103 protein-coding genes, 1 tRNA gene and 1 pseudogene (2 of these 105 cut by a window edge) are annotated in these 115,343 nt (G+C 42.4%); 42 read left to right on the top strand and 63 right to left on the bottom strand.

Translation table 11 applies throughout. The annotated features are described in order from the left end of the window. From GQR89_RS07290 to GQR89_RS07255, 8 genes are all read left to right on the top strand, one after another. Positions 1 to 55, top strand: partial view of a MoxR family ATPase gene (locus GQR89_RS07290; protein WP_158769436.1) — the final stretch only. It extends 902 nt beyond the left edge of the window; 55 of the gene's 957 nt are visible here — the last part of the coding sequence; its start codon lies beyond the left edge, outside the window; its stop codon occupies positions 53 to 55. A gap of 11 nt (positions 56 to 66) precedes the next feature. Next, positions 67 to 1,026: a DUF58 domain-containing protein gene (locus GQR89_RS07285; RefSeq protein ID WP_158769435.1), complete on the top strand. Its 960-nt coding sequence runs from the start codon at positions 67 to 69 to the stop codon at positions 1,024 to 1,026. Continuing rightward, entirely contained in the window at positions 1,023 to 1,526 is a 504-nt protein-coding gene (locus GQR89_RS07280) for a DUF4381 domain-containing protein (protein ID WP_158769434.1), read from the top strand. The genes GQR89_RS07285 and GQR89_RS07280 overlap by 4 nt, the downstream gene beginning before the upstream one ends. Then, positions 1,519 to 2,535 carry a VWA domain-containing protein gene (locus GQR89_RS07275; RefSeq protein ID WP_158769433.1) on the top strand — a complete coding sequence of 339 codons (1,017 nt, stop codon included), beginning with the start codon at positions 1,519 to 1,521 and terminating at the stop codon, positions 2,533 to 2,535. The genes GQR89_RS07280 and GQR89_RS07275 overlap by 8 nt, the downstream gene beginning before the upstream one ends. After that, positions 2,535 to 4,499, top strand: a complete 1,965-nt coding sequence (locus GQR89_RS07270) for a VWA domain-containing protein (RefSeq protein WP_158769432.1) — start codon at positions 2,535 to 2,537, stop codon at positions 4,497 to 4,499. The genes GQR89_RS07275 and GQR89_RS07270 overlap by 1 nt, the downstream gene beginning before the upstream one ends. A 5-nt stretch (positions 4,500 to 4,504) precedes the next feature. Continuing rightward, positions 4,505 to 6,229 (top strand): BatD family protein, encoded by a 1,725-nt coding sequence (locus GQR89_RS07265; protein ID WP_158769431.1) that lies wholly within the window; start codon positions 4,505 to 4,507, stop codon positions 6,227 to 6,229. Positions 6,230 to 6,393: 164 nt separating this feature from the next. Next, positions 6,394 to 6,951, top strand: a complete 558-nt coding sequence (locus GQR89_RS07260; RefSeq protein WP_158769430.1) for a sigma-70 family RNA polymerase sigma factor — start codon at positions 6,394 to 6,396, stop codon at positions 6,949 to 6,951. Beyond that, positions 6,944 to 7,651, top strand: coding sequence for a DUF3379 domain-containing protein (locus tag GQR89_RS07255; protein WP_158772176.1), 708 nt, complete (start codon positions 6,944 to 6,946; stop codon positions 7,649 to 7,651). The genes GQR89_RS07260 and GQR89_RS07255 overlap by 8 nt, the downstream gene beginning before the upstream one ends. A gap of 57 nt (positions 7,652 to 7,708) precedes the next feature. On the opposite strand, the gene GQR89_RS07250 is transcribed toward GQR89_RS07255, so the two are convergent. Then, positions 7,709 to 8,164 (bottom strand): GNAT family N-acetyltransferase, encoded by a 456-nt coding sequence (locus GQR89_RS07250; RefSeq protein ID WP_158769429.1) that lies wholly within the window; start codon positions 8,162 to 8,164, stop codon positions 7,709 to 7,711. Positions 8,165 to 8,269: 105 nt separating this feature from the next. Here GQR89_RS07250 and putP point away from each other — a divergent pair, with 105 nt between their 5' ends. From putP to GQR89_RS07215, 7 genes are all read left to right on the top strand, one after another. Then, positions 8,270 to 9,802 (top strand): sodium/proline symporter PutP, encoded by a 1,533-nt coding sequence (putP, locus tag GQR89_RS07245; protein WP_158769428.1) that lies wholly within the window; start codon positions 8,270 to 8,272, stop codon positions 9,800 to 9,802. Between the two features lie 23 nt (positions 9,803 to 9,825). Then, positions 9,826 to 11,046 (top strand): EAL and HDOD domain-containing protein, encoded by a 1,221-nt coding sequence (locus GQR89_RS07240; protein ID WP_158769427.1) that lies wholly within the window; start codon positions 9,826 to 9,828, stop codon positions 11,044 to 11,046. A 130-nt stretch (positions 11,047 to 11,176) separates the two neighbouring features. Continuing rightward, a complete protein-coding gene (gene cysD, locus GQR89_RS07235) occupies positions 11,177 to 12,091 on the top strand; it encodes a sulfate adenylyltransferase subunit CysD (protein WP_158769426.1) in 915 nt (304 codons plus the stop codon). Continuing rightward, complete coding sequence (gene cysC / locus GQR89_RS07230) at positions 12,091 to 12,687, top strand: adenylyl-sulfate kinase (protein WP_158769425.1); 597 nt, start codon at positions 12,091 to 12,093, stop codon at positions 12,685 to 12,687. The genes cysD and cysC overlap by 1 nt, the downstream gene beginning before the upstream one ends. Continuing rightward, a complete protein-coding gene (cysQ, locus tag GQR89_RS07225) occupies positions 12,687 to 13,478 on the top strand; it encodes a 3'(2'),5'-bisphosphate nucleotidase CysQ (RefSeq protein WP_158769424.1) in 792 nt (263 codons plus the stop codon). Before cysC ends, cysQ begins: the two co-directional genes overlap by 1 nt. 2 nt (positions 13,479 to 13,480) lie before the next feature. Beyond that, complete coding sequence (gene cysN, locus GQR89_RS07220) at positions 13,481 to 14,890, top strand: sulfate adenylyltransferase subunit CysN (protein ID WP_158769423.1); 1,410 nt, start codon at positions 13,481 to 13,483, stop codon at positions 14,888 to 14,890. An 18-nt stretch (positions 14,891 to 14,908) separates the two neighbouring features. Continuing rightward, positions 14,909 to 16,636 (top strand): SLC13 family permease, encoded by a 1,728-nt coding sequence (locus GQR89_RS07215; RefSeq protein WP_158769422.1) that lies wholly within the window; start codon positions 14,909 to 14,911, stop codon positions 16,634 to 16,636. Between the two features lie 159 nt (positions 16,637 to 16,795). On the opposite strand, the gene rluF is transcribed toward GQR89_RS07215, so the two are convergent. The 7 genes from rluF to GQR89_RS07180 form a co-directional block, all read right to left on the bottom strand. Then, positions 16,796 to 17,638, bottom strand: a complete 843-nt coding sequence (rluF, locus tag GQR89_RS07210; protein WP_370461040.1) for a 23S rRNA pseudouridine(2604) synthase RluF — start codon at positions 17,636 to 17,638, stop codon at positions 16,796 to 16,798. Between the two features lie 115 nt (positions 17,639 to 17,753). Continuing rightward, complete coding sequence (locus tag GQR89_RS07205) at positions 17,754 to 20,552, bottom strand: DUF349 domain-containing protein (RefSeq protein ID WP_158769421.1); 2,799 nt, start codon at positions 20,550 to 20,552, stop codon at positions 17,754 to 17,756. Beyond that, positions 20,542 to 20,823, bottom strand: coding sequence for a YeaC family protein (locus GQR89_RS07200; RefSeq protein WP_158769420.1), 282 nt, complete (start codon positions 20,821 to 20,823; stop codon positions 20,542 to 20,544). Before GQR89_RS07200 ends, GQR89_RS07205 begins: the two co-directional genes overlap by 11 nt. Beyond that, positions 20,823 to 21,149, bottom strand: a complete 327-nt coding sequence (locus tag GQR89_RS07195) for a hypothetical protein (RefSeq protein WP_158769419.1) — start codon at positions 21,147 to 21,149, stop codon at positions 20,823 to 20,825. The genes GQR89_RS07200 and GQR89_RS07195 overlap by 1 nt, the downstream gene beginning before the upstream one ends. 91 nt (positions 21,150 to 21,240) lie before the next feature. Continuing rightward, positions 21,241 to 22,917: a sodium:alanine symporter family protein gene (locus GQR89_RS07190; RefSeq protein WP_158769418.1), complete on the bottom strand. Its 1,677-nt coding sequence runs from the start codon at positions 22,915 to 22,917 to the stop codon at positions 21,241 to 21,243. A gap of 92 nt (positions 22,918 to 23,009) precedes the next feature. Beyond that, the gene (locus tag GQR89_RS07185; RefSeq protein ID WP_158769417.1) at positions 23,010 to 24,137 is read right to left on the bottom strand and encodes a M14-type cytosolic carboxypeptidase; all 1,128 of its coding nucleotides are present in this window, start codon (positions 24,135 to 24,137) and stop codon (positions 23,010 to 23,012) included. Positions 24,138 to 24,406: 269 nt separating this feature from the next. After that, positions 24,407 to 25,858: a glyceraldehyde-3-phosphate dehydrogenase gene (locus GQR89_RS07180; protein ID WP_158769416.1), complete on the bottom strand. Its 1,452-nt coding sequence runs from the start codon at positions 25,856 to 25,858 to the stop codon at positions 24,407 to 24,409. A 185-nt stretch (positions 25,859 to 26,043) separates the two neighbouring features. Here GQR89_RS07180 and GQR89_RS07175 point away from each other — a divergent pair, with 185 nt between their 5' ends. Continuing rightward, on the top strand, positions 26,044 to 26,829 hold the full coding sequence (locus GQR89_RS07175) for a DUF2989 domain-containing protein (RefSeq protein WP_158769415.1): 786 nt from the start codon (positions 26,044 to 26,046) through the stop codon (positions 26,827 to 26,829). A 131-nt stretch (positions 26,830 to 26,960) separates the two neighbouring features. Here GQR89_RS07175 and msrB read toward each other — a convergent pair whose 3' ends face one another. The 4 genes from msrB to malQ all read right to left on the bottom strand — a co-directional run bounded on the left by msrB (position 26,961) and on the right by malQ (position 34,129). Then, positions 26,961 to 27,350 carry a peptide-methionine (R)-S-oxide reductase MsrB gene (gene msrB, locus GQR89_RS07170; RefSeq protein ID WP_158769414.1) on the bottom strand — a complete coding sequence of 130 codons (390 nt, stop codon included), beginning with the start codon at positions 27,348 to 27,350 and terminating at the stop codon, positions 26,961 to 26,963. Positions 27,351 to 27,614: 264 nt separating this feature from the next. Beyond that, entirely contained in the window at positions 27,615 to 29,690 is a 2,076-nt protein-coding gene (gene glgX / locus GQR89_RS07165) for a glycogen debranching protein GlgX (RefSeq protein ID WP_158769413.1), read from the bottom strand. A 3-nt stretch (positions 29,691 to 29,693) separates the two neighbouring features. Further along, positions 29,694 to 31,883, bottom strand: coding sequence for a 1,4-alpha-glucan branching protein GlgB (gene glgB, locus GQR89_RS07160; RefSeq protein ID WP_158769412.1), 2,190 nt, complete (start codon positions 31,881 to 31,883; stop codon positions 29,694 to 29,696). A 50-nt stretch (positions 31,884 to 31,933) separates the two neighbouring features. Beyond that, positions 31,934 to 34,129, bottom strand: a complete 2,196-nt coding sequence (gene malQ, locus GQR89_RS07155) for a 4-alpha-glucanotransferase (RefSeq protein ID WP_158769411.1) — start codon at positions 34,127 to 34,129, stop codon at positions 31,934 to 31,936. Between the two features lie 210 nt (positions 34,130 to 34,339). On the opposite strand from malQ, the gene gap reads away from it, so the two are divergent. Together gap and GQR89_RS07145 are read left to right on the top strand one after the other, a co-directional pair. After that, the gene (gene gap / locus GQR89_RS07150; protein ID WP_158769410.1) at positions 34,340 to 35,335 is read left to right on the top strand and encodes a type I glyceraldehyde-3-phosphate dehydrogenase; all 996 of its coding nucleotides are present in this window, start codon (positions 34,340 to 34,342) and stop codon (positions 35,333 to 35,335) included. Between the two features lie 74 nt (positions 35,336 to 35,409). After that, positions 35,410 to 36,249 carry a D-hexose-6-phosphate mutarotase gene (locus tag GQR89_RS07145; RefSeq protein WP_158769409.1) on the top strand — a complete coding sequence of 280 codons (840 nt, stop codon included), beginning with the start codon at positions 35,410 to 35,412 and terminating at the stop codon, positions 36,247 to 36,249. Between the two features lie 138 nt (positions 36,250 to 36,387). Here GQR89_RS07145 and pnp read toward each other — a convergent pair whose 3' ends face one another. The 5 genes from pnp to GQR89_RS07120 form a co-directional block, all read right to left on the bottom strand. After that, positions 36,388 to 38,499: a polyribonucleotide nucleotidyltransferase gene (gene pnp, locus GQR89_RS07140; RefSeq protein WP_158769408.1), complete on the bottom strand. Its 2,112-nt coding sequence runs from the start codon at positions 38,497 to 38,499 to the stop codon at positions 36,388 to 36,390. A 424-nt stretch (positions 38,500 to 38,923) separates the two neighbouring features. Then, positions 38,924 to 40,216: a pectin acetylesterase-family hydrolase gene (locus GQR89_RS07135; protein ID WP_158769407.1), complete on the bottom strand. Its 1,293-nt coding sequence runs from the start codon at positions 40,214 to 40,216 to the stop codon at positions 38,924 to 38,926. A gap of 582 nt (positions 40,217 to 40,798) precedes the next feature. Continuing rightward, complete coding sequence (locus GQR89_RS07130; protein ID WP_199271380.1) at positions 40,799 to 41,470, bottom strand: RluA family pseudouridine synthase; 672 nt, start codon at positions 41,468 to 41,470, stop codon at positions 40,799 to 40,801. Continuing rightward, the gene (rmuC, locus tag GQR89_RS07125) at positions 41,467 to 43,032 is read right to left on the bottom strand and encodes a DNA recombination protein RmuC (RefSeq protein WP_233269111.1); all 1,566 of its coding nucleotides are present in this window, start codon (positions 43,030 to 43,032) and stop codon (positions 41,467 to 41,469) included. The genes GQR89_RS07130 and rmuC overlap by 4 nt, the downstream gene beginning before the upstream one ends. A 162-nt stretch (positions 43,033 to 43,194) precedes the next feature. Beyond that, positions 43,195 to 44,718, bottom strand: coding sequence for a fumarate hydratase (locus GQR89_RS07120; protein ID WP_158769406.1), 1,524 nt, complete (start codon positions 44,716 to 44,718; stop codon positions 43,195 to 43,197). Positions 44,719 to 44,903: 185 nt separating this feature from the next. Between GQR89_RS07120 and pabB the strand changes: the two genes are divergently transcribed. The 3 genes from pabB to GQR89_RS07105 all read left to right on the top strand — a co-directional run bounded on the left by pabB (position 44,904) and on the right by GQR89_RS07105 (position 48,472). Then, positions 44,904 to 46,340 (top strand): aminodeoxychorismate synthase component I, encoded by a 1,437-nt coding sequence (gene pabB, locus GQR89_RS07115; protein WP_158769405.1) that lies wholly within the window; start codon positions 44,904 to 44,906, stop codon positions 46,338 to 46,340. 4 nt (positions 46,341 to 46,344) lie between these two features. After that, a complete protein-coding gene (locus GQR89_RS07110) occupies positions 46,345 to 46,950 on the top strand; it encodes a CoA pyrophosphatase (RefSeq protein ID WP_158769404.1) in 606 nt (201 codons plus the stop codon). Between the two features lie 148 nt (positions 46,951 to 47,098). Further along, on the top strand, positions 47,099 to 48,472 hold the full coding sequence (locus GQR89_RS07105) for an L-serine ammonia-lyase (protein ID WP_158769403.1): 1,374 nt from the start codon (positions 47,099 to 47,101) through the stop codon (positions 48,470 to 48,472). Between the two features lie 121 nt (positions 48,473 to 48,593). Here GQR89_RS07105 and cysB read toward each other — a convergent pair whose 3' ends face one another. Continuing rightward, positions 48,594 to 49,568 (bottom strand): HTH-type transcriptional regulator CysB, encoded by a 975-nt coding sequence (gene cysB, locus GQR89_RS07100; protein WP_158769402.1) that lies wholly within the window; start codon positions 49,566 to 49,568, stop codon positions 48,594 to 48,596. A gap of 195 nt (positions 49,569 to 49,763) precedes the next feature. Between cysB and GQR89_RS07095 the strand changes: the two genes are divergently transcribed. Together GQR89_RS07095 and GQR89_RS07090 are read left to right on the top strand one after the other, a co-directional pair. Continuing rightward, complete coding sequence (locus tag GQR89_RS07095; protein ID WP_158769401.1) at positions 49,764 to 50,456, top strand: sensor histidine kinase KdpD; 693 nt, start codon at positions 49,764 to 49,766, stop codon at positions 50,454 to 50,456. An 86-nt stretch (positions 50,457 to 50,542) separates the two neighbouring features. Beyond that, on the top strand, positions 50,543 to 51,268 hold the full coding sequence (locus tag GQR89_RS07090) for a hypothetical protein (protein ID WP_158772174.1): 726 nt from the start codon (positions 50,543 to 50,545) through the stop codon (positions 51,266 to 51,268). A 52-nt stretch (positions 51,269 to 51,320) separates the two neighbouring features. Here GQR89_RS07090 and GQR89_RS07085 read toward each other — a convergent pair whose 3' ends face one another. Then, complete coding sequence (locus tag GQR89_RS07085) at positions 51,321 to 52,214, bottom strand: LysR family transcriptional regulator (RefSeq protein WP_158769400.1); 894 nt, start codon at positions 52,212 to 52,214, stop codon at positions 51,321 to 51,323. A 118-nt stretch (positions 52,215 to 52,332) separates the two neighbouring features. On the opposite strand from GQR89_RS07085, the gene GQR89_RS07080 reads away from it, so the two are divergent. From GQR89_RS07080 to GQR89_RS07070, 3 genes are all read left to right on the top strand, one after another. Then, a complete protein-coding gene (locus tag GQR89_RS07080) occupies positions 52,333 to 53,049 on the top strand; it encodes a CoA transferase subunit A (RefSeq protein ID WP_158769399.1) in 717 nt (238 codons plus the stop codon). Between the two features lie 12 nt (positions 53,050 to 53,061). Then, complete coding sequence (locus GQR89_RS07075) at positions 53,062 to 53,718, top strand: 3-oxoacid CoA-transferase subunit B (protein ID WP_158769398.1); 657 nt, start codon at positions 53,062 to 53,064, stop codon at positions 53,716 to 53,718. 94 nt (positions 53,719 to 53,812) lie between these two features. After that, entirely contained in the window at positions 53,813 to 55,153 is a 1,341-nt protein-coding gene (locus GQR89_RS07070; RefSeq protein WP_158769397.1) for a DEAD/DEAH box helicase, read from the top strand. A gap of 64 nt (positions 55,154 to 55,217) precedes the next feature. Here GQR89_RS07070 and GQR89_RS07065 read toward each other — a convergent pair whose 3' ends face one another. Beyond that, positions 55,218 to 55,769 (bottom strand): NAD(P)H nitroreductase, encoded by a 552-nt coding sequence (locus GQR89_RS07065; RefSeq protein WP_158769396.1) that lies wholly within the window; start codon positions 55,767 to 55,769, stop codon positions 55,218 to 55,220. A 115-nt stretch (positions 55,770 to 55,884) separates the two neighbouring features. Beyond that, positions 55,885 to 56,505: a DoxX family protein gene (locus GQR89_RS07060; protein ID WP_158769395.1), complete on the bottom strand. Its 621-nt coding sequence runs from the start codon at positions 56,503 to 56,505 to the stop codon at positions 55,885 to 55,887. 155 nt (positions 56,506 to 56,660) lie between these two features. On the opposite strand from GQR89_RS07060, the gene GQR89_RS07055 reads away from it, so the two are divergent. Beyond that, positions 56,661 to 57,155, top strand: coding sequence for an HAD family hydrolase (locus GQR89_RS07055; protein ID WP_233269110.1), 495 nt, complete (start codon positions 56,661 to 56,663; stop codon positions 57,153 to 57,155). Positions 57,156 to 57,185: 30 nt separating this feature from the next. Here GQR89_RS07055 and miaE read toward each other — a convergent pair whose 3' ends face one another. The 4 genes from miaE to GQR89_RS07035 form a co-directional block, all read right to left on the bottom strand. Next, entirely contained in the window at positions 57,186 to 57,938 is a 753-nt protein-coding gene (gene miaE / locus GQR89_RS07050; protein WP_158769394.1) for a tRNA isopentenyl-2-thiomethyl-A-37 hydroxylase MiaE, read from the bottom strand. A gap of 272 nt (positions 57,939 to 58,210) precedes the next feature. Continuing rightward, positions 58,211 to 59,335 carry an ABC transporter permease gene (locus tag GQR89_RS07045; RefSeq protein ID WP_158772172.1) on the bottom strand — a complete coding sequence of 375 codons (1,125 nt, stop codon included), beginning with the start codon at positions 59,333 to 59,335 and terminating at the stop codon, positions 58,211 to 58,213. Between the two features lie 3 nt (positions 59,336 to 59,338). Beyond that, positions 59,339 to 62,122, bottom strand: coding sequence for a ribosome-associated ATPase/putative transporter RbbA (rbbA, locus tag GQR89_RS07040; protein WP_158769393.1), 2,784 nt, complete (start codon positions 62,120 to 62,122; stop codon positions 59,339 to 59,341). Further along, positions 62,122 to 63,135, bottom strand: a complete 1,014-nt coding sequence (locus tag GQR89_RS07035) for an HlyD family secretion protein (protein WP_158769392.1) — start codon at positions 63,133 to 63,135, stop codon at positions 62,122 to 62,124. Before GQR89_RS07035 ends, rbbA begins: the two co-directional genes overlap by 1 nt. Before the next feature lie 409 nt (positions 63,136 to 63,544). Between GQR89_RS07035 and GQR89_RS07030 the strand changes: the two genes are divergently transcribed. Continuing rightward, positions 63,545 to 64,144, top strand: coding sequence for a Yip1 family protein (locus GQR89_RS07030; protein ID WP_158769391.1), 600 nt, complete (start codon positions 63,545 to 63,547; stop codon positions 64,142 to 64,144). A gap of 163 nt (positions 64,145 to 64,307) precedes the next feature. On the opposite strand, the gene purF is transcribed toward GQR89_RS07030, so the two are convergent. The 17 genes from purF to GQR89_RS06945 all read right to left on the bottom strand — a co-directional run bounded on the left by purF (position 64,308) and on the right by GQR89_RS06945 (position 81,379). Next, positions 64,308 to 65,825 carry an amidophosphoribosyltransferase gene (purF, locus tag GQR89_RS07025; protein ID WP_158769390.1) on the bottom strand — a complete coding sequence of 506 codons (1,518 nt, stop codon included), beginning with the start codon at positions 65,823 to 65,825 and terminating at the stop codon, positions 64,308 to 64,310. A 13-nt stretch (positions 65,826 to 65,838) separates the two neighbouring features. Then, complete coding sequence (locus tag GQR89_RS07020; protein WP_158769389.1) at positions 65,839 to 66,327, bottom strand: CvpA family protein; 489 nt, start codon at positions 66,325 to 66,327, stop codon at positions 65,839 to 65,841. 136 nt (positions 66,328 to 66,463) lie between these two features. After that, on the bottom strand, positions 66,464 to 67,057 hold the full coding sequence (locus GQR89_RS07015) for an SPOR domain-containing protein (protein WP_158769388.1): 594 nt from the start codon (positions 67,055 to 67,057) through the stop codon (positions 66,464 to 66,466). Further along, positions 67,054 to 68,334 (bottom strand): bifunctional tetrahydrofolate synthase/dihydrofolate synthase, encoded by a 1,281-nt coding sequence (folC, locus tag GQR89_RS07010; RefSeq protein ID WP_158769387.1) that lies wholly within the window; start codon positions 68,332 to 68,334, stop codon positions 67,054 to 67,056. Before folC ends, GQR89_RS07015 begins: the two co-directional genes overlap by 4 nt. Positions 68,335 to 68,349: 15 nt before the next feature. Beyond that, positions 68,350 to 69,198: an acetyl-CoA carboxylase, carboxyltransferase subunit beta gene (gene accD, locus GQR89_RS07005; protein ID WP_158769386.1), complete on the bottom strand. Its 849-nt coding sequence runs from the start codon at positions 69,196 to 69,198 to the stop codon at positions 68,350 to 68,352. A gap of 137 nt (positions 69,199 to 69,335) precedes the next feature. Then, positions 69,336 to 70,127: a tRNA pseudouridine(38-40) synthase TruA gene (truA, locus tag GQR89_RS07000; protein WP_158769385.1), complete on the bottom strand. Its 792-nt coding sequence runs from the start codon at positions 70,125 to 70,127 to the stop codon at positions 69,336 to 69,338. A 209-nt stretch (positions 70,128 to 70,336) separates the two neighbouring features. Beyond that, positions 70,337 to 71,686, bottom strand: a complete 1,350-nt coding sequence (locus tag GQR89_RS06995; RefSeq protein ID WP_158769384.1) for a sigma 54-interacting transcriptional regulator — start codon at positions 71,684 to 71,686, stop codon at positions 70,337 to 70,339. Further along, complete coding sequence (locus GQR89_RS06990) at positions 71,683 to 72,306, bottom strand: hypothetical protein (protein WP_158769383.1); 624 nt, start codon at positions 72,304 to 72,306, stop codon at positions 71,683 to 71,685. Before GQR89_RS06990 ends, GQR89_RS06995 begins: the two co-directional genes overlap by 4 nt. Next, on the bottom strand, positions 72,303 to 73,709 hold the full coding sequence (locus GQR89_RS06985) for a sensor histidine kinase KdpD (protein ID WP_158769382.1): 1,407 nt from the start codon (positions 73,707 to 73,709) through the stop codon (positions 72,303 to 72,305). The genes GQR89_RS06990 and GQR89_RS06985 overlap by 4 nt, the downstream gene beginning before the upstream one ends. A 115-nt stretch (positions 73,710 to 73,824) precedes the next feature. Continuing rightward, a complete protein-coding gene (locus tag GQR89_RS06980) occupies positions 73,825 to 74,091 on the bottom strand; it encodes a hypothetical protein (protein WP_158769381.1) in 267 nt (88 codons plus the stop codon). 460 nt (positions 74,092 to 74,551) lie between these two features. Continuing rightward, on the bottom strand, positions 74,552 to 75,001 hold the full coding sequence (locus tag GQR89_RS06975) for a TerB family tellurite resistance protein (protein ID WP_158769380.1): 450 nt from the start codon (positions 74,999 to 75,001) through the stop codon (positions 74,552 to 74,554). A 97-nt stretch (positions 75,002 to 75,098) separates the two neighbouring features. Then, a complete protein-coding gene (locus GQR89_RS06970; protein WP_158769379.1) occupies positions 75,099 to 76,145 on the bottom strand; it encodes an ABC transporter ATP-binding protein in 1,047 nt (348 codons plus the stop codon). Positions 76,146 to 76,175: 30 nt separating this feature from the next. Then, a complete protein-coding gene (locus tag GQR89_RS06965; RefSeq protein WP_158769378.1) occupies positions 76,176 to 77,813 on the bottom strand; it encodes an iron ABC transporter permease in 1,638 nt (545 codons plus the stop codon). A 34-nt stretch (positions 77,814 to 77,847) separates the two neighbouring features. Continuing rightward, on the bottom strand, positions 77,848 to 78,864 hold the full coding sequence (locus GQR89_RS06960; RefSeq protein WP_158769377.1) for a Fe(3+) ABC transporter substrate-binding protein: 1,017 nt from the start codon (positions 78,862 to 78,864) through the stop codon (positions 77,848 to 77,850). A 79-nt stretch (positions 78,865 to 78,943) separates the two neighbouring features. Continuing rightward, positions 78,944 to 79,393, bottom strand: coding sequence for a GNAT family N-acetyltransferase (locus GQR89_RS06955; protein WP_158769376.1), 450 nt, complete (start codon positions 79,391 to 79,393; stop codon positions 78,944 to 78,946). Between the two features lie 10 nt (positions 79,394 to 79,403). After that, positions 79,404 to 81,050: a fused response regulator/phosphatase gene (locus GQR89_RS06950; RefSeq protein WP_158769375.1), complete on the bottom strand. Its 1,647-nt coding sequence runs from the start codon at positions 81,048 to 81,050 to the stop codon at positions 79,404 to 79,406. Positions 81,051 to 81,073: 23 nt separating this feature from the next. Next, complete coding sequence (locus tag GQR89_RS06945; protein WP_158769374.1) at positions 81,074 to 81,379, bottom strand: STAS domain-containing protein; 306 nt, start codon at positions 81,377 to 81,379, stop codon at positions 81,074 to 81,076. A 134-nt stretch (positions 81,380 to 81,513) separates the two neighbouring features. On the opposite strand from GQR89_RS06945, the gene yciH reads away from it, so the two are divergent. The 3 genes from yciH (at position 81,514) to pheA (ending at position 84,085) form a co-directional block, all read left to right on the top strand. After that, positions 81,514 to 81,834: a stress response translation initiation inhibitor YciH gene (gene yciH, locus GQR89_RS06940; protein WP_158769373.1), complete on the top strand. Its 321-nt coding sequence runs from the start codon at positions 81,514 to 81,516 to the stop codon at positions 81,832 to 81,834. Between the two features lie 31 nt (positions 81,835 to 81,865). Beyond that, positions 81,866 to 82,666, top strand: a complete 801-nt coding sequence (locus GQR89_RS06935; RefSeq protein WP_158769372.1) for a response regulator — start codon at positions 81,866 to 81,868, stop codon at positions 82,664 to 82,666. Positions 82,667 to 82,900: 234 nt separating this feature from the next. After that, positions 82,901 to 84,085, top strand: coding sequence for a prephenate dehydratase (pheA, locus tag GQR89_RS06930; protein WP_158769371.1), 1,185 nt, complete (start codon positions 82,901 to 82,903; stop codon positions 84,083 to 84,085). A 39-nt stretch (positions 84,086 to 84,124) separates the two neighbouring features. On the opposite strand, the gene GQR89_RS06925 is transcribed toward pheA, so the two are convergent. The 3 genes from GQR89_RS06925 to GQR89_RS06915 are packed head-to-tail and all read right to left on the bottom strand — an operon-like array spanning position 84,125 to position 87,069. Next, positions 84,125 to 84,793 (bottom strand): YoaK family protein, encoded by a 669-nt coding sequence (locus GQR89_RS06925; protein WP_158769370.1) that lies wholly within the window; start codon positions 84,791 to 84,793, stop codon positions 84,125 to 84,127. 45 nt (positions 84,794 to 84,838) lie between these two features. Beyond that, positions 84,839 to 85,966: a bifunctional chorismate mutase/prephenate dehydrogenase gene (gene tyrA, locus GQR89_RS06920; RefSeq protein WP_158769369.1), complete on the bottom strand. Its 1,128-nt coding sequence runs from the start codon at positions 85,964 to 85,966 to the stop codon at positions 84,839 to 84,841. Between the two features lie 11 nt (positions 85,967 to 85,977). Then, positions 85,978 to 87,069 carry a 3-deoxy-7-phosphoheptulonate synthase gene (locus GQR89_RS06915; protein ID WP_158769368.1) on the bottom strand — a complete coding sequence of 364 codons (1,092 nt, stop codon included), beginning with the start codon at positions 87,067 to 87,069 and terminating at the stop codon, positions 85,978 to 85,980. A gap of 404 nt (positions 87,070 to 87,473) precedes the next feature. On the opposite strand from GQR89_RS06915, the gene GQR89_RS06910 reads away from it, so the two are divergent. Next, positions 87,474 to 89,675 (top strand): M3 family metallopeptidase, encoded by a 2,202-nt coding sequence (locus tag GQR89_RS06910; RefSeq protein ID WP_158769367.1) that lies wholly within the window; start codon positions 87,474 to 87,476, stop codon positions 89,673 to 89,675. Between the two features lie 121 nt (positions 89,676 to 89,796). Here GQR89_RS06910 and GQR89_RS06905 read toward each other — a convergent pair whose 3' ends face one another. The 4 genes from GQR89_RS06905 to soxR all read right to left on the bottom strand — a co-directional run bounded on the left by GQR89_RS06905 (position 89,797) and on the right by soxR (position 92,597). Next, entirely contained in the window at positions 89,797 to 90,444 is a 648-nt protein-coding gene (locus tag GQR89_RS06905; RefSeq protein ID WP_233269109.1) for a DNA-J related domain-containing protein, read from the bottom strand. Between the two features lie 38 nt (positions 90,445 to 90,482). Further along, positions 90,483 to 91,055, bottom strand: a complete 573-nt coding sequence (locus GQR89_RS06900; RefSeq protein WP_158769366.1) for a sugar O-acetyltransferase — start codon at positions 91,053 to 91,055, stop codon at positions 90,483 to 90,485. 36 nt (positions 91,056 to 91,091) lie between these two features. Next, complete coding sequence (gene rlmF / locus GQR89_RS06895; protein WP_158772170.1) at positions 91,092 to 92,012, bottom strand: 23S rRNA (adenine(1618)-N(6))-methyltransferase RlmF; 921 nt, start codon at positions 92,010 to 92,012, stop codon at positions 91,092 to 91,094. 129 nt (positions 92,013 to 92,141) lie between these two features. Then, complete coding sequence (soxR, locus tag GQR89_RS06890; protein ID WP_158769365.1) at positions 92,142 to 92,597, bottom strand: redox-sensitive transcriptional activator SoxR; 456 nt, start codon at positions 92,595 to 92,597, stop codon at positions 92,142 to 92,144. Between the two features lie 91 nt (positions 92,598 to 92,688). Here soxR and GQR89_RS06885 point away from each other — a divergent pair, with 91 nt between their 5' ends. Then, complete coding sequence (locus GQR89_RS06885; protein ID WP_158769364.1) at positions 92,689 to 93,072, top strand: VOC family protein; 384 nt, start codon at positions 92,689 to 92,691, stop codon at positions 93,070 to 93,072. Between the two features lie 68 nt (positions 93,073 to 93,140). On the opposite strand, the gene rplS is transcribed toward GQR89_RS06885, so the two are convergent. From rplS to rlmE, 12 genes and pseudogenes are all read right to left on the bottom strand, one after another. Continuing rightward, a complete protein-coding gene (rplS, locus tag GQR89_RS06880; RefSeq protein WP_007103295.1) occupies positions 93,141 to 93,500 on the bottom strand; it encodes a 50S ribosomal protein L19 in 360 nt (119 codons plus the stop codon). Next, positions 93,493 to 94,290 carry a tRNA (guanosine(37)-N1)-methyltransferase TrmD gene (trmD, locus tag GQR89_RS06875; RefSeq protein WP_158769363.1) on the bottom strand — a complete coding sequence of 266 codons (798 nt, stop codon included), beginning with the start codon at positions 94,288 to 94,290 and terminating at the stop codon, positions 93,493 to 93,495. The genes rplS and trmD overlap by 8 nt, the downstream gene beginning before the upstream one ends. Next, positions 94,290 to 94,820, bottom strand: a complete 531-nt coding sequence (gene rimM, locus GQR89_RS06870; protein WP_158769362.1) for a ribosome maturation factor RimM — start codon at positions 94,818 to 94,820, stop codon at positions 94,290 to 94,292. Before rimM ends, trmD begins: the two co-directional genes overlap by 1 nt. 30 nt (positions 94,821 to 94,850) lie before the next feature. Next, positions 94,851 to 95,102 carry a 30S ribosomal protein S16 gene (rpsP, locus tag GQR89_RS06865; protein ID WP_006994621.1) on the bottom strand — a complete coding sequence of 84 codons (252 nt, stop codon included), beginning with the start codon at positions 95,100 to 95,102 and terminating at the stop codon, positions 94,851 to 94,853. A gap of 252 nt (positions 95,103 to 95,354) precedes the next feature. Then, the gene (locus GQR89_RS06860) at positions 95,355 to 96,467 is read right to left on the bottom strand and encodes an ABC transporter ATP-binding protein (protein ID WP_158769361.1); all 1,113 of its coding nucleotides are present in this window, start codon (positions 96,465 to 96,467) and stop codon (positions 95,355 to 95,357) included. Between the two features lie 98 nt (positions 96,468 to 96,565). Next, a tRNA-Leu gene (locus tag GQR89_RS06855) sits at positions 96,566 to 96,650 on the bottom strand. A 12-nt stretch (positions 96,651 to 96,662) separates the two neighbouring features. Further along, positions 96,663 to 97,034: a preprotein translocase subunit SecG gene (secG, locus tag GQR89_RS06850; protein WP_158769360.1), complete on the bottom strand. Its 372-nt coding sequence runs from the start codon at positions 97,032 to 97,034 to the stop codon at positions 96,663 to 96,665. A gap of 9 nt (positions 97,035 to 97,043) precedes the next feature. Beyond that, the gene (gene tpiA / locus GQR89_RS06845; RefSeq protein ID WP_158769359.1) at positions 97,044 to 97,793 is read right to left on the bottom strand and encodes a triose-phosphate isomerase; all 750 of its coding nucleotides are present in this window, start codon (positions 97,791 to 97,793) and stop codon (positions 97,044 to 97,046) included. A 129-nt stretch (positions 97,794 to 97,922) separates the two neighbouring features. Then, a pseudogene (gene glmM / locus GQR89_RS06840) lies at positions 97,923 to 99,267 on the bottom strand (phosphoglucosamine mutase). A 2-nt stretch (positions 99,268 to 99,269) separates the two neighbouring features. Then, positions 99,270 to 100,094, bottom strand: a complete 825-nt coding sequence (folP, locus tag GQR89_RS06835; RefSeq protein WP_158769358.1) for a dihydropteroate synthase — start codon at positions 100,092 to 100,094, stop codon at positions 99,270 to 99,272. Positions 100,095 to 100,191: 97 nt separating this feature from the next. Further along, positions 100,192 to 102,150 (bottom strand): ATP-dependent zinc metalloprotease FtsH, encoded by a 1,959-nt coding sequence (gene ftsH, locus GQR89_RS06830; RefSeq protein ID WP_158769357.1) that lies wholly within the window; start codon positions 102,148 to 102,150, stop codon positions 100,192 to 100,194. A 52-nt stretch (positions 102,151 to 102,202) separates the two neighbouring features. Beyond that, on the bottom strand, positions 102,203 to 102,832 hold the full coding sequence (gene rlmE / locus GQR89_RS06825) for a 23S rRNA (uridine(2552)-2'-O)-methyltransferase RlmE (RefSeq protein ID WP_158769356.1): 630 nt from the start codon (positions 102,830 to 102,832) through the stop codon (positions 102,203 to 102,205). A gap of 95 nt (positions 102,833 to 102,927) precedes the next feature. Between rlmE and yhbY the strand changes: the two genes are divergently transcribed. Then, positions 102,928 to 103,224, top strand: coding sequence for a ribosome assembly RNA-binding protein YhbY (yhbY, locus tag GQR89_RS06820; RefSeq protein ID WP_158769355.1), 297 nt, complete (start codon positions 102,928 to 102,930; stop codon positions 103,222 to 103,224). Positions 103,225 to 103,336: 112 nt separating this feature from the next. Here the strand turns inward: yhbY and GQR89_RS06815 are convergent, their stop codons facing one another. After that, entirely contained in the window at positions 103,337 to 103,828 is a 492-nt protein-coding gene (locus GQR89_RS06815) for a peptidylprolyl isomerase (protein WP_158769354.1), read from the bottom strand. A 95-nt stretch (positions 103,829 to 103,923) separates the two neighbouring features. Next, positions 103,924 to 106,311 (bottom strand): Lon protease family protein, encoded by a 2,388-nt coding sequence (locus GQR89_RS06810; protein ID WP_158769353.1) that lies wholly within the window; start codon positions 106,309 to 106,311, stop codon positions 103,924 to 103,926. A 335-nt stretch (positions 106,312 to 106,646) separates the two neighbouring features. Between GQR89_RS06810 and leuS the strand changes: the two genes are divergently transcribed. The 8 genes in view from leuS to rodA are tightly spaced (at most 49 nt apart) and all read left to right on the top strand, a layout consistent with a single transcriptional unit that may run on beyond the window. Further along, positions 106,647 to 109,250: a leucine--tRNA ligase gene (leuS, locus tag GQR89_RS06805; RefSeq protein WP_158772169.1), complete on the top strand. Its 2,604-nt coding sequence runs from the start codon at positions 106,647 to 106,649 to the stop codon at positions 109,248 to 109,250. Between the two features lie 16 nt (positions 109,251 to 109,266). Then, entirely contained in the window at positions 109,267 to 109,788 is a 522-nt protein-coding gene (lptE, locus tag GQR89_RS06800; protein WP_158769352.1) for an LPS assembly lipoprotein LptE, read from the top strand. After that, positions 109,788 to 110,810, top strand: a complete 1,023-nt coding sequence (holA, locus tag GQR89_RS06795) for a DNA polymerase III subunit delta (protein WP_158769351.1) — start codon at positions 109,788 to 109,790, stop codon at positions 110,808 to 110,810. The genes lptE and holA overlap by 1 nt, the downstream gene beginning before the upstream one ends. Next, positions 110,807 to 111,466 (top strand): nicotinate-nucleotide adenylyltransferase, encoded by a 660-nt coding sequence (nadD, locus tag GQR89_RS06790; protein ID WP_158769350.1) that lies wholly within the window; start codon positions 110,807 to 110,809, stop codon positions 111,464 to 111,466. Before holA ends, nadD begins: the two co-directional genes overlap by 4 nt. Before the next feature lie 49 nt (positions 111,467 to 111,515). Then, complete coding sequence (gene rsfS, locus GQR89_RS06785; RefSeq protein WP_158769349.1) at positions 111,516 to 111,833, top strand: ribosome silencing factor; 318 nt, start codon at positions 111,516 to 111,518, stop codon at positions 111,831 to 111,833. Positions 111,834 to 111,879: 46 nt separating this feature from the next. Then, positions 111,880 to 112,350 carry a 23S rRNA (pseudouridine(1915)-N(3))-methyltransferase RlmH gene (rlmH, locus tag GQR89_RS06780; RefSeq protein WP_158769348.1) on the top strand — a complete coding sequence of 157 codons (471 nt, stop codon included), beginning with the start codon at positions 111,880 to 111,882 and terminating at the stop codon, positions 112,348 to 112,350. Positions 112,351 to 112,352: 2 nt separating this feature from the next. Continuing rightward, positions 112,353 to 114,284, top strand: a complete 1,932-nt coding sequence (mrdA, locus tag GQR89_RS06775) for a penicillin-binding protein 2 (protein ID WP_158769347.1) — start codon at positions 112,353 to 112,355, stop codon at positions 114,282 to 114,284. A gap of 15 nt (positions 114,285 to 114,299) precedes the next feature. Next, a protein-coding gene (gene rodA / locus GQR89_RS06770; RefSeq protein WP_158769346.1) for a rod shape-determining protein RodA crosses the window boundary here: on the top strand, positions 114,300 to 115,343 show its 5' portion. Its footprint extends 81 nt past the window's final position; only the first 1,044 of its 1,125 coding nucleotides appear in the window; its start codon is at positions 114,300 to 114,302; the stop codon falls past the right edge of the window.

The raw sequence follows: 115,343 nt of genomic DNA, 5'->3' as shown, positions 1-115,343 counted from the left end.
TGTCACAAGCAATCAAGTGCTCGACAGCATATTGCAACTTGTTCCAGTTCCTTAGGGCGATAGCTTATGCACGTTACTCAGAATGTGACCCAATGGCTAGCAAGCCATCATAGTGATGGGGTAAATTTGCAGATAAAAGAGCTGCTATATTATCGCACTAAGGCCAGCTTGCTTAATTTAAGTCTACGTCGCCCAGCCCAGGCTAAACTTGCTGGCGGGTATTTGGCCAAAACAAAAGGCCGCGGTATGGAGTTTGATGAAGCCAGGCATTACCAAGCGGGCGACGATATACGTGCTATCGATTGGCGAGTTACAGCACGTACTGGAAAAACCCATACCAAAATATACCGTGAAGAAAAAGAACGCCCGGTGTTTGTATTAGCGGATCTCTCAAGTTCGATGCATTTTGGTACGCAACTCCTTTTTAAGTCTGCCCAGGTAGCACACTTAACGGCACTGATAGCATGGGCCGCACATAAACGAGGCGATCGCATTGGTGGTCTTGTATTTAACCAAACTGAACATAAAGAGTTTAAGCCCTTCTCTCGTCAAAAGGCCGTACTGTCTTTACTAAACGGTCTGGTGAAACTTCATAAACCTCATGATTTGCAGGCTAATAAAATCCCTTTTTCTGATGCATGTGCTCGCCTAAGGCGACTCGCCCATCCCGGTAGTCTAGTCTACGTGTTGAGTGACTTTGCCCATTTGAACGATGCAGCACAACAACATTTAGCACACTTAAGCCGGCATTGTGAGGTTGTTGCTCATCCCATCAGTGATCCTTTTGAACATGCCCTTCCGCAAAGTAAATATCAACAGATGTTGAATTTAACAGATGGTCAGAATGAGCAACAAATATTGATCGGTGAAAAACGCATCGCCACTCAATACCAAACTGAACACGAGCAGCACTTCAACAACATTTTAAATAGATTAAAGCATTGTCGTGCCAACGTTGTCCCCATAAGTTGTGCTATTTCCTTAGAACAACAATTAGCTAAACGCAGTAGCGAAAAAGACGCATGAATCCGTTAGACGAATTAAAAGACATTCACACTCCCCCTGATATTAGCGCTTGGCCACCCGCATATGGCTGGTGGTTAGTCGCAGTATTTATTTTACTGGCGGTTATTGCCATCGCATTGGCTGTATACAAACGCTATCGTCATAACGCGGCTCGCCGAATTGCCTTGCAAGAACTATTGCTTATTAATAGCCAGCAACCCGACTGGCCAAGTAGCACCAATGCGCTGCTAAAGCGGGTTTGCTTGTACTATATGCCAGCGCAGAAGATAGCTAACTTATATGGCCATGCTTGGTGTGAATCGTTAACCAATCAGTTACCGAAAGCTCAGCACGAAAGCTTTGCAAAGGCCATGAGTGAGCTACAAATCTTACTGTATCGGGCTTGTGAGCCAAACGACGAAAATTTTGACCTTATCCAAAAGCAGGTAGCGTTATGGATAAAACGCGCAAAATTTACACCCACTCATTCGTCCTCTTTAACAGGAGCAGAACATGTTTGAGTTCGCATGGTGGTGGATGTGGTTTACCCTACCCTTGCCTGTATTAGTGTATTTTCTGCCGGCTAAAGCCCCAATTCAATCAGCAGCGCTTAGGGTCCCTTATTTACCCACAGGTTTACAAAGTGTATCTCAGCCACCAGCAAGTAAGCGTATATTCCTTACGTTCGCGACTATCGCTTGGATTGCACTTATTTCAGCGGCAGCGCGACCTCAGTGGTTAGGTGAACCGATTAGCATCCCAGCTGAAGGGCGAGACCTTATGATTGCGGTAGACTTATCAGGCAGTATGAAAATTGACGACATGCAAGTAAACGGTCGTCAAGTCGACCGTTTACAGATGATAAAGTCAGTATTGAGTGACTTTATAGAACGGCGAGTGGGTGACCGTTTAGGTTTAATATTCTTTGCCGATACTGCATATTTACAAGCGCCTTTAACCTACGACAGAGAAACAGTAGCGCAATTACTCGACGAGTCATTGATAGGCCTTGTGGGTGAACAAACTGCTATAGGCGACGCTATAGGTTTGGCGATAAAGCGCTTTAAAAGTAAAAAAGAATCAAACAAAGTATTAGTACTACTAACTGATGGACAAAATACAGCAGGTAATATAACACCTGAACAGGCCAACGAATTAGCCGTCGCGAATGGCGTAACGTTATACACTATTGGTGTTGGCGCGGACCAAATGATTGTTCAAAGTGTATTTGGCAATCGTCGAGTCAACCCCTCTCAAGAACTAGATGAAGATATGCTAACGAAGTTGGCCGAAACTACAGGTGGACGCTATTTTCGCGCCAGAGATGCGCAAAGTCTGCAGGAAATATATGGAAAACTAGATGAACTAGAGCCCATTGCCCGCGAGAGTAGACAAATGCGCCCGTTACAGGCTTTATATTTTTATCCTTTGGGCTTGGCATTACTTATTACCTTCCTGCTTGGTCTCAAACCTTTGCTCTCAGCTTGGATGGCCAGTGCCAAGCCTAAAAGTCATCAAGGAGCAAATTGATGATTGACTTCAATCTAACCGATTTTCACTTTATACGCCCTCTTTGGCTTTTGGGACTTATACCGCTGCTACTTTTAATTGTGTTTCTGCGCCGAATTCATCAACAGCGCACAGGTTGGCAATCGGTTTTACCTAGTCATCTTTATCAACATTTAGTTGCGCAAAATGGTATCAAATCGTCAAAGCCACCTTTATATATTTTAACCATTGCTTGGATTTTAGCTTCATTAGCGTTGGCAGGGCCTACATGGCAACGCCTGCCCCAGCCAGTTTACCAACTCAACAGTGGCAAAGTCGTGGTATTGGATATGTCGTTGTCCATGCGAGCGACAGATATAAAGCCTAACCGTTTAACCCGTGCAAAATATAAAGCGATTGACTTAGTTAAAGCAATTGCCGAAGGAGAAACAGGACTAGTGGCATACGCAGGTGATGCATTTACTATTAGTCCATTAAGCTCCGATGGACAAAATTTAACGACCTTGATCCCCAGTCTTACTCCGGAAATTATGCCTGTAGCGGGCAGTGAGCCTTTCCTTGGTCTGCAATCTGCGATTGAATTACTGCACAATGCTGGTTACCAACAAGGTGAGATCTTCTGGATCACAGATGGCATTGAAAATAACCAAGTTACAGAAGTCAGCAAATTATTGGCTAGCTCCTCTTATCGCTTATCCGTTTTAGCCGTAGGAACAGCCGATGGCGCTCCAATACAGTTAATAAACGGTGACTTTCTCAAGGACGGCACCGGTGCAGTAGTGGTACCGAGACTGCGCGCTAGCAACCTTCAAACCCTAGCGCGAAAAGGAGGAGGACGATATGTCACCATGCGCACGGACGACAGCGATATTGAATATTTGAAAAATCAAACTCGTTTATCGTCAGAACAAGAGAAAGAAAATGAAGCTGATGAAAAGTTTGGTGATAAATGGCAGGAAATGGGTCCTTATCTCTTACTGTTATTAGTTCCTTTGGCCGCCTACGGTTTCCGCCGAGGACTATTAGGTCTGTTTGCGTTATTTTTGCTCTTTCCTGGATACACACCAACTGCTAGCGCCGATTGGTGGGACGATATGTGGCAAACCAAAGATCAGCAAGGTCAACATGCATTTAAGCAAGGCGATTTTAATACAGCAGCAGCGCAATTTGACGATCCAATTTGGCGCGGGGCGGCAGCTTACAAAGCCCAAGACTACGAAACTGCATTGGACGCTTTCAAACAGGCTGAGGGCGCACAAGCTAGGTACAATGAGGGCAATACGCTTGCTCAGCTAGGTAAAATAGATGATGCCATTAAAGCTTATGAAGACGCACTAACGATTGACCCTAATCACCAAGATGCCCTTGACAACAAAACCGCTCTGGAAAGGCAAAAGCAACAACAAGAACAACAACAAGAAGAGCAACAAAAAGACGATCAAAAAGAAGGGTCTGAACAATCAAAAGATCAAGATAAGTCAAAACAAGATGGCGAGCAAAATTCGTCACAGGATCAACAAGGCAATCCCCAGCAGCAAGATAGCCAGAACTCTGAGCAAGATCAATCGAAAAATAACGAAACTCAAGGCGATCAATCTCAATCTGAAGACTCCTCAGCGCAAGACCAACCGGCACAAAATGAAGACGAAAACAAAGACCCTAATGCTGACGAAGAGCAAGACGGTTCGTCTGAACCTCCAGATGCTAATCAAAACGAAACCGAGCAAGAGGAATCGGAACAAACCTCAGGGGCAGACTCAATGGAAAATGAAACTGATGCACAACAAGAGCAGCAAGCAACCCCAGTCGGTGGAAAAGCACCTGAAGAGCTCACCGATGAGCAAAAGGAAAAAATGCAACGTATGCAGACACTATTAAATAGGGTACCAGACGATCCAGCATTTTTGCTTAAACGTAAAATGCAGATAGAGAATCAACAGCGTAGACAACAACGTACACCAACTCAACGACAAAGGAACTGGTAACAAAAATGAAGTTTTACACCCGCTATTTATTTCGTTCACTTTTACTTTTTGGGGCCCTTACTACCCTAGCTTTTGCTCAGGTAGACGAGTTATCTGCCACGGTTGATAAAAATCCCGTTTTAGCTGATGAATCAATTACATTGAGTGTGGTTGCGGTCGGAGACACATCCAGAGACGCATTTGATCCTACGCCGTTAAACGCAGATTTTATTGTAGGTAGAACCTCCGTTAGCTCACAAACGAAGATGATAAATTTTGATACCACGCACACCACTGTTTGGACTACGGCCTTAATTCCACGTAAACCGGGTCGTTTTATTATTCCTTCCTTCACGGTTGAAGGTAAAAGTTCAGCGCCTATTAATATGATGGTACTGCCAGTAACTGCTCGCCAAGGTACGCAAGGGCGAGACGTGTACGTTACGACGTCTATCGATACGAAAGAAACGTACTTACAGCAACAGATACGTTACACGGTTAAACTATTACTCGCTCGAGATTTACAACGCGGTAGTTTATCCGCACCTACCCTTGATAACGGTGAAATAAGACAAATAGGCAAAGACGCTGAGTATAATGATATCGTTGACGGAAAACGCTACCGTGTTATCGAACGTACCTTCGCAGTTATTCCACAGAAAAGTGGCACCTTTACCATCCAAGGTCCAGTATTTGAGGGGGAAGTTGTACAAGACAGGCAACAAAGCTTTGGCTTTTTTAGCCGCAGCAAAACTATTAGCCGAGTAGGTCCACCGCAGGAAATAACAGTTAAACCGATTCCGCAGAATTATACAGGTACGTGGTTGCCCAGTGACTATGTTGAACTGCACGAAGAATGGCAACCTACCGACAACCAGTTTACCGTGGGTGAGCCCATCACACGTACACTTACGTTAACCGCGGTGGGTGTTGACGAGGCTCAACTTCCTGAAATCAATAGTCAGTACCCGCAAAGTGTTAAGGTGTACCCGAATCAAGCAAATACTACGACCATAGAAAAGGACAACACCTTAATTGCTCAGCGTACGGAAACAATTGCAATTATTCCTAGCCAAGCAGGCGAAATTACATTTGCTGAAGTTAAGGTCCCTTGGTTTAACATAGTAAGTGGCCAAGTTGAGTATGCCACCTTGCCCGAACGCTCGGTCACTGTGTTACCCAGTAAAAGTGATGCGTCCTTGGCAAATATGACTCCACCCCAAATCCCTACCCAAACAGATGTTATTTCTGCGCCTGCGCCCAAAGTCGGATTGAACACAGCGACACCTCAAGTTTCTGTTAATTCAAAGTGGTGGTCTTGGAGCAGCTGGGTGTTACTTTTTCTATGGTTAATCACCCTAGCGGGGTGGGTGATTCACGTCAATCGAGCCTCTCGTCCTACTATTAAAGAATCACCGGTATCATCCGCTATTCTATCTGAAAAAAAGGCATGGAAGATATTGCTAAACGCTTCAACAAAACAAGATAGCAATGTTATCGTGCCAGCATTAAATAATTGGTTAAACGCATTGTGTAATCAGACGAATCATTCATTGGCTCAGTTACAGCGCGACCTGCACCATCAGCCATTGAACAATGAAATTAATAAGCTCTACGCAAACAAGTTCAGCCCAAGTGCTCATCAATGGCAAAGTGAACAGTTTATAGCTACCGTGACAGCATTGCGTAAACAACTGCTGGGTAAGCAAAAAAGTGCCGACACCTTAGCCCCCCTGTATCAGTCAAAGTAGCGAATACAAGCTTACTAATAATAGCGTATGCCCGTATTTTTTTGCGGGTTTACGCTATAAATGGACGCTACTCATACTTGTGTTCAATCGAGACCTCACCTTATTTGCACTATACTGCGCATTAACGAATAATATAAAGCAATAATACAGGCGGAAATTAAATAATGAATTTGCGAAAGCATTTTAAAAAAGCCTCGGTCTCTAGTGACATGCTAGATAAACAAAAACGATATGAAACCCTAGTCTATGCCCTACATGGCGATATATTTCGTTATGCGTATTGGCTGGTTAGAGATAAAGCAGTTGCCGAAGACATAGTGCAAGAAACTTTCTTGCGCGCTTGGAAGTCTCTAGATTCACTTAAGGACGAAAAGGCTGCTAAGTCTTGGTTGATTACGATCCTGCGGCGCGAGAATGCCAGACGGTTTGAACGTAAGCAATTTGATTTGGTTGATATTGATGATGTGTCTATCTCTGACGACCAGTTGACTCACGAGGTCGAAATTGAGCATCGAGAGTTACGTACGATAATGGCTTCCTTAAGTGAAGAATATCGTGAGCCGTTAATGTTACAGATTATGTTTGGATACAGCGGCGAGGAAATTGCGGCACAATTGGATTTGAATAAAAACACCGTGATGACCCGTCTATTTCGGGCACGAAGCCAAATAAAAGAGGCACTAGAGAAAACAAATGACAATCGAGAACGGAAAAATGGATGATTTAGAGTTTCGCAGAACCATTTATGCTGATCCCAATTGCGATGACATTCGTGTCAGAGAAGCGGCAGCACAAGATCCTGCAAAACAAGAATTTTGGTCTGAGCAAAAGAGAATTGACGCCAGCATGCAAGCGGCTATGAAGATAGATGTACCTGACGATCTGGCGCATAAACTGATATTACGTCAAACGATGCAAACCCACCGTCATGATAAAAAGCGCGCGCGGGTTCATTTAGCATTGGCAGCGTCACTCGCTTTTGTAGTGGGAGTAAGTTTTACCTTGTGGCAGCAACAAAATTATATTGATATGTCACAACAGTCATTAGCACACGTGTATCACGAAGGTCCTCATGCCCTTGATGCCAATGAAGATTTTTCATTGCAGCAGGTGAATGCTAAATTGGTACAATATGGTGGCCATTTAGACGAAGAAATAGGCCAAGTTTATTATGCCAACCATTGTGATTACAAAGGTGTAAAAAGCTTGCATTTAGTCATGCAGGGCGAAAACGGTAAAGTGACCGTATTTGTTGTGCCCCACAAAGATGGCTATAAAGCCAATGATAAAGTAAGCGACGGGTATTTAACCGCTGAAGCGGTAGAATTGCAAAATGCTAGCTTAATTGTGGTCAGCGAAAATGTACATGACGTAGAGCAAACTAAAGACAAATTAATGAAACGAATGACTTTTTCAGCATAAAAGATGTTCGTGTAGAACTATTTAAAAGGAGCACCCGCTCCTTTTTTTGCCTCGCATTTAATTATTTACCAGATACATATCAATATGCTCAATGCCTCCGTCATCATAAGATACACCTTGGCATTGAAAGCCAAGTTTGACATAAAAATCACTGGCGTGAGTTTGGGCAGACAGCATAATATTTTCTATACAATAGTGCTTCTGAATAAGGTCAACCGACAAGTGGATTAACATCTGTCCCAGACCACCCCCTCTATGATTCGCGCCGCAAACCACACGTTCAATTTTAGCAAGGTGGCCAGGTTCTGCCTCCCTTACTCGCGCGTAACCAACTAATTCGTCCTCTTGGTAAACACAAATGTGCATACTCACTTGATCACAATTGTCGATATCGTCATAGATACTTTGCTGCTCAATCACGAAAACCTGCTGACGTAATCGCAAAATTGCGTATAAATCAATCAACTTCATTTGTTCAAAAGACAGAACACGGGTTTTATATAACTCTGACACTAGTGTATTCCTAGGTTGCTTGTTAGCATGGTTAATAAAATAGACGCAAATTTTAAACTGCCTCTCATTAATAATGATAATTTCCCATAATAATTGAAGGACATCATGGAAACAGCTACTTTTATATCCTTAGGATTGTACTTTATTGCCATGTTAGGTATTGGTGTTTACTCGTTCAAGCAAGCGAATACCGATGTTGAGGGCTACATGCTCGGCGGACGTAACTTGAGTCCCAAAGTTACCGCCTTGTCGGCAGGAGCATCGGACATGAGTGGTTGGATGTTAATGGGTTTACCCGGCGCTATGTATCTCACCGGTCTATCCAGTGCGTGGATTGCTATTGGATTAGTCATAGGGGCTTATCTAAATTATGTGTTGGTTGCCCCGCGACTGAGGGTCTACACAGAGGTGGCAAACAACGCAATCACCATACCCGATTACTTTGAAAACCGCTTCAACGACAAAAAGCATATCTTACGTATCTTATCCTCCATTGTTATCGTGTTGTTTTTCACTTTGTACACTTCTTCTGGTGTGGTCGCAGGCGGAAAATTATTTGAGACATCATTCGGTTTAAATTATGAATTAGGACTATATATTACAGCCGGTGTTGTAGTCGCTTATACCCTCTTCGGCGGTTTTATGGCGGTAAGTATTACTGATTTTGTTCAAGGTTGTATTATGTTTATCGCTTTGGTCTTAGTGCCAGTCGTGGTGCTTGTCGATCTCGGTGGATGGCAAGGGGTCACGCAATCTCTAGGTACCTTAGATGGGCAGTATCTTGATATGTTTGTTAATGCATCAAATGGGCAAGTGGTATCGTCCATTGCCATTATATCTATGCTGTCTTGGGGTTTCGGCTATTTTGGTCAGCCACATATTATCGTGCGTTTTATGGCAATCCGCAGTGTAAATGACATTAAAACCGCACAAACTATTGGTATATCCTGGATGGTTGTGGCGATTACAGGGGCATTGGCAACGGGTTTATTAGGACTCGCCTATGTGACGAAAAACGGCACTCAACTTAGTGATCCTGAAACTATCTTTATCTACTTATCACAGCTCCTTTTTCACCCTTTGATTGGCGGCTTTTTATTAGCCGCTATATTAGCGGCTATAATGAGTACTATTTCATCGCAACTATTGGTTACATCAAGCTCATTAACCAGTGATTTTTACCAAGTATTTTTTCGACGCGATGCAAGCCAGCATGAATTGATTATTGTCGGCCGATTATCGGTTGTATTGGTAGCCTTGGTTTCCATTTACCTCGCCTACGACAGAGACAGTAGTATTCTTTCTTTAGTGAGCAACGCTTGGGCAGGATTTGGCGCAGCATTCGGTCCCTTGATTCTGTTCAGCCTTTTTTGGAAACGCATGACGCTTCTCTCAGCCATAAGTGGCATGTTAGTGGGTGCGTTAACAGTGCTACTATGGATTTATTTACCGCTTAGCGTTAATGGTCAACCTTTGAGCGCATGGTTATACGAACTTGTACCAGGCTTTATCTTATCAAGTTTAACCATCGTAACGCTCAGCCTAATGTCAGAGCAACGTGACAACACGGTAATTAAGACGTTTGAAAAAGTACAACTATCATTGAATGAATCAATGGCTAATGGCAAAAACGCATAATGATGTTTTAACAGGGAATCTAAATGAATTTTTATGCCGCTAGGCAACCCATTTTGCATGCTGACAAAACGCTATTCGCCTATGAGTTGTTATTTCGGGATAGTTTGGAGAACCGCTTTCCAAATATAAATGAAGATGAAGCCACCGCCAAAATGGTGACTGGCTTACAGTTCAACTTAGGGCTAGACAGCTTGTTGCCTAGCACCTTAGCCTTTATCAATTTCACCCATAATTCTTTACTCGAAGGTTATCCATTGATGTTACCTAAAGAGAAAATAGTGGTGGAGATATTGGAGACTGTCAAACCTGGTAAAAAACTACTCAATGCTTGCATAGATTTAAAAGAAAAGGGCTATATCATTGCCCTAGATGACTATATACACCAAAGTGTTTGGGTGCATTTTTATCCTTATGTGGATATTATTAAAATTGACTATCAAGAAACATCTGAACAACAAATTTTACAAATAATTGAAGCCATCAAGTCCTTTCCTAAAATTAAATTACTGGCGGAAAAGATTGAAACTCAACAAGAATATTTACAAGCGTTACATTACGGTTGTTGTTATTTTCAAGGGTACTTTTTCAGTAAGCCTGAACTCATTAAAAATGCAGCTCTCACCCCTTCGCAAATGTCGATCGCTAAACTCATGGGCGAAATGGCGAAAGACGACCCTGACATTAATTCAATCACCCAAGCATTTGAATCTGACGTCAATCTTTCATTTAAGTTGCTGCGTTATGCACAATCTCCAATTTTTAAACGCACTAAAAAAATTGAAACCATTAAACAAGCCATTGTAGTGTTGGGGCAAAATGAACTGAGACGTCTTGTTTCTTTATTGTTTACTGCACAATTTAGTGAAGGTAAGCCTGCTGAGCTAACAGTGATGTCTTTATCACGGGCACATTACTGCGAACTACTTACCGAATATACTAATCAAAAAGACGGTATAGCGTCGGCTTTTTTAGTTGGGCTGTTGTCGTTACTTGATGCCATGCTTGATGCAGATATTGCACAATTAATGGAGAAACTTCCAATCTCTCAAGCGATTAAAGACAGTATTGTTTTGCGCTGTGGTGAGCACGCTCAGTACCTGATGTTAAGCGAATGCTTTGAAAATGGACAGTGGAGTGAAGTAAGTAAGCTCTGCGAAAATTTGGCTGTTGATTTTGATGCTGCCTTTTCCATGTTTCAACAATCCCAACTTTGGGCAAAAGAACGCTTGAAAGCACTCAGTTAAACCGATTGCCGCTAGTGTCATATTGCCATGATATATTTGCAAAAAATATATCATGGCAATATGATTCTATGATAAAGTTCTATGCATATAATATTTTAGTATATTCTTTTAACTTAGCACGAGAAACTATATGACTTCGTCGATTCCAACCGTTACCCACCTACAACAGCTAGAAGCGGAAAGTATTCACATTTTTCGTGAAGTAGCTGCCGAGTTTGACAACCCCGTCATGCTTTACTCTGTAGGTAAAGATTCATCGGTGCTGCTGCATTTGGCCCGCAAGGCATTTGCTCCAGGCAAAATTCCATTTCCGTTATTGCATGTTGATACCACGTGGAAATTTCACGAAATGATTGAGTTTCGAGATAAAATGGCGAAAAAGCACGATTTAGATTTACTCGTACATATCAATCAAGACGGTGTCGACATGGATATTAGCCCATTTGTTCACGGCAGTGCCAAACACACCGATATCATGAAAACGGCCGGTTTGAAGCAAGCATTAAATAAATATAAATTTGATGCAGCCTTTGGTGGTGCTCGTCGTGATGAAGAAAAGTCTCGAGCGAAAGAACGAGTTTATTCTTTTCGGGATGAAAATCACCGTTGGGATCCAAAAAATCAACGTCCCGAATTGTGGAACATCTACAACTCTCAAATCAACAAAGGGGAAAGTATCCGTGTATTCCCTATGTCGAATTGGACCGAGCTGGATATCTGGCAATATATTTATATGGAAGGCATCGAAATACCATCATTGTACTTAGCTAAGCCGCGTCCAGTTGTTGAGCGCGACGGGTTGTTGATCATGGTAGACGATGATCGTATGCCAATGAGAGAAGGTGAAGTACCTGAAATGCGCTCTGTCCGCTTCAGAACCCTTGGCTGTTATCCCCTAACAGGGGCAGTTGAATCGACGGCGAATAACCTACCTGAAGTTATCCAAGAGATGTTGTTAACTAAAACATCTGAACGCCAAGGACGAATGATCGACAATGACTCTTCTGGCTCTATGGAGAAGAAGAAAATGGAAGGTTATTTCTAATGAAAGACAACATTGTTTGGCATCAACATGAAGTCGACAAGGAACGCCGTGCTGAGGCTAAAGGGCAAAAACCATGCGTGATTTGGTTGACCGGCTTAAGCGGCTCAGGCAAGTCCACGATTGCTAATTTGTTAGAGAAGAAATTAGCAGATAATGGTAAACATACCTACTTGCTCGACGGAGATAATGTCCGCCATGGTCTTAATGGTGATTTAACGTTCAGCGATAAGGACCGAGTAGAAAATATTCGTCGTATCAGTGAATTAGCCAAGCTTTTTGTTGATTCAGGTTTGATTGTTATAACTGCTTTTATTTCTCCTTTCAAAGGTGAGCGCGATTATTGTCGTAAATTACTGCAAGACAACGAGTTCGTAGAGGTATTTGTAAACACCCCCCTTGAAGAATGTGAAAAACGCGATCCTAAAGGCTTGTATCAAAAAGCTCGGGCCGGCGAGATAAGCGACTTCACTGGTATCAGTTCGCCTTACGAAGCGCCTGTGTCTCCAGAAATATCTCTCGATTTTTCTGGTCAGAGTGCGCAAGAATCAGCCGAGCAATTGTTCACTCAATTGAAACAAAAAGGACTGATTGACTAATGTTAGATAGCAAATTAGTAGAAAGCATCACGGCCATCGCTCATCAAGCGGGTGATGCCATTATGAGCATATACCAGCGTGATTTTGCCATCTATGAAAAGTCAGATAAAAGTCCGTTAACAGAAGCGGATTTAGCCGCCCACAATTGTATTGTGGATGGTCTAAAAGCTGTTTCTGACTTGCCTATTTTATCAGAAGAATCCGCAGACATCCCTTGGTCTGAGCGCCAAACGTGGACTCAATACTGGCTGGTTGATCCGCTGGACGGCACAAAAGAGTTTATTAAGAAGAATGGCGAGTTCACTGTCAATATAGCCCTTATCGATAATGGCGAACCTGTGTTTGGTGTGGTCTATGCGCCTGTTTTAAAGCAAACCTATGTGGGTATTGTGGGTAAAGGCGCGTACAAGCTCGAAGGTGATGGTCGCCGCGTAGCGATAACACCAAAAGCAAAGACAGATAACGAAGAATGGCGCGTTGTAGGTAGCCGTTCACACCAAAGCCCTGACATTCAAGCCTTGCTCACCAAGTTGGGGGGTAATCCTGAACTCGTCGCTATGGGAAGTTCATTGAAGTTATGTTTGGTTGCTGAAGGAGCTGCGCACTTATACCCTCGGTTAGGTCCTACGTCTGAGTGGGATACCGGCGCGGCCGATGCAGTTGTCAGAGCTGCTGGCGGCAAAGTTACTGTTATCGAAAGTGCTGCCAATGTGTTCGACGAACACGCCAAGCCTCTTAGTTACAATCAAAAAGAATCCGTTTTAAACCCTTATTTTCTTGTGAGTTGCTGATCATGAATAGCGAAAACGCCTTATTACAATCCGATATCCTTGCTTACTTGGAGCAACACGAACAAAAAGACATGTTGCGTTTTTTAACCTGCGGTAGTGTAGATGATGGAAAAAGCACCCTTATTGGTCGCTTGCTCCACGACTCAAAAATGATTTACGAGGACCAACTTGCTGCCATTACCAAAGACAGTAAAAAGTCTGGTACCACAGGTGACAAAGTTGATTTAGCCCTATTAGTGGATGGTTTGGCCTCGGAACGTGAACAGGGCATTACCATTGACGTGGCTTATCGTTACTTTTCAACCGATAAACGTAAATTTATTATTGCTGACACGCCAGGGCACGAACAATACACGCGGAACATGGTAACCGGTGCATCAACCTGTGACTTAGCTATTATACTTGTCGACGCGCGTGCAGGTGTTAAAACTCAGACTCGCCGTCACTCATTTTTAGTTTCGTTACTTGGCATTAAGCACGTCATTGTAGCGATCAATAAGATGGATTTGATGGAATTCAGTGAAGATGTGTATGAGAAAATCAAAAAAGACTATTTAACGTTTTCTGAAGAGCTTGATATACCGGATATCCAATTCATACCCATTTCAGCATTAGATGGTGATAACGTTGTTAACAAGAGTGAAAATACCCCTTGGTTTAAAGGTACCACACTGATGAAAACGTTGGAAAACATCGAAATTGCTAATGATGCAAACATCGATGACTTCCGCTTCCCAGTTCAGTATGTAAACCGCCCAAATCTAAACTTTCGTGGTTTTGCAGGAACGGTGGTTTCGGGCCAAATCAAGAAAGGCGATAAAATCACTGCCCTTCCGTCAGGTAAGCAATCTACGGTTCGCGCTATCGTTGGCTTCGAAGGTGAGCAGGATGTTGCGTACACTCCGCTGACGACCACCATTACTCTGGAAGACGAAATTGATATTTCTCGCGGTGACATGATTGTAAAATCAGATAACTTACCACTGCAAAGCAATGCTTACGAAGTCAATTTAGTGTGGATGGATGAAACCCCATTAATGCCGAATAAGCAATATGGCTTCAAATTTGCCACCAAATTTGTTTCAGGTAGCGTGACTGATATTGAATATCAAATTGACGTTAACACCATGGAACATAAAGATGCCGTGCGTCTTAATTTAAACGAAATTGGTGTGGGAAAAATAAAGCTGACGCAATCAGTTGCATGCGATCCCTATACTAAAAACCGTGAAACAGGTGCGTTTATCATCATTGACCGCCTGTCTAATGGCACAGTTGGTGCGGGCATGGTCATTGACGCTATCCAAGATTCTGCTGCGAAAACTGAGTTTTCAGAATTCGAACTTGAATTTAATACGCTGGTTAGAAAGCACTTCCCTCATTGGAATGCCGCTGATATTACTAAACCGTAGGCGCCTCGTCGATACTATATGGACATAAACCAGTTACTGGTAATAGCGATATTTACCGGCACATTAATGGCGCTTATTCTTACGAATAAGCGCCCTTCTTCTATTTTTGCAGGGTCATTACTGGCACTTATTCTTTGCCAGCAATTAACCGTTGCCAATGTAGTCAACAACTTTACCAACCAAGGCCTTATCACACTGATATTGTTGCTTATCGTCAGTACAGCCGTGGATAAAACCTCTCTTGTAAAACGCTTAGGGCGCACGCTTATTGTTCCCAGTTTCAAACGCAGCTTTTGGCGTTTGTTTGGTTTGGCATTTGCGTCATCCGCCTTATTAAACAACACTGCAGTAGTGGCGAGTTTAATTGGCCCAACTAAGCAAAATCAATATCACCCAGCCTCACGTTTACTTATTCCTCTGTCTTATGCAGCAATACTAGGGGGAACCGTCACCCTTATCGGTACTTCAACTAATCTTATCGTAGACAGCTTCATGCGTGAGCATGGCCACCCGGGTTTTAATTTTTGGGATTTCACCCTATATGGCCTTGTGGCAGGATTGAGTTGCGGATTGCTAATGTTCTTTTTGACCCCGATTTTACCGGTGATAGAAAATAAAAATCGTCAATACAACAGTTATTTCATTGAAGCTAAAGTGGAACCAGATTCCGAATTAGTAGGTAAAAGCGTTGAGAAAAATCACTTACGGAACCTCCCTGAGTTATTCTTAGTTGAGGTAATCAGAAATGGAAAACTTATTAGTCCAGTAAACCCCGAATTAGTGATACAAGAGAATGACAAACTGATTTTCTCCGGTGATATTCATAAAGTAGATAACCTCAGCCATATCAAAGGGTTAAAATTATTCGCTGAATCCAATGGTTTACTTAGAGAAAACCTCACAGAGGTGATTATTTCAAATCGCGCGCAAATCATCGGTAAAACACTTAAGAGTGTCGGTTTCCGTGCCCTGTTTGATGCCGCTGTAGTAGCTATTCGCCGAGATGGTGAAACGTTATCTGGCAAATTAGGCGAAATTAAGCTGCAATCGGGTGATTTTTTATTACTCGCAACAGGCCCAGATTTTGTTAAACGGCAAAATTTAACTAAAAACTTTTTTATCTTGTCTGAGAAAAAAGTCACCACCAAGTTACTTGATAAACAAGAGTGGATAACCTTAGGTGGCTTTGCCATTACAATAGGCTTAGCGGCTACCTCAGTTATCTCTTTGGCAACAGGTTTGGTCTTCTTTTTAGCAATACTGGTCGCTACAGGTGTGACATCGACCAATGAAATCAAGCGTCACCTTCCTCTTGAGTTGATCATGGTCATAGTCGGAGCTCTAAGCCTCGCTAGTGCACTTGAAAGCGCAGGGGTCATAAGTACGCTAACTCATTATCTTGAGCCTAGTATGGCAAACTCAAGCCCATTTATGGCATTAGTCGTCGTCTATTTAGCGACCTTACTGTTAACGGAAGTGGTAACAAATAACGCTGCTGCAGCCTTAATGTTTCCGTTTGCATATGGGTTAGTAGAAACGCTAGGTGTGCCCCTGATGCCGTTCGCATTAGCTGTAGCCTTTGCTGCTAGCGCGAGTTTTATTTCGCCCTACGGATACCAAACCAACCTTCTGGTATTTAGCGCAAGTAACTACAAATTTAAGCATTTTGTGAAGTTTGGTTTGCCCATTTCCATTTGCTATTCGAGCATTGTATTAACGCTACTTAAATATACCTATCAACTTTAATGATTCAAAAGCCAGTCACTCATCAGTTTTGATAGAGATTGATAAAGATAATAAAGATAATAAAGATAATAAAAACCCGATTTTCTTCTAAAAAAAAGGACGAATGTGGCAACACATTCGTCCTCTACTTAATAATTTCGTTTATAAAAACTTAATCACTTAACGCTTATTATTCACAGCCCGGGACTTAAGTCCCCTCGACGAACTCCGTTTAGGTGTTCGATTTTCAGCCAACTTTTTCGATGGTTCAATTAAAGCAGTCTTTTTAGAATCCGCCACTGCACTATTTATCTCATTCATTTCATCCAGCGTTAAATTCCGCCATTGCCCTACTTTTAGTCCGGCCAAGCGGATAGACATAATCCGACTGCGTTTTAATTTTGTCACGTTATAGCCTAAATATTCACACATTCGCCGAATTTGCCGATTCAAGCCTTGCGTCAAAATGATACGAAATACAAACTTACTCTGCATAGTGACCGTACAAGGTTTAGTAATCGTATCAAGTATTGGCACCCCCGCTCCCATAGCTTGAATAAAGCGCTCTGTAAGGGGTCTATCAACAGTTACAATATATTCTTTGTCGTGAGCATTCTCAGCGCGCAAAATTTTATTAACGATGTCCCCATCACTGGTTAAAAATATTAACCCTTCAGATGGTTTATCTAAACGACCGATTGGGAAGATGCGTTCACTGTGACCAATCGCATCTATTATATTACCTTTAATATGCCGTTCAGTGGTGCACGTGATACCTACTGGTTTATGATAAACCAAATAAACTCTGTCAGATTTATTCTCAGCGCTAGCTTTAATCAATTGACCATCAACACGCACCTCATCACCGGGCAACACTTTAGTGCCAAGCTCTGGTATTACACCGTTAATGGACACCCGATCACTTTCGATTAATTTATCCGCCTCTCGACGTGAGCAAAAACCAGAATCACTGATAAATTTATTCAAACGAATACTGGATACCACAGAATTAGATGTATTCAAATTAATTGCTACTCAGTCTGTAAGAAATGGCACGGGACACGCCCCGTGCATAAAATAATGCTCCCACTAACCTTAGAAACTATCGTCGCCTAACATTAGCTGAGTAATAAACCTATTATATAAAGCATCGCTGGGTACGCTGCAACAGTATCTGTTCTTGCTGAGCTACTGGTCCGTGCTGGATCCATTGTTTAAGCAAAACAGATTTATCATATTCAACTCCTTGTTGCAGTTTATCGGCCATTAGCTGTAACTGGACTTCCTTGCGTAGTGTTTCATCTGATTCAGGCGAAGACACATCACAGAGCAACTCAAGCATCAAGGTAAGCTTATGGCGAGGCACTTCACTCTCAGTTTGCCCTTTAAATGATTGCTGCCAATGATTAGGTAATGTCTCAATATCTTGCGGTATCTCTGACGACTCCCAGCGTTGCAGTATTGAGAATAGTTCGTCGAAACTCTGCTGCTTGGCTAGCTGTTTTAAGGTCACCCGTTTCGCCTCGCGTTCATCAAGTAGTACAAGCCACCGCTTCCTTAAGCTGACACTTTGCACGGTAGGTAACGACTGCAGTAAACTTTCAAACTCGCCTTGCTTAACCATAGCATCATCAAGCTCACTAAATGTTCTGCCCGCCTTCACCGACTGTTGCATATCTAACAGCAACGCTTGAGCAATATTTACTTGTTCGGTATGAACCGACTTTTGCTGTTGATTGTGTTCTTTTCGCTGAGCAAAAACCAAGTCGTTGGCTTCGCGGAACTGGTTCCATAACGGATTTTCTTGTTTACGTTGAACCGGTCCAATCTGCTTCCATTTTTCCTGTAAGGTTTTCGCCTGCTCAACGGCATCAAGAATGTCGTCGGTTTTCGATAAGTCCTGAGCCTGTTTAATTAATGTAAGTTTCAACGCAGCATTGTCATTAAAATAGCTTTCGATTCGTTTTTTGAACGGGGCTAAAGCGTCACGGTACTCGTTGTTCAATTCAGTTTTAAGGGTGAAATCAACGTCCCCTATTGCCTGCCATTTCTGTTGAATTTGTTGTACTTTTTTCACAACCGCATCATCAGCGATATCTTGTTCAGCCAAAGCAGAAATATCATTTAATAACGTCTGTTTTTGGGCTAGATTATCTACTCGCTTTTGCTGCTGTTTTTCAAAATGTTCTCGACATGGCGCAAATGCTTGCTCAATAAGCACATCGAATTGTGCATTGATGGCATCATCTTCTGGCGTATTCAATACACCGAGGCTACTCCAACGACTGCGCATATCCTTAACCTGAGCGGAACGTAGAGAAACGGATATATTAGCCGTGATTAGCGCTTTGACTTCATTCAGTAACGCAGGCTTACGTGGCAAAGCGATATATGCTTGCAATGATTTTATTTCTTCAATCTTATGGCTAGATTGGGCAAATACTCGGGCATTTCTGCTTTGCTCAGCCTCTGGTAAGGCATAAAACCATTTACTGACTTTAGTAAACAAGCCCATCGCCGCTTTGTATTTACCTTGATCAATTAACGAATCGACTGCTTTAGCTTTGCTGCGGAATCGATTTATGTCTTGCGTCACGCCTAAAGAAAGGGATTTTAACGTATCTTGCCATGTTCGTTGCAATGTTGAGAATTGAATATCAAGGGCCTTTGGCCAACTGTCTTGATAAGGCTCCCGCAGTGCACGCCACTGCACTTTCATCTGGTGCAATACAGGTTTAGCACTTTCAATATCTGATACCTTTACCGGCAAAGCTTGTGCAGTAAAATCAGTGATTAGTGCGCTGGCTTGCTTTAGCGCATCTTGAAACGCTGGAAGATGATTGTAGGTATGTTGACGTTTTAATAACGCTTCACGCAAAGCTTCCAGTTCCTTTTGAGCACTGAATAATCCTGCATCTTTGGTTTCTTTTGATAAGGTTTCAATGCGCACTGTGCGGTTTTGTATTTCTGTTTGCGCCTGCTCAGTTTGGGCTAACGTCACCGCCGAAATATCACCAGAAATTATATCTGATAACCAGACTAATACCGCCTGAGTATCCGCCGTAACTTGCTTCACACTAATCACTAATTCACGTTTATGTTGCTCAGCATGATACAAGGGGGCGAGTTCGGCATCCAAAATAGCTAGCTTGTTACTTAGTTCAGTATACTTAGTGTTAAATTCGTTACGTTTATCACTCGACAAACAGTCGAACTGCGCTGCAAATTGACTGAATTGCTCGTCTAGTTCTGCCCGAATATCCACTAGCTTGCGATAATCCCGTTGATCTTTTAGTGCCATTAAACGCGATAGCACTAAACGAGTACCTTTTTCAACTTCAATATGCTGTGTTTTACTAAACTGAATTTTCGTAAGTTTGTCTTGAGCTTGTTTTTTTATCGTCTCTGAACGCGCTTTTTTGATAATTTTCAGTAAGCTGCTCTCGGTATCAGCATAAACCAATAGAGCGCTTTGCAACGTATCATCATTACTGGAAAGCAGAATTGGCAACGCCAATTGAGGTTTGTTTAAAACAGCTAAAATATGGAGTACTAATTCAGGTTCTCTGTGTACCCAAGTTTGTTTTAGTAAGCGTTCCAATAACTTGTTATTTTTACACTCAAAAACGAATGCCCGCTTTTCTTCTAGGCCCATAACGCTGTCATCGTCGCTAAATAACGTATTCTCAACGACTTGCTGCGCTCGCTTAGCGATACGTTCATTTTTAGCAATTTCTGCCATTTTGTACCACAGTACAAAACTATTAAGCTTGTTCAACGCTGCCAGACTCACATTCACGTCTTCATCGTTGAATGCGAGTTCATGTAAAATCGATTTTTGCTCAGGGATATCAGCAGATAAAGACGCTATTGCTGCAATTCTTACCTGAGGCTTAGGATCTTGGTACTTAGGTCGAAACAGTTTTTTAAATATCATTTTCAGTGAACCGCGCTATTGTGTTTTTTTCATTAAGCTCTTGCTTGAATTGCTGACGACTTTTTTGCACGATTTCGCCACCTTCCCCAATCGTCATATGCTGATCTGATTTGAGTACTTTGGCTTGATAAAGCATCACGGCTTGCATGGTAGTATCTTTTTGACTATCAGTTAAAGGGTTGCCGTCTAACCACTTTCCGGTTTCCACTGCCTGTAGTAATTTTTGATAGACCTCTGGGGTCATCGACTTAAGTAACATTTCTGGGTTCATTAATTAGACTTCTTGAGAAATACTAGACGCACTCGATTAACTATGTACCAAACAAAACCAATCAGCGCGACACCAACGGCAATATTGTACTGTAGGTCTCTAGGTTCAGCGCCTCCCCAGTACATAAAGCCGAAACCTGATACGAACATTAACATTGCTATCATAGACTGGGTTTGTATCTTTTGAGATTGCATATATTTTTGTAAATTGCGTTTGCGAGCAATATCTTCTTCACTGGCATCACCCACTGCAAAATTGCAGTGATTACACAGATCGGTTTTATCAGAGATTTTTTTATTGCACGACGGGCAATCAATTAGCGCCATTATTCACTCCACTACATTTATGGTTAAAGAATTTACCGTGACATGAGATCACGAAAGCGCGGACAATGCCGCGCTTAATTTTCTTACTGTATTACTTTGATTTGTGTTCTTTTTTAAAATCTTCCCAGTATTTATCTACTGATTCTTTCATTTCTTTGCGCAGTAAAAATATACCCAATAAGTTAGGCAAGGTCATCACTACAATAGCCACTGCGGATAACGTCCATACGAGTGTTGTATCCGACACGGCCGCCCAAACAAAGGCAAATACATAAACGACACGATATGGCATAACGGCCCGTGGTCCGAGTAAATAGGTCATAGCACGGTCACCATAATATGACCACGCGATAGCGGTCGAAAATGCAAACATCAATAGACCAACAGACACAATATACTTACCGGACTCACCAAAAAAACCTTTGGTAAAGGCTAATGCAGTTAAACTCGCGGAGTGAATTAAAGAATTGCCTGAGACCACTATATTATCTTTTATCAACCCACCATCAACAACCTTCAATTTACCAGTGAATAAATCTTCATCTTCACCAAAAGTAAATTTCACATCTTCTGCCACAGAGCGTGCATTTAACAAGGTATAACCCGTAGTAATAGCTTTACCGTTAACAATCTGTATTTCACCATTAAATGGGGTTACTTCTGAAGTATCAAGATTGTTGATATAAGCATAAAGCTGCTGGCGATCATTTTCATCGGTGTCAGTGTAGGCTCCAGATACAATCATCATGTCACTGCGATCAAACACGTTGTGATGTTTTTCTTTCCATACGCCGGAAGATAAAATAACCAAGCCGGTAAGAGTACAAATAATAATAGTGTCGATAAATGGCTCTAAAATAGAGACCATACCTTCTGATACAGGTTCATCAGTTTTGGCAGCGGCGTGTGCAATCGGCGCGGACCCTTGACCTGCTTCGTTTGAAAACAAGCCACGGTTTACTCCACGGTTAAAAGCATAGGCTATTGTTGCACCTAAGAAGCCACCTGTTGCCGCAGAGCCGGTAAACACATCACCAATAACCGAGGCAAATGCGGGCCCAATATTTTCTAAGTTTGCAAATATAACCGCCAATGCCCCAATAAGGTAAATAAACGCCATTAAGGGAACAATTTTTGAGGTAACTGCGGCTATACGCGTTATCCCCCCTAAAATAACCAAGCCGAGCATTACACCTAGCACACTGCCGACCACTAACGGATCAAAGCCGAAGGTCGACTCCATACTGGCCGCTATATTATTACTTTGGGGTAAATTTCCAGTACCGAATGAACTGATAACAGTTGCGATAGCAAACGCGACTGCCAGCCATTTCATATTTAAGCGTCGGTCCATATAGTACATTGGGCCACCCGCCATAGTGCCATCAGCGGTTTCTACCCGATACTTATGGGATAACGTCACCTCTACAAATTTGGTCGTCATACCAAAAAAAGCGGTTGCCCACATCCAAAACAAGGCAGCAGGACCGCCTAAGAATATTGCGAATGCCACGCCGCCTATATTCCCCGTCCCCACTGTGCCTGACAATGCCGTTGTTAGAGCACGAAAATGCGTCGTATCGCCAGGTGACCCCTCATGATCATACCTACCAGTAACAACCAACCAAGCGTGTTTGAAAAAACGAACTTGCGGGAATTTAAGGTAAATCGTAAAAAATAAACCTGTTCCTAATAAAACATAGGGAAACCACCATGCGCCCCCTAACATACTATCCAATAACTTCAGTAAATCATGAAAGCCTTCCACACTGTTCCCCTTAATTTATTTTGTTTTTAATTGTAATATTTTTATTATTTTATTATTTTAAGTTGGATACAAAACACGGCAAATAAATTGCTCTAACGCAATTCATCTACCACAGCACGTATGGCAACAAGTACGTCTTGACCTAATTGCTTACAACGAATGGGTGACCAGCCATAAGCTGAATCGGGTATTTCTATATTATCTTTGAACGGCATTTCTAAGGTGTAAGCTAAGCATGAGAACGCATGACCAACGGCATTAGTGGCCACTGTCATATTGGCTTCACCAGGTGCATCTTTATCATAACCAAAGGTATCTTGAAACTCAGGAGTAGCGGTTAATAGCGCACCTTTAAACATTGATTCTAAATTAGCAATACGTGCATCATAGTTAGGATTACCCTCGCTACCGGCCACAAAGTTATAAGGCAACGCTTCATCGCCGTGCATATCTAGAAAAAGATCGACACCGGTTTGGTGCATTTTTTGCGTGACCAAAAATACTTCAGGGCTATTTTCCATCGACGGCATAGCCCACTCACGGTTCAAGTTAACTCCTTTAGCATTCGTTCTTAAATGTCCACGGGCAGACCCATCAGGGTTCATGTTAGGTACTACGTAAAATACCGCTTTATCAAGTAACAATCTGGCCAGACCATCATCTTTATCCAGAAGTCGCTCTAATAGTCCCTCAACAAGCCACTCGGCCATTGTTTCGCCCGGATGCTGACGAGCAGTAATCCAAATAGATTTCTTGCCTTCGCCGGCTTCACCAATCGTCAACATTGTCATGTCACGATCATCCAAGGTATTCCCTAAAAACGATTGCTCACATAAATCGCTGGTCTGTGCCCAGGCAAGTAAATCGAGATGACGCTCATAGGAATAAGGCGCAAAATAGGCAAAGTAAATATGCCCGTGCTCTGGAGTATGTTCGATTACGAGCTTCTCGCCATCAAATTGGGTTTCGACCCTAAACCATTCTTCTCTATCGTATGACGCCACGGCCTGATAATTTTGCCATCCGTCGGGATAAGCTGATTTAGCAAGATCAACGATGGTAATACGATGGGATATCCATGGGCGAGTATCTAACTTGAAATGAAACCATTGATAAAAGTCTGACTGATTATCTTTTTTAATAGCTAACTGAATGTCATTTTCGCTTGTTGCTTGGATAACGCGAATGTTACCACTATCAAAATTGCTGCTAATTCTCACATTTACTGTCCATCTGATTTAACCGCGGACAATTTAGCATAATGTCCAAGTAAAAAGCCAAGGGTGCAAAGCTTTTTGTAGCGCTCATTTGCAATAATTTGCTACTTGTAAATCTCCTGTTACGCTTTCACGAATTTACCGATTGAACTAAGCATTGCAATTTTTTACATCAAGTGGCTTACGTCAGCGGCGCATAAAAACGAAAAAAGCGCGCTACTAAAACAAGAAAGTAGCACGCCCACTTAGAAACACGATTCAACCAAACTGAATTATTTTACCTTTGGTAAGCTCGGATAATGCAGTCCAGCCATATCTTGCACTACACGTAGTACCTGACAGCTGTAACCAAATTCATTGTCATACCAAACATATAATGTAGCACGATCACCCGCTACTATTGTCGCCTGAGAATCAACGACTGAAGCGGCTCTTGACCCAACCAAATCTGTCGACACAATCTCTTTCGAGCTAGTGTAATCAACTTGATGCTGCAAAGATGAGAACAAAGAAATATCACGCAAAAATTCATTAATTTGCAACTTATCTGTGGTCTTTGCTAAATGCAGATTTAATATAGCTAAGGAAACATTTGGCGTCGGTACTCGTATTGAGCTACCCGTAAGCTTGCCTTCCAATTGAGGATACGCCTTGGCCACAGCACTAGCAGCTCCAGTTTCGGTTATCACCATATTAAGTGCTGCACTGCGTCCACGGCGGTCTGCTTTATGGAAATTATCAATTAGATTTTGATCATTGGTAAACGAATGTACGGTCTCTACGTGCCCGCCATTAATCCCATATTTTTGATCTAGCGCTTTTAATACCGGCGTGATCGCATTAGTGGTACAGCTAGCTGCCGACAGGATCTTATCTTCTGGTGTAATATCGCCTTCGTTTACTCCGTAAACAATATTTTTGATTGATCCTTTGCCTGGTGCGGTCAACAGTACCTTTTTTACGCCCTTAGCTTTTAAATGCTGACCCAGACCCGCTTCATCGCGCCACATCCCAGTGTTGTCTACGACAATTGCGTTTTCAATACCGTATTGGTTGTAGTCTACTTCGGTTGGCGAGTTAGCATAAATCACCTGAATATATGAGCCATTCGCTTTAATTGCATTACGTTCTTTGTCCACTGTAATACTACCGTTAAACGGCCCATGAACCGAGTCACGGCGTAACAAACTAGCACGTTTCTCTAAATCGCCTTCTTTGCCACCACGGACAACAATTGCCCTTAAGCGTAATTTATTCGTTTTACCCTGGCGTTCAATTAACAGACGCGCCAGCAAACGACCGATACGACCGAAACCATAAAGCACCACGTCTTGAGCCGGATGATTGTCTTCAACATCTAGAATATCGCTTAGCTCTTCTCGCAAATATTGTTCGATATTTTTGCTTTTATGCTCGTCTTTAAAATGATAAGCATACGCTAGTTTTCCTAAATCAATCTGTGCTGGAGCTAAGGGCAACTTACTGAGCTCTTCAAGTAAAGGCCAACTCTCACGCAAGCGCAGCTTCGTACCCTCTTTTAATCGAACAGTGCGGTGGGCTTTAATAATATCTATAGTTGATGCCCCTAACATAGGACGACCATAAATCGATATTTCGACGGCCTTGTTTCGATACAAATTACCCAATAGTGGCAACATACGCTCAGCGTATTCTTGACGTTCTTGCCAACTGCTCATTAATGCTTGTTCAGATTGTTGATTCATGATCTTTAAAAACTCTCAAAAACGTGGTTGGCTCATAAAAAGCGACGAGATTGCTTGGACAAAGCAAAATGGGTCGTTATTCTAATCAAAGGAACTAATTGCGCCAAATTGTTGAAAATTTACTAAATTCAGCAATTTGTCGTCTAAAATGACGATATATTGGTAATTTAACTACAAGGGAATTTATGCGTATTGTTGGCATTTTACTGTTGATGTTTGCCACCACCGGGTGTGACGTGTTGTTTCCCATGACAGCCGAAAAAATCTGTAAAGAACATACTGAGTTTTGTGCCGACCTGAACCCTGATGGATGGTGCTTAGCCGAGAAGAGCCGTATCATTAAACATAGATACGCCTATCAACAATCGCCCAGTGAGTTAATCGATTTTTATCTTCTTGAAGATTTTGAGAAGTACAAAGTGTGTATTAATAATGCTGCGCAAATAGAACATATTGTGCAGATAGAGAAGCAAACCAGGCGCAGAGAAGCAGCAGTTAGTGCTGAACGAGAATTAAACCGTTTGATACGTAAAACGCAACACTCTCATGAACCACACTTGCTCCTGTACCACTGGTCTCGTTTTGGCAAGAAAGAAGCGCTCAAAGAGTTTTTGCTACAAGAAAAGCAGGGGAAACTCGATACCCCTAGCCTACAACTTGGCCTAGCCTCTTACTATGTTAAATTTGATTTAGAAAAAGCCAAAAATACGCTGTATCAAGCGCTGTCCCTTTACAATCAAGGGGATGAAATCGATACGGATATTTTCATTAGTCTTAGTACGATCAATTTAAAACAAGAAAACTACCCAGAAGCTTACCTTTGGGCGTTTGTCGCAAATGAGTTTAAAGTTGCTAACGTTAATCTTGTTGACATAAAGCAGACCCTACCGGCCTCTAGTAATTTAAGAATATTAGAAGAACGAGCAGAGCAATTAGTTGACGATATTGAAGATGGAACGTTTTCTTATTGAAATAATGACAAACTTCCATATCGCTCAAAAAACAACCAATAACTGAAAAAAACTTTCAGAAAAAAAAGTCATTTTTTTGCGTTTTTTTCAGTTTTGCTGGTAATTATTGACTGCCTACAGGCGAATTCTGACTATTTATCGTTTTCTTTAAATGCCAAGGAGACAGAATTAACACAATAACGCTGCCCTGCTGGTTGTGGCCCGTCATTAAAAACGTGCCCTAAATGCGCATCGCAATGCTTACATACAATTTCAATTCGCTGCATACCAAGACTGTCGTCTTGATGAAATTCAACATTATTTTCTGCACTTTGAGCAGAAAAAGATGGCCAGCCGCAACCCGCGTCAAACTTGTCAGTTGAATCAAATAACTTCTCACCACAACATCGGCAAACATAATCCCCTAGCGCATCATTATTTAATAACTCACCCGTAAACGGTCTTTCTGTGCCCTTAAGACGTGCCACACGAAACTCTTCGTCATTAAGTTTTTCGCGCCACTGTTGTTCAGATAACTTCATAGCTAAACCTCATATATTTGGATTCAATTTTAAATATGGGGAGTAAAATCATGTTTACTAGGCCAAAACACGTTTTATCAGCTCCCCTGAACCACTCACGCAATCAACATCGTTCATCTATCTCGAGCAAGCCTACTATTTACAGCAAAGACAGGCATAAAGATCGAGCCAGTATTGAATTAGGAATGGTGAATAATACAAGACTACTGACTTGACGCTGTCCAAACCACAAACAGCGCCAGAGCATTCAGTATCAACAGCGAGTTAGATAGCGTTAAACAGACAAATACTATTACTGATCTGTTTGTAACAATTATTCACAATTACATCAGGTTGCTCGTTTAAATCAGCATATTGAGTATCAAGTATCAGCTTCCAGCGTTGATTACCAAAATACGCTGGGCAGTTGAACTTCACGTCATGATCACTAGCATTAAACACCATTAACCAATGTTCTGTTGTCTCTCCGGTGCTGGACTCTTCACCACGCAACTCAAAAGCAAAACATTGATTATTCGGATCGTTCCAATCATCTTCTAATTTTCGAGCACCATCGGGTCGGTACCAATAAATTTTGGCGACATTATGCGCTAAATCATAGTTATCATCTTGCAGTTGTAAATGATGCAACAAGACGCTTTGTCGACGAATGCCAATAACATAACTGCAAAAATCTAAGAATTTTTGGCTCGTTTTATCTAGATCCCAATCCAACCAACTGATGGGATTATCCTGGCAGTAGGCGTTATTATTACCTTGCTGAGTGCGACTTAACTCATCGCCCCCTAATACGTGAGGTATCCCCTGCGATAATAACAAAGTGGTAAACAGATTCCGTTTTTGTCGTTCACGAATTTCGATTATTGCGGGATCATCAGTTGGTCCTTCAACGCCATTATTAGACGATAAATTATGACCATGGCCGTCACGATTTTGCTCGCCATTGGCTTCATTGTGTCGCTCTTGATAGCTGACTAAATCGTGTAAGGTAAATCCATCGTGATAAGTGATGTTATTGACCGAGGTTAAAATAGAACGTGTTTCTTTTGGAAATACATCTCTGGAGCCAAGTAAACGAGTAGCAAAATCGCTAGTTGTACCCTTATCACCGCGCCAGAATGCCCGCACGGTATCGCGATATTTGTCATTACATTCCAACCAATTCGACGGAAATTGCCCTAAGCGATAACCGCCATTACCGATATCCCACGGTTCTGCAATAAGCTTACATCCCACAAGGACAGGATCTTGACGTATCGTTCTAAAAAAGCCTGATAACGTTGAAAACTCGTAAGGATCACGACCGAGACTAGCCGCTAGGTCAAAACGAAAGCCATCAACCCCCATTTCCTGTACCCAATAACGTAGTGCGTCCATGACCATTTTAAGTACATACGGAAATGCCGTGTTAACGCTATTACCACAGCCAGAATTATTGACGAATTTGTTATAATCAATCGTTCCGTATTCATTGCGCTCAAATAGATAAAAAGACGAATTGTCTAACCCTTTAAACGACAGAATAGGCCCATCTAAGCCCCCTTCTGCCGTGTGATTGAACACCACATCTAAAATAACCTCAATACCAGCCTCATGAAAAGTATCCACCATCGTTTTAAATTCACCGATGGCATCTTTTACTGCGTATCTGGGTTCTGGGCTAAAATAATTAACCGGGTTGTAGCCCCAATAATTAGTCAGCCCTTTGTTCGTTATATAAGGTTCAGGCATAAATGCAGCTACTGGCATCAGTTGAACCGCACTAATTCCCAAACGTTTTAGATGTTTAATCACTTCAGGCTGACATAGCCCCAAAAAGGTACCTTGCAACTCAGCCGGTACTTTAGGGTGCTGCGCTGTCATGCCTTTTACATGCGCTTCATATAGTACGGTGTGATCAAGGGGTATATTAGGCTTTGCGGGACGATCTGTGGCCAAAATATTAGCCACGACCACACTCTTGGCGATCATTTTTTGACTATCACCGGCATACAACTTCGCATCCCAATGCATTGGCCTACTTAGGGATTTAGCATAAGGGTCAATAAGCAATTTTTCAGGCTTAAAATGAAATCCTGGCGTATCTTTACTTCCGCCGGAAGTGCGATAACCATATAACTGATTCGCTTGAATGCCTTCAATGTAGCAGTGCCATATTTTGCCCGTTTTTGCCGGCATATCGATAATCGCAATTTGCTCTTCATCTTTACTGCTAAATAAACATAATTTTACGCTTTCAGCATTAGGACAATGCACTGCAAAGTTACAGCCGTTTTCATCAAGCACAGCACCTAAATAGGTACTGGTTCCTGATTGAACCCGATAATTCACCCCTGTCATCGATTACTTACCCTTATATAAAATAAACACTGTCGCCAACGGCGGTAATGAAAAGCTAACAGAATATGGTTGGTTCTGCCATGGCGTTTTAGTTGCCGTCATATGGGCACTAAGATTGAGACCGCTCCCCCAATATTTTTTGTCATCAGTGTTAAGCAACACTTTATATTCGCCGAGTTCTTTTACGCCAAGACGGAAATTTGTTCGTGGTATCGGGGTAAAGTTACTCACAGCATAAACTTTCTGCTTGCCACCTGTAGATTGACGCAACATCGCCAAGGTACTTTGCTCGGAATTTTCATGGTCAATCCATTCAAAGCCTGTGTAGTGATGGTCTAATTCATGTAACGCTGGGTAATGAGCGTACATGTTATTTAAATCACGAAACAACGACTGGATCCCACTGTGTTTTTCGTACTCAAGCAAATGCCAATTAATCGAACTATCATGATTCCATTCCTCAGCCTGTCCAATTTCATTCCCCATGAAGTTCAGCTTTTTACCTGGGTGAGCATACATGAATGCCGCATAACAACGCAGATTTGCCGCTTGTTGCCATTCATCCCCAGGCATTTTACGTAACAATGAACCTTTACCGTGTACGACCTCATCATGCGAAATAGGCAATACAAAGCTCTCGTCGAATGCATAAACCATACTGAAGGTAATTTCGCCATGGTGATAACGACGGTAGGACGGATCTTTGGAAATGTAATGCAATGAATCATGCATCCAGCCCATGTTCCATTTGAAGCCAAACCCTAAGCCACCTTCAAATACCGGACGTGATACTTTAGCGAACGACGTAGACTCTTCTGCTATCGTCATGGCATTTGGATAATGGGAATAGACCTCTTTGTTCATCCATTGTAATAAACTAATGGCTTCATAGTTATGATTACCGCCATCAACATTCGGTATCCAATCGCCATCTTCTCTTGAGTAATCTAAATAAAGCATCGATGCCACCGCATCTACACGCAGTCCATCAATATGATATTTGTCTAACCAGAATAAGGCATTCGCAACCAAAAACTGACGTACCGTGTCTTTACCAAAATCGTAAATACAAGAATTCCAATCAGGATGCCAACCTTTACGTGGATCTTCATATTCGTAAACATGGGAGCCGTCAAACCGTGCTAAACCATGCCCATCTTCAGGGAAATGCGCTGGCACCCAATCGATGATCACGCCAATGCCATTCTGGTGACATTGATCGACAAAATATTTGAAGTCATCAGGACTACCAAAGCGGCTTGTAGGCGCAAACAAACCAACGGGTTGGTAACCCCACGAACCATCAAACGGAAATTCCGAAATAGGCATTAATTCGATATGGGTATACCCCATATCAGTCACGTACGGAATAAGTTGTTCGACTAATTCCCGATAGCTTAAATATCTTTCTTTAGAGCCCTCACTAGGGCGCTTCCAAGAGCCCAAATGAACCTCATATATGCTCATAGCTTGTGTATATTTATCGCCCTTAACTTGCTCTTGCCACTGACTGTCATTCCATTGGTATTGTTCGTGATCAAACACCACTGAAGCATGAGAAGGGTATTGTTCAGCATAGAAACCCACTGGATCAGCTTTATGAGGCAACTCGTTGCCTGCTCCGTCTTTTATCTGATACTTGTATTTATCACCTGCTTTAACGCCCGGCACAACCAGTACCCAGTAACCGAAATCGGTTTTCTGCATCGGTAAACGTGAACCATCCCAGTAATTAAAATCACCTACAATCGCCACAGAGCTAGCATTGGGTGCAAAAACGGCAAATCGAGTCGCGCTAATAGGATCCTTTAAACCCACATCTAAATCGATTAACTGAGCGCCAAGTTGCTCATATACATTTTTAGGTAAATGGTCGACAAAATGTACCGCGTGGAATGCTTGATCTTGAAATTGATAAGGGTCGATAATGCGATACGATCCTTGGGGGTTTTTCACTTCAAAGGCGTACACGCTAGGTGGCTTACCATCAGCAAACTCAGCACTAAACAAATCACTTGTATCTTGCTTGTTAAGCGTCCCGATTACACTCTGCGTAGCTAGGTCAACAACTTCGACCACTGTGGCATTAGGTATCCAAGCGGTAATTGAAAATGACGTTTCAGATTTGGTTAAACCAAGATGAGAGAATGGAAAGGTACATTGTGCACTTTGTAGCTGTTTTTCTATTTGCATTGTGTCGCCTTGCAGTGTTGGCGGACTGCTTAACAGACCGCCGGGATTATTTATTGCTTGGCTTGACGTCTAGCTTCTGTCAAGCGTTGAGCTAATGCCTGTAACTCAGGATTATTAAATATCATCTGTAAACTCTGAGTCAACTTTCGTTGCCAGTTTGGATACTCGTTAAACGTTCCTGGAATATTAACGGGTTTATCCATTTCTAACCAATCTTCTAATTGCAAACTCAGCAAAGAGCTAGATCCTTTTGCCATATGGGTTTGCATGCCAAAATTTAATTCTTTCGTCATGCCGACTTGATTCACATCTCGACTAATATTATCCGAAATAGAACCATGACCGTGCAGCGTATCTAAAATGGCTTGTTTGTTATCATGTCTGCTCTGATACAACTGTGCAAGGATCTCTTCTGTCGGATATAAACCGAGTTCTTTGCCTAACTCTAAATCATCACAGTGCCAAAAGCCCTTCAGAGTCGGCATATCGTGCGTTGTAAGTGTCGACATAGATTGAATGGGGTAATCACTCGGTGAATAGAACCCGCCATCTTTGGCCTGTTCGAAAAAGAATACTCGATAAGAATAAACGCCATTATCAGCCAATTTCTCACGAATTTCATCGGGTACCGTCCCTAAATCTTCACCAATCACCATCGACTGATTACGATGACTTTCAAGCGCTAAAATAGCTAGCAAATCATCTACTGGATAATAAACATAACCACCTTGTTTGGCAGTATCGCCTTTAGGCACCCACCATAGTCGCAGTAAAGCCATAACATGATCAATACGTAGCGCACCTGTTGCATGCATATTCGCGCTAAACAATTCAATGATCGGCTGATAAGCCTGCTCATAAAGTTTGTGCGGATCCATTGGCGGCAAACCCCAACTCTGCCCTAAAGGACCTAATATATCTGGCGGTGCCCCGACACTTGCGTCCGTGCAATACAAATCTTTGTTACCCCAAATTTCGGCACTACCTTCGCTAACACCTACTGCTAAATCACGATAAAGACCAATCTGCATATTATGCTCTTGGGCAACGTTATTCGCTTTTTCAAATTGCAGTGCTGCTTGCCACTGCAACCATAAGAAAAACTGCACTCGATCGGCATTTTCTTTAGCAAAAATCTCAACCGCAGGTGAATTAAAGTCGGCATATTCGTCAGGATAAACAGGCCATCCCCAAGAAGCTTGCCCATTACTCGCTAGATTTTCTTGCAACGCATCGTACACAGCGATGGTTTGCAAACTTTCACCACCTTGTTCAATAAACGCCTTAAACGAATCATTTTGAGCTGTATTTTGTGCAAGATATTGCTTTCGTTGCCAATCAAAAACAGCACTTAATGCCTCAAGTTTCAACTTAACAACACTAGGGTAATCCACTAAATTGGTATCACGCGCCTGTGTTAATGCATTCTGAAATGAAGGTTTGTTAACTAAATCTTGAACGCTGTTTTGAGCGTAGCCATCCGTGGCTTTCACATCAATATAAATAAAGTTAAGCCAACGGCGAGAAGATGGGCCATAAGGGCTACAACTAGCAGGATTCGCTGGGTATAGCGAGTGAATTGGGTTTAAGCCAATAAAGTCAGCACCGGTTTTAGCAGCCTCGGCTGTCAAATAAGCAAGGTCGCTGAAATCCCCCACTCCCCAGTTATTATCACTACGCAAACAGTAAAGCTGAACGCTCAAACCCCACACTTTGTTACCATCCAATAAAGTCTGCGGTTGATAACAAGCTTTAGGTGCAACTATGATACGCATTTCAGCTAAAGACTCATCATCAACAATCAATGCTAAATCGTGATATCCCAGAGGCAACTCACGATTTATGTGGATCAAATATTCATGGAATTCTATTTCGTCAATATGATTAACATTAACCAACTCACCGTCTATGGGTTCGAAGGCCTGTTCAACTTTCTCACCAGATTCTAACGTAACGGTCGCAATGTACTCGTCAGTCACCAACTCAATAGGTAATCTAACGCAAAACGAGAGTGAATCATTGATATGCAAAACATGAACTGGGTTCAGAGGTGACAACCAATCTTTAATCATGTCTTGTTTCACTTGCTGCTCGAGGGTAGATTGATCATCCACTTGGTACCCCATCACACTTAACAATTTTTTCTTAACTGAAGATTCGATGGTTGCGGGTTTACCCCAAGCATCGGTGTAATGAGACTCTATACCACGATGCTCTACGAGCTGGTCAATCAATGAAACTGTCATTAACGTTTAATTCCTATAGATGGGACTGATTTCAGCTTACTATTATTAGACAAATGTTGCGCTAGGCGAAGCTGAATACGTTTGCATTAAATAAAACTGTAACAAAATAACATTTTACAGCGATTATTTTGCCTTATTTAGCGATTTAGTCCATAATTTCGTAATTATATTTCATAATTCGCAATTGCGACCCGTCTAGAGGATTTATACATGACTATTAAAATTGGTATCAACGGTTTTGGCCGTATTGGTAGATTTGTTTTTCGCGCAGCATGTGAGCGCAGTGATATCGAAGTAGTCGGTATCAATGATTTATTAGACGCAGAATATATGGCATATATGTTGAAATACGATTCAACTCATGGCCAATTCAAAGGTACAGTTGAAGTAAAAGACGGTCATCTTATCGTAAATGGTAAAACCATCCGAGTTACTGCTGAGCGCGATCCTGCTGATCTTGCTTGGGGCGAAGTGCAAGCCGAAGTAGTTGTTGAAGCAACAGGTTTATTCTTAACAGATGAAACTGCTCGCAAACATATCACCGCTGGAGCTAAGAAAGTTGTCCTTTCTGCGCCCTCAAAAGATGACACACCTATGTTTGTTATGGGCGTTAATGATGAGACATACGCTGGCCAAGAAGTGGTATCAAATGCGTCATGTACTACAAACTGTTTAGCACCTCTTGCTAAAGTATTGAACGACAACTTTGGTATTGTTGATGGTCTAATGACAACTGTACATGCTACCACAGCGACGCAAAAAACGGTTGATGGTCCATCTCATAAAGACTGGCGTGGTGGACGTGGTGCTTCACAAAATATTATTCCTTCATCAACTGGCGCTGCTAAAGCGGTTGGAAAGGTCATTCCTGAGCTTAACGGTAAACTAACAGGTATGGCATTCCGCGTGCCGGTGGCTGACGTATCAGTTGTTGATTTAACGGTTAACCTTGCCAAGCCAGCGACTTACGCACAAATTTGTGCCGTTATGAAAGCGGCATCTGAAGGCGAGTTGAAAGGTATCATGGGTTATACTGACGACGCTGTTGTGTCTCAAGATTTCATCGGTGACACTCGTACATCTATCTTTGATGCAACTGCAGGCATTGCGTTAACTGATACGTTTGTTAAATTAGTATCTTGGTACGACAACGAAATTGGTTACTCAAATAAAGTATTGGATTTGGTTGCTCATATTAGCAAATAATTCTATAAGGCTTTATTCCAAAAAGGCAGTCATCTACACTAGATAACTGCCTTTTTTTGATCTTAAGGAACTCTATGCTGCTTTCACAAACTGCTTCTTTAATCCCCCAAGACAACATTGAGATGCTCATTATTGATAATGACCATGCCCACGCGACGATTTCATTATTCGGAGGACACATACTTAGTTTTATACCCAAACACGATGGCGTTCAACGTTTGTGGTTAAGTAAAAATGCTCGACTTGATGGTAAGCACCCGATCCGTGGCGGTATTCCCATTTGCTGGCCTTGGTTTGGCCCTCATAAAACACAAAGTGAGTTGGGCTCTCACGGCTACGCACGTAATCAAGCTTGGCACGTGGCAGACTGTGCAGAGAAAGATGGGAATACCATAGTATGCTTAAAGCCAGCAACCACAAAAGGCCAAGGATTTGTCGGACAAACGCATCTAAGCCTAATTATTACCGTTGGCTGCGAAATGCGTATTCAACTGATCACTGAAAACATCGGCGACCAACCTTTTACCTACACTGGAGCTTTGCATAGTTATTTTCATGTTGATGACATTGATAAATGTAGGCTTAACGGTTTGACAGGTGAGTATGAAGATAAGTTACAAGCCTATAAGCGCTTTGACACCCCTACCCCCTATTCGATTCATGGTGAGACTGACAGGGTGCATTTAGTTACACCTGCTGAGTTAACAATAGAGTGTAATGGCCACACTACTCACATTCACTCAAGTGGCCATGACAGTATAGTTGTATGGAACCCATGGTCAGAAAAATCCCATAACATGCAAGATATGGAAGATGACGGTTACCGGAAAATGGTCTGTGTCGAAACGGCAGTCACGCAAAATGAAACCATTTTGCCTGGCCATAAACACATGCTTGAACAAGTGATTAGTTAACGTAAACTTGCTACGAAGTCCCCATTCAGTCCTGTTTACTGAGCACAAAAAAAGGAGCTTAAGCTCCTTTTTAAATCGTTTACGTAGATACTAACTTACGCTAGGTTATTGCAATAACCTAGCGGGTTAATTCTATCGTTACTGATTGCCTTCAGCTGACGCTTCTGGTTTTTCTAGCAACTCTTTAATACTTAAACGTACACGGTTTTGGCGATCAATTTCCATGACTTTTACGTCAATGATTTGGCCTTCAGATAAATGATCAGACACTTTATTCACACGCTCATGAGCGATTTGTGAAATGTGTACTAGACCTTCTTTACCCGGTAGAATTTCAACGAATGCACCAAAATCAACAATACGTGTCACTTTACCTTGGTAAGTTTTACCTGCTTCCACATCAGCCGTTACTTGCTCAATTTTGCTGATCGCAATATCGGCTTTAGCACGCTCGGTAGCGAAGATTTTAATCGTACCATCATCTTCGATTTCGATGTTTGTATCAGACGCTTCAGTAATAGAACGGATCATAGCACCGCCTTTACCGATAACTTCACGAATTTTGTCTTGGTCGATTTTTAATGTGTAAATGCGCGGCGCAAATTCAGACATTTCATCACGGTGACCAGAAATCGCTTCGTCCATTACACCCAAAATATGCAAACGTGCTTCTTTTGCCTGTTTCAAGGCAACTTGCATGATTTCTTGAGTGATACCTTCGATTTTGATATCCATTTGAAGAGCAGTAATACCATTAGTGGTACCCGCTACTTTAAAGTCCATGTCACCTAAGTGATCTTCATCACCCAAGATGTCAGAAAGAACAACGAAGTTTTCATCGTTTTTCACAAGGCCCATGGCGATACCAGCCACCGATGCTTTAATTGGAACACCTGCATCCATCAATGCCAAAGACGTACCACAAACAGACGCCATTGAAGACGAACCATTCGACTCAGTGATTTCAGATACAACACGCACTACGTATGGAAATTCTTTTTCAGACGGCATAACCGCTTGAATACCACGCTTAGCTAGACGGCCATGGCCGATTTCACGACGCTTAGGTGAACCTACAAAGCCCGTCTCACCAACACAGTAAGGAGGGAAGTTATAATGCAACATAAAACGGCTATCAACTTTGCCGTTCAAGCCATCAATCATCTGTGCATCACGCTCTGTACCGAGTGTTGCAGCAACGATTGCTTGTGTTTCACCACGGGTGAACAAAGCAGAACCATGAGTACGCGGTAAAATACCCGTCGCAACGTCAAGTGCGCGGATCATCGCAGGATCACGACCATCGATACGCGGCTGTCCTGCTAGAATGCGTGAACGTACTACGTCACTTTCAAGCTCATGCAATAACTCAGATACTTCTTTAGCGTCTTGCTCAGCATCCGCTTCAACAATCGCAGCAACAGTTTTTTCAGTTAATGCAACGATAGCGTCTTTACGGGCCATTTTGTCAGAGATTTGATAAGCCTCTGTCATTTGCGCTTCAGCTAATACTTTGATTTTATCTTTTAAAGTAACGTTCGCAGGTTCGGCAACCCAGTTCCACTTAGGCGTGTTTACTTCAGCAGCAAATTCGCTCACTGCATTAACAACAGTTTGCATTTGCTCATGACCGAACATAACAGCACCTAACATCACGTCTTCAGACAAGATATCAGCTTCAGACTCAACCATTAATACCGCACCTTTGGTACCGGCAACGACTAAGTCTAACTGGCTGTTTTCTAATTCAGATGTACGTGTGTTTAATACGTATTGACCATCGGTATAACCTACTCGAGCTGCGCCAACAGGACCATTGAATGGCATACCTGAAATAGCAAGTGCAGCAGAAGTACCGATAAGTGAAATAACATCAGTTGGAATTTCAGGGTTAGCTGAAACAACAGTGATAATAATTTGAACTTCATTCATGAACCCATCAGGGAACAATGGACGAATTGGACGATCGATCAAACGAGACGTTAAGGTTTCGTATTCAGAAGGACGACCTTCACGCTTGAAGAATCCACCAGGGATTTTACCTGCAGCATAGGTTCTTTCTTGGTAGTTAACCGTTAGCGGGAAGAAGTCTTGACCTGGCTTGGCGTCTTTTTTACCAACAACAGAAACCAATACTGATGTGTCGTCCATGCTTGCCATAACAGCAGCAGTTGCTTGACGAGCGATTACGCCCGTTTCTAACGTTACAGTATGCTGACCATACTGAAATGATTTAGTAATAGGAGTCATTTTTTTCCTTTAAATTTTAACTAATGCTTTCTATATCGCTTTTAATTGCGGCGCATAGTATAGCGGTATGGCGTGTCTAAAAATAGCAGCTGGAGGGAAATAACCTAGAAAAACGTACTTTTAATTGTGCTTGAATGTGTATCTACACAAAGCTCGCCATTTTTGTGAAAGTTTTATGAACATATTATTTTTTAGAGCTTCAATAAATCAAACTAAAAAGCGTTCTAAAAGTTTAGCGGTTAGCACCGCTTTAACGTTTTACATTGTAAGTCTGAAAAACGCGATTTACCTATCAGTGACCATATTTATCGTCATTTTCCTAAGTCGATATTTTGCATTGTTATTAAATATGGCGAAACGAAAGAGGTCAAATAACTGACCTCTTTAACTTCTTATATTCTCATTTTCAAACGGTTAAAGCAGATTATTGCCCATCGTACTGCACGCTATGGTCATGAATTCGTCCTGAATAAGCAAAGTGCGCTAACCATCGACTGAATTTTACATTTTGTGCACTGCGTTCATCGTAAAATGGATGGGGAATATCATCAGTTGCAAAATCATCTGTGAGTATCGTATGTACGTTACCTTCTCCGATGTAGTATTGGTAGTTGTGCGTTGTCTCAGACAGATATTCAAATGATGCTGTCATGCGCGCATTCCACTCGGCAAAATACAAATAGTCTGAGGGGCCCAATTCCCAAGTGAATGGATTAAAGTTTCCTAAGTCATTTTGATCCATCACCTTGAAGAACAACACTTGTACAAAATCTAGTTCAGTAGAATACTGCGCAAAGCTATTTCTTGGGTAGTTTTGTGAAAGTCGTTGAAATAAATCTATATTGAGTCCTGATGCACTAAATGTACTTAAATCATCGGCGAAAATTGGCGCCAATGTTTGTTGCAAATTCCATTTGCTATCTGAACTAAAAACTTCATTTACGAAGCCTTCGGTAACAACCGATGCAGATGCATCCGCGAACAGAGCCACTTTTGTTTTAGGAAATGCAGCTTGAATATAAGGGAAGTTCAACGTAGCGCCATAACCACCAGCGCTAGAACCTGCGACAAGTAATTTATTAATTTTATTTTTTCGGCCAGAAAAACGATTTTTCATCCATTCACGTACCGCCATAGAGTTGTCATAGCCATGATGTTTGACTGTAACAGGAGCCCCAGCAAAGCCTGTAATACTGCCGTCTACGTCATTGTAAGTGACATCATTTGACCCCGCATGAAGATCCCCTGTGCAATAAGGGATAAATACCTTACTCCAATTTTTGAAAGGGTTTTTGCGGTTTTCGTCATCAAATACTCCACCTGCATCGATAGGAGAGTTTTCATCTAAGACCGATGGATTATACGTCGGGCGATTACCTTCAACACTGGCCAGTGCTAATGACGCAACACAAGTTGCATCATTCCAACAAGAACCACCGCCATTGAAATAGACCAACACATTTTTACTTTTTCCTTCTTTAAAATAAAACCTAAATGAATTGTCAAGTGGCGTCCCGTCAATAGGACTTGGCACGGAATCAAAAGCGCAGGCCGGAGCTATTGTCTGGGAAACCCCTTCGTCGTCTATAATTTCCATTTGCGAGGCAACAGAAATGGTTTGCCATTCGTTATTTTTGTGCTTGTTATGCCCATGTTTGGCCATGATGGGTAAAGAACTGATTAGCAGAATACCGCCAATTAGATATTTGATTTTCATTATATTCACTCCATGTGTTTTATTTTTAAGGTGCTGACTGAACGGGTAAAGCAATAGGTTAGGTAAGTACTCAATAGATTTGCAAGGTGCACAACATTGATACACCACAACATCACGAAAAAGCAATACTTAACGGCTCAGATATAAAAGGCTGTTTTTTTTCCCTTCCTAACTGAAATGAATTATAAACAGGTTTATATTTAGAGGAAATAATTTAATTACCGATCCAACCTGATTAATTCTCGAAAATTATGAATGAATTCAAAACAATAGGTATTAACCTTTGGTATATAACTGCGACTAAGATAATGCAACAAAAGTCATATAAAGAGAGCTATTTTGCTCATTGAAAAGGAAAATAATAATATTGATATCAACAGCAAAAATGTGCGTAACGGGTGTAAAAAACCACCTTCAATGCGAAAAAATAAACTCACTGACAGAAGCAAATAAAAAGAGGTTTTAATCTTAGCGGTGTATGAACAGTATGGTATCTTTTATAGTATCTACGCGATTAACGCTTAGGTAAAAATATAGCTATCAAGAACAATTCTATATCCTTTTCCATCGGTTTATGGATGGTTAAAATGGGCATGGCGCTTCGACTTGCATCACCTCTTTAGTATAGGGATGCAGAAACTTAATAAAATGGGCATGTAACATTAAGCGCGAAGCCAAATGTTCACTTTCACCACTACCGTATAAATCACAGCCTAAAATTGGATGCCCCATAGCTAAGCTGTGTATTCGTAACTGATGAGTGCGGCCGGTCTCAGGCGTGAACTCCACCCGACTTCGCGCGGGATTGTCTAGATAATCCACCACTTGATACTGACTGATTGATTCTTTACCTGTTTCCCAGCATATTTTTTGACGAGGGAAATTGGGCGGATCCCTGGCAATGGGTACAGATACCCTGCCCTCGGCGTTTTCAATATGCCCTAACAAAATACTTATATAACGCTTTTTAACACTACGTTGCTGAAACTGCTTAGTCAGGCAAGCATTACTCGTTTTATCTAGCGCCAATAACAATACGCCCGATGTGCCAAAATCCAATCTATGTGCCATTAAGGCAGATGGAAACTGCTGAACAAGCCGGTAATGAACAGAATCTTTATTTAACGGATTTTTGCCTGACAAACTTAATAAGCCGCTAGGTTTATTAACAGCTAACACATAATCATCTTGATACAAAACTGTCACCGACTCTTTGCAAGGCGGCGCAATAAAGGTATCAAATATCTGGGTCATAACAATTTCTCGGTATTTTGCGTCAGGCCAACAGAAACATCGTTGACGCTTTTTTGGGATCCGGTTTGTGAGCTATTTTCGCTGTGCTCTTCATCATCGTCTTGTAACAAGCGCGCATCCAGCTTTTTATTTGACTGAACCCCAAGCTCTCTAAATTGTTCAGCCTGACGTATAAGATTCCCTTTGCCAGTCGTCAATTTATTCATTGCAGCGTCATAATTGCGCTGGGTAGACTCCATAGACTTACCGACCTTTTCCATATCATTAACAAAGCCGTGAAACTTGTCGTAAAGCTTCCCAGCATTAGCGGCTATTTTCTGTGCATTTTGATTCTGATATTCATACTGCCAAATATTATTAATAGTACGCAATGCCACCAGCAAATTTGTTGGGCTGACCAACATAATATTGTTATCGAATGCCAGTTTGACTAGCTCTGGTGCATGTTCTGCCGCCAATAAAAATGCCGGTTCAATAGGGATAAACATTAACACATAGTCAAGGGTACGCAGTCCCTTTAGGTCTTGATAATCTTTGCTACCCAGTTCCTTGATGTGATTACGTAAAGATGCAACATGTTGATTTAAATATACAACTCTTGACTCTTCATGCTCTTCGTTAAAATAGCGTTCGTAAGCAGCTAACGAAACTTTAGAGTCGATAACGACATCTTTGTCGTTGGGTAAGTGCACCACGACATCGGGTTGATAGCGCTTGCCACTATCATTTTTAAGCGCTACCTGGGTGTTAAATTCATGACCTTCACGCAGACCAGACTCTTTCAATACACGTTCAAGTACCACCTCCCCCCAGTTTCCTTGTTGTTTATTGTCGCCTTTGAGGGCTTTCGTTAATGCTGCAGCATCATGCGTGATCTGCTGATTAAGTTCTTTTAAGCCTAGAATTTCAGTTTTCAACGACGCGCGCTCTTGTCCTTCACGCACATACTGCTCACTTACTTGCCTCTTAAACCCCTCTATTTGGTCTTTCAAAGGATTTAGTAGCGCATCGAGTCCTGCTTTACTAGATTGCTGGAACGATGTGTTTTTTTGCTCGAAAATTTTATTTGCTAAATTTTCAAACTGTTGCTGTAAACGTTGCTCTGAGGATTCGAGCAAAGCGCGTTTTTCATCACTTGAAATTTTTTCTTGCTCAAACCGCGCTGTTTTCTCTGCCAGTTCTTCACGTAACTCACCAGCATGTTGCTGAATTTGCTGATAATGACCTTGCCAACGTTTACTGTCTTGCTCCAACGCAGACACTCGAGCCACTTGCTGCGTGAGTTGTCCTAGCTTATTTTGTAGACTTGCCTGCTGCTCTTGTGCAGTTCTGTTTTCGCTAAGTGATTCTTGCAGGGCAGTTTTTAAATCCAATACTTGTTGTTGGTTATAGGCTTGAGATTGCTGGAAATTATATTCGAGTTGCGTCTTAAGTTCTGTCCGCCTGCGGGCTGAAAAAAAAGCATTCACTAGCCACCCTAAAAGTAAGCCAACTGTCGCTGCCGCACCCAGTAAAATAAGCAAATTAGGATCGTCAAAAAAGGGATGTTCAAGAAAATTCATAGAGTGATAATGATCCTTAAAGAAACGGTTAATCAAAAAGTAATAGTAAGAAAAAGGATAACTCAGCGATGATGAATTAACGTAGCTGAATCCTTCCTTGAAAAACACCATAAAAAAAGGCGCCATCAATACGGCGCCTGTTGTCTAGTATCAAAACAGCTGTTAGCCCTTTGCGTAAGCCTCTTGGATTTTAACTTTCCAAATAGCTGGGCCAGTTTCGTGGGCATTTGCACCCGTGCTGTCCACTGCAACGGTAACCGGCATGTCTTGTACATCGAACTCGTAAATCGCTTCCATACCTAAATCTTCAAATGCCACGACTCGTGACTTTTTAATGGCTTTAGACACTAAGTACGCCGCACCGCCTACTGCCATTAAATACACTGCTTTGTGCTTAGCAATACTGCTAACGGTAGCAGGACCTCGCTCGGCTTTACCGATCATGCCAATAAGGCCTGTTTGGTCTAACATCATGTCAGTAAATTTATCCATGCGGGTAGCGGTAGTAGGTCCGGCAGGGCCAACCACTTCATCGCCTACTGCATCAACAGGCCCTACGTAGTAAATGAATCGATTTGTTAAATCGACACCTTCGGGCAGGCCTTCACCATTTTCTAGCATAGTTTGAATACGTTTATGAGCAGCATCGCGACCCGTTAACATTTTACCTGACAGTAGTACGGTTTCGCCCACTTTCCATTCTTGAATATCTTGTTTAGTAACATTATCTAGATTCACTCGACGGGTATCTTTACTCACTTCCCAAGTAACTTCTGGCCAATCACTTAAATCTGGCGGAGTAAATTCTGCAGGTCCTGAACCGTCCAAATGAAAATGTGCATGACGGGTTGCCGCACAGTTAGGGATCATCGTCACGGGTAATGATGCAGCGTGAGTTGGTAACGATTTTATTTTAACATCGACAACCGTCGTTAAACCGCCCAGTCCTTGAGCGCCTATGCCTAAATCGTTTACTTTTTTAAATATTTCAAGACGTAGTTTTTCTTCCGTGCTTTGCGCACCGCGTTCCATAAGTTCTTGAATATCCACAGGATCCATCAAGCTTTCTTTAGCCAGTACAGCTGATTTTTCTGCCGTACCGCCAATACCTATTCCTAACATTCCAGGAGGACACCAGCCCGCACCCATGGTAGGTAATGTTTTCACAACCCAATCAGCGATACTGTCATTAGGATTTAACATAACCATTTTAGATTTATTTTCTGAACCACCGCCCTTAGCGGCAATCATTATCTCAATACCTTCACCTGGCACAGTATCGATGTGCACGACAGCTGGGGTATTATCTTTGGTGTTTTTGCGCGCGCCCGCAGGATCAGATACGATTGACGCCCGCAATGGATTCTCTTTATTGTTGTACGCACGGCGGGTTCCTTCATCAACCATTTGTTGAACGGTCAAATCGGTTTTATCCCATTGCACGGCCATACCAATTTTCACAAAGCACGTCACGATGCCAGTATCCTGACATAGAGGACGTTTACCTTCAGCAGACATACGTGAGTTAATTAGAATTTGTGCCATAGCATCTTTTGCTGCCTGACTTTCTTCCTTGTTGTAGGCCTTTTCGACTGCCTTAATATAATCCAATGGATGGTAATAGGAGATAAACTGCAAAGAATCTTCAATACTATCGATAAAGTCCTGTTGTCGGATAACAGCCATAAATGCCTCTTGTTTGATATGTCACAAAAATTCGACAATGTGATGCCAAAAATATCGACAATTGTCGTTCGTTAGTGGCGCTTATGATAACCTGTGAATCAACTTTGCTCCACGATAAATCGCCTAATACACCTTGCAATGAGATGTTTTGGCGCAAATTAAATAGCTAGATAAAGCGTTACACAATGGAAAACCTTGATTTGCCAACTTTGACCATCACCCCGTTGAACATACCTAAACATTGTGCGATGAGTTATTTATTCGCACATTTTGCTCAACAAAACTGGGCTATATTGCTGGACTCAGCTAACAGCAGTCATGTAGATGGACGATTTGACATAATGGTCGCGGACCCCATAGCGACCTTAGTGACGGTTGGTAAACAAACTCAAATCAGTTTTCTGAACGCCCCAACAAACGATTACCTCAGTGAAGCCAACCCAATGGAATTAATTCAGTCTGTACTCGATTTAAGTTTAGGTAAACAGAAATCAATCATTGAGACTCAATCGCTGCCTTTTAAAGCAGGGGCAATGGGCTATTTCGGATATGATTTAGGTCGTCGCTTCGAAAGCTTCCCTACTATTGCAAACAACCCATATTCTGCGCCCGATATGGCAGTGGGTATTTATAATTGGGCGGTGATAAAAGATAACGAAGTTGACCAGTTTTACTTATGTCATTTGCCAATTGAACAAGGCGACACCGTACCAAGTATCAGTGCACTACAAAATATGTTGAATTCTTCAGCCAACCCTCTGAATAATCAAAGCGAACCTTTTACCCTTAGTAGTCAATGGCAATCCAATATGGATAAAAGCGCCTATGTTGATAAAATTGGCAAAATTCATAACTACTTGCATGCAGGTGACTGTTATCAAGTCAATTTAGCGCAACGTTTTAGTGCTTCATATAAAGGAGACGAATACCAAGCCTACCTGCGTTTAAGGAATGCCAATAAAGCACCATTTTCTGCATTCATCCGTATTCCAGATTCAGTCATTATCAGTATTTCTCCTGAACGTTTTTTATCGGTGGATAGAAATGGCAAAGTACAAAGCAAGCCGATAAAAGGGACTCGACCCCGTTCAACAAATAATGAAATCGACCTTAAAAACATTCAGGTACTGAAAAAATCAACAAAAGATCAGGCTGAAAATTTAATGATTGTGGACTTGCTACGCAATGATTTGAGTAAAACGTGTGAGCCAAATTCAGTGACGGTACCGGCATTATTTGAGATTGAAAGCTTTGCCGCCGTGCATCACCTTGTATCCACCGTTACAGGGCAACTTGCAGCTAACATTTCTGCACTTTCATTATTGCAAGGGGCGTTCCCTGGTGGCTCGATCACCGGCGCGCCCAAAATACGCGCAATGCAAATAATAGAAGAACTCGAGCCTGACAGACGTAATATTTATTGCGGTAGCATTGGCTACATAGGTGTCGAAGGCGATATGGATAGTAATATTTGCATACGCACGCTGTTGTTAGAAAACTGCCATCTTTACTGCTGGGCTGGGGGTGGTATTGTGTTAGATTCAACTGCACTAGAAGAATATCAAGAAAGCCTCGACAAAGTGTGTAAAATATTGCCCGTGCTATTAAAAGAGAATATGTAAACGTATGACTAAAAATGAATTTCTCTCACGTTTTCATCATGCTCGCACTATCCCGATTGAGCGTGACTACCCGCTGCATAGCGCTGGAAAACCAGCCGCGGTTTTAATGCCTATGTTAGAAAGACGTGGGCAACTCAGTATGCTATTTACCCTTCGCTCTAGACACTTAAAGCACCATGCCGGTCAAGTCAGTTTTCCAGGTGGTAAGCAAGAGCCAAGCGACGACAATTTACTCACTACCGCCCTTAGAGAGACACATGAAGAAATTGGCGTTCACCCCCAGTGCATTGAAGTAATAGGCAATCTTCCGCTTTATCGCACAGTAAGTCGCTATGAAGTAGTACCTTACGTAGGTTTCGTACAAATGCCACTCGAACTGATCTTAGACACCAATGAAGTTGAATCCGTATTTGAAGTGCCCCTTAACTTTTTGCTTGATAAAAACAATCATTTTATTCACTGGGTCAAACGTAAAAATGCTCAGCAACATCCGGTATATTTTATAAAATGGCATGATCAAGTGATCTGGGGTGCGACGGCAGCCTTTGTGCGTGTTTTGTCTAATCACATCGCATCTGATGCCTATTCCAGCGAAAATACTATTTTCTGAGCTCAAACCTAGTAGCGTAAGCATCATATTTGCATCGCAACAGAATGTTTACATTGTCCAGTGCCAATATATCCAAACTACACGTTGTTCATCCCTCTACAAACCTGCACAATTGTCGTCTTCATTATTTAATAGGTTATGCGTTTTTATGATCAGTGTTTTTGATATGTTCAGTGTTGGCATCGGCCCTTCAAGCTCACATACCGTTGGCCCAATGCGAGCGGCAAAAGAATTTAGTCAGCAATTAAAAAACCTGAGCTTATTTGAAAAAACGGATGAAGTTCGTGCAGAACTATTTGGTAGCCTGGGGCAAACAGGAAAAGGTCATGGCACGGGCAAAGCGGTCATTTTGGGTTTATTAGGTCACGCACCTGAAACCATTGACGCAGGTGCCGTCGACGATATGTTGGCAGAGGTGGAGCAAAGTCAAAAGCTACTTTTAGACCACAGTCTCCCAGTTCGGTTCGCAGCTAAAGATGCCATTGTATTCCATCGACGTAAAACCCTCCCTCATCACGCTAACGGTATGACAATCCATGCTCTGCACAAAGGCGATATTATTGCTTCACAATCTTATTACTCTATTGGTGGCGGCTTTATTATCCGCGCGGAAGATTTTTTAGAGCAGAAAACGGCGGCGCTTACCTTAGTCGAGAAACCTGTACCCTTCGCTTTTTCAAGTGCTGAAGAGCTTGTGCGTTTGTGTAAAGAAAATGGCTTTTCAATTAGTTCGTTGATGTATAAAAACGAGCAAGTTTTTCAATCAAAAGATGAGATTACCGCCAAGCTTTGGCATATTTGGCAAGTCATGCATGAATGTATACAAACAGGTATTAAAACCGAAGGGATATTACCAGGCGGTTTAAAAGTGACACGGCGCGCACCGGGGTTACACCGTCGTCTACAAAGTGAGAAAAATGCCGATCCCATGGTGGCTATGGACTGGGTTAATCTTTTTGCATTAGCGGTAAACGAAGAAAATGCTGCAGGCGGACGTGTAGTAACCGCACCAACTAATGGAGCTGCGGGCATCTTGCCCGCAGTGTTGGGCTATTTTGATAAATTTGTACGCCCAGTAGATGAAGATATCGTCAGTCGGTATCTACTCACCGCGGCAGCCATTGGAATTTTGTATAAAAAGAACGCGTCAATATCCGGTGCCGAAGTCGGCTGTCAAGGTGAAGTAGGCGTGGCGTGCTCTATGGCCGCAGGAGCGTTAACCGAAATTATCGGCGGCTCAGTGGACGCAGTAGAAAACGCAGCAGAAATAGGTATGGAACATAATCTTGGTTTAACGTGCGATCCAGTAGGTGGTTTAGTGCAAGTACCGTGCATTGAACGTAATGCAATGGGTGCGATAAAAGCGATAAATGCATCACGCCTGGCACTTCGAGGAAGCGGACAACATAAGGTGTCCCTCGATAAAGTCATTAAAACCATGTGGGACACAGGTAATGATATGAAATCCAAATACAAAGAGACGGCCAGAGGGGGTTTAGCAGTAAATATCATCGAGTGTTAGCGCAATGTTGAGTCAGTAAAACACCAACACATAAAAAAGAGGCAATTTATTGCCTCTTTTTTATGTGTTATTGGCGATTAATGCCCGATAACAAGATGTTAGTCACAGACCATTCTCGTTATTACTTAACAGGTAAAGTCAGACCTTTAAACATGCGCTCAACTTCGTCATTATTTTTCTGCATCATGGCTTTCTCTACCACGCTCTTCGTTAAATGCGGTGCAAAACGCTCGATAAAATCGTACATATAACTGCGTAAGAATGAGCCTTTTCGGAAACCAATTTTGGTGGTGCTATATTCGAATAAATGGCTGGCATCTATTTTAACCAAATCACCGTCGAGCTTATCATCTACCGCCATTGACGCAATAACACCGATGCCGACGCCAAGGCGTACGTAAGTTTTAATAACATCAGCATCTGTTGCGGTAAAAACTATTTTAGGATCTAATCCTGCGCGGCTAAACGCCTGGTCTAACTCTGAACGACCAGTAAAACCAAATACATAAGTAACCAATGGGTACTGTGCAATATCTTCAATAGTGATAGAAGTATTTTTTGCCAGTGGGTGGTCGCGGTTAACGATAATACTGCGATTCCAATGATAACAAGGCAAAAATACCAGATCGTTATACAAATGCAATGCTTCGGTAGCGATAGCAAAATCAGCCTCACCTTTCGCGGCTAAGTCACTGATTTGTGAGGGTGTCCCTTGATGCATATGCAATGAAACACGAGGGTATTTATTCATAAACCCCTTGATCACATCAGGCAATGCATAACGGGCCTGAGTATGGGTTGTAGCAATATTTAGCTTACCTTGATCAGGTAAAGTATGTTCTCTGGATACCGCTTTTATGCTTTCAACCTTGGCCAAAATTTCCCGTGAAATATTAATCACGTCCTGCCCGGCATCAGTTACATGTGTAAGGTGCTTACCGCTACGGCCAAAAATTTGCACTCCCAACTCATCTTCTAGCATACGCACTTGTTTACTAATACCAGGCTGAGAGGTGAACAAACTTTCGGCCGTGGCCGACACATTCAGATTATTGTTGAGCACCTCAACGATGTAACGAAGCTGTTGTAATTTCATGGCTATGCCTTGATTGTTATATTCAGAGTTATATTTATATTAATTTCTTATATACCTAGTGGCCAATTAATTCTATAAAATTTTCAAAAAATGACGAAAAAATTCTGTATTGTAGGCCACTAAATCATTGTAAACTAAAGAATACTCGATTTTTATGCTAGTGTATTCAAGTCATTTACAAGCCCAAGGTCAAGTATGAACAACAACGGACAGATTGATTTTGCCACAGTATTAGCCTCAGCGGTGCACGACATGAAAAATTCTTTGTGCCTGCTTATTCAATCAATCGAAGATCTTGGGCGAACCCTTAAAGATCAAGACAGCGAAGTCGGTGAACACTTCGCATCTGCTCACTATGAGGCGGCACGTCTAAACACTGGTTTAGTGCAACTATTGTCATTATATCGCGCGGGCATGAATAATATGCCAATAAACATAGACGAACATTATGTCGAAGATGTAGTTGACGAAATTTTAGCAGCCAATGAGAGCTATATAAATCATAAAAATATCACCCTAAACATTGAGCAAGAGCCCGACTTAATGGGATACTTCGATTCAGACTTAGTTGTTTTACTGTTAAATGATATGCTGATTAATTCCATGCGTTACTCCAACAAGCATATTTTGCTCAGAGTATTTCACAACGATCAATACCTAATATTCGAAGTACAAGACGATGGACCAGGTTATCCCCAGAGTATGCTTGAAGCAAACACGGCAACCATGCATGATTTCGATCTAAGTCAAGGAAGAACAGGCCTTGGCTTATTTTTTGCTAGATTAATTGCACAAGCCCATAAAGCGCACGATAGCGTTGGGTCTATATCGCTCGCCAATGGTGGCAATTTAGGCGGCAGCGTATTTACCTTAAAAATCCCTGTTTAAAAAATTTTATATTCAGGCAAGCGGTGAGAATAGAGTAATAAATGGTTTTCCCAATAATAATTGTGCTTATAGTGTCTTTGATTGTCATGGCGATCATCGTTAATGCCGTGCAGCAGCACCGTAATAAGGTTGAGGCCGAAAAGCGTGTAGAAGTAGCAAAGCAGAAGAACGTAATTGATGAAACAGAAGAAATTTTGTTGGCGGCAGAGCACATTCCCGTTAGTCAGCAACTAAAATTCATTTTACAACAACGAATACTCAACGCCTTAAAAATCATCGGCCAAGTTAATCCAGGCGTAATGGATATTCGCAGTCGAATAGCGAATACTGCCAGTAAACTCAAAACCTTGGCAGAGAAGAATCAAGAATCAACCTTTCCCGACACTTTTACGTTGCCCTCTAACGACAAACAGGTAGTGCTGTATATTAAATGTGTCAAAAAGATGCGTGGGCTGGTGCGATCTGAATACACCAAAGGGCGTGTAGATAGCAGCACATTTATGCATGAGGATAAATATTTAGAGCGACTACAACTTCGCGCGAACGTTGAAACACTGATGCGCAGAGCCGATACATCCATGCAAGCTCAACAATTGGGCTCGGCTCGTCAATGTATTGAAAAAGCCATTACCGCTCTTGATAGTCAGTCCCAGCCTGACGATTACATTATACAAAGAAAACTGGAACTTGAAGGGCAACTTAAGAAGATCCAAGATAGCTTGCGCAGTGCAAATACAGAAGATGTACTGAAACGTAAAGAATCTGAACGAAATGAATTAGATGAATTGTTTTCTGAGAAGAAAAAGTGGTAATAAGCCACATAGCTTAATTCTCATATCATAAGAACTACCATTCGGTACGGTCTTAAAGTTTCGGAGTATGTTGACTTACCCAATCCCATAATGCCTGGGCTGAAACTGACATATTACTTTGCTGCTTTTTGAGCATTCCTACCCGTTTACTCAATCCTTCCCCCTTAATTGGTAGACAAACTAATCCTAATCTCTGCATTTGCTGTTCACATAACCCTGGTACAATCGACACCCCCAATCCATGTTCCACAAATTGTCCTAACGTTGCCAATTGCGAGGCTTCTGCCACCATACTCAGTTTTAAATCCAAAGTTTCATAGTGGCTATCTACCCATCGACGTATAGCTGAACCGCGATTCATCGCGATAAATGGATATTGCGCAAGTTGCGCCCAGCTCAATGTAGTGTATTTAGTTAACGGATGGCTCTGGGGCACCACGGCGATAAACTTATCAGTGAACATGGGAAAAAACGTTAAACCATCTAATTGCTCAGTCTCAAATGTAAAACCCAAAGCCACCCTTTCGTCAGATACCGCTTTTATAACCTGTTCCATCACAATGTCAGAAACACTCACCTTCACATTGGGGAAGTGCGATTGGAATTGCAACAATATTGACGGCAAATGCCCAACAGCAAAAGATGGCATTGCAGCAATAGACAATTTACCTCTCCCCATAGAAAACACTTGTTGCAAATCGCCAAATGCATCTTGCCAATCGTTAACCAAACGTATCGCCGTCGGCAGAAAATCTTGTCCTTCGGGGCTCAACTGTACCTTACGAGTCGTGCGCGAAAATAACGAGCCTCCAACCTGCTCTTCCATTTTTTTAATAGCACTTGATAAAGCTGGCTGTGACAAAAACATTTTTTGCGCCGCTTCAGCAAACGTATTCGACTGGGCAACTAGCACAAATGCTTGAAGCTGGCGATATGAAACATTCATTGTCTATTCCTTCATGCTCATTAATAGATTTTATTTATCAATAAGCATATTAATTCAACTTTACTATCAAAAGATAGTCTCTATATTGATGTTAAATAAACGTAAACGAGGAATAAACATGGCAGGGTTTGATAAAGTTGTAACCAGCTACGCAGAAGCGATGGCAGGCTTAGAAGACAACATGACCGTCATTGCTGGCGGGTTCGGTTTGTGCGGGATCCCTGAAGGTCTTATTGGACAGATAAAAAAAATGGGGACCAAGGGCCTCACTATCGTTTCCAATAACTGCGGTGTAGATGGGTTTGGCTTAGGATTACTTTTAGAAGACAAACAAGTAAAGAAGATGATCTCTTCATACGTCGGTGAGAACGCGTTATTTGAACGTCAATTATTAGATGGTGAATTGGAAGTGGAATTAACCCCACAAGGCACTCTTGCGGAAAAGATGCGGGCGGGCGGTGCAGGTATTCCGGCCTTTTATACCGCGACGGGCTACGGCACTCCAGTTGGTGAAGGCAAAGAAGTCAAGGAATTCAGCGGTCGGCCTTACATAATGGAAGAGTCAATTACCGGTGACTTCGCAATTGTCAAAGCCTGGAAAGCAGACCGCTACGGTAACTGCATATATCGTCACACAGCACAAAACTTTAATCCAATGGCCGCCACAGCAGGCAAGATCACGGTACTTGAAGTCGAGGAGCTCGTTGAACCGGGTGAGCTTGAACCTAGTCAAATTCATACGCCTGGTATTTATATTAATCGGGTGATTGTAGGCAAATTTGAGAAACGCATCGAACGTAAAGTATTAGCAAAAACATCTAATGAGCAAGGGTAATAGGAGATCATCATGGCATTATCTAGAGACCAAATCGCAATGCGTGTGGCACAAGAATTTCACGACGGTGATTACATCAACCTAGGAATAGGTATTCCAACCCTTGCCGCGAATTTTGTTCCAGCAGGTTTGCAAGTCATGCTGCAATCAGAAAATGGTTTGTTGGGCATGGGTCCTTATCCTACAGAAGAAAACGTTGATGCTGATATGATCAATGCTGGAAAAGAAACCGTTACCGCTGGTGTGGGCGCATCAATTTTTAGTTCAGCTGAGAGTTTTGCAATGATCCGAGGGGGGCATGTTGACGTGACCGTGCTAGGCGCATTTGAAGTCGACGTTACCGGAAGCATTGCGTCATGGATGATCCCGGGTAAACTGATTAAAGGGATGGGAGGCGCCATGGATCTTGTCGCTGGGGCGAAGAATATTATCGTGACCATGACCCACGCAGATAAACACGGTAATTCAAAACTGCTCGAAGCGTGCACCCTACCACTGACGGGTGTGAACTGTATTAACCGTATTATTACTGATTTGGCGGTTATCGAAGTTAAAGACGGTGCATTTTATTTATTAGAACGAGCACCAGGGGTGAGTATTAATGAAATTAAAAATAAAACAGCGGGTAAACTGATTGTCGTTGCTGATGTTCCAGAGATGCAAGTGTGACATTGTCACTTGAAAGCGAAAACTAAAATAAAAACTCCATAATTAGCGCGGCAATTGTATAATGCGCTCAATTACATTTTAGAGTACTTATTTTTTGCAATTTAGCGATTTACCATTAGACCACCGCCTAGGCAAGGCCTTAGAAATAAAAGGCTTTGCTCAAGCGACCGAAATTCAAGCGCAAGCTATACCTTATGCCCTTATGGGTAAGGATCTGATTGCCTCGTCAAAAACGGGCTCAGGCAAAACCTTAGCTTTCTTGTTACCTGCGGTACAAAGGGTGCTAACCAAGCAACCCCTTAGCCGAAAAGATCCCCGAGTGCTTATTCTCGCGCCAACTCGGGAACTGGCGAAACAGGTCTTTTTACAACTTAAATGGTTGATCTCTAAACATCAATTAAAAGCAGCATTAATTCTCGGAGGCGAAAACTTTAACGATCAAGTAAAAGCTTTACGCCATCACCCACAATTTGTTGTAGGCACCGCCGGTCGCATAGCTGATCACTTAACCGGTAAGTCTTTATATTTAAACGGTTTAGAAATGCTTATCTTAGATGAAGCTGATCGCATGCTTGATTTAGGTTTTTCTGCTCAGCTAAAGCAAATTAATGCCGCAGCCGATCACCGCAAGCGTCAATCTATGATGTTCTCGGCCACATTAGATAATGCCGCATTACATTATCTCACTCAGTCGATGCTAAAAGCGCCTCATCGTATCAGTATCGGTGTATCGGGCGCGGAACATAAAGATATTCAACAACGTTTTTTATTAGCGGATAATGTGACACATAAAGAACGATTATTAGCACATATGATCAACGAGAAAGATCATCGCCAAGTCATCGTTTTTACTGCGACCAGAGCAGACACCGAGCGCTTGTCGAATCTGTTAAAAGAGCAAGGGTTGTATAGCATTGCGTTAAGCGGTAATTTAACTCAAGGTCAGCGTAATAATATAATGAGCGAATTTGGCCGCGGACAACAACATATCCTTGTAACCACTGATATAGCATCTCGCGGACTCGATTTACTGAATGTATCACTGGTAGTAAACTTTGACTTACCTAAGCTAGCCGATGAATACGTGCACCGCGTAGGCCGAACTGGCCGTGCCGGTAACAAAGGTGAAGCGGTCTCTTTTGTTGGACCAAAAGACTGGGCGAGCTATTTATCGATTAAAGACTTTTTGCAGCAGGAAGTCAGCTTCAGCGAAGTTGAAGGCTTAACCGCTAAATTTAAAGGCTTACGCCCGCCGAAAAAAGCAAAATCAGCCGTTAAAAAATCAGCAAATGAAGATGCTAATGCGCGAACAAAATCTTCGGGAGGGGCAAATAATCAAGGACCCGAGCGGGTTAAACCTATGCAAGGTACAGAAGTAGGCGATCGCCCAATGAAACGTAAACCCCGTCAAGTAATAGAAGACAACGACGAATAGTCCTATCACCATGTTACTCTGGGCAATACGCATTGCTCAGAGTTAAACAAGTAAATAGTAAACGCTAATACCAACGTTCAAAAAATTTGCTCACGTCTCGGGCAGTTTTTGACGAAAGCTCCGTAGCGGGTGTTCCAAGGTATAAAAACCCCACAATTTCGTCTTGTTCTGCACATCCCAACGCAGTTTTTACATCGGGGTTTTGAGCATAACTCCCAGTACGCCAAATTCCGTTAAACCCTTGTGCTACTGCCGCCATTTGCATTGCGTGCACGGCACACGAAGCTGAAGCAACCTGCTCTACCCAAGGTACTTTTGGATGTTCCACATACTTGGCAATTGCCACAATAACCATAGGTGCACGCTTAGGTAACTCCGGTGCTCGGGCAATTTCTTTTTCTGTCATGTCGGCAGCAATCGCGGCTTGTTCAAAGATATCGCCTAATTTTGCCAACCCCTCCTTTTCACAGACGATAAAACGCCAAGGCGACAAACATGCATGATCGGGTGCTCGTAGTGCTGCTTGCATAATATTGTCTAATTCATCACCTGCCGGTGCAGGTGCTTGTAATCTGGGATGAGAACTGCGATTAAGCAGCAAATTTAAAGCATCCATGGAATAAAAAGACCTCAAATAAAAATTGAATTTAGAATATTATTATGGCGACTATCGAAAGCAGGAGCAATAAAAAAAGGCGCAGAATGCGCCTTGATTTTTAAAGAATTTATATCTAGTTAGGCATAAATTTTCTACGTAAAAAATAGTCCACACTGGTGAATTTACCGCCGCCGGTAAAAAACAATGACAACAACATAAAGAAATACGTCATCGCAAATTCAATACCGTTGTTGAGCACAACAAACTTACCACTTGAGGTTAACCAGTCATAATTACCGTGTTCTTGTAGCAAACCTTTCGCTGCCGCAAGCTTATCCGGGGCACTCATAACATTCTCGTTAAACATAATGGTACCGTCTGATAACCAGCTAGATGCATCTGCGATAGCCGGCCAGCCGTTTGGCCAATGTACTGAGAATGCAGCGATTAGCATAGTAAACATTAATGGAATTGATGCCCAGCGTGTCGCTAAGCCAAGCAAAATAAATACACCACCGAGCAATTCAGCTGCAATCGCGAGAGACGCCAATAAAGCGGGGGCAGGTAAACCTAATCCATAGTCAGCATTTGCAAACCAATCAACTGTGTTTTCAAAACTGCCTAACTTTGTCCAACCAGCTTGGATCATAATGGGCGCTAAATACAAACGAAGAAGTAAAGGTGCGATGCCTTCAAAGACCGCGGTTTTCTCTAAAGTGCGCTGTGCACCAATTGCTAAATTGACGATACTCATAATTTTTCCATTAAAAACTGTTATTCAATAGATAGCAGATAATCGAAAAGACTTTCATCAATAAACGAAAAAAACACATAATTGATGTAAAATAGCGTAGATAAGGGCTTAAAATCTGATTTTAATACCTTTCATTCTTAATTTTAGGCATAACCATGGGCAAAACATATTTATTCGATTGGGGAAATACATTGATGGTCGACTTCCCTGAATCACGCGGAAAGATGTATCAATGGGGAACAGTAAAATGTGTTGAGGGGGCAAAAGCAACGTTACGTCATTTAGCCCATAGTCATAAGATTTATATCGCCACAAGTGCAATGGACTCTTGCGAAGCAGATATTAAAAAGGCATTCGATCGTGTTGGACTATCTTGTTTTATCAACGGATACTTTTGTTATGCCAATACCGGCCTACACAAAACATCTGCCGACTTTTACTACTCAATCATTAAACAACTAAAAGCAGAAACGAGCTCACTAACCATGGTCGGCGACACATTTGCTAAAGATATCCTTCCAGCCCTAGCATCTGGGATAAATGCTGCTTGGTACAACCCACAGCATGCTTCACAGCCGCCACTTGAACTGCCTCTCGCGGATAAACAGTCGTTCAAAATAATCCATCAGTTAAAAGAATTACTAAAGTAATAACCAGCGCCTACTGTTTGGAGCAATGAATTATTGGCTAGGCAGTCCACTGTGAAATTTGAAATCCTCGTCAGATGACGAAATCAAATCCGCTTCTACTTCACCGAAATATGCAATGCGTTGTGATATATCCTTACCTGCAATATCCGTCGCTAGGGTCAAGTAATCTTGATAATGACGTGCTTCTGAGCGCAATAGCGATATGTAAAAATCACCTAAATGCTTATCTAAAAATGGCGCGATTTTGGCAAATCGTTCACAAGAGCGGGCTTCTATATACGCACCACAAATTAATTTGTCGATCAAGGCATCGGGCTCGTGGGTTTTAACATGTCTCAAAAGACCTTTGGCATAGCGGCTTGATTCAATTTTGTCGTACACGACACCATAGTTGTTCATCATTTCGAGCACTTGATAAAAATGATGTAATTCTTCACGAATAAGCATGACCATTTTATCGACTAAATCTTGCCCATAACGACTACCTGATTTGACCAGCATGGATTTGTTCAACTTAAACTTTTCAAGCTCACGCCAGTCACCGATTTGACGATAAGTGAAATCTTCATAGGGCTTCAACCAATCAAGAAGTGCTTTCGCACTATCCGCATCTACGGCATAGCGACGTATTAGGAACATTGCACTCTGAGCGGCTTTTAATTCACATATCAGGTGATCAGTTAACAGTACCGCTAAATTCTCTTTTTTGGCCGCTTCCGCTACCCACGCATCTGGGGTTTCGCAGTTTAAAAACCCTTGAATGGGTGCTAACAAGTTTTCCAAATTAACAGTAACCTTTTAATAAATCGACGTGCATGGTTTTAAATAAAAGGCTGAAAAACAGCCTCTTTAAAAATTAGCGCAGAATTATATCATATGCTTGACTAAGAACAGGCAGCAGAAACTGTAATTTGCATATTTGACCAGTTGACAAAAATAACGAGTGCTTCGCTTATCTATCAAATGACCGCAACCGAGTAATAACATGCCAGGCGTCGCTGTGAGAAGCCTTTACTATTAGACTTAGTTAAGACGGTTAAAACGTGTCTGGCTTATTACTTACTGACACTAATCGAGCGTCTAAACAACATTAAACTTGCGCCAAAAAAGACCGTACCTAAACCAAAAATAGTTAGCATTTGTGGCCAAACAATACTGATATTCGCCCCGCGAAAAACGACGGCTTGAGCGAATGCCATGTAATGACGAGACGGTAATAACCATGTGATAGGTTGAATAATTTCAGGCTGACTTTCAATCGGCGTCAGGCCACCAGAGAGCAACATTATTGGCACAATAACCATTAATAGTAATAATGCAAACTGTGCCATAGAACGGGCAACCGTACCCAAAAAAATACCAATTGCGGCTGCGGCTAGTAGATAAAGTGCAGTACCACCAAAGAGCAACATACGTGAACCAGCAATGGGTACATCTAATATTCCTTCTACCATAAAGAAGGTAGACAACACGAACGAAACCAGAATGATCAATCCGTTTGCCCACACTTTCGACATAACAATTTGAAAAGACGTTAATGGCATAACAAGTAAATGCTCAATCGTTCCATGCTCTCGTTCACGTAACAAGGCTGCGCCAGTCAATATGATCGTTAGCATTGAAATTTGATTAAGTAATGAATTGATCGCTCCAAACCACATACCGGTTCCATTTGGATTAAAAGCGCGCCTTTGCACCAATACAACTGGATAAACTGTTTCTTCATCTGAGCGATTAATATAATGATTAACTTCGTCAGTCACTATATTTTGAATATATGCGTTACCTAAGCTCGCCTGAATAACCGCTGTTGCGTCAATGCTGATTTGTATGCTGGGCTGGTCGCCATTACGAACATCACGCTCGAAATTGGGGGGAATAGAAATCACAAACATAAAACGATCATGATCCATTGCCTCATCCACTTCATTTGCCGAAATGACTTCTGGTACTTTAAAATACGGTGGAAAAAGCGCATTCGCTATCGCGCGCGACAATGCGGAGTGATCTTCGTCAACAATAGCCACCGACGCATTATTAACAGATTCACTTGTCGCTGTCGCTTCAGCATATATGGCCACACTAAATGAATAGGCAATAAGTAAAACCAACACAAAATCACCGAGAACGCTGCGTAACTCTTTTCTACCCAACCAATAAATATTAACCCAGGATCTCATCACTTATTTTTCCTGCTTCTTTAAAAACAGCGCTGTAATAACAATAAAAATTGGCCCAAATAGCGCGAGAATATAAATATCTGGCATAAGATCAAAAAGTCCTAAACCTTTGGTAAATGCCGCGACACTCAGGTGCATATAGTAGGTTGCGGGCCATAAGGTGCCAATCAAGTACCCTCCCCCCTCTAAGGTAGAAGTTGGTTGGATCATGCCTGAAAACATAACCGTCGGTAACAAAGCAAAAACCGCGGTAGCAAATACTGCAGCGACTTGTGACTTGGTTAAAGTAGATATCAATAAACCAAACCCTGTCGCGGCAAAAACATAAAAGAATGCGCCTATTGCCAAGCCCACCACACTACCCTTTAACGGTACCTGCAACAAAAATACAACCAACAAAGTTAAGGTAACAAAATTAATCATGCCAATGGCTATATAAGGCAACTGCTTACCCACCAAAAACTCGATTCTCGTCGTAGGCGTAACAAAGAAGTTGGTAATAGTGCCAATTTCTTTTTCACGCGCCATGCTTACTGCCATCAAAATTGCTGGAAACAGCAATAGCAACATAGCTGGCGTTTTAGGACCGATAGAATAAATAGTTTCAAAAGAAGGATTATAACGGTATCTGGGTTCTAGATTGACATTGGCTGCAGCGCTGGCGTCTATGCCTACATTAGTAGCCAATTGCACGATATAGGAAAGATGCACCCCAGAAACGTAGCCTTCTATTGTGCTCGCACGGGTCGTGTTTGCGCCGTCTATCCACGCTGAAACCGATGGCGTTTCACCTTTTTTTAAGTCACGTCCAAAACCAACAGGAATTTCAAGTGCCAAGGTAATTTCATTAGATTGCATTCTACGCTCTAATTCTTCTTCGCTGTGTATTTCTGGCCGCTCGATAAAATAGTGGGAACCTTGAAATTGACTCAAGTACTCGCGACTTTGTGGAGTTTGATCATTGTCAAACGCGGCATAACTCAAGTCTTCTACATCTAGAGAGATTCCATAAGCGATAACGATCAACAGCAGTGCACTGCCTATAAATGCGAACGTTAGGCGCACCGGATCTCGCATCACCTCCATAATTTCTCTGTAACTATAGGCAAAGAGCCGTTTAAAGCTAAACCCACTGGGTTTAGCTTTATCGTGCTTACTCTTGTTCGGACCGTCTGGACCGCTAACGTCGGTTACAATTAACTCTTCGCTGGCTGCCGCCTTTTCATTTAACGCATCGGTGCTATCGCCAATAGCGTCTTTTAAATAACTAATGAAAGCCTCTTCAAGAGAAGACGCACCTTTCGCCTCAACTAAATGTTGTGGTTCGTCATATACCAATACCTTGCCAGCATGCATAAGCGAAATACGATCGCAGCGCAGCGCTTCGTTCATAAAGTGCGTGGAAATAAAGATAGTTACTTTATCTTTGCGAGACAGCTCAACCAGGAGTCTCCAAAAGTCGTCTCGTGCGACAGGATCGACCCCTGATGTGGGCTCATCTAAAATTAGCATTTCAGGTTCATGAATAACGGCTACAGCAAGCGACAGCCGCTGGCGGATCCCAAGTGGAAGCGCATCGGCTTTGGTATGCATTTGGTGCTTTAACCCAAAACGCTCAACGAGCGTATGAATTCTTTCCTCGCTTTTTTCGGGTGGCAAATGAAACAAACGTGCATGAAGTAGCAGGTTAGCCTCTACGGTTAACTCTCCGTAGAGCGAAAACGCTTGAGACATAAAACCAACCCTAGTCCGCGTCTGTAAATCATTGGCATCTACAGGCTTACCAAATAGAAACGCTTCACCACTGGACAGCGGCAAAAGGCCTGTTAGCATTTTCATGGTCGTTGTTTTACCACAACCGTTGGAACCTAGAAAACCGAAAATCTCACCTGCTTTTATCTCAAAGCTAACGTTGTTTACAGCAGTAAAATCGCCGAAACGTCGGGTAATTCCCTTGGCTACAATGGCAGCTTCCCCCTCATTCGTTTCCAATGCGGGGATAACTAATTTAGATCCACTTCCACGCTTTTCAGCTGGCAATAATGCAACGAATGCACTTTCAAGATCTTCAGTCTGCGTCTTACTTTTCAACTCTTTAGGCGTACCGGATGCCAATACATGTCCTGCATCCATAGCGACTAACCAATCAAATCCTTCGGCTTCGTCCATGTAGGCAGTGGATACAATAACACTCATAACTGGGCGTTCAGAACGGATCTTGGCAATTAGATCCCAGAACTGTTTGCGTGACAATGGGTCAACACCTGTGGTCGGCTCATCTAAGATAAGTAAGTCTGGATCATGAATAAGTGAGCAGCAAAGCCCAAGTTTCTGCTTCATCCCCCCTGACAACTTACCGGCAGGCCGATGCAAGAACGGCCCAAGCCCAGTCGCTTTAGTTAGCTTGGCAATCCGGTTTTTTCGTTCTCGTGATTTTTGTCCAAACAATTTAGCAAAAAAATCGAGGTTCTCTTCCACACTAAGATCGGAGTATAGATTTTTTCCCAATCCTTGAGGTAAGTAGGCAATTCGAGGACCTACAATATTACGGTGAGACGCCACCGCCATGTCACCACCGAAAACATGTAATTTCCCTTCTTGAAGTTTTCTGGCCCCCGAAATGAGTCCCAATAATGTTGATTTGCCCACACCATCAGGCCCAAGCAACCCGATCATCATCCCCGTCGGAATGTCTAATGTGACATTATCAACAGCTACCGTATCGTCATAACGATGAGTAATGCCCTTAAGACTGGCGAGCAAAGGTGCTTCTTCGGCCATTCCCATTAGCGCCCACTATCGGTGTCAACCGTATAATTGGCTGGTAATTTATTAAGAAAGTCAGGCCATTTAGGCGCAGGTTCTCCGTCATCTGCGGAAAGTCGAATATATGCCACCCCCCTAACGCCTGTTTTCACTTTATCAATATGCTGTAACACCAGTTCTTGAGGAATACGCACTTTAACGCGAAACATAAGCTTTTCTCGCTCAGTAGCTGTTTCAACCTGCTTTGGCGTATATTGCGACTCAGGTGAAACAAAACTAACTGTTGCAGGTATTGCGACGTCAAGCACGTCCAATTTCACACGGGCTTTAGCCCCCATTCCAATGCGATGGGCTTGTGCTGTAGGTAGAAAAATTTCCATATAAACATCAGACAGATCAATCAAGGTTAATACTTTTCCGCCACTTCCTAATACTTCACCAGGTTCGGCTAAGCGATACAATACGCGTCCAATAGTAGGCGCAAAAAGCGTAGCATCATCAATCTGTGTTTGAACCTCTTCGACCACCGCTTTGGCAGCATCAACACTACGCAAGCGCGATATTTTCAACGCTTCAGCTGCCTCAACATTAGCATTAGCAACCGTTACTGTACTCACTCGGGTATCGTAGGTTTCTTTACTGATATTATTTTGCTTAATCAACTCTTTTGCCCGTGCAAGCTCCTGTTCAGCCAATAATTTCTCTGCTTTAGCTTGCGCTATACCAGCATTTGCTGATGCAACCTGACTTTGTGCACTTGCTACATCAGCCTCGTAGCGTAACAACTGTGCATGTAGTTGATTAGTATCAATTTTAGCTAACTTTTGGTTAGCTTCGACTAGATCCCCCTCAAGTGCATAAACACCCTCCACGCGACCCGCAATCTTAGTGGATATATCAACTTGAACGGCTTCAACTCGCCCATTTCCTGATGCAAACCCAGCATCTACTTCTGGCGGTTGTAAATAACGCCATGCAAACCAACCCGCGACGGTTATCACTAAAATCAATATGAGTAAAAGTATCTTTTTCAAGCTGCCATCCGTTGTTTACAATTTCATTATGCGAATCATTTAATGCATTTTAAGGTAACGGGAAAACCACATAATGACGTGAGTCAATTAATATAAATATAATGAAGTAAAACTCTAAACTTACTTTGACAATAATATTCTTTTTGCGGCTTAAACTACCTAACTAATGACCCGTGCAATATTCAAAGCCTCTCTAAAAAGCCCACAAAACTTCACATCCGTTGAAACATAATCGAAATGTGTCGAGAAAGAATACCTAGCAAAATACTTAATGAACCAACAATAAGATGTCTAAGTGGCTCTAATACTAAGGTAGAGAGCGAAAATTGTTGACGAATTAATCAACCTACAACAGAATGAGTGTTAATTAGTTGTAAATTCATTGTTAACACAAACAGCGAGTAACGATATGATCCTGAACCATCTATGGGGTTTATACGCCCACCCGAAAGAAGAATGGCAAAGTATTGACAGTCAACATGAAACCTATTTTTATAGTTTAAGTCACATTGCGCTTATTTCCCTTATCCCTGCCATTATGACTTACTACTCCACAGCTTATCTGGGTTGGAGCATAGGGGTGGGTGATGTTATTAAACTCACGAAAGAAAGTGCCGCGATAATGAGTATCGGTACTTATCTTGGTCTCGTGGTTGGCGTGTTAGCACTGTCAGTATTAGTACATGAATTAGCCAAAGCATTTGATTCATCCCCTACCTATACACAATCTTTAGAGTTAGCAGCATATACCGCTACACCTTTATTCATGGTTGGGTTTGCTGCTTTTTATCCAGTTCTTTGGTTCGTAATGCTTATCGGTTTGATAGGCTTAACTTATTCAGTGTATTTGCTCTACACCGGAACCCCCATACTGATGCATATTCCTGAAGAAAAAGGCTTTATCTATGCCAGCTCAGTGGTGACCTCTGGTTTAGTATTGCTTACTATTTTGATGGCCGCTTCGGTTATTTTATGGAGCATGGGCATGGGGCCAGTATTTACCGGATGACGTTTTAATGGGTAAAGTGCGTACTTTACGCTATTGAAAGATACAAAAAAGCGCTGAAAATGAAGTGTCCCATTTTCAGCGCTTTTTATACATCTCAGTTGTTTGTAAACAAAAGCAGTGTCAAAATATAAAGTAAGCTATTTGTTTCGGTTTTGTTGAAACGTTAATCTTGTTCCATATTGTGCATTTCAAGATTACTTAATTCGGTCTGAATTCCAGCATTCTTAGCCCCTTCATTACGCAGCGTGTCGATTCGCTCTAAATAACTTTGATCCACATCACCGGTAATATAATTACCATCAAATACCGAAGTTTCAAACCGCCCGATTGAAGGATTAAGCTCTCTCACGGCTTCAATCAGATCACTAATATCTTGAAAAATTAGACCATCGGCGCGTATTAAGTCGCTGATTTCTTCAATTTCACGCCCGTAAGCGATAAGTTCATTAACCGACGGCATATCAATACCGTACACGTTAGGGAAGCGAATTTCAGGCGCAGCAGAAGCGAAGTAAACCTTCTTCGCTCCAGATTCTCTAGCCATATCAATAATTTGCTCGGACGTTGTACCCCGTACAATAGAATCATCCACTAATAAAACATTCTTACCTGCAAACTCTGAACGAATAGCGTTTAATTTGCGGCGCACCGATTTACGACGCATCGTTTGGCCTGGCATAATAAAAGTACGGCCAATATATCGATTTTTCACAAAACCTTGTCTATACGGCAAGTTAAGCTCAAGGGAAATCTGTAACGCTACATCTGTTGATGTTTCAGGGATAGGTATAACTACGTCTATATCTAAATCCGCCCACTCGCGCGCTATTTTTTGGCCTAATTTGCGACCCATATTAACGCGAGAAGCATAAACAGAAATACCATCAATAAATGAATCTGGACGTGCAAAGTATACGAACTCAAAAATACACGGGGCGTTAATCGCTCCGTGTGCACACTGTTGAGTATGTAGGTCGCCATTTTCGGTAACATATATGGCTTCACCAGGAGCTACATCACGAATAAAGGTAAACCCAACGGCATCAAGGGCGACGCTCTCTGAGGCGACCATATATTCATCACCAAATTCTGTTTTACGCTTACCCAACGCCAATGGACGAATACCGAACGGGTCCCGAAAGGCCAGCATACCATTGCCAATGATCGCCGCGACGACCGCATAAGCGCCACGTATTTTACTATGCACTGTTGTGACGGCAGTAAAGACTTCTTCAGGCGTAAGCGTAAGACCTTTACAATTATTTAACTCATGAGCGATGATGTTAAGCAGTAATTCAGAGTCGGAAGTCGTATTGATATGACGCTTAGCGATACGAAAAACATCATCTTTTAACTCATGGGCATTGGTCAGGTTACCATTGTGGGCAAAGGCAATACCAAACGGTGAGTTAACATAAAATGGTTGAGCTTCCGCAGAGCTAGAGCTACCAGCGGTTGGATAACGGACATGGCCGATACCGAACTGCCCGGTTAAGCGTTTCATGTGACGAGTGTGAAAAACATCACGCACAAGACCATTATCTTTACGAAGATGAAATACGCCTTCATCTATGGTGACGATCCCAGCGGCATCTTGCCCCCTATGTTGTAAGACAGTTAATGCATCATACAACGATTGGTTTACAGGGCTTTTACCTACGATTCCGACAATACCACACATGATAGTTACCTTTTTATACGGGTTGGATAAAGCTTGAGTTGCCTTGCAAATATTGAAAGAACCACTCTATAACTAAACTGAATTCTGGAATAAGTAATGATGTTTTCCATCCGTTAGCATCTGCTAATGGGGTAAACGTATCGAGAAAAAATAACAAGGCACTAACGATAAGCACGCCACGAAGAATACCAAATATGGCGCCTAAAGCGCGATCTGTGCCCGATAGCCCAGTGTAGTGTACTAGCTGAGAAATTAAATAATTGAGTAACCCGCCGAGAATCAAGGTCACAACAAAAAGGATGGCTATGGCTACCCCATTACGTATGGTCTGATCATCAATGCTCGTCAGATAGGTCGCAAGGTCAGCATAAAAACGACTGGCAATAAAGAAAGCGCAAAACCAGACAGCTAACGAAATAGCCTCTTTGACAAAACCCCGTACCAAACTGATAACGGTGGAGAGCAGAATCACGCCGATGATGGCGTAGTCTATCCAGTTCATATAAATTGATAAATCCGCTGGTGATGCATAACGTGACCTAAATACCTAACGCACACGCCATGACACTAAATTCGCGCGCATATTACCAAAACTCAGCCTTAAAATCTTGCTAATTTTTGCTTTAATATAAATAGGATCACTGAACGGTGAACGGTGTTACACGTCCATTTAAACGCGTTAGCTTAGTTAAATCAGCGAGAGATTTTTCTAAGCGCCCTTTTTGCAGATCAGGTCCTACAAACACCTTAGTCAGTACGCCACTACTGGTATGAACGGGCCTAGAAAAAGCCCGATAACCGCCTTTTTTCAACTTAGCGAGCAACTCATCTACATTTTTTTTATCTCTAAAGGTCCCCAGTTGCACTACCCAACCCGCCCCTTCTAAAAGTGCTTGGTTCACTGATGGTTTGGCTTCAAATTTTTGTGTTTCTGGGGGAGGAACAGCTTCAGAAGCACTAGTAGATACCTTTGTTATTTCATCAGCAGGTAATTGATCATCAATGGCTTTATCATCTACAATTTCAATGTCGCGGGAGGCTAAATTGGTGACCTCCTCACTGGAGAAGCTAGCCGGTCTTTGTACAGTTTTAACAGCAGGACGGTCAGGTAATTCTACGAATAACTCTTTTTCACTCTGCTTCTTACCATTCAGTAAATCCGGTAAAAAAATGACCGCTATCGCCACAATAATAACGGTACCTATTAATCGGTTTTTTAACGCAGATGTCACTCGCCTATCCCTTCATTAATTAACTTAAGAATGTCTGATACGGTAAAAAACGAACCGAAAACGACAATCAAATCATGTTCATGCGCCAACACTTTTGCTTGTTGATATGCCTGGACAGTCGAATCAAATTCTAACACTTTTTGTTTATCGTCTAATACAGATTTAATATCCGAAGCAGTTGCTCCTCGCGGCATATCAAGCGAACCCAACATCCACTGGGCATTCAATTCAACTAAATTTGCTAAGCTGGCACGAATATCTTTGTCTTTCAACATACCTACAACAAGGTACAAATTATTGTAGGTATGTTGGCGGATTTGAGTCAGTAGATACGCGGTTGCGTGTGGATTATGCGCTACGTCGACCATAACAGTAGGAAACTGGCCAATAGTTTGGCAACGCCCAGGTAAGCGGGTTGATTTAATCACGTGGGATAATTGTGTCTCAGTTAGTTCAAGTTCAAGTAACTGAATAACCTGCAGCCCAGTAGACACATTTTGCACCGGAATATGCGGCACGGGCAATGCGGTATAGCATACTTGTGTATTGTGCCAATCTAGTTGGCTGTGCCGTAAATTATAATCAAAATCCTGATACTGCCAGTATGCATCGGCGTGAAAACGCGTCACTGCATCAACAAGCCCTTGGTATTTTACCGGCTCACCAATAACAACGGGGATGCCTTCACGCATTATGCCTGCCTTTTCCGCCGCCACCAGCTCTTTAGTATCCCCTAACCAATCTTGATGATCGAGGTCAATACTAGTGATCACGGCAATATCAGGTGACACGACATTCACCGCGTCTAAACGCCCGCCCAATCCAACCTCGAGTAGAGCAACCTCAACGTTAGCATCGTGAATCAGTTTCAGGCCTGCTAATGTTCCAAACTCAAAATAGGTAAGTGGTATCTCTCTTCGCGCGCACTCAACATCTTGAAAAGCTCGGCAATGGGCCTGTTCATCAGCATCATGACCTTGAATGCGAACCCGTTCGGTGTAGTGGATTAAATGCGGTGAGCTATATACTCCTACACGTTTACCCGCGGTTAAACATGCTTGTTCAAGCAAAGCGCATGTCGTACCTTTGCCATTTGTACCGGCAACGGTCACCACTGTTTGAGCAGAAAATGAAATGCCGAGTCGTTGGTAAACCTCGGCTACACGCTCAAGGCCCATTTCTATATTTTTAGGATGTAATGCGCTGAGATGATCAAGCCATTCTTTTAAAGACCAGGCCTCGATATTGGAGGCCTGAATAGAGGATAATATTGTCATTAATGTACTGAAATATTATGCGTGTTGATGATGCAATTTAACTAACATACTGTGTAACCGATCACGCATTTCACGGCGGTCAATAATCACATCAATAGCACCTTTTTCCAGCAAAAATTCACTACGCTGAAAACCTTCTGGTAAGGTTTCTCGCACAGTCTGCTCGATAACACGAGGCCCCGCGAAGCCAATTAGCGCTTTAGGCTCAGCAACATTTACATCCCCTAGCATCGCCAGACTCGCTGACACTCCGCCCATAGTAGGATCGGTCATTACCGAGATATACGGCAAACCTTTTTCGCTCATTTTCGCAAGTGCGGCGCTGGTTTTAGCCATCTGCATCAACGATAATAAGGCTTCTTGCATACGGGCGCCACCACTGGTAGAAAAACAAATCAATGGCATATTATGTTCTAAACATGCCTCAACTGCTTTTACAAAGCGCGCCCCAACAACCGAGGCCATTGAGCCACCCATAAAAGCAAATTCGAACGCAGCAACAGCTACCGGCATGCCTTTCAATTTACCTTTCATAACAACCATTGCATCTTTTTCATTTGTTGCTTTTTGGGCGGCTAAAAGGCGATCTTTATATTTTTTTGAATCTTTAAATTTAAGTAAATCTTTTGGCTCTAGATCAGCACCTAATTCCGTGCGCTCGCCTTGATCCAAAAATTGATTCAACCGAACTCGCGCAGAAACGCGCATATGATGATTACACTTGGGGCAAACACCCAACTGCTTTTCTAGCTCAGTTTTGTATAATACCGCGTCACATTGACCGCACTTAGTCCAAATACCTTCAGGTACGTTACTTTTGGTGGGTGATTTAGTACGCGGTAATATCTTTTCGATCCAACTCATTAATTTAAACCTTCTTTGGCAATCATATCGTTGATTTTATTAGGCATAAGCAACGACAGATACAGTATTTAATTTTCTAGGCACATGTAATCCGTATTAAAACACAGATATCGAAAGTTACGAAAGTAAAACTGGTCTTAGAAGTCATCAGCTAGAAACAATGGCCCCATTTTCAAACGCGGAAGCTCAAACGCTTCAGGGTAAGTAACATGCACCAAATACAGACCGTTTGGCAAAGCAGTGATGCCCGCTTTTGTTCGATCTTTCACCTCAAGCAATTCATCCACCCATTCAACAGGCTGTTCTTTGTGTCCTATAGCAACGAGAGTACCAGTAATATTACGCACCATATGATGTAAAAATGCATTAGCCTTTACATCAATTACAATATAGTCGCCCATGCGTTTAACGCGAATGTGCGACATGATACGAGTCGCGGTTTTAGCTTGACAGTTCACAGCTCTAAAAGAACTAAAGTCGTGTTTACCCACTAACTTTTGCGCAGCTTGATGCATAAGGTCATGGTCAAGATCCCCATAAATATGACTTACACCGTTGGCAAAAATGCCACTGCGCAAAGTGCTATTATAAATGATGTAGCGGTAGCGCCTAGCGGTAGCCGAGAACCGAGCATGAAAATCATCAGGTACAAGTTTTGCCCAACGTACCGATATAGTGGCAGGCAGGTAAGTGTTAACCCCGAGCGTCCAAGCACGATCAGGCCGTTGATTGGAAGTATCAAAATGAACAACCTGACCCGTCGCATGTACACCGGCGTCAGTGCGCCCTGCGCAAGTAACACGTATAGGTTCATTGGCAATACGCGTCAAGGCTTCCTCTAAGTGTTGCTGCACACTTATTACTTCGTTTTGCCTTTGCCAGCCATGGAAGCGGGCACCATCGTATTCAACCCCTAACGCTATTCGCATCTAGCTAATTACCTCTTTCATAAATTGCTGCGTATTGTAAGGCAGGAAATAAAAATGTGTAGTACTAATAACAACTGCTATTTATCTATCGCTAATAACAACTGCTATTTATCTATCGCTAATAACAAAATAGCTTAATCAGGACGACAAATAAAAAACGCGAATAGTATTATTCGCGTTTTTTATCACTGAGCGCTTAAGCCACGGGTCTATTCTTGTTTGAAGTCCGTTGAATGCAAGTCGTGCTTTTTCATTAATTTGTGTAAGTCAGTTCGGTTACGCCCAGCTATTTCAGCCGCACGGGTAACATTTCCGTCGGTCATTTTAAGCAATTTAAGCAAGTAACTTTGCTCGAACGCATCGCGTGCTTCAGTTAATGTCGGCCACTTTTGCTCAGAAGTTGAAAGCGCTTGTTCTACCAAATGCACAGCAATAACCGAAGTCTGTGTTAATGCCACACATTGCTCAACTACATTGACCAATTGACGCACATTACCCGGCCACAATTCAGTAGTCAAAAGTTGCATAGCATCGTCAGAGAACCGACTAACACGTACTTCATGACGCTCAGAGCTTTTCTTTAGTAAGTAGCGCGCAAGTAACGGAATATCTTCCGAGCGTTCCCGTAAAGTTGGTAAGGTTAAATTCACCACGTTGAGGCGATAATACAAGTCCTCACGGAAGTTACCCTCACTCATTTCGTGAGATAAATTTTTGTGGGTAGCTGAAATAATACGCACATCTACAGGGATTTGTTTACTGCTGCCTACAGGACGTATCACCTGCTCTTGTAGTGCACGTAAAAGCTTAACTTGTAACGGCGTAGGCATATCGCCAATTTCGTCCAGGAATAAGGTTCCGCCGTCGGCTTCTCGAAATAACCCTTGATGCTCATTTACCGCTCCGGTAAATGCGCCTTTGGCGTGTCCAAATAATTCTGATTCGAGTAAATTTTCTGGCAAGGCTCCGCAGTTGATCGCAACAAACGGCTTATTCGCACGTTTACTGGCTTTATGAATAGCATTCGCTAATAATTCTTTTCCTGTTCCGCTGGCACCACTGACCAATACACTAACATCACGCTGAGCCACTCGATGGGCTTGGTCGAGTAGTTGCTCCATTTGCATAGAACGAGTGATAATTTGTTCTCGCCATGCACTAGTTTGTGAGCCTTGGCTTTGGCTTACCGCTTTGGCTAATAAATCTCGTAACTCAGTGTGATCTATTGGCTTAGTAAGAAAACCAAATACCCCTCTTTGGGTAGCCTCAACAGCGTCTTGAATCGTGCCATGAGCAGTCATTAGGATCACAGGAAGATCTTTACCCAGAGACATAATCTCTTCGAACAAGCTCAAGCCATCTAAACCAGGCATTCTGAGGTCGCTTAGCACGGCATCAAAATTTTGCGTATTCATTAGGCGCAAAGCTTCTTTACCACCTTCGGCACTTTGCACACTGTAACCTTCACCTTCTAAGCGTATGCCCATCAGCCGTAATAAACTCTCGTCATCATCGACAAGTAATATTTGTGGCTTTAACGACGCTTCAATTTTACTCACTGAGGATCTCCTTTGGCGTTGTCCATAATCGATGCTTCTATTTTTAATAGCTGCTCGATTTGGCTGCGCTGTTGTTCAATACGTTCTCGTTGTTGATCAATTTCATTCTGCTGTTTTTCGAACAGTTTTTGTTGTTCTTCAACACGGGTTGACTGCTCGTCATTAATTTTGCTTAACGTCACCACAGCAGATTCAGACTCCAATAACACTTGACTCGGATTATAAATCATCACACTGAGTATATCTTGCATGCCACCATCGAGATCTTTTATGAGGCTCAATGCCCAAGACTGAGATCGTAGCTTGTCTTGGTAGGGGGTGTCTTTACCTTGGCAAAGTAAAACTTTACGTAATTGGTCGTGTGGGGTTTCAGTTAAAAGGGCAATTTCAGATTTTCGCTGTTCCCATGTCATCTCATCCCCATCTAGCCAATAACCCAACCAATAATCAATATCACAATTATGTTCCACTGACGCATCCGGAGATTGATATAAACAGAAGGCTCTTTCTTGATTAGTGCTTTGCTCGACGTAATTACTATCGTTTTCAGGAACCAATTTACAACCGGATAAACTTAGAACGAGCAGGCTTATCCCTGCTTTTATTATATTAGAACTCATTGTTTTTTCTCATTTAAAGGGATTGATACCCGGAAACACACATCCGCGTAATCCACATCGACAATTTCGACCTTACCACGCATCATACGCGCACAATCGGCAACTATCGACAACCCCAACCCGGATCCAATAATACGATCATTACGCTTACCACCTCCACGGTTAAAAGGTTCAAACAAAATGGCTCTCTGCTCCGGTGAAATTTTTTGCCCACGGTTAGCCACATCTAATACTTGTACATGTTTCTGTTGATACAATTTAATGTTTATTGGTCGACCTTTACTACCATGGGCAATTGCATTAGACAGGAGGTTATCAAGAATACGCCGAAACAAATTGGCATCCGCATACACTTGCGGTAATTCAATTTTAGTATCAAGTTCATGGTTATTCTGTTCTAAAGCTAACCGGTTATCGGTAATAAACTCATCCATTAAAGACGCTGTTTTTAACCATTGAAAATCAGGTTTGGCTTGTTGTAATAACAAGTTGTAATCAAGCAATTGCATGATCAAGGTATTCAGTCGGTCAGTGCTACTATTGAGTAACGACATCACTTCCATTTGTCGCTCGTTCAGCTCCCCTACCACCTGCTCGGTGAGCAATGAGCAACCTTCTTTAATACTCGCCAACGGTGTTTTAAGCTCATGAGAGGCGTGACGCAGTAACGCATGACGAAGATGTTCCAACTGGGTTAAACGATCGGCAAGACGATGTAACTTACGCTCAACCAAGATAAGTTCTTTAGGACCCGAATTAGAAATATCTGGTAGTTCATCTTCTTGCTGAGAAATGGCCTCGATCACTCGTTCTAACTTTCGTACGGGGCGCAATATCAGCTGACTACCAAACATGATCAACAATAAGCTAATACTGACTAATAAGGCCGTTAACCACGCTTGAGTTTGTTGTACTGAACCCACATAAGCTTGACGCTTTTTAATCCTATCATCGAGTAACGAATCAACACTTTGGCCCAATTCGGTCAACGCACGTCGAAATTCAGCTAATTGTGCATCAAGAAGCAGTTGATCACTTAATCTGTCATAGCTTCTAAACCAAGCCAAGCGTTCAGTTAACACACTACATTCTTGAGAGTAATCAAGTTTAAAACATAAATTGTTTAATGAGTCAGTAAAACGTTGAACATACTTGTCAGATAATTCTTTTAATTCTTCTTTGTTTAGCACATGGTATTGGCGTATCAAGCGTTCAATATCTACAGAGAAACTTTCTAAGCTATTAACTTGGCGCACCATTGCAACCGAAAACTCGGCCTCGTTGGTGGCGATTTCTCCCATTCGCCCTAAAGTAATGTGACTATTCCATTGCAGTACCACTAAAGGCACGAGCACAAGTGCAAAGCTGACTAAGGTTAGCTGGCGTAACGATCCAAGCTGCATTGGCAATCCTATCAATCTAATCCTTCCTAATTCGCCAGCATAATAACAAAAGGTTGAGACACTAGGCAGTAAATATCCGAGCTTGTTCGACGTACACTACTGCGCTAATTTAAGCTCAGTTCAAGCTATGTCCATGAGATCGTCGTAATTGCACGCTTGATAACTCATGGCGACTAATAATCCCATCACCATTAATATCAATACGGCTAAATGACTCTAGAATAAAAGGATCAGCGACGGCTTCTTTTATAGATATTTGACCATCAGCATTTTTATCGAGTCGCAGCAGAATATCGTCCTGCGGCTGAAGCGGAGTGGCCAAAGCAACATCAGTTAACAAACTTAATGTAAGGCTAATAAGTAAAGGAAAAGCTCGTTTCATGTGATTAATGTCCGCTGTATCAAACTAAAATTGGATTTATTGAAAATGACTAAAATAGCGTCCGTGCCTTGCAGATAGCGCAGCCCGTAAGCTCAGCTTAAAAATGATAAGCGTCATCGGTCGCAAACGCCATTGCGGCCAATAACAGTATCGAAGTTGATCTTTACCATTTTCACCGTACTCGCTATCCATGCATAACTCTCGAGGAACCAGTCGAGAAAAGCACGATTACGACCTTGGTATAACAATAATTGAGCCAGAAGTGCAAAATAGATAAAAATCAACAACTTAAACGAAGGCATAAGATGCTATATAGTCATAGAATATTAATTATGTCTTTAATAAAAGACAGTGATTGTAATTAGCTTAACAACTGCTGTAAATCGTGTAAAAAAAGAACTAGGCAAGGAAAAACAACTCCGCTCTGGTGTCTTTAATTAGCAACATAGAATAAAACTAATTAGAGCTGACCAGATGCTGCAAGCTTACTTTGAATAAACAAGCTGTGAGGTACATATAACAAATCGGCAATTCGTCGGATCAGATGTTCTTCCTCGGGATCCAAAACATCGTCTGCGTAGGCGATTTTCCAAAGGCCATCAATAATGCCTCGTTTTTGACCAAGAGAGCTACCATCATTGATAATCCGCGTAAACTGCGAAAAGTCCACCGCTTCTGCAGCTTTATCTTTCGTTAACACCAACAGATCGGACAACTGACTCTCGTCCAACGAAAAATGGGTACGCAATACCTGCTCATATGCTTCTTGTTCTTGCACATTTAACTCACCATCAGCGCGCATCAGTTCGTACAATAAAACCGCTGTCGCGACCTCTCGACTGCTGCCCTGACCAGATTCAGCTTCTTGACGCGTGACTTCTTCAAACCAATTGACTAATTTTTTTATCATTAGCTTTCCTCTTTGAAATACTTAAGCAAATCTATAACTAACGATCTTTTATGCAAAAACAAGCCTGCGCCAGTAAAGTATCGATAAAGTGCTGCGTTTATACGTTAAACAGCACTAAATGCTTCAAATCTAGCCGAATGCCGATACGCTCACCTAATACATGGTCGTGATGACTTGGCGCGAGACATAACACCTTAGAAGCAGGATCGTCATTCAAAGCAAGTTCATACAAAATATGCGCACCTTTAAAAGCGCGAGCTATGACTTTCGCCACATTCGTGCTGTTATCATCATGCACAATATCATCCGGTCGCACCAATACATCCACTGACTGTTCCTGAGCAAACTGCGCAGATTGTGCTTGCGTCATTGAAAAGACGCCGAGCTTAGTTTCAACATAGTGGCCATTAATAATTTTGCCAGGCAACAGCGTGCCTTGACCGATAAACTCAGCAACGAATTTGTCAACGGGTCGATGATAAAGTTGATAGGCACTCGCCCATTGCAATAAACGCCCTTCTCTTAACACACCAATGTTATCCGCCATTGCGAAGGCTTCATGCTGATCGTGCGTGACCAATAATGCGCTTGTCCCTTCGTGTTTAAGAATACGTCTAATGTCCTTCGCTAGATCTTCTCTCAGTTCAGCATCAAGGCTGGAAAAGGGCTCATCTAGCAACAACAAATCTGGGCGAGGAGCAAGGGCTCGTGCTAAGGCGACTCGTTGTTGTTGTCCCCCAGACAAAGAATGTGTAAATCGTTCACTGATATCAGGTAAGCCCACCAGCTTTAATAATTCATTCACGCGTTGAGATTTTTGTCTGGTGGTATGATTTAGTAAACCAAACGCAATATTTTGTCCAACGTTTAAATGTGGAAATAACGCAAAATCTTGGAAAACAACTGCCACTTTTCGGCACTCTGGGGAGATATGTGTATCAAGGCTAGCCACCTGCACACCTCTAAGCTTGATTTCACCGTGAGTAATATGCTCGAAGCCGGCTATAGCGCGTAGTATAGAGGTTTTACCGCAACCCGAAGGACCTAATAAGCAGCCAATCTCACCACTTACTAGGGAAAATGAGACGTTATTCACCACAACTTTATCGTCATAGGCAACACAGATACTGTTTAAATCAAGCATAAGTATTCAATTTTTTCGCAGGAGATAATTTCATTTTTTCTTATTCGATTCAAGAGCTCGGGTTAACAAGAAAACAGGCAGTAGGCCCACTAAAACGATGGTAATAGCTGGCACTGCGGCATCTTGCAACCGCTCTTCGGAGGCTAGTTCAAATGTACGAACAGCTAATGTATTAAAATTAAATGGTCGAAGAATAAGCGTTGCAGGTAGCTCTTTGAGTACATCCACAAATACCAACAATATTGCACTGAGAACACTGGCGCGTAATAGCGGTATATGAATTTTTTTTAGCACGGCGAATGACGATAAACCCATCGATCGAGCAGCATCGTCCATGCTCGGTTTTATACGTTGCAACCCAGCCTCAACATTGTGTAGCGCTACAGCCAAAAAACGGACTGAATAAGCCAATAATAAGGCCACTAAGGTACCCGAAAATATCAAGCCGACACTAGTATCAAATACATACTCAGTCAACGCATTCAATGCATCATCAACTGCGCTAAGCATTAACATAACGCCTATCGCAATAACGGTACCGGGAATAGCATAACCCAAACTTGCGAGTTGCACTTGACTGGTAAGCGACCAATGGTGGTATAAACGTTTTGCATAGGCAAAAAGTAATGCCAGTCCAACTGCTATTAACGCTGCACTTGCCGCTAGATAAAAGCTATTCCAAATCAGATTGATAAACTGTTCGTCCACTTGAGTGGATACACGGCCAAGCGCCCAAACACTTAATTGCACAGTTGGAATAATAAAACCAAATAATACCGGCAGCAGGCATAGCAAAATAGCCCAAATGCGCTTTATTGGTGACAAATGCAAGCGCTTTGCACTATGGTGCGCTTGTCCTTGGTGAAAGTACTTCAACCGTCGTCTTGAATGTTTTTCGAGCAGTAATAATACAAGCACAAAACTGGTCAATACTGCGGCTAATTGTGCAGCCCCAATGGCATTTCCTAAACCATTCCAAGTTCGAAATATGCCTGTAGTAAAAGTGTTAATCCCAAAGTACTGCACCGTACCATAGTCGGCAAAAGCCTCCATCATGGCCAGTGCAGTTCCCGTTAAAATAGCAGGGCGAGCTAAAGGGAAAGCAACTCTACGAAAATAGGCGGTACCGCTCACGCCCATACTACGGCTGGCTTCATAGAAACTCGCCGATTGTTCACTAAAAGCAGTACGAGCGAGCATATAAACATAAGGGTATAACACCAGTGACAACATAGTGATAGCTCCGCCTATGGAGCGAACATCAGGAAACCAGTAGTCGTGGTAAGACCAATCGAACGTAATACGTAGCTGGCTTTGAATAGGGCCTGCCACATCGAGCATGCCTGTGTAGGTATACGCCAATATATAGGCTGGCATCGCCATTGGCAGCAAAATAAGCCATTGCAGTGTTTGTCTGCCAGTAAACTCATATCGGGCTATCAACCAAGCCAAACCAGTACCTAACAATAACGTTAACGCACCAACGCTAAAAGCAATGAATAATGAGTGGTAAACATAATCACTTAGAACAGTTTCATAGAGGTGTTGCCACAATTCGTATTGAGGCACAAATAGGCTGGCGAAAATTAATAAAACTGGCACTGCCAATAGTAAACTAAAGACAGTGACAGCCCACATCCACGGCTCGCGCCAATTAGATTTTTTCAATGAAGTGGAATCTTATATAGATTTAAATAAAAGGTTACTTCCAGCCAGCTTTATCCATCATCAGTACAGCTTGACGATTAAGTTCACCAACGCGAGAGAGATCAATATTTTCGGCCTTAAAAGCACCAAAAGATGTTAATACTTTACTTTGTTCGACCTCTTTACGTAACGGATATTCGTGATTCGTTTTGGCGTACCAGACTTGTGAATCTTCTTGCAACATAAAGCTAATAAGCTTCTGGGCAGACTCAACATTAGGTGCGTATTTGCTGATGACTGCACCGGATATATTTACATGAGTGCCACGGTCTTGCTGATTCGGCCAAATAACTTTTACTTTGCTAGCCGTTTCTCGCGTCGCTTTATCATCGCTACTCGCCATACCTGCTAGGTAGTAAGTATTGGCAATAGCAACATCACACTGCCCTGCAACAACCGCCTTAATTTGATCTCGGTCACCACCTTTTGGTGTACGTGCAAAGTTCTTCACGAAATCGTTTAACCAAACCTGAGTTTTCTCTTCACCTTGTTGTTCAATCATCGCCGCAACCATAGACTGATTATAAATATTGCTCGATGAGCGCACACAAACTCTGCCGCGCCATTGCTTGTCAGCTAAGTCTTCCATGCGAGTCAGTTGCGTTTCGTCAACCCGTTGTGGCGCGACCATCAGTGGTCTAGCGCGAAGGGTGAAACCTATCCATTGGCCTTGAGGATCGATATAATTTTGCGGGATCAGAGTCTTTAACGCGTCAGTTTCAATTTTTTGGGTTAACCCTTGCTCTTTCGCGCGGTAGAGTCTGCCTACATCAGTCGTAATAAGAATATCAGCAGGACTGTATTTACCTTCACTTTTTAAGCGTGTAATTAACGCGTCAGCATTACCCGTCACCAGATTTACTGAAATGCCAGTGCTTTCAGTAAATTTATCAAGTAAAGGCTTTATCAGCGCTTCTTTGCGCGCCGAATACACATTTACTTCTTGCGCACTGGCTAAAGAAGCCACAGAAACACAACCAACCAAACTAACCATTTTCAGAAAACGTTTCAAACTCATAACCTGCTTAAAATATTGTGTACCTATTCACTCAGTTTACCCTAATTGAGAATTGTTATCAATTAGGTTTGGCTTATTTACCCTCGTACATGAGGTAGTGGCTTTCATCCATATCGAGTGCTTCGTAGGTACGCTGGGCGACACGGTTTTCACGTTCTACGTACAAGCGGTATCCACACACGTTTTGCGCTTTATCACCAAGAGATTTCACTTCATTATATAATGCACTGTAAAGGCCCTTGCGGCGAAATTTAGGGACTATATAGACACTTTGTATCCACCAAAATTCGCTGTTACGCCAATCGCTCCATTCTGTGGTTACCATAAGGCTCCCCACCACTTGACTGTCAACTTCTGCAACTAAGTAAAAACCTTTGCTCACATCGTTTATCAGATTACTTACACCCAACGTCAAAATGTCACTATCAAGTTCCATATCTTCCGTTTCTTTGGCCATTAATTGATTAAAATTCACTAATGCATTGATGTCACTTACTTGAGCTTTTCTGATAGTTGTTTGCATTTTTTATACCTTACACATTGAATAATACTTCTACTACGTTGCCGCTACCTAGGTAACGTACTGAATCTGATAACGCAGTTATGAGTTGAATACCGCGACCATAGGGATCCCCAATCTCGGCCTGAATTGAATGAGATTGATGAGCGAACCCTTCTCCTGAATCACACACTATAATTTTCAAGATGCGTTCAGTCGGTGTATAAGTGAGACTGAGCGTAACCTGACCTTCTTGTAATTGCATTAAACGTTGAGTTCTTAATGCAAAATACGCTTCGAATCCGTCTGAAGAGTGTTTTAATTTTGAATCTAGTTTTAGTAAGCCGTGATCCAACGCATTGTTATATAATTCGCTGACTACTGTGAATAACCTTGCGTGTAAGGCATACATACCTGTTTGACTACACACCATATTAATTACACTTTGAACTGGTTCGCCTTTTTTAATCATCTCTACATTCATTTCAAAACATAATTCGAAAGGCACAGGAGCGATAGATTGACTATGTTCAAGTTTGACTAGTGATTGGCATGTGTATGACACACAAGTGAGATCATCAAGAGGCGCTATCCCTTGACTAAAGTCCTCAATCCGTTGAAACAACTCATCAACGGTAATATCCGACTGCTGCGAAATCCATTTCTCGATCTGTTTTTCGCTGAGCATATTATGCTCAAGATCCATGATTTCGATAAGTCCATCGGAGAACGCCAGTAAACGATCTCCGATAGCGCTTTGGCATCGTTGGATATCTCTGTCCATCTCGCTCGCATCTAATATTCCTAACGCCATATGCTGAGATGACAGACGCTGAATAACTTTGCCCTTCGAGTCTAAAAGCAGCAAGTCAGGCATACCGCTATTCCATATTTCAAACTGCGTCCCCCCACTACTAACCTGCACTATCGCTGCAGCAAAAAACATATCCGCAGGCAGTAGTTTGAGTAGGGTATCGTTTAGTGTATGCGCCATTTCAAGCACCGACAGGCCCTTATTCGCCATTGTGTGAAACGCCTGAGAAACGGGTAGCGCACCAATTGCAGCCGCAAGTCCATGGCCGGTAAAATCCCCAATCAGATAATATAAACCGCCATCAGGAGCGGCGCAAAAGAGCAATAAATCACCATTAAAATCCGTTGCGGGAAGTAATTTAAAATCTAAATAAGGTAATAATTTATGATCATTTGTGACTGCATTTGAAAAAATATGTTCGACAATTTTGTGTTCTCGCTCTACCGCTTTACGGTAAAAGATTAATTGTTGATTTTGTGCAAATGATTTTTTACTAAGCTCGCGCGTACGAGCATGGGCACTAATTTTGGCTGCGAGAATGGTTTTATTAAATGGTTTGGCAACAAAATCGTCCCCACCTACATCCAAACATCGTCCTAAGCTTTCTTCATCATCCAAAGCAGTAATGAAAATTATCGGAAGATATATGTCGCCAGCCTGCGCTTTAAGTAAAGGCGCCACTTCGAAGCCGCTCATATCTTCCATCATCACGTCGAGCAAAATTAACTCAGGGTCAATTTGTTTAGCTAAGCCCAGCGCTTCACGGCCACTTTGGGCTTCATAGCAATCAACGTACCCTTTTTGCTCCAACATATGGATCAATAAAAAACGGTTAAGTGGATCGTCATCAACAATGAGTATGCGCATTAAAATAAAGCCACAAAGAGACGTTAACTAATTAAGAATTTTTTATCAAAGCGGGCGATTCGCAAGATTTTGAGTACTTGGGGGCGAGTATTGACAATCTTAAAGATAGTGACCTTACCAGACAATAATTTTTGCATATTTAATAACATGCCTAAAGCAGAACTATCCATGTAAGCGGTTTTATGCAAATCAATAATAACCGTTTCCACCTCGTCGATGTCAGTGGAGAATGCAATACGGAAATCCTGCACCTTGCCGAAATCGAAGATTTCATCGGCTACTACAGTTAATTGTTTTTTGTCAGCTGATAATTTGCGTTCTAAACTCATACTTCACTCCATATTACTGCTCTTCATTGCTAATGTATTAAATATCAGTTTGTTTAATTTGCCTATAAAGATTGTCTTTTTTTTAATAGAATCAGATTATTATATTATCTATTCAAGTCAGAGCGAAAATCAATATGAGCCAAAACGATCTTGTTTATAGCACTGATGGCGGCAGAATTCCCGCTCAAAAGGCGCAACTTGCTCGGCCCAAAACCGATGGCATCATCCGTATTCGTCGCGAAACAAAAGGACGTAAAGGCAAAGGAGTCACCACGTTGTCAGGTATGGATATGGACGCGGCACAAGTTAAAGCCTTGTGCACAGAATTGAAAAAAATGTGCGGTACAGGTGGAGCCGTTAAAGACGCAGTGATAGAAATTCAAGGTGATAATAGAGACAAGTTAAAGCTAGTCTTAGAAAAACGCGGCTACACTGTAAAACTCGCTGGCGGTTGAGTCAATTGGCCAATCTGACAAGAAGGTAACTATGCAGAATATTTTGTTAGCAGACTTAAGCATTATTTTAGTCGAACCATCGGATACTCAACGAAAAATAATCAGTACTTTATTACACGAAGAAAATGTGAAAAATGTCTTCGCCGTGAGCAATGTTAAAGAGGCCATTGAAGCCATCGATCAGCAAGGAGGTGATTTGGTCGTCAGTTCAATGTATCTCGAAGATGGTACCGGACTCGATATCCTTAAATCGATAAAACAATCATCCATACATTGCGCATTACCTTTTATGCTTGTATCAAGCGAAAGTAGCTCACAGAAACTAGAAGAGTTTAAACAGGCGGGCGTGGCAGCCATATTACCAAAGCCTTTTAGCACTGAGCATTTATCTCGTGCACTCAAAACCTCTTTGGACTTAATTAATACCGAAGAACTAGATCTGAATTTATTTGATGTACGTCAGGTTAGAGTGCTTCTTGTCGACGACAGTAAATTAGCTAGAAATCACATCAATCGGGTATTGAAGGGGCTTGGTATTGAACAGATTATTGAAGCGGAAAATGGCGCCATGGCGCTAACAATACTCAAAGAAAATACCTTTGACTTGGTCGTCACGGATTATAATATGCCTGAAATGAATGGTAGAGAATTATCGGAGTTCATCCGATTTAACACCGAAACCTCCCATCTACCCATTATTATGGTGACCTCAGAGTCAGTGGATAGTTTGCACATGACTAACATACATCAGGCTGGGGTAAACGCCTTATGCGATAAACCCTTCGAAGTTGAGCAAGTCAAAATGTTGCTTAGTTCCTTGTTAAATGAATAAAACAGAGATGGAAACATGGACTTTCAGCGGGTTTATAGGAAATATCTACTCTAAAGGCCATTTTGGCATAAGGTAAACATTGACATTGATCGCTCGAGTTAATAGATTCGATGGTGATGTATATTCAACTGATAATAGTTTCAGCGCACCAAGCCTGTGTTAAATCATTTATGTACAAAGAACTTGTGCCTTACTCAAAAGGCTTTTTAACCCATTTATGGAAGTGAAATAAAAATGTCGGTCGTGGAGCTAGATAAACTAAGAGAACAAATCACCTCAATTGATCAGCAGTTGTTAAAACTGTTAGCAGAGCGTCAGCAATGCACCAATCAGGTTGCTGAAACCAAAATTACCCATCATATTCCGGTAAGAGATCATAAACGAGAAGAACAACTACTGGTTAGCTTAATTAAACGGGGCCAAGGTCACGGTCTTGACCCTCATTATGTTACTCAATTATTTCACGTTATCATCGAAGACTCTGTACTCAACCAACAAGCAATGCTTGCCGCTCGCGCGAACCCTGGCAGCAGCTTGCCACTAAATAGAGTTGCTTTTCTAGGTGATAAGGGGTCTTACAGCTACCTTGCTACTCAAAAATACTTTTCTCGTCGTCCAGGAGAGCTCTTAGAGTTAGGTTGTCAAAGCTTTGGCGAAATCATTAAGAAAGTAGAGACCAACGAAGCAGATTACGCAGTATTGCCCATCGAAAATACGTCCTCTGGCAGTATCAATGAAGTTTACGACCAACTGCAGCATACCAATTTGTCGATTATTGGTGAGCTAACTCACCCTATTAAACATGCATTGTTAGTCGCTGATGCAACTGATATTAACCGTATCAAAACCTTGTATGCCCATCCCCAAGTTTTTGCTCAGTGCAGCCACTTTTTGGCTGAGCTAGGCAGCATCGAGGTCATCACCTGCGATAGTACCTCTGCTGCTATGATGACGGTTAATGAGTTACAAAGTGATACGGTTGCAGCGATAGGTAGCGAAGCCGGTGGTGCGTTATATGGGTTACATGCGATTAAATCTAATCTTGCCAACCAAAAAGAAAATCACAGCCGCTTCTTCGTTGTGGCCCGCAAAGCAGTCAATGTGCCTTTACAGGTGCCTGCTAAAACAACGTTATTGATGTCTACGGTGCAAAAATCAGGCGCGTTAGTAGAAGCTTTACTGATCCTTAAAAACAATAACATCAACATGACGAAGCTAGAATCCAGACCGATTACAGGTAACCCCTGGGAAGAGATGTTCTATATAGATGTAGAAGGGAATATTCAAGATGGCCCCATGCAGGTTGCCTTGGAAGAGCTTAAAAATACTACTCGATACTTTAAAGTTTTAGGCTGCTACCCAAACGACGAAATCAACCCGACTAAGATTGCCGCAGTCAGCGCATTAGCGCAGGAATAAAGCAAATAACAGGATAGTGATCACAATGGAAGGCTCTTACTAGTGCCTTCTTTTCATTTTATTTCGGTAAACCCGATAAAATAGCGCTAACACGAAACACAAAAACGCAGGCGCTAATAAAGCGTTAAACCCTAAATGCGCAAATAAATACGCCCCGAACACACCACCGCTAATAAAACCACTTATCAACAACAGAAATAAAATCGCCTTGCGGTTATCAAATGCTTCGTGTCGCAGGCGGGCACCCAACATAATACCAAGATCGGTAAATATCCCTGTCATATGGGTAGTACGAATGATCGCACCGCTGTAAGTGGTAGCCAACGCATTTTGTAAACCACATGCTGCAGATGCGGTGTAGTGCCCAGCGGCTAAATTATCTTTAAGCAACCAGATAGATATGAGTAATAAACCTCCTTCAACCACCAATAAAAAATCATAATGGCGGGATAATTTGAGTGTGCGACTACGCAAAAAGAACCCGGAAAAGGCTGCGCCAAACATAAAGCTAAGCAAAATAGCGACTAGGTGAAGTGTATCGCTGATAGGTGCATTAAGTAACGAAGCACCAACGAGCGTAGCACTTCCTGATAAATGAGAAATGGCTTGGTGCGAGAATCCTAGCAAACCAACTGCATTTACACTGCCAGCGATAAGGGCGAGCACAAATGCACCATACTCCACCCATCTTGGTAATCTTGAAATCATGATATTAGTAATACGTTAATGAAACGAATAAAGAGCTAAATTTTACTACTCACTAATGGTGCGATCATCATTGGCTTTAAGCAGCAATTTTTTACTATCCACTAGAGATTGTTTCGAATAATCCCCAAACCAAGCGCCTATTTTGAAAAAGAGCTTAATAAATGACGCTTTGTCACCTTTTTTAAGCATATCGAGTGCGTTATCAAAGGTGTCTCGAAAACTAGTAAGCACCGCGATACTGTCTTTGTTGTTAAAAATGATATCGGTATACAAGCCGGGATCCTGCGCAAATAAACGTCCCACCATAGCAAGTTCCAATCGATATATTGGTGAACTCAACGAAATCAACTGATCCAGAGATGGATTTTCCGTTAATAAATGCGCACCAAACACATAACTAGAGAAGTGACGCATAACTTGAATAAAAACCATTGAGTCGTCATGCTCTTGAGCATCGGTTTCTTGCAACGCCGCCCCCCAAGCTCGCATCTGTTGCAATAACCACTGGTATTTATCTTCATCACGGCCGTGACACACCACAACAACCTGTTTAACCATACTCGATACGTCTGGCCCAAACATGGGATGTAAGCCAACTACAGGTCCTTTGTGGACCTTTAGCATGGCATTAAGTGGAACTGCTTTAGTACTGGTAATATCCGCCAATATACAATTTATCGGCAAACTATCCAGTTTGGCAATGATTTGCTCCGTCAATTGAATAGGTACAGCGACCAAGACCAAGTTTGCCTGAGCAAAAATTTCATCAGCTTTGGGCCAATCTTTTTGCTCTAGAATTTCGACCGTATATCCACTGCGCGTGAACATTTCGACAAAAATCCGTCCAAGTGCACCAGCCCCACCAATAACCACAATTTTATTGACCTGTGGCGCGCAACACATATAGCGTTTATTTTGTGTGTGGTAAGACTCTCGCATGATGCGTCTTAGCAAATCTTCAACCAACGACGGGGGCACGCCTAGCGCTTCGGCTTGCCCGCAGCGCTGTTCAATTAATTCGGCTTCACGTGCCGGCACATAAATGGGCAAGCCAACCTTACTTTTGTATACACCAACTTGTTCAGTCAACGCAGCACGTTTTGCTAATAACGCCACTAATTCAGAATCGACAGCGTCTATTTGGTCACGTAATTTATCAAGTTCGGTTGACATGCAAGTTCCTATTAATCAGGGCTGTTTAGTTTGTTTAACCTCAACGGCAATACAGTAATGAGTTTATCACGCATGTGGTTAATTAACTCATCCGTAGATTCCCAATCTATACAGCCATCGGTGATCGATACACCATACTCTAGCTCGTTAGCTGTTTTCCCCTTATTGCTTTGATTACCGGATTTTAAATGGCTTTCTAACATAATACCAATAACAGACTGATTACCCTCGAGTATTTGATTAACCACATTTTTGGCCACTAAGGGTTGACGGCGGTAGTCTTTACTTGAGTTAGCATGACTGCAATCTACAACCAAACCAGCACTGAGTTTCGCGCTGCGCATTTCTTCTTCGCAATCAGCCACACAGACTGAATCATAGTTCGGCTGTTTACCGCCGCGAAGAATAATATGTCCGTCAGGGTTACCTTGCGTTTTGATCACGCTAACTTGCCCTTCACCATTAATTCCCATAAAACTGTGGCCTGATGCTGCAGACTGCAAAGCATTTATTGCTATATCTAAACTGCCATCCGTACCATTTTTAAAACCTACGGGCATAGACAAGCCACTGGCCATTTCACGGTGAGTCTGAGACTCAGATGTTCGAGCACCAATTGCTGACCAACTAAATAACTCAGCAAGATACTGTGGGCTAATAGGATCAAGGGCTTCAGTGGCAACGGGAATTTCTAATTCAGCTAACCAAATAAGTAATTCTCGTGCTTTGCGCAATCCTGTTTCAATATCGAAAGTATCATCAATATGTGGATCGTTGATCAAGCCTTTCCAGCCCACTGTCGTACGTGGCTTTTCAAAGTACACCCGCATCACGATATACAGAGTATCTTTGCAGGATTCATGCAACTCTTTAAGTTTGAGGGCATACTCTTTTGCCGCATCAATATCATGGATAGAACACGGGCCACTGATAACCAAAAAACGATGATCTTTACGATGGATGATATCGGAAATAATTTGTCGAGATGATTGAATAACTGATAATGCATGATCCGTAACAGGAAGCTCATTTTTTAAGGCTTCAGGGGTAATTAATACGGTTTCAGAGGTAACGTTAATATTGTTAATGTTGTCGCGTAACATAATCTTGACTCACAGTAGTAATGGATAAACACGATCTGCGGTGCAGTCGCTCTGGAAATAACACGTATGAAGTAAGCGGCCGATTAAATGTAAACATATAATTACAACTGCAAATTAACTTTTTATGTAATTTAATTGACTTTTTAACAGTTGCTAATTTTTTTCGCAAGATTTAATTGATTTAATCGACATTTTGCTCACTTTACGCACTATTAAGTATTAATAAATAAGCGCGGCTTATACTTGCACATTATCGCTTACACTTCGCCTTACAAGTATAGAGCAACAAATTTGCGGTTATAAGGCAGATCGCGATAGTCTTTAGTATTACTCGCATTTATAGCAGTGCGGGGATAAAACCGAACGGCAACATAGCCGTCACTCTATTGATATCAGGGATCCTTATGAACAAAGCAATACTCAGCCCAATCGCAATGGCTGTCATGCTTAGTGCGTGTCAACCGGACACCACAAGCCAAACGAATGCAAACCAAGTTGGGCAGCAAAAACATTCTGCAGAAACAAAAAGTTCGGTAGAAAAAAGTAATCCATTGCTGGTTGTATCAAGCGCCCCATTTGGCGTACCAGAATTTGCAAAAATTAAAATTGAGCACTACGAACCTGCATTTGATTTCGCCATCGCGCAAAATAAACAACAAATTGCAGATATCGCCACTAATGCCGAAGCCCCAAATTTTAAAAACACCATTGAAGCTATCGAAAAGTCAGGCCAAGCATTGAATCATGTAACAACGGTTTTTTATGCGCTTAACGGCACCGATACCAACACACAAATGCAAAGCGTTGCTAAGAAGATGTCTCCTCGCCTATCTGAGCTTAACGATGACATTTTTCTAAATGCCGCACTGTTTGCTCGCGTTAAGGCGGTCTACGAGCAAAAAGATAAACTTGAGTTACGCGCCGATCAGAAAACGTTGCTTGATGATAGTTATCAATCGTTTGTACGTGGCGGAGCAAACCTTAATGATACAGATAAGACCACGTTACGCGATCTCAACGCACAGTTGTCTGAGTTGTCGGTTCAATTCGGAGAAAACCTATTAGCTGAAACCAATGCATTTGAATTAGTCGTCGATACCGAAGAAGAATTAACGGGCTTGCCTTTAGATATTATTGCTGCCGCAGCCGTAACTGCCACCGAACGCGGTCATGATGGTAAATGGGTTTTCACGACTCACCGCCCAAGCAAAAATCCATTTTTAACGTATGCTGAAAATCGCCAGCTACGCAAAGCCTTGTATGAGGGATATATTCAACGTGGCGACAACGATAACGCCAATGATAATAAAAAATTAGCGTCTAAAATTGCATCGTTACGCTATCAAAAAGCCCATTTACTTGGCTATAAAACCTATGCTGACTTCGTGCTTGAAAAAGCCATGGCCAAAACCCCCCAGAATGTTTACGGGTTGCTTGACCAAGTTTGGCCTGCGGCGCTTGCACAAGCGAAAAAAGAAGCCGCCGATATGCAACAAATGATTGATGCACAAGGCGATGATTTTGAATTAGCTGGATATGATTGGTGGTACTACGCCGAAAAGATCCGCAAAGAACGTTATGATCTTGATGCAGCCCAAACTAAGCCTTATTTTTCATTGGATGCGACGCGTGATGGCGTCTTCTTTACCGCTAATAAATTATGGGGGGTGACCTTCAAAGAACGCCAAGATATTCCTAAATATCATCCTGACGTACGCACGTTTGAAGTTTTCGATAAAGATGGCTTAAGCATAGGCGTATATATGACCGACTACTACGTACGCGAAAGTAAACGTGGCGGAGCCTGGATGAACTCATTCCGCAAGCAACAGAAAATGTTTGGCGAGAATGTTAAGCCGATTATTTTTAATGTACTCAACTTCCCTCGTCCTGTTGGCGACAGCCCTGTTCTACTTACTTTTGATCAAGCATCAACGCTATTCCATGAATTTGGTCATGCTATTCAAGGCTTATTATCGGATGGATATTACCAGTCGCAAACAGGCACGGCTTTACCCAGAGACTATGTGGAATATCCCTCACAGGTTATGGAAAACTGGATGATGGAACCTGAAGTATTAGGCCAATTTGCTAAGCATTATCAAACTGGTGAAGTGATCCCGCAAACGTTAATTGATAAAATTCAAGCGGCGGGTAAATTCAATCAAGGCTTTTCAACCACTGAATATATGGCCGCGGCATTGTTAGACATGAAGTGGCACACAATTGAAACAGCCACTGAACAGGATGCAGATGCATTTGAAAAGGCAGCCATGGATGAGATCGGGTTAATTCCTGAAATCGCCCCTAGGTACCGTACAAGCTACTTCTCTCATATATTTTCTGGTGGATACGCATCAGGTTACTACGGCTATATTTGGTCGAACATTTACGATGCAGATACGTGGCAAGTATTTAGTCAAAACGGTATTTTCGATCAGGACACAGCTAATGGTTACCGTAAGCATGTTCTGGAGACTGGTGGTACTGAAGACCCGATGATTATGTATCGTCGTTTTCGCGGGAAAGACCCACAAGTCTGGCCCTTGCTAGAACGTCGCGGCTTATTAAACGAAGAAGAGTTAAAGGCTGTCAAAGGCCAGTAGCTTTATTTTTAACCACCCACCCGAATGTTTAAACACAATAAAGCCCTGTATTACAGGGCTTTTTAATTACGCTATATTTCAATATATAAAAAAGTGATTTTGATAAGAGCCCGTTGAGGAACTATCCAAAGCGACGTATATAGGCATAGGCGATTTGTAGCGTCTGCGCATAAGGTGTATCGCCACCTTTATCGGGATGATATTGATGGATCAACTTATGATATTGCCGTTTAACTTCATCAGGACTGGAATTAAACGGAAGCTTAAGCACGGCATAACTGAGTTCAAGCTGCTGGTCGGCCTTACTGAAATGTTGATTGACCACAGTGTTTTCGTCGCGGGCAAAATGCAACCAAAAATCATTCAGAAGTTGGTTTATATCCTCAGTTGTCGTACCTAGCAAGTTTTGCCAATCTAAGTAATATTCAGCTAACGGGTCAACAGCTACCATCGCGCTTTTATCAGAAATGTGCGTATATGCTATGGCTTGGATTTTAAGGGTATGAATACTGATATCGCCTTGGCCTGATGCGCGCCATTCTTGGCGCAGATGGTACAAAGCGTGAAATAACAAAAAATGGCTTTGAAACAGAGCTAAAGGATCCGTTAACGATACATAGCTAGATATCTCGTCATCACCCGCTTCATTTTGCACATATTTTAATAACGCATATTCACTTAAGCCCTTGGGATGGGTAATTAATAAGGGCTCAAGTATCGCTAACAAGCGTTGGACTGACAAACCCTGCGTTGCGGTGACCCTAGTCAAATCTATTTGCCTTCAACGTGAGATATTCGATTAATTCGTTACGCAGAGTCATTGTCTATTTGGCGTATAACAATAGCTGGCACCCCTGCGACAACCGTATTAGCAGGTACATCTTTATTAACTAACGCTCCTGCAGCAATAACAGCGTTATCACCTATTGTAACGCCATCAAGTATTTTTGCGCCCATACCTATCCATACACTATTACCAATGGTGATAGCTTTTGCGGTTTCTAATCCCTTATTGCGCCTTTTTGCATCTAGCGGATGGGATGCCGTCGAAATTAAGACCCCAGGGGCAAGCATTACATCGTCTCCGAAAATGACTGGCGCCGCATCAAGGATCACCACATTATGGTTGGCATAAAAATTTTTTCCCATTCGAATGTTATAACCATAATCGCAAAAAAAAGTTGGCTCAATCCATGAGTTAGGAGACGCCGAAAACAAGCTTTGAAGTGCTTTACGTGCAGCTTTTCTCTCAGCTTCAGGGGCTATATTAAATAGCTGACATATTGCTTTTGCCCTAGCTCTGTCTTGCTGCAATATTTTGTTACTTGGAAAATAGTATTGCCCACTGAGCATCTTTTCTTTTTCGGTTAATGTTTGCATTTATGTTCCTTGGTCAGTAGCCATACTGTTGTTTTGTTATTTTTCTTGGAAGGTCCAAGCGACAAAGCGACTTTGCTTTTGTCCCTGTCCCATATCCATTTTTAAAAAAGTTCTCGCACCATAGTAATTAACACTGGTTTCAATCGCCTTGAGATGAGCACTTTTAGAAACCAAACACGTGAACCAATCTACTTGCTCCTTATAGGCGACGCTTTGACTAATCATGCGCTGAATAAATGCTAACTCACCGCCCTCGCACCATAGCTCGTTAGCCATGCCTGAGAAATTAAGTGCTGGCGCTAACGGTGAATTATGTCTCGCTTTAAGGTTACGTTTGTGACGGTTTTTTTCTAGGCTTTTTGCTTTACGTTTGCTGCCAAGCGCAGCGTCTTCGGCAGATTTATGAAAGGGTGGATTACACATAGTAAAGGCGAAGTGTTCATCAGGTTTGATAATACCGCGAAAAATCTGCTCTTTATCCGCCTGCTTGCGTACCATCAATAACGGAGCTAAGTTTGGATTGTCGCTGGCCAACGTTTTAGCTGACTTGATGGATAAGTCATCAATATCGCTGCCGATAAAACGCCAGCCATAACTAGCACTGCCAATGATCGGGTAAATTGCATTTGCACCAATGCCCACATCAAGCCCGTTAACTTGATTTCCTCTTGGAATAAGTCCACCATTTTGAGTGGCTAAGAGATCCGCTATACCATGAATGTAGTCGGCTCTACCCGGTACCGGTGGGCATAAATACCCTTGGGGTATATCCCATGTATCTATACCGTAATAATGGACAAGTAACGCCGCATTGAGGGCTTTAACCGCATCAGGTTGTGAAAAATTAATACTCTGCTTACCACTCTTCGCGCTAATTAAGTACGCTTTCAAGGCTGGATAATCTTGACAAAGCTCAGCCATAGGATATCCGTCTTTGTGCACATTGCGAACATGCATACTATTCGTTGAATGTATTATGGCCAATTGGACATTCCTTTTTAATCATTAAGCGCATTACTATGAATCAACATTGTCTAGCAATTTCAGTTTACTCATTACTATAGAAAATATGTCTGACGTCTACATTCAATGCGTTGGAGTATCACCAAGTAAATACCGCGCTCCGTTACCTTTTAAGGCGATCTTATCGTCTTTATTGAACAGACGACACTTTTGTAAAGACAGACAACCGCAGCCTATACACCCTGCTAGCGAAGATTTAAGCAAATTTAACTCTGCTAACTTTTGATCGATGTGTACATTAAACACCTTACTTAAACGTGCCCAATCCGCTTTATTCGGCGTACGGTTATCTGGTAAAGAACTCAATAGTTGGCGAATATCATCTAACGCATAGCCCATATTTTGTGCGATTAAAATAAACGACACACGTCGTATCACCGAACGAGGAAATACCCGATTCCCTCCGTCAGTGCGAATAGAAGGGATAAGGTTTTGATTAGCATAATAACGGATAAGCGAAACAGCATTCCCTGTCCGCTTGGCGATAAACCCAATGCTAACCAAAGGTTCTGGGGTCATAAAATTATCTCAATATTTATCTTGATCTAAAGTTGGCTTTAGATATTAAGCTGTCGCCTTACAATAATCCAGTCACATAAAAGGAAATAATATGCGCGCAGCAATACTTGAACATTTAAATTTAACCGTCGGCGATCCAGATAAAATAGCCCACATACTTTGTCAGCTATTTAATTGGCATATCCGTTGGTCCGGTCCTGCCAAAGATGACGGATACACGGTGCATGTGGGTTCAGAGACAGCTTATCTGGCTTTATACAAACCAAAAAGGTTCAACACTGAAGTCTCTGATCATTTGAATATAGCCCATGTTAATCATGTTGGTATTCTAGTGAATGAGTTAAGTGAAGTTGAGAAAAAGGTGATAGCAATGGGGTTTAACACGTTTAATCACGGTGATTATGCGCCCGGAAAGCGTTTTTACTTTATGCTCAGTAATGGAATAGAGGCTGAGGTGGTCAGTTACGCTAATTAAATTTATGGCAGTAAAAAGCCCGCAAAATGCGGGCTTTTTTATAAGTTAACGGTAACGCAAAATTAATATTAGTTAAGCTTTTCTTTGATACGTGCAGAACGACCTGAACGGTCACGCAAGTAATAAAGCTTAGCACGACGAACATCGCCACGACGTTTCACAGCAATTGAACCAATTGCAGGGCTGTGGGTCTGGAACGTACGCTCAACACCTTCGCCGTTTGAAATCTTACGAACTGTAAAAGCAGAGTGTAGGCCACGGTTACGTTTAGCGATTACAACGCCTTCGTATGCCTGAAGACGCTCTTTCTCGCCTTCTTTAACGCGTACTTGAACAACAACTGTATCACCAGGGCCAAATGCAGGAACATCAGTTTTTAACTGAGCTTCTTCAATGCGCTTGATGATATCTTGATTGACTTTACTCATCATATCCTCTCATCCCAGAATAACTGCCATTTTGCTGCAACAACTCTTGCTGATATTCATCTAACAAACGTTGTTGCTCCTCAGTCAGAGCTAGGTCGTTTAATAATTCAGGGCGTCGTTGCCAGGTTCTACCTAACGACTGTTTTTCCCGCCACTGTTTGATTTTTTGATGATCACCGCTCAACAACACAGGAGGAACTGATTGACCGTGCAAATTTTCTGGCCGTGTATAGTGCGGACAATCTAGCAAACCGTCGCTAAACGAATCTTGCTCAGCAGATTGTGCATGCCCTAATACGCCTGGTACCAGTCTTGCTACAGCATCCATTAACACCATCGCAGGTAGTTCACCACCACTGAGAATGTAGTCACCAACAGACCATTCTTCGTCTATTTCAGCTTCTATCACTCTCTCGTCGATACCTTCGTAGCGACCAGCGACTAGAATCACACTTTCATTTTCAGAAAGTTGTTTCACACCACGTTGCGTTAATGTTTTCCCCTGAGGTGAGAGATAAATCACCTTAGTTTTTTTCTCGGCCGCCTGTTTGGCTGCACGAATTGCGTCTAATAACGGCTGAACCATCATCAGCATTCCTGGGCCACCACCGTATGGCCGGTCGTCAACAGTGCGATGTTTGTCGTGAGTAAAATCTCTTGGATTAAAAAAATCTACTTTCAACTTACCGTTTTTAACGGCTCGCCCTGTTACGCCCTGTTCGGTAAAAATCTGAAACATTTCTGGAAACAGACTTACTACACCAAACCAACGTTGTGTATCCGAGCTCATTAAAAGCTGGGATCCCAATCAACCTGTATGGTCTTTGCCTCACGGTCCACTCGCTTAACGACTTGGTCGATTAAGTAAGGCACCATGCGTTCTTTTTGACCGAAAGCGTCCTTCAAATTGGCTTTGATTAACATAACGTCATTCGCACCCGTTTCAAACAACTCTTTAACGACACCCAAGTTGTAACCCTGTTCGGTCACGACTTGCATGCCAACTAACTCTCTCCAATAAAATTCATCACCATCTAATTGAGGTAGCTGTTGTGCTTTAATTGAAATATCGAGATTTTTGACACCTTCAGCATCATCTCTAGTTTCAACCCCAACCAGTTTGGCAACTAATCCCTTATTGTGGGTTCGCCATTGGTCAACGACAATTTCTTTAGTATCACCTTCTTGACCCACGAGCCAAGGGGAATAACCAAAAATACCGTCTAATTCATCGGTATATGATGTGATTTTGACCCAACCTTTTACACCATAAGGTGCGCCGATTTTGCCCATCACTAATGTGTCAGACGCGTGACTCATTTATACCTCAATCTTTCTTAACAATTGCAATTAAGCAGCTGCTTTTTGTGCATCTTTAACCAAGCGAGCAACACGGTCAGATAAGCCTGCGCCATTTCCTACCCAATGCTCTACACGGTCAAGGTCAAGACGTAAACGCTCTTCTTGACCTTGTGCTGTTGGATTAAAGAAACCAATGTTTTCAATAAAACGACCATCGCGTGAACGACGGCTGTCAGCAACCACTACTTGATAAAATGGACGCTTTTTAGCGCCACCACGCTGTAAACGAATAGTAACCATAAATGCCTCAAACTCGTTAGAGCGTTAACGTTAACTTATATCCCTTTTTAACTACCTAACGATTTATTGCTAGATAAAAGGACGCCGTATTGTACGGATTTTGTGCTTGATTGCAAGTATAGTTAGCAATGAATAGTCTTTAGATTTCAAATGCTAATATTAATTGCTTTCGATAATAGGTCTGCTGTTCTGGCAACCAGAATACCAAGGTAGAGGGAGTCGCCTTTGAATTAGCGGGATAAATGCTGTTAGTTACTCGATATCGCGTAGCGCATAATTCTCTAACGGGATCCGCTGACTATTTTCGTCAAATAACAGAATGTCCTGTAAGCTAAAAGTTACGTAAACCATTTGATTTACCGAAATTTGGTCGTCATCTGCAACCACGGCTATATTTTTATGACTTCCTTCTAACGGTGACAAGTAGAGATATTGCGTATCCCCTAAGTATTCGATTTGAGTAAGCTGCATCCTTAGGCCATGATTTTTTGCATCAACACTCAAACTAAAGGCTCTAGGACGCACTCCAACAGACAAAGCTGAGTTGTATAGTTCACTCGGTAAATCGCATTTAAGGCTATAAGTAGTACCACAATCGATATGCACCCCTTCACGGTCGGCCCAAGCTTTGAATTCGTTGATTTTAGGATCGCCAAAAAAGCGTGCGACATACAGATTACTGGGATACTGGTAAATATTTTGCGGTGTGTCGAATTGTTCGATACCGGTTTCACTCAGCAATAAAATGCGTTGAGCAAGTGCCATCGCTTCATGCTGATCATGGGTTACAAATAAGGTGGTAGCGGCTAAACTAAGGTGTAAATCCTTTAACTGCTGACGCATCTGTTTTCTAAGTTCAGGGTCAAGATTAGAAAAAGGCTCGTCAAACAAAAAAAGCTGCGGTTTCGACAACATCGCTCTGCCTATAGCCACTCTTTGTCTCTGACCTCCGGATAACTGTCTTGGATATCGGTCGAGTAAATCACCGATAGCCAAACGTTTAGCAACATCTTTAACATCACTGGATATAAGCGCTTTACCCACATTTTTGACACTTAAAGAGTAACCCAAATTTTCCGCCACAGTTAGGTGCGGAAACAACGCATAGTTTTGAAAGACCATGCCGACATTTCGTTCATGGCTAGAGAGACTGTCTACTTTGACATTGTCGAAGTGTATTTCTCCGCTATCGTGGGTTTCAAGCCCAGCGATAAGGCGCAGCAAGGTTGATTTCCCAACACCTGAAGGACCGACTATAGCCACAAACTCTCCAGTGGCAAATTCCACCGTTATACTCGGAAAATGATATTGATTAGCACCACTTCCTAAAACCTTTGTGACTTGTCGTAGACTAACTTGACTCATAATTAACCAAATTTAAATAATGATTAGCCGAATAGCGGCAAAAAAGCCTCAATAATAAAAAAGGGCCGTAACTCACGTTACGGCCCTTTTCTTTTGTATGGTGCGGATGGGGAGACTCGAACTCCCACGGCCTAAGCCACAGCCCCCTCAAGGCTGCGTGTCTACCAATTCCACCACATCCGCGTGGTAATTTTTTTAGCTTTGAGGTATATCGCTTGCAGGTGCATCTGATGTGGTAACGGGTACATCAGATTCCTGTGGTGTAGTCATAGACTCAACCGGCTCATCTAAAACCGGAACTTCAATATTCTGCCAATCATCAACTGCTTTTTCTTTATCAGCAGTTTGATTACCTAAGATTAAACTAATCACGAAGAATAATGTAGCTAATATCGCAGTAGTACGTGTAAGGAAGTTGCCCGAACCTGATGAACCAAAAACAGTGTTTGAACCACCACTACCAAATGATGCGCCCATATCTGCGCCTTTGCCTTGTTGAACAAGAACAAAGCCGACCAACATAATCGCTACAATTAAATAAACTACAATCAATACTTCGTAAAACATGTGTCGCCTCTATCGCTTTGCCGCTAGGCAAATGCTTAAAAAATCTTCTGGGTTTAAACTGGCACCGCCAATCAAACCGCCATCAACATCAGGTTGGGAGAACAGTTCAACAGCATTGCTGCCTTTTACACTACCGCCATATAAAATTACACATTGATTGGCGATATTACTGTCTTGCTTTGCCAAATGTTGACGTATAAATGCATGCACTTCTTGTGCTTGCTCTGGGCTCGCTGTTTTGCCAGTGCCTATTGCCCAAATCGGCTCATAGGCAATAACAATGTTGTTAAACGCAGCGATACCAACCTCTTTTATCACCGCATTTAATTGCGCAGCAATAAAATCAAAAAACTGACCATTATCACGAATATCTTCTGGTTCGCCAACACAAAACAACGGAGTTAGTTTGTGTTTTAAAGCTAGCCCTACTTTATTAGCAACAAGTTCATTTGATTCATCATTATCAGCACGTCTTTCTGAATGTCCCAAAATAACATATTGGCAATTCATTTCTTTCAACATACTGACGGCCGTTTCACCTGTATGTGCGCCTGATTCAAAGTGACTAATATTCTGCCCACCTAAGGCAAAATTATTATCACCAAATCCACCTAGATAAGGAAATGGAGGACAGACAACAACATCTACGTGAGAAATATCCGCTTTTGAAAACGTTTGCTCAATCTGCTTAATTAATGCCAGATTTCCGTTCATTTTCCAATTACCTGCCACTAATGGCCGACGGTTATTCATTTGCAATCTAACTCCTGTAGTGCCAGTGAAAAGCGCGCGAGATATTAACCAACCTACCACTAATATACAAGTGGCAGAATTGAATTTTAACGACTTTTATTCAGTAAATAGTCAGTCTGGTTTAATATTGCTGACTTATTGTCCAGTTGCTTTACGCACAGCGTCTGCAATATGCTCAGCCCACTTCTTTGAGTCAGTGGCGTCATTCGCTTCAACCATAACGCGAATCAAAGGTTCAGTACCACTTTTACGCAGTAAAACACGTCCTCGCTGGCCCAGTGCTTTTTCAGCTTCAAGTACACTATGTTGCACTTCGTCGCTCTGTAAAGGGGTGTCACCGACATTGAAGCGCACGTTAATAAGCGTCTGTGGGAACTTTGTCATCCCGCGACTCAGTTCACTTAAGGTCATGTTTGCATTCAACATAGCAGCTAACACTTGTAAGCCGGCGACAATTCCATCGCCCGTGGAGGCAGCATCTAGATTTAATACATGTCCAGAACCTTCCCCCCCCTATCGACCAACCCTTTTGACGCAGCAACTCAAGTACATAACGATCGCCAACATTACTACGCTCGAACGGCACTCCTAATGTGCCAAGTGCCACTTCTAAGCCTAGGTTGCTCATAACCGTACCCACAACGCCACCTTTCAATTTACCTGATTTAAGCGCATCGCGTGCAATAATATAAACAATCTGATCACCATCGATGACATTACCGTTGTGGTCAACCAACATAAGGCGGTCACCATCACCGTCAAGCGCAAACCCCAGATCAGCTTTATTTTTTATAACACTATCTACGATCGCTTTCATCGACGTAGCGCCGACCTTTCGGTTAATGTTAAGACCATCGGGTTGGGTGCCGATTTCAATCACTTCAGCACCTAATTCACTCAATACATTCGGCGCGATGTGGTAGGTAGCACCGTGGGCGCAATCGACAACGATTTTTAACCCTTTAAGTGACAAGTTTGAAGGAAAGTTTCCTTTGCAGAACTCTATGTAGCGTCCCGCTGCGTCGGAAATACGTACTGCTTTACCTAGTTTGTCAGAAGCAACACATTCCATTGGCATGTCCATTTGCGCTTCAATCGCTAACTCGATGTCATCATCTAATTTAGTGCCATCAGCCGAAAAAAACTTAATGCCGTTGTCGTAATAAGGATTATGTGACGCACTAATAACAATGCCAGCTTCTGAACGGAATGTTTTAGTAAGATAAGCAATGGCTGGAGTGGGCATAGGTCCGAGTAGACCAATGTTTATGCCGGCTGCAGATAACCCCGCCTCGAGAGCAGATTCAAGCATATAACCAGAAATTCGGGTGTCTTTACCGATGAGAACTTTATTAGTGCCGCTGCTAGCTAACACTTTACCCGCGGCCCAGCCTAATTTCATTACAAATTCTGGATTGATCAGATTTTCTCCAACCTTGCCGCGAATACCATCGGTACCGAAATATTTTCTGTCACTCATTATTATTTTTCCTTTTGTATCATCGACACGATTTTTACCGCATCGACGGTTTCTCTTACATCATGTACTCGGATAATGTGCGCGCCTTTTAAAGCCGCAATAGTGGCAAGTGCCACACTACCCGCCAAGCGTTCTTCCACCGGCCTATTGAGAAGCTGTCCTATCATGGATTTTCGCGACATTCCTACCAGCAATGGGTAGCCCAAACGATGCAATTCATCTAATTGGGCAAGCAACTGGTAATTATGCGCCAAATTTTTACCAAAGCCAAAACCCGGATCGAACAATATATTGTCATGCCTGACCCCAGCCTGAACACATTCACGGGCACGGGCTAGTAAAAAATCTTCAACATCGAGGCGCACGTTTTCGTAATAAGGCGCGTCTTGCATACTGCGGGGTAGTCCACGCATATGCATTAAGCAAACTGGAACGTCTAGCTGCGCAGCAATAAATAAAGCATTAGGCTCTTGAAGTGCTCTTACGTCGTTAATTAGGCCTGCTCCGGCACCCACTGCAGCCTCCATGACTATCGCTTTACTGCTGTCGATAGAAATGATGGTATCAAACCTAGAATTCAAGGCCTCTACAACCGGGATCACTCGGTCTAATTCTTCTTGCTCAGAAACATCCATGGCTCCTGGTCGAGTCGATTCACCACCGATATCGATAAATTCAGCGCCCGCTTCAATCATATCGCTGGCATGGTTAATCGCTTTGCCGATGCGCGCAAAAGCGCCTCCATCAGAAAAAGAATCAGGCGTAACGTTGAGAATACCCATGACTTTGGGACTATCAAGAGCCAGTGTTTTATTGTTAAATTTCATCGTTTAATTTTCTTTGATAATTAACTTTAAACGTATTAAAAAAAACGCTTTGCTGATTTCTCAACAAAGCGTCTGTATTCACTACAAAACCAACTGGTTAGTTAGTCGCATCACCCGGTTTACCAACCGTAGGATCAGGCTTCTTAGGCTCATCCTTTTCGGTAGACTCATCTTTAACAGCCGAGCCGCCAGTAGGAGGCGTACTATCGTTCTTTTCGTCTTCAATCCAATCAGCCGGAGGACGAACATCCGTACGAGCCATTAAATCATCGATTTGTTTGGCATCAATGGTTTCATACTTCATCAGACAATCTTTCATTGAATGTAAAATATCAATATTCTCAGTCAATATTTTCTCAGCCCGAGCATAGTTTCTATCAATTAATGACTTCACTTCTGCATCGATGGCGCGCGCTGTATCATCAGACATATGCTTAGACTTGGCCATACTGCGCCCAAGGAACACTTCACCCTCTTCTTCGGCGTAAAGCATGGGCCCCATCTTGGTTGACAAGCCCCACTGTGTCACCATTTTACGTGCGATATCAGTGGCACGTTCGATATCATTAGACGCCCCTGTGGTAACGCGCTCTTCGCCTAAGGTTAATGCTTCGGCTATTCGACCACCAAACAAACTAGATATCATACTCTCTAGATGCTGCTTACTGTGGCTGTATCGATCCTGTTCCGGTAGATACATGGTCACGCCCAAAGCACGTCCACGAGGAATAATCGATACCTTGTAAACAGGGTCATGCTCAGGCACTAAACGGCCCACAATAGCGTGGCCTGCTTCGTGATAAGCAGTATTGGTTTTCTCTTCTTCAGACATCACCATGTTTTTGCGCTCAGAGCCCATCATGATTTTGTCTTTCGCTTTATCAAACTCTTCCATCGAGACAGTACGTTTGCCACCGCGAGCAGCAAATAGCGCCGCTTCATTTACCAAGTTAGCCAAGTCTGCACCTGAGAAACCTGGTGTACCACGGGCGATAAATGACGGTTCTACATTATCTCCTAGCGGAACTTTACGCATGTGCACTTTCAATATTTGCTCGCGTCCGCGAATATCGGGTAAACCAACATGAACCTGACGGTCAAAACGACCTGGGCGCAACAGCGCAGGGTCAAGTACATCAGGACGGTTAGTCGCTGCAATAACAATAACGCCTTCATTGCCGCCAAAGCCATCCATCTCAACTAACATTTGGTTCAAGGTTTGCTCACGCTCATCGTGACCACCACCCATACCTGCTCCACGTTGGCGACCCACTGCGTCTATCTCATCGATAAAGATGATACAAGGTGCCGCTTTTTTAGCTTGTTCGAACATGTCACGCACACGAGATGCGCCAACACCAACAAACATTTCAACAAAATCAGAGCCTGATATTGAGAAGAACGGGACTTTCGCTTCACCGGCAATCGCCTTAGCTAATAACGTTTTACCTGTACCTGGGGGGCCAACTAATAACACGCCAGTAGGAATACGCCCGCCGAGCTTCTGGAACTTGCTTGGGTCACGTAAAAAGTCGACTAATTCAGAAACGTCTTCTTTGGCTTCATCACAACCAGCAACATCTGCAAACGTTGTTTTAATTTGGTCTTCACCCATCAGCTTGGCTTTACTCTTACCAAATGACATGGCACCTCGACCACCGCCGCCGCCTTGCATTTGACGCATGAAGAATATCCACACACCGATAAGCAACAACATGGGGAACCATGAAATAAAGATAGATGTTAGTAATGAAGGTTCTTCAGGCGGTTCACCAAGAATTTTCACATCTTGTTTAACCAAATCTGAAATGAGTTGATCGTCAAAATATGGAATATAAGTGGAGAAGCTTTCGCCTGACCGTTTAGTCCCTTTAATTTCTCTTGATTCACTATCAATGCGCACCTCACGGATTTGCCCTTGATTAGCTTCTTTAAGAAATGTTGTGTAATCCGTTTGTACCTTTGATGACTCTCCCGGAGAAAAACTCTGGAAGACTGACATCAAAACGACAGCTATGACCAACCATAAGATTAAATTTTTTGCCATGTCGCTCAAGTTGTTGACCTCTGTTATTTCAATTCTGTTGCGTATCTCACGCCTGAGACTACTATAATTTAAAGCCCGTCGCTACCAGATATACCTCTCTGGAACGCGCTCGTGATGAGTCAGGCTTACGAGTTTTAACTACTTTAAATGCGCTTTTCACGTCACTAAAGAATTGCTCAAAACCTTCCCCCATAAAGACCTTAACGACGTAACTGCCATTTTTCTTCAATACTTGTCGGCACATATCTAACGACAGTTCCACTAAGTAAATTGATTTAGCCTGGTCTGCCGTGTCATTTCCGATCATATTTGGTGCCATATCTGACATCACTACATCTACGTTCTTTCCGTCAATTTTGTTCAGTAATGCGTCGAGAACAGATTCTTCACGAAAATCCCCCATTAAAAAATCGACACCTGGTAATGGGTCCATCGACAAAATGTCGCAAGCGATCACCAGACCATCGTCGCCTACTTGTTTCGCCGCATATTGCGACCAACCTCCAGGCGCGGCGCCTAAGTCAACCACCGTCATGCCTTTTTTGAGAAGACCGTCTTTGGCTTGAATTTCTTCGAGCTTAAAAACAGCCCTAGAACGTAGACCTTTTTTTTTCGCTTCCATGACATATTTGTCGTCAAAATGCTCTTTGAGCCAGCGTTTACTACTTTCAGATTGCTTATTTTTACCCATTGGCTTCGTTTGTCATTAGGAATACTTGCAAGATGGCGCTAGAATACTTGTTTTCAACTGTTCACATTCAATATAATTGTAAGAAATATTACTCAATGACTCTATCAAACAAGCAAAAACAACACCTTAAAGGCCTCGCCCATTCACTTAAACCTGTTATACAACTTGGGGCAAATGGATTGACCGAAGGCGTATTGGCTGAAATTGAGGGCGCGCTTAGCCATCATGAACTCATTAAAGTTAAAGTACCCACTGACGACAGAGAAGAGAAAAGTTTGATCATGGATGCGATTGTCCGTGAGACAAAAGCAGAAAAACTACAATCTATAGGCCACACTTTGGTGCTATTTCGTCAAAGTGACGAGAAAAAAATCGAGCTACCAAGAAAGTAATTTTACTGTGATGACATCTCCCGTATTAAATCAACTAACCTAGTTGATTTAATACGGGCTTTTACTCTGCATGCATTCGGTAAACTAACTCACTATTATATTAGTGACTGTATCAGTGGTGGTGACCGCCGGCTCCATGAGCGTGACCATGTTCAATTTCTTCTGACGTTGCTTGACGTACATCAACGACTTCTAAATCAAAATTCAACGTTTTACCCGCCATTGGATGGTTCAAATTCACGGTAACCATAAATTTCCCTACTTTCACGACGGTAACTTCTCGCTGACCGTTCTCGGTGTTTACTACTGCAGTCATACCTGCTTTCCACTTTTTGGTGCCTTGTGCATCTTGCAAATGCTTCATCGGAATGCGTTGCTCAGCGTCGGGCTGAATTTCCCCATAGGTCTGTGCAGGTTCAAGTTCAACCGAAAAACGATCGCCAACAGCCTTTCCTTCAAGCGCTGCGGCTACGCCTGGCATCATGTTACTATGGCCATGAAGATATGCAACAGCCTCATCATCGCGGTTATTTTCAAGCTCAACCCCGTCTAAATCGGTAATAATATATTTGAACTGTACTACTGTATCTTTCGCAATTTGCATATCGGTTTTCTCGTCATAAAAAATGTGCGCGGCAGTTTATCAAAAACACAGAATTGTGAAATATTATTCGGCCGCAAAAAAATTATATATAGGGCCTATTCGTCGTCATTACCATTCACGACATTGGCGATATTAAGTAAACTGCTGACCGCCATATAGTTAATTGTCCCTTTAGGATAACGACCTTTAGCATTCATCGTCCCGACTTCTTTGTTCATCAACAACTCAAGTGCTTGATCGACGGTTTCCACTACGCAAATATGAAACTTGCCTAATTTTACCGCAGCAATGACTTCTTTATCTAACATCAAGTTGATCTGGTTAGATTTAGGGATTATCGCTCCCTGATTGCCCGTCAGTCCGCGATGCTGACAAAGCTTAAAGAAACCTTCTATTTTCTCATTCACCCCGCCTACCGACTGAACCTGGCCATACTGGTTAATTGAACCCGTGATGGCTAAATCTTGACGGGTTGGAATATTTGTTAACGCCGAAATAAGTGCCACCAATTCAGCTAATGACGCACTGTCGCCGTCTATGTGCCCATAGGATTGCTCAATTGCAATATTCGCCGATAATGTTAGTGGAAATAACTGAGCGTACTTATGTCCAAGATAACCGGTTAATAGCATTACCCCTTTTGAGTGAATAGGCTGCCCCAACTCAACCTCACGCTCGATATCGACCACACCGTTAGCGCCAGCATAAACGGTGGATGTGATCCTTGCAGGCGTACCGAATAAGCAATCGCCCACTTCAAGCACCGTAAGGCCGTTCACTTTACCTACGTCGACGCCTTCGGTGGCAATCAAAATTTGTCCCTGCTTAATGTCATCTAATACCGCTTCACTTACCCGCCCAGTGCGGCGGGTTTTCGCGCTTAAGGCAGCTTCAATTTGGGTAACATCTAAATCTAGCACTTGATTTTTGCGACAAAAATATGAGCTCTCATTAAGCAACTCAATCACATCAGAGAAACGAGCAGATAAGCGTTGCTGATGTTCCGCTATACGCAAACTGTACTCGACTAAGCGATACATCGCTTTAGGGGAAATACTGTTCAATCCCAACGCCGTTACTTGATGCCGAACACGTCCCACAAAGTCATATAGGGTTTGCTTATCTAATTGAATTTCATGATCAAAATCAACCAAAACACGAAACAATTCATAAAATTCATCATCGTAGTCTTGTAAGTTATAATACAATTCGCGGGAACCAAGCAGCACCACTTTAACGCTAATCGGAATTTGCTGTGGGTTAAGTGTAATTGAGTTAACCATGCCGACATCAGGCTGAGGTAAGTCCATTTTCAGGTACCCCGACTTAAGCACTAATTTTAACGTTTCCCATGCGTATGGCTGCAAAATTAGCTTGTCTACATCAAGTAGTAAATATCCACCGTTAGCACGATGCAGTGCTCCAGGCCTGATCATTCGGTAATTTGTAAAAACTGAACCCGAGACGTTGGTATATTCAACCCGACCAAACAAATTCTGGTGCGTTGGGTTGGGTTCATAAATGACAGGCGCCCCGCTGTTTAACTCATGGCTAACGAGTATATTAGGCAAATATTGCTCTTCTAAAACCGAACGCCTGTCGTACTCATCATGTTTTTCATCTTTCTTCTCCTCGGCCAATATCTCCACTATGGTTTCTACCAAATGGGGTTTCAGTTGACGCAGAAACTTCAATATCCCTAAATCACCAACATATTGATGTTCAAGTTCTTTGAGCAACGGTTTAATACCTTGCTCGGCCGTATCTTTCTTAAGATGACGAAGTTGTTCTGAGGATGCGCGTTTCCATTTAGGTAGCTCGATTAATGCTTCGGCTAATCGGTTCTCCAGTTCATCGATTAAGGTATAATACCGCTGACGCTCTTCTTCACTTAATTTAGCAAAGTCTGCATCTGTAATGGGTTTGCCATCAACGATGGGAGAAAAACTAATATTGCCGTTCTCTTCGTACAAAGCGACTTTTTGTGCTAGCGCGAGTTGTTCAACCGTATCAATAGCATGCTCATAACGTTGATCAAATTCCCGAGTAATCGCCACTTTCTTTCGCTGATAACCCGGATTGTCAAATGCAGCCGGAAAGGTATCGAGTAGTTCGTCAACCAATGTCCCCATCTCTGTCACTAGGCGTTTACTTTCTCCTGGAGGTAAACGTAATGCAAAAGGCTCGCGCTCATCTTCAAAATTATTGATGTAACACCAGTCGTCTGGAGTTAACACTCTACGCACATACTTTGCAATATATTCATGCACTAAGGTGAAGCGACCGGTTGCTTGTTCGCCCATCACATATAAATTATATCCCTTGGCGTTGAGCCCTAAACCAAAGTCTAGCGCTTCCCTAGCGCGCGCCTGACCTATAAAGGTAGCTTGCATAGCTTGTTCGTCTTTTAAAGCGTGATTAATAAGGCGACGACTAGGCTTAGCGGTTATATCTTTTAAACTCAAAGCGTATTTAAGATGCATGGTAGAGGTGAGATTTCCTTTCGAGCAAGTAAATTTGGCAGTCTGCGCTGCGTAATTTTGTTATAATAACAAATATTACTTAATAGCATGTCCCACTTTTTATTCATTCATAAATTTATATTATCCACAGCCTTATCTTTCCTTTCGCTTGTACTGTCGAGTTGGGTGTAATCAGCATTGCATTCCCATTTTGCGGATAAATTTATCATCATTGACAGGATTTTTTACGATAAATGCTAGGAAAACAACGTTCTGCTATTGTGACCCAGCAACTCGCTAGGGTATTCTTGCCGGCTATCTTATTTAATACCTTATCTTCGCGGAAACTCTTTTTAATGGCCGAAAAAATTTACGAACCTCAGAAAATAGAACAAGAGGTACAAGCGCTTTGGGAAACCAATCAAACTTTTAAAGCAACAGAGCGAGAAGATAAAGAGAAATTCTACTGCTTGTCTATGTTCCCTTATCCAAGTGGGCGCTTGCACATGGGTCATGTGCGTAATTACACCATTGGCGATGTGGTTAGCCGCTTTCAACGCATGAATGGTAAAAACGTCTTACAACCTATGGGTTGGGATGCATTTGGCCTTCCGGCTGAAAATGCCGCACTGAATAATAATACCGCACCTGCCAAATGGACTTATCAAAATATCGATTACATGAAAAACCAGCTTAAATTGTTAGGCTTCGGTTACGACTGGGATCGCGAAGTGGCCACCTGTAAAAAAGATTATTATCGCTGGGAACAATGGTTCTTTACCCGTTTGTACGAAAAAGGTTTGGTCTACAAGAAAAACTCTACGGTAAACTGGGATCCAGTTGACCAAACAGTGTTGGCAAATGAACAGGTTATTGACGGTCGCGGTTGGCGCTCCGGTGCGTTAGTTGAGCAAAAAGAAATTCCTCAGTGGTTTATTAAAATCACAGATTATGCCGACGAATTGCTCTCAGATTTAGAATTATTAGATGAATGGCCAGAACAAGTGCGCGCCATGCAAAAAAATTGGATTGGCCGCTCTGAAGGTGTCGATATTACCTTTAAATTAAGTGAAGACGTTGCTGATATCAGCAGTTTTGATGTTTACACTACCCGCCCAGACACCCTTTATGGTGTGACTTATGTGGCAGTAGCTGCACAGCATCCACTTGCATTGCATGCAGCACAAAGCCGCCCGGAATTAGCAGAATTTATCGAATCATGCAAAAACACCAAAGTTGCAGAAGCCGAACTTGCCACCATGGAGAAAAAAGGCTGTGACACAGGCTTATTTGCCATTCATCCATTAACAGGCAACAAAGTGCCCGTGTGGGTCGCCAATTTCGTACTCATGAGCTATGGCTCTGGAGCGGTCATGTCGGTGCCGGGGCACGACCAACGTGACTGGGAATTTGCGCAAAAATACAGTTTACCAATTAAACAGGTTGTAAAGCCTGCACCTGAGGACAACCAAGACTGTGATTTGTCTGTTGCTGCCTACATTGAGAAAGGGGTGTTGGTAAATTCAGGCGATTTTAATGGTTTGGCTTTTCAAGATGCATTTGATGCTATCGCCGCTAAGCTAGAAGCTCAAGGTTCAGGAAACAAAAAAGTTAACTACCGCCTTCGCGACTGGGGTGTATCTCGTCAACGTTATTGGGGCTCCCCCATACCGATGCTTAACTTACAGAACGGCGAATCGGTGCCGGTTCCTAGTGACCAATTACCAGTAGTGCTGCCTGAAGACGTAAAAATGAACGGTGTTATTTCACCGATTAAAGCCGATCTCGAATGGGCAAAAACCGAATATAACGGCCAGCCAGCTCTACGTGAAACAGATACGTTTGATACCTTTATGGAGTCGTCTTGGTATTATGCCCGTTACTGCAGTGCGCAGAACCAAGATGCTATGCTAGACCCTAAACAAGCCAATTATTGGTTACCTGTGGATCAATACGTAGGCGGCATCGAGCACGCAATATTGCATCTGTTGTATTCACGCTTTTTCCATAAGTTACTACGTGACGAAGGACTCGTTAGCTCTGATGAGCCATATAAACGTTTGTTGTGTCAGGGTATGGTACTAGCAGATTCATTCTTTAGAGAAGATGAAAATGGTAAAAAAGAATGGTTTTCACCTGCCGATGTTGACACCGTTAAAGATGAAAAAGGCCGCATCACTGAAGCGCGTTTGAAAGCTGATGACAAGCCAGTAGAACATGGCGGTATGACTAAAATGTCGAAGTCTAAAAACAACGGCATAGACCCTCAGCACGTTATCGATTTGTACGGCGCCGACACGATCCGCGTGTTCACTATGTTTGCAGCGCCTCCAGAGCAAACATTAGAGTGGGTTGACTCTGGCGTTGAAGGTGCAAACCGTTTCATTAAGCGCTTGTGGAAATTATCACAAGACGTTATCGATCTTGGTGACATACCAGCCGTTGATATAAATGCCCTAAACAGCGAACAGAAAAACCTGCGCCGAGCGATTCACCGTACTATCGCAAAAGTGACGGACGATGTAGGTCGTCGTCAAACCTTTAACACAGCTGTAGCCGCGATTATGGAGCTTTTAAATAGCTTACAAAAGGCCCCACAAAGCGCCCCTCAAGATCAAGCTGTATTGCGTGAAGGGATTGAGTCGATGGTATTGTTGCTAAATCCAATTGCGCCGCACATGTGCCATGTGTTGTGGCATGATTTAGGGCATAACAATGATATTGAAACTGCGCCTTGGCCGTTAGTAGATGAAGCGGCGCTCGTTGAAGATGAAAAGCTCATTGTGGTGCAGGTTAACGGTAAGGTAAGGTCTAAGATCACAGTGCCTGCTGACGCGACTCAGGAGCAAGTTCAAGCGCTTGGCTTGGCGCAAGAAAATGTCCAACAATTTGTCGAAGATAAGACGATACGAAAAGTTATTTACATTGCAGGTAAACTGCTAAATATCGTCGCTAACTAACGAGTAGAAAAACGCAATGCGAAACCTGATCACCTGTTTATTATGTAGTTTCATCCTCAGTGGATGCGGTTTTTCATTGCGTGGCAATTACGAATTACCTGAGAGCATTACACAATTGAGGTTGGCCTCATCTGAAGCCCACTCAGCATTAGAGCGGGCGCTTCGTAAAGAACTTAAACCTTATAGTATTGAGATTATTGAGCATAGTGCTCAAGAACAACCCAATGCGCTTAATGTATATTTGCTCAGCGATACTCTCGACAGGCGTTTATTATCTTTATTTGCCACGGGGCAAGTTGCTGAGTACGAATTAATTTATACCGTTCGCTACGAGTTACAGTTTCCGCAAAGCGATGCTCAACTTGTAGAGTTTGATATAAAACGCGAGTACCAAGATGACCCTGATGCAGTATTAGCCAAATCTCGAGAGCTAGAGCTCGTATTATCTGAAATGCGTAAACAAGCGGCCAATCGGATTGTTCATCAAATATCGATTTCCCAACGTTCATTAGCAAATACGCCACTGCCAAGTCATTAATGCAAGTTTATCCAAATCGTTTCGCAGCTTCTTTAAATAAAGGCCTTCAGCCCTTTTATCTTATATTTGGCGACGAGCCGCAGCAAAAATTGACCGCCATTAATCAAGTGCGGAAAATAGCGTTACAAAACGGCTTTGACGAACGTCAGACGTTAGTTGCAGACGCACAATTTGATTGGCAAAAATTGCTTGAAGCTACCCAGACCTTATCATTATTTTCTTCTCGACAATATATAGAGCTAGAATTGCCTACGGGCAAACCCGGTGCGCAAGGAAGCAAGATACTGACAGAACTCAGCGTGCAAAGTAATCCAGACATTTTACTGGTAATTTATGGCGCAAAAATAGGTAAAGATGTACAAAATAGCAAATGGTTTAAGAGTCTTGATAAACAAGGAGTATATGTTCCGTGTTACCCATTAGAAGGCAACGCCTTGCAACAATGGTTGATGGAACAAATGCGCATTCAAGGCTTGCATGTATCACCTGACGTTACCCAATTGCTAAGTGAATACTGTGAAGGTAACTTATTGGCTGCCAGTCAGGAAATTGAAAAACTCTGTTTACTCTATCCCAACGGAAGCCCAACGTTAGAGCAGGTGGAACAAGCGGTAGTTGATCAATCTCGATACAACGTATTCCAATTAATAGATGTTTTACTCGCCGGCGACAGCCAAAAGTCTGTAAAAATGCTATATCGCTTAGAAAGCGAAGGAGTTGAACCGAATATAATTATGTGGGCATTAACCCGTGAATGGCAAGTCTTACGAGCACTCCAAGCGAGTAAACAACTTGGTCAGCCAATTAACTGGAATCAACACCGAATATGGAAAAATCGTCAAGGTTTGTACTTATCAGCCCTGCAACGCTTGACGCCTTTGCATATGCAGCAACTACAGCAAAAACTAAATACCATGGATAATGCGTTGAAGCAGTCGCAAGTTTTGCGTCCATATGTAGAACTATGTCATTTATGCTTGTTATTTATTCCCATGGCTTTAGAAAATTTTGCTTTAAATTGAATAATTTACGTCCAGCATTAGGCATATTTGGTGGCACATTTGATCCGATTCATTATGGCCATATAAAGCCGGTTATTGATGCCGCTCAGCAAGCATGTGTCCAATCCGTGGCAATGGTGCCGTGCCATATTCCTGTACACAAAAATCATGTTCCCAGTGCGACTAAACATCGATTGGCGATGCTCAGGCTGGCCATTGAAGAATACCCTCAGCTTTATATTGATGAACGTGAGATCCACAACTCAGCACCGTCTTACACCATACATACGTTACGTGCCCTACGCGCTGAATACCCCAAACATCCGCTATGTTTTTTTATTGGTATGGATTCACTTCATTCACTCACTAAATGGCACGAATGGCAGGCGTTATTCGATTACTGCCATTTCGTAGTCAGTTGCCGGCCAGGAATACAAAAGTCTGTATCGAGCGAATTACAGCAATTATTAAATACCCGACAAGTGATAACCAATAATGCGCTGCATAATGCGCTATGCGGCAAAATTTATTTAGCCGATACCCCGGAACTGGCAATTTCATCTACCGATATTCGCCAGCGTATACAAAAGGGGTTGCCGACCGAAAAAATGCTGAATCCCAACGTGCGGGCTTACATACATACACATAAGTTATATCAGGCAAGTACCACTTTCTGATAAACTCAACACTAATTCATTTAATATAAATTTAATAAAAGGAATCCCTTTGGATCACGAACAGTTAAAAGCCTTTGTGGTAGAAAAAATTGAAGACCTAAAAGCTCGAGATATCATAGATTTAGACGTATCAGAGAAATCAAGTGTCACCGAAACCATGCTGATATGTTCAGGTAACTCAAAACGTCACGTGGTGTCAATTGCCGAGAACGTTGTGGTTGAAGCCAAGCAAGCAGGCAATCCGCCATTAAGTATTGAAGGTCGTGAAGTCGGTGATTGGGTATTGGTTGATTTAGGTGACGTGGTACTACATGTGATGCAAGACGAAGCCAGAGATTTTTACCAATTAGAGAAACTTTGGGGCTGATAAAACCTCTAAACGTTAGCTTTAATATTGCAAAGTAGATAACGCCATGCGAATTCAACTAATAGCCGTGGGCAGTAAAATGCCAGGTTGGGTCGAACAAGGTTACCAACAATACGTTAAACGCTTTCCTGCTGATATGCCCCTTAGTCTGACAGAAATTCCTGCTGGCAAGCGAGGTAAAAATGCGGATATAAAACGCATTTTGCACAAGGAAGGTGAATTAACCATGGCGGCTATCCCCAAGGGTAACCGCATAGTGACCCTTGAGGTGACGGGCAAACCTTGGGATACCCCTATGCTCGCTAGCAATATGGAAAAATGGCAAATGGATGGTCGGGATGTAAGCTTGCTAATCGGTGGACCAGAAGGATTATCCCCAGAATGTATTGCTGCATCAGAACAAAAATGGTCGTTATCGCCATTAACTTTGCCTCACCCTCTAGTGCGCATCATCGTGGCTGAAAGCTTATATCGAGCTTGGTCAGTGAATACCAACCACCCTTACCACAGAGAGTAGCAATGGCCCGCCCACGCGTGACGATAAAAGATCATACTGCTGAAGCGAACCTGTTCGCCAGACGCACCGTGATTGCCATGCTAGTAATATTCATGATGATTGCCATGGTATTAAGCAATCTTTATTATCTACAGATCACCCGCCACGCAGACTATCAAACTCGATCAAATGACAACCGAATTAAAATCCTTCCGGTCGCCCCAAATCGAGGATTAATTTATGACCGAAATGGTATTTTATTAGCAGAAAATCGCCCGGTATTTAATCTTGAAGTAGTCCCTGAAAAAGTTAAAAATCTCGAAAAAACCCTCGGTCTATTAAGCGTATTGTTAGATATAGATGAAGATGAAGTAACTGATTTTTATCGTGAAATTAAACGTAATCGACGCTTTAAACCCGTTTCCCTGCGTAAACGCTTAACCCCACAGGAAGTAGCTCTTTTTTCCGCCAACCAGCACAAATTCCCCGGCGTCAGCGTTGAGGCGCGTCTTACGCGCTATTATCCTTACGGCAAAACCCTAACCCATGTGCTGGGTTATGTTTCAAGAATTAATAAAAAAGACTTACAAAAACTTAGCGAAGCCGGTCTTGAAGCAAATTACGCCGCGACTCACGACATTGGTAAATTGGGCGTCGAAAAATACCATGAGGATATTCTACATGGGCAAGTCGGGTATCAAGAAGTTGAAGTCAATAACCAAGGGCGAATTATTCGTACTTTGAATTTCAATCCTCCTGTGCCTGGGCAAGATATCGTTCTTAATATCGATTTGAAATTACAGCAAGAAGCTCAGAAAATTATGGATGGTGATAAAGGCACCATCGTTATGCTCGATTCTCAAAATGGCGGTGTCCTCGCGATGTACAGTAGCCCAAGTTACGACCCTAATTTATTCGTTCACGGGATCAGTAGTAAAAACTATAACGCCTTATTAAACTCAAAAGCGCGCCCACTTATTAATAGAGCCACTCAAGGACAATATCCTCCCGCTTCTACTGTCAAACCGCATTTAGCCTTGGTTGGATTAGAAGAACATGTGGTGACGCCCGAAACCCGAATATTTGATAACGGTAAATACCGCTTAAAGAACGTTGAACACGTTTGGCGCGACTGGAAAACATGGGGCCATGGTTGGGTCGATGTAACCTCAGCGATTGAGCAGTCCTGCGATATTTATTTCTATGATTTGGCCTATCGATTAGGCATCGATAGAATAAGCGACCATATGTTTGAATTTGGTTTTGGCGATTATACCGGAATCGATTTACACGAAGAGTCAGATGCTAATATGCCAAGTCGTGGATGGAAACGTGCTCGCTTTAACCAACCTTGGTACATAGGGGATACAATCCCAGTAGGAATTGGCCAAAGTTATTGGACTGCGACGCCTATTCAGTTGGCGCAGTCCATTACGACTCTGGTAAATCATGGCCAGCGCTTTATTCCGCAAATTATACGTGGCAGATATGTCGGCGACGAAATAGTGTTAGATGGCAGTAAGGAAAGACGTCCTTTGGATGTGAAAGACATTAAAAATTGGGACCTAGTACTCGACGCTATGTACGGCGTCGTCAATCGAAAAAATGGTACGGCACGTAAAGCGTTTGTAGACACGCCTTACGTATCCGCTGGTAAATCAGGGACTGCACAACTGGTGGCTATCGCCCAAGACGCCAAATACGATGCTGATAGTCTCGCCGCAAACTTGCGAGATAACGCAATGTATGTGGCGTTTGCGCCCTATGAAAAGCCTGAGATTACCATCGCGGTAGTATTAGAAAATGCTGGTGGAGGGAGTTCACAAGCCGCACCAATAGCTAAGCAAATGATGGACGAGTACTTTGCTGATCGGGATTTTGGCCCACGTCCAGAAGTCAAAGAGCGAGAAATCTCCAAAGATGTTGCAAAAAACGCCACTTCCCATAACCATTAATATCTGGCTGTCATTATGAATATGATGTTACGTACAAAGCTTGATCCCAATAAGCGCTCTCTTCTTAACCGTATACATTGTGATGGACCCTTGCTATTGGGCTTATTAGTGTTAATGGCTGTGGGCTTAGTTACTATTTATTCTGCTGGCGGCCAAGATTGGCAGCTTATCGACCGTCAACTTATACGTTTAGGTCTTGCGCTTGCAGTTATGTTAGTCGTAGCCCAAATTCCTCCTTTGGCCTATCAAAAACTATCAATTTATTTGTATCTCCTCGGGGTTGCGATGTTGGTAGCGGTTATCGTCTTTGGTCATGTAGGCAAAGGCGCACAGCGCTGGCTTGATTTGGGCGTACTGCGCTTTCAACCGTCTGAAATTATGAAACTCGCAGTGCCTATGATGGTTGCGTGGTATATCAGCCGATTTAACTTGCCGCCTAAATTACGACATATTTTAGTAGGTTTTATCCTCGTTGGGATCCCCACCCTATTGATCGCGCAGCAACCTGATTTAGGGACTTCTTTATTGATTGCCAGTTCAGGTGTATTTGCCCTTTTTTTAGCGGGCATGAGTTGGCGATTTATTGGTGCGATAGCCCTCTGCGTATCGATTTTTAGTCCTATAATGTGGAATTTTTTGATGAAGGATTATCAAAAACAACGGGTACTGACATTCCTGAATCCCGAAACCGACCCATTGGGTTCTGGCTATCACATTATCCAGTCGCAAATAGCCATCGGTTCAGGTGGGGCAGAAGGTAAAGGCTGGCTGCAAGGCACTCAATCACAATTGGAGTTTCTACCTGAGCGTCATACGGATTTCATCTTTGCCGTATTCAGTGAAGAGTTTGGCTTTTGGGGTGTGGTGGGCTTACTGGCCATTTACACGTTTATCGTTATTCGCGGCATGATCATTGCCAATCGAGCTCAAGATGCATTTAGCAAGATTTTAGCGGGCAGTATAACCCTGACTTTTTTCGTATACGTTTTTGTTAATATGGGCATGGTATCGGGCATATTGCCTGTGGTGGGCGTTCCGTTACCACTTGTCAGCTATGGC

The sequence above is a fragment of the Paraglaciecola sp. L1A13 genome (assembly GCF_009796745.1).
In the GTDB taxonomy this organism is placed as follows: Bacteria; Pseudomonadota; Gammaproteobacteria; order Enterobacterales; family Alteromonadaceae; genus Paraglaciecola.
The sequence above is the reverse complement of the archived record's forward strand: the minus strand, read 5'-3'. Positions and strand labels throughout refer to the sequence as shown.

Bases quoted from the DNA above. Each gene is read 5' to 3' on its own strand.
- GQR89_RS07180 (WP_158769416.1), bottom strand. From the start codon at position 25,858: ATGAATCAACAATCTGAACAAGCATTAATGAGCAGTTGGCAAGAACGT.
- GQR89_RS06925 (WP_158769370.1), bottom strand. From the start codon at position 84,793: ATGATTTCAAGATTACCAAGATGGGTGGAGTATGGTGCATTTGTGCTC.
- GQR89_RS07120 (WP_158769406.1), bottom strand. From the start codon at position 44,718: ATGGCTGTTATCCGACAACAGGACTTTATCGATAGTATTGAAGATTCT.
- trmD (WP_158769363.1), bottom strand. From the start codon at position 94,290: ATGAGCTCGGATACACAACGTTGGTTTGGTGTAGTAAGTCTGTTTCCA.
- GQR89_RS07240 (WP_158769427.1), top strand. From the start codon at position 9,826: ATGAATTTTTATGCCGCTAGGCAACCCATTTTGCATGCTGACAAAACG.
- GQR89_RS06990 (WP_158769383.1), bottom strand. From the start codon at position 72,306: ATGAGTTCTAATATAATAAAAGCAGGGATAAGCCTGCTCGTTCTAAGT.
- leuS (WP_158772169.1), top strand. From the start codon at position 106,647: ATGGCCGAAAAAATTTACGAACCTCAGAAAATAGAACAAGAGGTACAA.
- GQR89_RS07205 (WP_158769421.1), bottom strand. From the start codon at position 20,552: ATGATATTTAAAAAACTGTTTCGACCTAAGTACCAAGATCCTAAGCCT.
- GQR89_RS06935 (WP_158769372.1), top strand. From the start codon at position 81,866: ATGCAGAATATTTTGTTAGCAGACTTAAGCATTATTTTAGTCGAACCA.
- glgX (WP_158769413.1), bottom strand. From the start codon at position 29,690: ATGACAGGGGTGAATTATCGGGTTCAATCAGGAACCAGTACCTATTTA.
- GQR89_RS07270 (WP_158769432.1), top strand. From the start codon at position 2,535: ATGATTGACTTCAATCTAACCGATTTTCACTTTATACGCCCTCTTTGG.
- GQR89_RS07265 (WP_158769431.1), top strand. From the start codon at position 4,505: ATGAAGTTTTACACCCGCTATTTATTTCGTTCACTTTTACTTTTTGGG.
- soxR (WP_158769365.1), bottom strand. From the start codon at position 92,597: ATGACCCCAGAACCTTTGGTTAGCATTGGGTTTATCGCCAAGCGGACA.
- gap (WP_158769410.1), top strand. From the start codon at position 34,340: ATGACTATTAAAATTGGTATCAACGGTTTTGGCCGTATTGGTAGATTT.
- GQR89_RS06915 (WP_158769368.1), bottom strand. From the start codon at position 87,069: ATGTTACGCGACAACATTAACAATATTAACGTTACCTCTGAAACCGTA.
- yciH (WP_158769373.1), top strand. From the start codon at position 81,514: ATGAGCCAAAACGATCTTGTTTATAGCACTGATGGCGGCAGAATTCCC.
- secG (WP_158769360.1), bottom strand. From the start codon at position 97,034: ATGTTTTACGAAGTATTGATTGTAGTTTATTTAATTGTAGCGATTATG.
- GQR89_RS06955 (WP_158769376.1), bottom strand. From the start codon at position 79,393: ATGCAAACAACTATCAGAAAAGCTCAAGTAAGTGACATCAATGCATTA.
- rlmH (WP_158769348.1), top strand. From the start codon at position 111,880: ATGCGAATTCAACTAATAGCCGTGGGCAGTAAAATGCCAGGTTGGGTC.
- GQR89_RS07030 (WP_158769391.1), top strand. From the start codon at position 63,545: ATGATCCTGAACCATCTATGGGGTTTATACGCCCACCCGAAAGAAGAA.
- GQR89_RS06910 (WP_158769367.1), top strand. From the start codon at position 87,474: ATGAACAAAGCAATACTCAGCCCAATCGCAATGGCTGTCATGCTTAGT.
- yhbY (WP_158769355.1), top strand. From the start codon at position 102,928: ATGACTCTATCAAACAAGCAAAAACAACACCTTAAAGGCCTCGCCCAT.
- cysN (WP_158769423.1), top strand. From the start codon at position 13,481: ATGAATAGCGAAAACGCCTTATTACAATCCGATATCCTTGCTTACTTG.
- malQ (WP_158769411.1), bottom strand. From the start codon at position 34,129: ATGACAGTTTCATTGATTGACCAGCTCGTAGAGCATCGTGGTATAGAG.
- GQR89_RS07145 (WP_158769409.1), top strand. From the start codon at position 35,410: ATGCTGCTTTCACAAACTGCTTCTTTAATCCCCCAAGACAACATTGAG.
- GQR89_RS07195 (WP_158769419.1), bottom strand. From the start codon at position 21,149: ATGGCGCTAATTGATTGCCCGTCGTGCAATAAAAAAATCTCTGATAAA.
- putP (WP_158769428.1), top strand. From the start codon at position 8,270: ATGGAAACAGCTACTTTTATATCCTTAGGATTGTACTTTATTGCCATG.
- GQR89_RS07105 (WP_158769403.1), top strand. From the start codon at position 47,099: ATGATCAGTGTTTTTGATATGTTCAGTGTTGGCATCGGCCCTTCAAGC.
- cysB (WP_158769402.1), bottom strand. From the start codon at position 49,568: ATGAAATTACAACAGCTTCGTTACATCGTTGAGGTGCTCAACAATAAT.
- GQR89_RS07130 (WP_199271380.1), bottom strand. From the start codon at position 41,470: ATGACCCAGATATTTGATACCTTTATTGCGCCGCCTTGCAAAGAGTCG.
- GQR89_RS07020 (WP_158769389.1), bottom strand. From the start codon at position 66,327: ATGAACTGGATAGACTACGCCATCATCGGCGTGATTCTGCTCTCCACC.
- purF (WP_158769390.1), bottom strand. From the start codon at position 65,825: ATGTGTGGTATTGTCGGAATCGTAGGTAAAAGCCCTGTAAACCAATCG.
- glgB (WP_158769412.1), bottom strand. From the start codon at position 31,883: ATGCAAATAGAAAAACAGCTACAAAGTGCACAATGTACCTTTCCATTC.
- GQR89_RS06815 (WP_158769354.1), bottom strand. From the start codon at position 103,828: ATGCAAATTGCGAAAGATACAGTAGTACAGTTCAAATATATTATTACC.
- cysC (WP_158769425.1), top strand. From the start codon at position 12,091: ATGAAAGACAACATTGTTTGGCATCAACATGAAGTCGACAAGGAACGC.
- GQR89_RS07255 (WP_158772176.1), top strand. From the start codon at position 6,944: ATGGATGATTTAGAGTTTCGCAGAACCATTTATGCTGATCCCAATTGC.
- GQR89_RS06950 (WP_158769375.1), bottom strand. From the start codon at position 81,050: ATGCGCATACTCATTGTTGATGACGATCCACTTAACCGTTTTTTATTG.
- GQR89_RS07275 (WP_158769433.1), top strand. From the start codon at position 1,519: ATGTTTGAGTTCGCATGGTGGTGGATGTGGTTTACCCTACCCTTGCCT.
- GQR89_RS07090 (WP_158772174.1), top strand. From the start codon at position 50,543: ATGGCGATCATCGTTAATGCCGTGCAGCAGCACCGTAATAAGGTTGAG.
- pabB (WP_158769405.1), top strand. From the start codon at position 44,904: ATGGAAAACCTTGATTTGCCAACTTTGACCATCACCCCGTTGAACATA.
- GQR89_RS06900 (WP_158769366.1), bottom strand. From the start codon at position 91,055: ATGCAAACATTAACCGAAAAAGAAAAGATGCTCAGTGGGCAATACTAT.
- GQR89_RS07280 (WP_158769434.1), top strand. From the start codon at position 1,023: ATGAATCCGTTAGACGAATTAAAAGACATTCACACTCCCCCTGATATT.
- rbbA (WP_158769393.1), bottom strand. From the start codon at position 62,122: ATGGGAATGGCCGAAGAAGCACCTTTGCTCGCCAGTCTTAAGGGCATT.
- folC (WP_158769387.1), bottom strand. From the start codon at position 68,334: ATGACAATATTATCCTCTATTCAGGCCTCCAATATCGAGGCCTGGTCT.
- GQR89_RS07135 (WP_158769407.1), bottom strand. From the start codon at position 40,216: ATGAAAATCAAATATCTAATTGGCGGTATTCTGCTAATCAGTTCTTTA.
- GQR89_RS07200 (WP_158769420.1), bottom strand. From the start codon at position 20,823: ATGAACCCAGAAATGTTACTTAAGTCGATGACCCCAGAGGTCTATCAA.
- accD (WP_158769386.1), bottom strand. From the start codon at position 69,198: ATGAGTTGGATCGAAAAGATATTACCGCGTACTAAATCACCCACCAAA.
- rlmE (WP_158769356.1), bottom strand. From the start codon at position 102,832: ATGGGTAAAAATAAGCAATCTGAAAGTAGTAAACGCTGGCTCAAAGAG.
- tyrA (WP_158769369.1), bottom strand. From the start codon at position 85,966: ATGTCAACCGAACTTGATAAATTACGTGACCAAATAGACGCTGTCGAT.
- msrB (WP_158769414.1), bottom strand. From the start codon at position 27,350: ATGAAGTTATCTGAACAACAGTGGCGCGAAAAACTTAATGACGAAGAG.
- GQR89_RS06985 (WP_158769382.1), bottom strand. From the start codon at position 73,709: ATGCAGCTTGGATCGTTACGCCAGCTAACCTTAGTCAGCTTTGCACTT.
- rmuC (WP_233269111.1), bottom strand. From the start codon at position 43,032: ATGAATTTTCTTGAACATCCCTTTTTTGACGATCCTAATTTGCTTATT.
- cysD (WP_158769426.1), top strand. From the start codon at position 11,177: ATGACTTCGTCGATTCCAACCGTTACCCACCTACAACAGCTAGAAGCG.
- GQR89_RS07085 (WP_158769400.1), bottom strand. From the start codon at position 52,214: ATGAATGTTTCATATCGCCAGCTTCAAGCATTTGTGCTAGTTGCCCAG.
- pheA (WP_158769371.1), top strand. From the start codon at position 82,901: ATGTCGGTCGTGGAGCTAGATAAACTAAGAGAACAAATCACCTCAATT.
- GQR89_RS06980 (WP_158769381.1), bottom strand. From the start codon at position 74,091: ATGAAACGAGCTTTTCCTTTACTTATTAGCCTTACATTAAGTTTGTTA.
- GQR89_RS07260 (WP_158769430.1), top strand. From the start codon at position 6,394: ATGAATTTGCGAAAGCATTTTAAAAAAGCCTCGGTCTCTAGTGACATG.
- GQR89_RS07110 (WP_158769404.1), top strand. From the start codon at position 46,345: ATGACTAAAAATGAATTTCTCTCACGTTTTCATCATGCTCGCACTATC.
- GQR89_RS07055 (WP_233269110.1), top strand. From the start codon at position 56,661: ATGGGCAAAACATATTTATTCGATTGGGGAAATACATTGATGGTCGAC.
- GQR89_RS07215 (WP_158769422.1), top strand. From the start codon at position 14,909: ATGGACATAAACCAGTTACTGGTAATAGCGATATTTACCGGCACATTA.
- mrdA (WP_158769347.1), top strand. From the start codon at position 112,353: ATGGCCCGCCCACGCGTGACGATAAAAGATCATACTGCTGAAGCGAAC.
- rpsP (WP_006994621.1), bottom strand. From the start codon at position 95,102: ATGGTTACTATTCGTTTACAGCGTGGTGGCGCTAAAAAGCGTCCATTT.
- rplS (WP_007103295.1), bottom strand. From the start codon at position 93,500: ATGAGTAAAGTCAATCAAGATATCATCAAGCGCATTGAAGAAGCTCAG.
- GQR89_RS07285 (WP_158769435.1), top strand. From the start codon at position 67: ATGCACGTTACTCAGAATGTGACCCAATGGCTAGCAAGCCATCATAGT.
- GQR89_RS07045 (WP_158772172.1), bottom strand. From the start codon at position 59,335: ATGAGATCCTGGGTTAATATTTATTGGTTGGGTAGAAAAGAGTTACGC.
- rimM (WP_158769362.1), bottom strand. From the start codon at position 94,820: ATGAGTCACGCGTCTGACACATTAGTGATGGGCAAAATCGGCGCACCT.
- rlmF (WP_158772170.1), bottom strand. From the start codon at position 92,012: ATGCATGTTCGCAATGTGCACAAAGACGGATATCCTATGGCTGAGCTT.
- folP (WP_158769358.1), bottom strand. From the start codon at position 100,094: ATGAAATTTAACAATAAAACACTGGCTCTTGATAGTCCCAAAGTCATG.
- GQR89_RS07080 (WP_158769399.1), top strand. From the start codon at position 52,333: ATGGCAGGGTTTGATAAAGTTGTAACCAGCTACGCAGAAGCGATGGCA.
- GQR89_RS06810 (WP_158769353.1), bottom strand. From the start codon at position 106,311: ATGCATCTTAAATACGCTTTGAGTTTAAAAGATATAACCGCTAAGCCT.
- GQR89_RS06885 (WP_158769364.1), top strand. From the start codon at position 92,689: ATGCGCGCAGCAATACTTGAACATTTAAATTTAACCGTCGGCGATCCA.
- GQR89_RS07175 (WP_158769415.1), top strand. From the start codon at position 26,044: ATGCGTATTGTTGGCATTTTACTGTTGATGTTTGCCACCACCGGGTGT.
- pnp (WP_158769408.1), bottom strand. From the start codon at position 38,499: ATGACTCCTATTACTAAATCATTTCAGTATGGTCAGCATACTGTAACG.
- GQR89_RS06860 (WP_158769361.1), bottom strand. From the start codon at position 96,467: ATGAGTCAAGTTAGTCTACGACAAGTCACAAAGGTTTTAGGAAGTGGT.
- GQR89_RS07065 (WP_158769396.1), bottom strand. From the start codon at position 55,769: ATGGATGCTTTAAATTTGCTGCTTAATCGCAGTTCTCATCCCAGATTA.
- holA (WP_158769351.1), top strand. From the start codon at position 109,788: ATGCAAGTTTATCCAAATCGTTTCGCAGCTTCTTTAAATAAAGGCCTT.
- GQR89_RS06975 (WP_158769380.1), bottom strand. From the start codon at position 75,001: ATGATAAAAAAATTAGTCAATTGGTTTGAAGAAGTCACGCGTCAAGAA.
- GQR89_RS07075 (WP_158769398.1), top strand. From the start codon at position 53,062: ATGGCATTATCTAGAGACCAAATCGCAATGCGTGTGGCACAAGAATTT.
- GQR89_RS07095 (WP_158769401.1), top strand. From the start codon at position 49,764: ATGAACAACAACGGACAGATTGATTTTGCCACAGTATTAGCCTCAGCG.
- lptE (WP_158769352.1), top strand. From the start codon at position 109,267: ATGCGAAACCTGATCACCTGTTTATTATGTAGTTTCATCCTCAGTGGA.
- GQR89_RS06945 (WP_158769374.1), bottom strand. From the start codon at position 81,379: ATGAGTTTAGAACGCAAATTATCAGCTGACAAAAAACAATTAACTGTA.
- GQR89_RS06970 (WP_158769379.1), bottom strand. From the start codon at position 76,145: ATGCTTGATTTAAACAGTATCTGTGTTGCCTATGACGATAAAGTTGTG.
- truA (WP_158769385.1), bottom strand. From the start codon at position 70,127: ATGCGAATAGCGTTAGGGGTTGAATACGATGGTGCCCGCTTCCATGGC.
- GQR89_RS07060 (WP_158769395.1), bottom strand. From the start codon at position 56,505: ATGAGTATCGTCAATTTAGCAATTGGTGCACAGCGCACTTTAGAGAAA.
- cysQ (WP_158769424.1), top strand. From the start codon at position 12,687: ATGTTAGATAGCAAATTAGTAGAAAGCATCACGGCCATCGCTCATCAA.